The organism is Streptomyces sp. NPDC088730 (genome assembly GCF_044751215.1).
GTDB lineage: Bacteria > Actinomycetota > Actinomycetes > Streptomycetales > Streptomycetaceae > Streptomyces.
The window spans coordinates 171,720-287,062 of the sequence record NZ_JBIVLK010000003.1; the positions used below are offsets into that span (position 1 = coordinate 171,720).

93 protein-coding genes, 1 tRNA gene and 1 riboswitch (1 of these 95 only partly in view) are annotated in these 115,343 nt (G+C 71.2%); of the genes, 43 read left to right on the forward strand and 51 right to left on the reverse strand.

The window, feature by feature from the left end; genetic code table 11:
- Window positions 1–43: 43 nt before the first annotated feature.
- On the reverse strand, window positions 44–1,003 hold the full coding sequence (gene meaB, locus ACIP89_RS12730) for a methylmalonyl Co-A mutase-associated GTPase MeaB (protein ID WP_402115202.1): 960 nt from the start codon (window positions 1,001–1,003) through the stop codon (window positions 44–46).
- A 31-nt stretch (window positions 1,004–1,034) separates the two neighbouring features.
- Entirely contained in the window at window positions 1,035–2,237 is a 1,203-nt protein-coding gene (locus ACIP89_RS12735; RefSeq protein WP_401920342.1) for an acetyl-CoA C-acetyltransferase, read from the reverse strand.
- A gap of 134 nt (window positions 2,238–2,371) precedes the next feature.
- On the opposite strand from ACIP89_RS12735, the gene mce reads away from it, so the two are divergent.
- The 7 genes from mce to ACIP89_RS12770 all read left to right on the forward strand — a co-directional run bounded on the left by mce (window position 2,372) and on the right by ACIP89_RS12770 (window position 12,156).
- Window positions 2,372–2,800: a methylmalonyl-CoA epimerase gene (mce, locus tag ACIP89_RS12740; RefSeq protein ID WP_401920344.1), complete on the forward strand. Its 429-nt coding sequence runs from the start codon at window positions 2,372–2,374 to the stop codon at window positions 2,798–2,800.
- 226 nt (window positions 2,801–3,026) lie between these two features.
- Window positions 3,027–6,809, forward strand: a complete 3,783-nt coding sequence (gene scy, locus ACIP89_RS12745) for a polarized growth protein Scy (protein ID WP_402114783.1) — start codon at window positions 3,027–3,029, stop codon at window positions 6,807–6,809.
- A gap of 188 nt (window positions 6,810–6,997) precedes the next feature.
- Window positions 6,998–7,936 (forward strand): cellulose-binding protein, encoded by a 939-nt coding sequence (locus ACIP89_RS12750; protein ID WP_073736861.1) that lies wholly within the window; start codon window positions 6,998–7,000, stop codon window positions 7,934–7,936.
- Between the two features lie 119 nt (window positions 7,937–8,055).
- A complete protein-coding gene (locus ACIP89_RS12755; protein WP_401920350.1) occupies window positions 8,056–9,093 on the forward strand; it encodes an ATP-binding cassette domain-containing protein in 1,038 nt (345 codons plus the stop codon).
- 5 nt (window positions 9,094–9,098) lie between these two features.
- Window positions 9,099–9,878, forward strand: coding sequence for an ABC transporter permease subunit (locus ACIP89_RS12760; protein WP_401920352.1), 780 nt, complete (start codon window positions 9,099–9,101; stop codon window positions 9,876–9,878).
- A gap of 188 nt (window positions 9,879–10,066) precedes the next feature.
- Window positions 10,067–11,284 (forward strand): ATP-binding cassette domain-containing protein, encoded by a 1,218-nt coding sequence (locus ACIP89_RS12765; RefSeq protein WP_402114786.1) that lies wholly within the window; start codon window positions 10,067–10,069, stop codon window positions 11,282–11,284.
- The gene (locus ACIP89_RS12770) at window positions 11,281–12,156 is read left to right on the forward strand and encodes an ABC transporter permease subunit (protein ID WP_402114788.1); all 876 of its coding nucleotides are present in this window, start codon (window positions 11,281–11,283) and stop codon (window positions 12,154–12,156) included. Before ACIP89_RS12765 ends, ACIP89_RS12770 begins: the two co-directional genes overlap by 4 nt.
- 39 nt (window positions 12,157–12,195) lie before the next feature.
- On the opposite strand, the gene ACIP89_RS12775 is transcribed toward ACIP89_RS12770, so the two are convergent.
- Complete coding sequence (locus ACIP89_RS12775; RefSeq protein WP_073736866.1) at window positions 12,196–12,525, reverse strand: ATP/GTP-binding protein; 330 nt, start codon at window positions 12,523–12,525, stop codon at window positions 12,196–12,198.
- 209 nt (window positions 12,526–12,734) lie between these two features.
- On the opposite strand from ACIP89_RS12775, the gene ACIP89_RS12780 reads away from it, so the two are divergent.
- Window positions 12,735–13,778 carry an LLM class flavin-dependent oxidoreductase gene (locus ACIP89_RS12780; RefSeq protein ID WP_402114790.1) on the forward strand — a complete coding sequence of 348 codons (1,044 nt, stop codon included), beginning with the start codon at window positions 12,735–12,737 and terminating at the stop codon, window positions 13,776–13,778.
- Between the two features lie 123 nt (window positions 13,779–13,901).
- On the opposite strand, the gene ACIP89_RS12785 is transcribed toward ACIP89_RS12780, so the two are convergent.
- Complete coding sequence (locus ACIP89_RS12785) at window positions 13,902–14,294, reverse strand: SCO5389 family protein (protein ID WP_401920362.1); 393 nt, start codon at window positions 14,292–14,294, stop codon at window positions 13,902–13,904.
- A 263-nt stretch (window positions 14,295–14,557) separates the two neighbouring features.
- On the opposite strand from ACIP89_RS12785, the gene nucS reads away from it, so the two are divergent.
- Window positions 14,558–15,229 carry an endonuclease NucS gene (nucS, locus tag ACIP89_RS12790; RefSeq protein WP_024490851.1) on the forward strand — a complete coding sequence of 224 codons (672 nt, stop codon included), beginning with the start codon at window positions 14,558–14,560 and terminating at the stop codon, window positions 15,227–15,229.
- 136 nt (window positions 15,230–15,365) lie between these two features.
- Here the strand turns inward: nucS and ACIP89_RS12795 are convergent, their stop codons facing one another.
- The 4 genes from ACIP89_RS12795 to ACIP89_RS12810 form a co-directional block, all read right to left on the reverse strand.
- Window positions 15,366–17,843: an ATP-binding protein gene (locus ACIP89_RS12795; RefSeq protein WP_402114792.1), complete on the reverse strand. Its 2,478-nt coding sequence runs from the start codon at window positions 17,841–17,843 to the stop codon at window positions 15,366–15,368.
- 239 nt (window positions 17,844–18,082) lie between these two features.
- Window positions 18,083–18,406, reverse strand: a complete 324-nt coding sequence (locus ACIP89_RS12800; RefSeq protein ID WP_018102617.1) for an STAS domain-containing protein — start codon at window positions 18,404–18,406, stop codon at window positions 18,083–18,085.
- 237 nt (window positions 18,407–18,643) lie between these two features.
- On the reverse strand, window positions 18,644–19,492 hold the full coding sequence (locus ACIP89_RS12805) for a 3-hydroxyacyl-CoA dehydrogenase family protein (RefSeq protein ID WP_401921046.1): 849 nt from the start codon (window positions 19,490–19,492) through the stop codon (window positions 18,644–18,646).
- Window positions 19,493–19,621: 129 nt separating this feature from the next.
- The gene (locus tag ACIP89_RS12810) at window positions 19,622–20,263 is read right to left on the reverse strand and encodes a TetR/AcrR family transcriptional regulator (RefSeq protein WP_401920368.1); all 642 of its coding nucleotides are present in this window, start codon (window positions 20,261–20,263) and stop codon (window positions 19,622–19,624) included.
- 82 nt (window positions 20,264–20,345) lie between these two features.
- Between ACIP89_RS12810 and ACIP89_RS12815 the strand changes: the two genes are divergently transcribed.
- From ACIP89_RS12815 to ACIP89_RS12825, 3 genes are read left to right on the forward strand one after another with little or no spacing between them, the layout of a single operon-like run.
- Complete coding sequence (locus ACIP89_RS12815; protein ID WP_402114794.1) at window positions 20,346–21,125, forward strand: ABC transporter ATP-binding protein; 780 nt, start codon at window positions 20,346–20,348, stop codon at window positions 21,123–21,125.
- A gap of 12 nt (window positions 21,126–21,137) precedes the next feature.
- Window positions 21,138–21,887 carry an ABC transporter permease gene (locus ACIP89_RS12820; protein ID WP_401920373.1) on the forward strand — a complete coding sequence of 250 codons (750 nt, stop codon included), beginning with the start codon at window positions 21,138–21,140 and terminating at the stop codon, window positions 21,885–21,887.
- 13 nt (window positions 21,888–21,900) lie between these two features.
- Window positions 21,901–22,473 carry a cob(I)yrinic acid a,c-diamide adenosyltransferase gene (locus ACIP89_RS12825; protein ID WP_401920376.1) on the forward strand — a complete coding sequence of 191 codons (573 nt, stop codon included), beginning with the start codon at window positions 21,901–21,903 and terminating at the stop codon, window positions 22,471–22,473.
- 88 nt (window positions 22,474–22,561) lie between these two features.
- Here the strand turns inward: ACIP89_RS12825 and ACIP89_RS12830 are convergent, their stop codons facing one another.
- Entirely contained in the window at window positions 22,562–23,179 is a 618-nt protein-coding gene (locus ACIP89_RS12830; RefSeq protein ID WP_402114795.1) for a hypothetical protein, read from the reverse strand.
- Between the two features lie 151 nt (window positions 23,180–23,330).
- Here ACIP89_RS12830 and ACIP89_RS12835 point away from each other — a divergent pair, with 151 nt between their 5' ends.
- From ACIP89_RS12835 to ACIP89_RS12845, 3 genes are all read left to right on the forward strand, one after another.
- Window positions 23,331–24,527, forward strand: coding sequence for a sensor histidine kinase (locus ACIP89_RS12835; protein ID WP_402114797.1), 1,197 nt, complete (start codon window positions 23,331–23,333; stop codon window positions 24,525–24,527).
- Window positions 24,524–25,171 (forward strand): response regulator, encoded by a 648-nt coding sequence (locus ACIP89_RS12840; protein ID WP_401920383.1) that lies wholly within the window; start codon window positions 24,524–24,526, stop codon window positions 25,169–25,171. Before ACIP89_RS12835 ends, ACIP89_RS12840 begins: the two co-directional genes overlap by 4 nt.
- Before the next feature lie 179 nt (window positions 25,172–25,350).
- Complete coding sequence (locus ACIP89_RS12845; RefSeq protein WP_401927937.1) at window positions 25,351–27,234, forward strand: glycosyl hydrolase family 18 protein; 1,884 nt, start codon at window positions 25,351–25,353, stop codon at window positions 27,232–27,234.
- Between the two features lie 205 nt (window positions 27,235–27,439).
- Here ACIP89_RS12845 and ACIP89_RS12850 read toward each other — a convergent pair whose 3' ends face one another.
- The 25 genes from ACIP89_RS12850 to ACIP89_RS12970 all read right to left on the reverse strand — a co-directional run bounded on the left by ACIP89_RS12850 (window position 27,440) and on the right by ACIP89_RS12970 (window position 53,626).
- Window positions 27,440–27,886: a DUF2550 domain-containing protein gene (locus ACIP89_RS12850; protein ID WP_037777657.1), complete on the reverse strand. Its 447-nt coding sequence runs from the start codon at window positions 27,884–27,886 to the stop codon at window positions 27,440–27,442.
- Window positions 27,887–28,026: 140 nt separating this feature from the next.
- Entirely contained in the window at window positions 28,027–28,401 is a 375-nt protein-coding gene (locus ACIP89_RS12855) for a F0F1 ATP synthase subunit epsilon (RefSeq protein WP_401920387.1), read from the reverse strand.
- Between the two features lie 109 nt (window positions 28,402–28,510).
- Window positions 28,511–29,953 (reverse strand): F0F1 ATP synthase subunit beta, encoded by a 1,443-nt coding sequence (atpD, locus tag ACIP89_RS12860; RefSeq protein ID WP_401920389.1) that lies wholly within the window; start codon window positions 29,951–29,953, stop codon window positions 28,511–28,513.
- Window positions 29,953–30,867, reverse strand: coding sequence for a F0F1 ATP synthase subunit gamma (locus ACIP89_RS12865; protein ID WP_401920391.1), 915 nt, complete (start codon window positions 30,865–30,867; stop codon window positions 29,953–29,955). The genes atpD and ACIP89_RS12865 overlap by 1 nt, the downstream gene beginning before the upstream one ends.
- Before the next feature lie 3 nt (window positions 30,868–30,870).
- Window positions 30,871–32,442 carry a F0F1 ATP synthase subunit alpha gene (atpA, locus tag ACIP89_RS12870; protein ID WP_401920393.1) on the reverse strand — a complete coding sequence of 524 codons (1,572 nt, stop codon included), beginning with the start codon at window positions 32,440–32,442 and terminating at the stop codon, window positions 30,871–30,873.
- Between the two features lie 140 nt (window positions 32,443–32,582).
- A complete protein-coding gene (locus ACIP89_RS12875; RefSeq protein ID WP_401920396.1) occupies window positions 32,583–33,398 on the reverse strand; it encodes a F0F1 ATP synthase subunit delta in 816 nt (271 codons plus the stop codon).
- A complete protein-coding gene (locus ACIP89_RS12880; protein WP_402114799.1) occupies window positions 33,395–33,937 on the reverse strand; it encodes a F0F1 ATP synthase subunit B in 543 nt (180 codons plus the stop codon). Before ACIP89_RS12880 ends, ACIP89_RS12875 begins: the two co-directional genes overlap by 4 nt.
- 41 nt (window positions 33,938–33,978) lie before the next feature.
- On the reverse strand, window positions 33,979–34,218 hold the full coding sequence (locus tag ACIP89_RS12885; RefSeq protein ID WP_005311859.1) for an ATP synthase subunit C: 240 nt from the start codon (window positions 34,216–34,218) through the stop codon (window positions 33,979–33,981).
- A 73-nt stretch (window positions 34,219–34,291) separates the two neighbouring features.
- Window positions 34,292–35,128 carry a F0F1 ATP synthase subunit A gene (gene atpB, locus ACIP89_RS12890; RefSeq protein ID WP_327340722.1) on the reverse strand — a complete coding sequence of 279 codons (837 nt, stop codon included), beginning with the start codon at window positions 35,126–35,128 and terminating at the stop codon, window positions 34,292–34,294.
- A gap of 210 nt (window positions 35,129–35,338) precedes the next feature.
- Window positions 35,339–35,782 carry a hypothetical protein gene (locus ACIP89_RS12895; RefSeq protein WP_402114802.1) on the reverse strand — a complete coding sequence of 148 codons (444 nt, stop codon included), beginning with the start codon at window positions 35,780–35,782 and terminating at the stop codon, window positions 35,339–35,341.
- 259 nt (window positions 35,783–36,041) lie between these two features.
- A complete protein-coding gene (locus ACIP89_RS12900) occupies window positions 36,042–37,424 on the reverse strand; it encodes an MraY family glycosyltransferase (RefSeq protein ID WP_402114804.1) in 1,383 nt (460 codons plus the stop codon).
- A 115-nt stretch (window positions 37,425–37,539) separates the two neighbouring features.
- A complete protein-coding gene (gene glyA, locus ACIP89_RS12905; protein WP_371776102.1) occupies window positions 37,540–38,793 on the reverse strand; it encodes a serine hydroxymethyltransferase in 1,254 nt (417 codons plus the stop codon).
- 124 nt (window positions 38,794–38,917) lie between these two features.
- Window positions 38,918–39,559, reverse strand: a complete 642-nt coding sequence (locus ACIP89_RS12910; RefSeq protein WP_123523518.1) for a protein-tyrosine-phosphatase — start codon at window positions 39,557–39,559, stop codon at window positions 38,918–38,920.
- Window positions 39,556–40,203 carry an L-threonylcarbamoyladenylate synthase gene (locus ACIP89_RS12915; protein WP_024490827.1) on the reverse strand — a complete coding sequence of 216 codons (648 nt, stop codon included), beginning with the start codon at window positions 40,201–40,203 and terminating at the stop codon, window positions 39,556–39,558. Before ACIP89_RS12915 ends, ACIP89_RS12910 begins: the two co-directional genes overlap by 4 nt.
- Before the next feature lie 64 nt (window positions 40,204–40,267).
- Window positions 40,268–41,113, reverse strand: coding sequence for a peptide chain release factor N(5)-glutamine methyltransferase (gene prmC, locus ACIP89_RS12920; RefSeq protein ID WP_073736887.1), 846 nt, complete (start codon window positions 41,111–41,113; stop codon window positions 40,268–40,270).
- Between the two features lie 45 nt (window positions 41,114–41,158).
- On the reverse strand, window positions 41,159–42,235 hold the full coding sequence (gene prfA / locus ACIP89_RS12925; RefSeq protein WP_073736888.1) for a peptide chain release factor 1: 1,077 nt from the start codon (window positions 42,233–42,235) through the stop codon (window positions 41,159–41,161).
- 151 nt (window positions 42,236–42,386) lie between these two features.
- Window positions 42,387–42,611 (reverse strand): 50S ribosomal protein L31, encoded by a 225-nt coding sequence (rpmE, locus tag ACIP89_RS12930; protein ID WP_024490824.1) that lies wholly within the window; start codon window positions 42,609–42,611, stop codon window positions 42,387–42,389.
- Window positions 42,612–42,754: 143 nt separating this feature from the next.
- Window positions 42,755–43,855: an LCP family protein gene (locus ACIP89_RS12935; protein ID WP_401920412.1), complete on the reverse strand. Its 1,101-nt coding sequence runs from the start codon at window positions 43,853–43,855 to the stop codon at window positions 42,755–42,757.
- Between the two features lie 358 nt (window positions 43,856–44,213).
- The gene (gene rho, locus ACIP89_RS12940) at window positions 44,214–46,274 is read right to left on the reverse strand and encodes a transcription termination factor Rho (protein WP_402114807.1); all 2,061 of its coding nucleotides are present in this window, start codon (window positions 46,272–46,274) and stop codon (window positions 44,214–44,216) included.
- Window positions 46,275–46,665: 391 nt separating this feature from the next.
- Window positions 46,666–47,583 (reverse strand): homoserine kinase, encoded by a 918-nt coding sequence (gene thrB / locus ACIP89_RS12945; protein WP_327339056.1) that lies wholly within the window; start codon window positions 47,581–47,583, stop codon window positions 46,666–46,668.
- Between the two features lie 433 nt (window positions 47,584–48,016).
- A complete protein-coding gene (thrC, locus tag ACIP89_RS12950) occupies window positions 48,017–49,087 on the reverse strand; it encodes a threonine synthase (protein ID WP_401920419.1) in 1,071 nt (356 codons plus the stop codon).
- A gap of 6 nt (window positions 49,088–49,093) precedes the next feature.
- Window positions 49,094–50,395 carry a homoserine dehydrogenase gene (locus tag ACIP89_RS12955; protein ID WP_371776105.1) on the reverse strand — a complete coding sequence of 434 codons (1,302 nt, stop codon included), beginning with the start codon at window positions 50,393–50,395 and terminating at the stop codon, window positions 49,094–49,096.
- A gap of 126 nt (window positions 50,396–50,521) precedes the next feature.
- Window positions 50,522–51,913: a diaminopimelate decarboxylase gene (lysA, locus tag ACIP89_RS12960; RefSeq protein ID WP_401920422.1), complete on the reverse strand. Its 1,392-nt coding sequence runs from the start codon at window positions 51,911–51,913 to the stop codon at window positions 50,522–50,524.
- Between the two features lie 26 nt (window positions 51,914–51,939).
- Complete coding sequence (nrtL, locus tag ACIP89_RS12965; RefSeq protein ID WP_402114810.1) at window positions 51,940–53,136, reverse strand: ArgS-related anticodon-binding protein NrtL; 1,197 nt, start codon at window positions 53,134–53,136, stop codon at window positions 51,940–51,942.
- A gap of 55 nt (window positions 53,137–53,191) precedes the next feature.
- On the reverse strand, window positions 53,192–53,626 hold the full coding sequence (locus ACIP89_RS12970; RefSeq protein WP_401920426.1) for a response regulator: 435 nt from the start codon (window positions 53,624–53,626) through the stop codon (window positions 53,192–53,194).
- A gap of 229 nt (window positions 53,627–53,855) precedes the next feature.
- On the opposite strand from ACIP89_RS12970, the gene ACIP89_RS12975 reads away from it, so the two are divergent.
- A tRNA-Arg gene (locus ACIP89_RS12975) sits at window positions 53,856–53,927 on the forward strand.
- Between the two features lie 221 nt (window positions 53,928–54,148).
- Here ACIP89_RS12975 and ACIP89_RS12980 read toward each other — a convergent pair.
- Window positions 54,149–54,544, reverse strand: a complete 396-nt coding sequence (locus tag ACIP89_RS12980) for a VOC family protein (RefSeq protein WP_402114812.1) — start codon at window positions 54,542–54,544, stop codon at window positions 54,149–54,151.
- Between the two features lie 471 nt (window positions 54,545–55,015).
- Entirely contained in the window at window positions 55,016–56,386 is a 1,371-nt protein-coding gene (locus ACIP89_RS12985) for a cellulase family glycosylhydrolase (protein WP_402114813.1), read from the reverse strand.
- Window positions 56,387–56,821: 435 nt separating this feature from the next.
- Here ACIP89_RS12985 and ACIP89_RS12990 point away from each other — a divergent pair, with 435 nt between their 5' ends.
- Window positions 56,822–64,183 carry a hypothetical protein gene (locus ACIP89_RS12990; RefSeq protein WP_402114816.1) on the forward strand — a complete coding sequence of 2,454 codons (7,362 nt, stop codon included), beginning with the start codon at window positions 56,822–56,824 and terminating at the stop codon, window positions 64,181–64,183.
- 128 nt (window positions 64,184–64,311) lie between these two features.
- The gene (locus tag ACIP89_RS12995; protein ID WP_402114818.1) at window positions 64,312–64,695 is read left to right on the forward strand and encodes a hypothetical protein; all 384 of its coding nucleotides are present in this window, start codon (window positions 64,312–64,314) and stop codon (window positions 64,693–64,695) included.
- Between the two features lie 52 nt (window positions 64,696–64,747).
- Here ACIP89_RS12995 and ACIP89_RS13000 read toward each other — a convergent pair whose 3' ends face one another.
- The 4 genes from ACIP89_RS13000 to ACIP89_RS13015 all read right to left on the reverse strand — a co-directional run bounded on the left by ACIP89_RS13000 (window position 64,748) and on the right by ACIP89_RS13015 (window position 67,671).
- On the reverse strand, window positions 64,748–65,482 hold the full coding sequence (locus tag ACIP89_RS13000; protein ID WP_402114820.1) for a hypothetical protein: 735 nt from the start codon (window positions 65,480–65,482) through the stop codon (window positions 64,748–64,750).
- A gap of 331 nt (window positions 65,483–65,813) precedes the next feature.
- On the reverse strand, window positions 65,814–66,407 hold the full coding sequence (locus ACIP89_RS13005) for a 4'-phosphopantetheinyl transferase family protein (protein WP_401920444.1): 594 nt from the start codon (window positions 66,405–66,407) through the stop codon (window positions 65,814–65,816).
- A gap of 52 nt (window positions 66,408–66,459) precedes the next feature.
- A complete protein-coding gene (locus ACIP89_RS13010; protein ID WP_371776114.1) occupies window positions 66,460–66,720 on the reverse strand; it encodes an acyl carrier protein in 261 nt (86 codons plus the stop codon).
- A gap of 93 nt (window positions 66,721–66,813) precedes the next feature.
- A complete protein-coding gene (locus tag ACIP89_RS13015; protein WP_402114822.1) occupies window positions 66,814–67,671 on the reverse strand; it encodes a hypothetical protein in 858 nt (285 codons plus the stop codon).
- Window positions 67,672–68,204: 533 nt separating this feature from the next.
- Between ACIP89_RS13015 and ACIP89_RS13020 the strand changes: the two genes are divergently transcribed.
- Genes ACIP89_RS13020 through ACIP89_RS13030 form a run of 3 tightly spaced genes read left to right on the forward strand, consistent with a single transcriptional unit; the run spans window position 68,205 to window position 73,676 of the window.
- Window positions 68,205–69,299: a phytanoyl-CoA dioxygenase family protein gene (locus tag ACIP89_RS13020; protein WP_401920449.1), complete on the forward strand. Its 1,095-nt coding sequence runs from the start codon at window positions 68,205–68,207 to the stop codon at window positions 69,297–69,299.
- Window positions 69,281–72,370, forward strand: a complete 3,090-nt coding sequence (locus ACIP89_RS13025; RefSeq protein WP_402114824.1) for a DUF6271 family protein — start codon at window positions 69,281–69,283, stop codon at window positions 72,368–72,370. Before ACIP89_RS13020 ends, ACIP89_RS13025 begins: the two co-directional genes overlap by 19 nt.
- Entirely contained in the window at window positions 72,360–73,676 is a 1,317-nt protein-coding gene (locus tag ACIP89_RS13030) for an MFS transporter (RefSeq protein ID WP_402114827.1), read from the forward strand. Before ACIP89_RS13025 ends, ACIP89_RS13030 begins: the two co-directional genes overlap by 11 nt.
- A 28-nt stretch (window positions 73,677–73,704) precedes the next feature.
- Here ACIP89_RS13030 and ACIP89_RS13035 read toward each other — a convergent pair whose 3' ends face one another.
- Window positions 73,705–74,691 (reverse strand): linear amide C-N hydrolase, encoded by a 987-nt coding sequence (locus ACIP89_RS13035; protein WP_402114830.1) that lies wholly within the window; start codon window positions 74,689–74,691, stop codon window positions 73,705–73,707.
- A gap of 162 nt (window positions 74,692–74,853) precedes the next feature.
- On the opposite strand from ACIP89_RS13035, the gene ACIP89_RS13040 reads away from it, so the two are divergent.
- A complete protein-coding gene (locus tag ACIP89_RS13040) occupies window positions 74,854–75,849 on the forward strand; it encodes an LD-carboxypeptidase (protein WP_402114831.1) in 996 nt (331 codons plus the stop codon).
- Between the two features lie 557 nt (window positions 75,850–76,406).
- Here ACIP89_RS13040 and ACIP89_RS13045 read toward each other — a convergent pair.
- Entirely contained in the window at window positions 76,407–76,829 is a 423-nt protein-coding gene (locus ACIP89_RS13045; RefSeq protein ID WP_401927893.1) for a hypothetical protein, read from the reverse strand.
- A 144-nt stretch (window positions 76,830–76,973) separates the two neighbouring features.
- Between ACIP89_RS13045 and ACIP89_RS13050 the strand changes: the two genes are divergently transcribed.
- The gene (locus ACIP89_RS13050) at window positions 76,974–77,411 is read left to right on the forward strand and encodes a VOC family protein (RefSeq protein ID WP_401920469.1); all 438 of its coding nucleotides are present in this window, start codon (window positions 76,974–76,976) and stop codon (window positions 77,409–77,411) included.
- 119 nt (window positions 77,412–77,530) lie between these two features.
- Here ACIP89_RS13050 and ACIP89_RS13055 read toward each other — a convergent pair whose 3' ends face one another.
- Entirely contained in the window at window positions 77,531–77,827 is a 297-nt protein-coding gene (locus tag ACIP89_RS13055; protein ID WP_402114834.1) for a putative quinol monooxygenase, read from the reverse strand.
- Window positions 77,828–77,963: 136 nt separating this feature from the next.
- On the opposite strand from ACIP89_RS13055, the gene ACIP89_RS13060 reads away from it, so the two are divergent.
- The 3 genes from ACIP89_RS13060 to ACIP89_RS13070 all read left to right on the forward strand — a co-directional run bounded on the left by ACIP89_RS13060 (window position 77,964) and on the right by ACIP89_RS13070 (window position 82,037).
- The gene (locus tag ACIP89_RS13060; RefSeq protein WP_402114836.1) at window positions 77,964–78,560 is read left to right on the forward strand and encodes a TetR/AcrR family transcriptional regulator; all 597 of its coding nucleotides are present in this window, start codon (window positions 77,964–77,966) and stop codon (window positions 78,558–78,560) included.
- A gap of 190 nt (window positions 78,561–78,750) precedes the next feature.
- Window positions 78,751–79,221: a MarR family winged helix-turn-helix transcriptional regulator gene (locus ACIP89_RS13065; protein ID WP_401927887.1), complete on the forward strand. Its 471-nt coding sequence runs from the start codon at window positions 78,751–78,753 to the stop codon at window positions 79,219–79,221.
- 215 nt (window positions 79,222–79,436) lie between these two features.
- On the forward strand, window positions 79,437–82,037 hold the full coding sequence (locus ACIP89_RS13070) for an FUSC family protein (RefSeq protein WP_402114839.1): 2,601 nt from the start codon (window positions 79,437–79,439) through the stop codon (window positions 82,035–82,037).
- Window positions 82,038–82,227: 190 nt separating this feature from the next.
- Here ACIP89_RS13070 and ACIP89_RS13075 read toward each other — a convergent pair whose 3' ends face one another.
- Together ACIP89_RS13075 and ACIP89_RS13080 are read right to left on the reverse strand one after the other, a co-directional pair.
- Window positions 82,228–82,602 (reverse strand): type II toxin-antitoxin system VapC family toxin, encoded by a 375-nt coding sequence (locus ACIP89_RS13075; protein WP_402114842.1) that lies wholly within the window; start codon window positions 82,600–82,602, stop codon window positions 82,228–82,230.
- 295 nt (window positions 82,603–82,897) lie between these two features.
- On the reverse strand, window positions 82,898–83,545 hold the full coding sequence (locus tag ACIP89_RS13080; protein WP_401920481.1) for an ATP-binding protein: 648 nt from the start codon (window positions 83,543–83,545) through the stop codon (window positions 82,898–82,900).
- 247 nt (window positions 83,546–83,792) lie between these two features.
- Between ACIP89_RS13080 and ACIP89_RS13085 the strand changes: the two genes are divergently transcribed.
- From ACIP89_RS13085 to ACIP89_RS13095, 3 genes are read left to right on the forward strand one after another with little or no spacing between them, the layout of a single operon-like run.
- Window positions 83,793–84,668 (forward strand): helix-turn-helix domain-containing protein, encoded by an 876-nt coding sequence (locus tag ACIP89_RS13085; RefSeq protein ID WP_401920484.1) that lies wholly within the window; start codon window positions 83,793–83,795, stop codon window positions 84,666–84,668.
- Between the two features lie 4 nt (window positions 84,669–84,672).
- Window positions 84,673–84,897, forward strand: a complete 225-nt coding sequence (locus tag ACIP89_RS13090) for a DUF397 domain-containing protein (RefSeq protein WP_401920486.1) — start codon at window positions 84,673–84,675, stop codon at window positions 84,895–84,897.
- Window positions 84,898–84,922: 25 nt separating this feature from the next.
- Entirely contained in the window at window positions 84,923–85,132 is a 210-nt protein-coding gene (locus ACIP89_RS13095) for a DUF397 domain-containing protein (RefSeq protein ID WP_402114845.1), read from the forward strand.
- A gap of 42 nt (window positions 85,133–85,174) precedes the next feature.
- Here the strand turns inward: ACIP89_RS13095 and glyA (ACIP89_RS13100) are convergent, their stop codons facing one another.
- Entirely contained in the window at window positions 85,175–86,458 is a 1,284-nt protein-coding gene (glyA, locus tag ACIP89_RS13100) for a serine hydroxymethyltransferase (protein ID WP_402114848.1), read from the reverse strand.
- A 38-nt stretch (window positions 86,459–86,496) separates the two neighbouring features.
- Window positions 86,497–86,621, reverse strand: a riboswitch (ZMP/ZTP riboswitch).
- A gap of 349 nt (window positions 86,622–86,970) precedes the next feature.
- Here glyA (ACIP89_RS13100) and ACIP89_RS13105 point away from each other — a divergent pair.
- The gene (locus ACIP89_RS13105; protein ID WP_402114849.1) at window positions 86,971–89,205 is read left to right on the forward strand and encodes an ATP-binding protein; all 2,235 of its coding nucleotides are present in this window, start codon (window positions 86,971–86,973) and stop codon (window positions 89,203–89,205) included.
- Between the two features lie 448 nt (window positions 89,206–89,653).
- On the opposite strand, the gene ACIP89_RS13110 is transcribed toward ACIP89_RS13105, so the two are convergent.
- Window positions 89,654–90,901, reverse strand: a complete 1,248-nt coding sequence (locus tag ACIP89_RS13110; protein ID WP_401920497.1) for a hypothetical protein — start codon at window positions 90,899–90,901, stop codon at window positions 89,654–89,656.
- Between the two features lie 275 nt (window positions 90,902–91,176).
- Between ACIP89_RS13110 and ACIP89_RS13115 the strand changes: the two genes are divergently transcribed.
- Together ACIP89_RS13115 and ACIP89_RS13120 are read left to right on the forward strand one after the other, a co-directional pair.
- Window positions 91,177–94,416, forward strand: coding sequence for a BTAD domain-containing putative transcriptional regulator (locus ACIP89_RS13115; protein ID WP_401920500.1), 3,240 nt, complete (start codon window positions 91,177–91,179; stop codon window positions 94,414–94,416).
- Window positions 94,417–94,982: 566 nt separating this feature from the next.
- Complete coding sequence (locus ACIP89_RS13120) at window positions 94,983–96,893, forward strand: protease pro-enzyme activation domain-containing protein (protein WP_402115204.1); 1,911 nt, start codon at window positions 94,983–94,985, stop codon at window positions 96,891–96,893.
- Window positions 96,894–96,993: 100 nt separating this feature from the next.
- Here the strand turns inward: ACIP89_RS13120 and ACIP89_RS13125 are convergent, their stop codons facing one another.
- Window positions 96,994–98,106 carry a Ku protein gene (locus ACIP89_RS13125; protein WP_402114851.1) on the reverse strand — a complete coding sequence of 371 codons (1,113 nt, stop codon included), beginning with the start codon at window positions 98,104–98,106 and terminating at the stop codon, window positions 96,994–96,996.
- Between the two features lie 60 nt (window positions 98,107–98,166).
- Here ACIP89_RS13125 and ligD point away from each other — a divergent pair, with 60 nt between their 5' ends.
- The 7 genes from ligD to ACIP89_RS13160 all read left to right on the forward strand — a co-directional run bounded on the left by ligD (window position 98,167) and on the right by ACIP89_RS13160 (window position 106,948).
- Window positions 98,167–99,063 (forward strand): non-homologous end-joining DNA ligase, encoded by an 897-nt coding sequence (ligD, locus tag ACIP89_RS13130; RefSeq protein WP_402114852.1) that lies wholly within the window; start codon window positions 98,167–98,169, stop codon window positions 99,061–99,063.
- 196 nt (window positions 99,064–99,259) lie between these two features.
- Entirely contained in the window at window positions 99,260–101,398 is a 2,139-nt protein-coding gene (locus ACIP89_RS13135) for a HEAT repeat domain-containing protein (protein ID WP_402114853.1), read from the forward strand.
- The gene (locus ACIP89_RS13140; RefSeq protein ID WP_401920511.1) at window positions 101,395–101,730 is read left to right on the forward strand and encodes a zinc-ribbon domain-containing protein; all 336 of its coding nucleotides are present in this window, start codon (window positions 101,395–101,397) and stop codon (window positions 101,728–101,730) included. Before ACIP89_RS13135 ends, ACIP89_RS13140 begins: the two co-directional genes overlap by 4 nt.
- A gap of 137 nt (window positions 101,731–101,867) precedes the next feature.
- Window positions 101,868–102,674 (forward strand): hypothetical protein, encoded by an 807-nt coding sequence (locus ACIP89_RS13145; protein ID WP_402114854.1) that lies wholly within the window; start codon window positions 101,868–101,870, stop codon window positions 102,672–102,674.
- On the forward strand, window positions 102,671–103,996 hold the full coding sequence (locus tag ACIP89_RS13150; protein WP_402114857.1) for an ATP-binding protein: 1,326 nt from the start codon (window positions 102,671–102,673) through the stop codon (window positions 103,994–103,996). Before ACIP89_RS13145 ends, ACIP89_RS13150 begins: the two co-directional genes overlap by 4 nt.
- 80 nt (window positions 103,997–104,076) lie before the next feature.
- Window positions 104,077–105,456, forward strand: coding sequence for an FtsW/RodA/SpoVE family cell cycle protein (locus ACIP89_RS13155; RefSeq protein WP_402114858.1), 1,380 nt, complete (start codon window positions 104,077–104,079; stop codon window positions 105,454–105,456).
- 34 nt (window positions 105,457–105,490) lie between these two features.
- The gene (locus ACIP89_RS13160) at window positions 105,491–106,948 is read left to right on the forward strand and encodes a peptidoglycan D,D-transpeptidase FtsI family protein (protein WP_402114860.1); all 1,458 of its coding nucleotides are present in this window, start codon (window positions 105,491–105,493) and stop codon (window positions 106,946–106,948) included.
- A gap of 28 nt (window positions 106,949–106,976) precedes the next feature.
- Here the strand turns inward: ACIP89_RS13160 and ACIP89_RS13165 are convergent, their stop codons facing one another.
- The 3 genes from ACIP89_RS13165 to ACIP89_RS13175 form a co-directional block, all read right to left on the reverse strand.
- On the reverse strand, window positions 106,977–107,912 hold the full coding sequence (locus ACIP89_RS13165) for a hypothetical protein (protein ID WP_402114863.1): 936 nt from the start codon (window positions 107,910–107,912) through the stop codon (window positions 106,977–106,979).
- Window positions 107,913–107,995: 83 nt separating this feature from the next.
- Window positions 107,996–109,096, reverse strand: coding sequence for a protein kinase family protein (locus tag ACIP89_RS13170; RefSeq protein WP_401920525.1), 1,101 nt, complete (start codon window positions 109,094–109,096; stop codon window positions 107,996–107,998).
- Window positions 109,097–109,131: 35 nt separating this feature from the next.
- A complete protein-coding gene (locus ACIP89_RS13175; RefSeq protein ID WP_401920528.1) occupies window positions 109,132–110,253 on the reverse strand; it encodes a ferritin-like domain-containing protein in 1,122 nt (373 codons plus the stop codon).
- 178 nt (window positions 110,254–110,431) lie between these two features.
- Between ACIP89_RS13175 and ACIP89_RS13180 the strand changes: the two genes are divergently transcribed.
- From ACIP89_RS13180 to ACIP89_RS13195, 4 genes are all read left to right on the forward strand, one after another.
- Window positions 110,432–111,367: a diiron oxygenase gene (locus tag ACIP89_RS13180; protein WP_401920530.1), complete on the forward strand. Its 936-nt coding sequence runs from the start codon at window positions 110,432–110,434 to the stop codon at window positions 111,365–111,367.
- A 26-nt stretch (window positions 111,368–111,393) separates the two neighbouring features.
- Window positions 111,394–112,146 (forward strand): TetR/AcrR family transcriptional regulator, encoded by a 753-nt coding sequence (locus tag ACIP89_RS13185; RefSeq protein ID WP_401920533.1) that lies wholly within the window; start codon window positions 111,394–111,396, stop codon window positions 112,144–112,146.
- 17 nt (window positions 112,147–112,163) lie between these two features.
- Window positions 112,164–112,430, forward strand: a complete 267-nt coding sequence (locus tag ACIP89_RS13190) for a hypothetical protein (RefSeq protein ID WP_401920536.1) — start codon at window positions 112,164–112,166, stop codon at window positions 112,428–112,430.
- Between the two features lie 94 nt (window positions 112,431–112,524).
- Window positions 112,525–115,343, forward strand: the 5' portion of a protein-coding gene (locus tag ACIP89_RS13195) for a PQQ-binding-like beta-propeller repeat protein (RefSeq protein WP_402114864.1). 1 nt of this gene lie beyond the right edge of the window; the window shows 2,819 of its 2,820 coding nt (coding positions 1–2,819); its start codon is at window positions 112,525–112,527; the stop codon is cut by the window's right edge — 2 of its three bases fall inside, at window positions 115,342–115,343.

Here is a 115,343-nt window from a genome sequence, read left to right on the forward strand (position 1 = left end):
ACGCCTCTCAGGCCGCTGAGACCTCCCGGGTCGCCCCAGTCGCTCAGGCCTCCCCCGTCAGCCCCGCCACCAGTTCGTCCGCCGCCGTGTACGGGTCGAGCCGGCCCGCCACGATGCGTTCCGCGAGGGCGCCGAGGCGCCGGTCGCCGTGCAGGTCCCCGATGCGTTCGCGGAGCCGGGTGACCGCGATCGTCTCGACCTCGTGGGCGGCGCGGGAGGCACGGCGTTCCGCGAGCACCCCGTGCTCCTCCATCCACGCCCGGTGCTTCTCCAGCGCCTCGACGACCTCGTCGATGCCCTCGCCACGGGCGGCGACCGTCTTCACGATCGGCGGCCGCCAGTCGCCGGGGCCCCGGGACGTTCCGAGGCCCAGCATGTGGTTCAGCTCGCGGGCGGTGGCGTCCGCGCCGTCCCGGTCGGCCTTGTTGACCACGTACACGTCGCCGATCTCCAGGATTCCGGCCTTGGCCGCCTGGATTCCGTCCCCCATACCGGGGGCGAGCAGCACGACGGAGGTGTCGGCCTGGGAGGCGATCTCCACCTCCGACTGACCGACCCCCACGGTCTCCACCAGGATCACGTCGCAGCCCGCCGCGTCCAGCACCCGGATCGCCTGCGGCGCCGACCAGGCGAGACCGCCCAGGTGGCCGCGGGTGGCCATCGAGCGGATGTAGACACCCGGGTCGGAGGCGTGGTCCGACATCCGGACCCGGTCACCGAGGAGCGCGCCGCCGGAGAACGGTGACGACGGGTCGACGGCGAGCACCGCGACCCGCTTGCCCTGGCGCCGGTACGCGGAGACGAGCGCGGAGGTCGATGTCGACTTGCCGACACCCGGCGAGCCGGTCAGACCGACGACGTAGGCGTTGCCCGCCAGCGGCGCCAGGGCCGCCATCACCTCGCGCAGCTGCGGCGACGCCCCCTCCACCAGGGAGATCAGCCGGGCCACGGCCCGGGGCCTGCCCTCGCGGGCCTGCTCCACCAGGGTGGGGACGTCCACCATCACCGCTCCGTTCACTCGCTCGTCTTCTGTGCTACTTGCCCGGAACGCGGAGGATCAGCGCGTCGCCCTGACCGCCGCCGCCGCACAGCGCCGCCGCCCCGGTACCGCCGCCGCGCCGCTTCAGCTCCAGCGCCAGGTGCAGCACCACCCGGGCGCCGGACATCCCGATCGGGTGACCGAGCGCGATGGCGCCGCCGTTGACGTTGACCTTCTCCGAGGTGACGCCGAGGTCCTTCATGGACTGGACGGCGACGGCCGCGAACGCCTCGTTGATCTCGATGAGGTCGAGGTCCTCCACACCGATGCCCTCCTTCTTGAGGGCGTGCCGGATCGCGTTGGACGGCTGGGACTGGAGCGAGTTGTCCGGGCCCGCCACATTGCCGTGGGCGCCGATCTCGGCGATCCAGTCGAGGCCGAGGGCCTCGGCCTTGGCCTTGCTCATGACGACGACCGCGGCGGCTCCGTCGGAGATCTGCGAGGAGGTGCCGGCCGTGATCGTGCCGTCCTTGGCGAAGGCGGGACGCAGCTTGCCGAGCGCCTCTGCGGTCGTCTCGGGGCGGATGCCCTCGTCCTTGGCGAAGAGGACCGGGTCGCCCTTGCGCTGCGGGATCTCGACCGGGGTGATCTCGGCCTCGAACAGCCCGTTCTTCTGGGCGGCGGCCGCCCGCTGGTGGGACTGGGCGCCGATCTCGTCCTGGGCGGCGCGGTCCAGTCCGAGCCGGGCGTTGTGCTTCTCGGTGGACTCACCCATCGGGATGTTCTCGTAGGCGTCGGTCAGGCCGTCGTACGCCATCGAGTCGAGCATCTCGATCGCGCCGTACTTGTGGCCCTCGCGGGACTTCGGGAGCAGGTGCGGGGCGTTCGTCATGGACTCCTGGCCGCCGGCCACGACGATGTCGAACTCACCCGCGCGGATCAGCTGGTCGGCCAGCGCGATGGCGTCGAGCCCGGAGAGGCACACCTTGTTGACGGTGAGGGCCGGGACGCTCAAAGGGATGCCGGCCTTGACCGCGGCCTGCCGTGCCGGGATCTGCCCCGCCCCGGCCTGGAGCACCTGGCCCATGATCACGTACTCGACCTGGTCGCCGCCGATGCCGGCCCGCTCCAGCGCGGCCTTGATGGCGAAGCCGCCGAGGTCCGCCCCGGAGAAGCTCTTCAGCGAGCCGAGGAGACGGCCCATGGGCGTGCGGGCGCCCGCGACGATCACGGAAGTCGTACCGGTCGTTCCTGACATGAGGCACAGCCCCTTGGATTAGAAGTGAACGAGGGTTTACTTGAATGTACTGAGCGGTACCCGGCCCGTCATCCGGCTGCGAGTGTGATCGCGCGCACGTTGCGTAACCACCCGCGGAGCGCTGCACTGTTCCCATGCTGACGCGAATCGACCACATCGGGATCGCCTGTTTCGACCTCGACGCCACCGTCGAGTTCTACCGCTCGACCTACGGGTTCGAGGTCTTCCACACCGAAGTCAACGAGGAGCAGGGCGTACGCGAGGCCATGCTCAAGATCAACGAGACGTCGGACGGCGGCGCCTCCTACCTCCAGCTGCTGGAACCGGTGCGCGAGGACTCCGCGGTCGGCAAATGGCTGGCCAAGAACGGCGAGGGCGTGCACCACATCGCCTTCGGTACGGCCGACGTGGACGCGGACGCCGCGGACATCCGGGAGAAGGGCGTCAGGGTGCTGTACGACGAGCCCAGGACGGGTTCGATGGGGTCCCGGATCACCTTCCTGCACCCCAAGGACTGCCACGGTGTCCTGACCGAACTGGTCACGTCCAAGGCAGAGCACTGACGACAGCATCTTCTCAGGGATACCCGGCCCGGTAGAGTGGGCTGTTCCGGGCCGGGGCCGGATCGGGGCCGCGCCGCGTCCTCAGCCGTTGATCTGTCACCATTCCCCGGGGGGACCGTTCGCCGGCGGACGGTACTCGTGCGGAGTTTGCGACCAGGGTTGGGGTCTCCCCTGCTCGAACAGGCTCGAACAGAGTTGAGAGCTCGGGGAAGGATGGGACCGCGCAGTGCGGGGCTACGAACGCCAGGAGAGCCACCGGGCTGAAGACGACCATCTCTCGCGGTTCGAGGCCGAGATGGACCGGCTGAGGACCGACCGGGAGAAGGCCGTCCAGCACGCCGAGGACCTCGGTTACCAGGTCGAGGTCTTGCGCGCCAAGCTGCACGAGGCCCGCCGCAGTCTGGCGACCCGTCCCGCCTACGACAGCGCGGACATCGGCTACCAGGCGGAGCAGCTGCTCCGCAACGCCCAGATCCAGGCCGAGCAGCTGCGCACCGACGCCGAGCGCGAGCTTCGCGACGCCCGCGCGCAGACGCAGCGGATCCTCCAGGAGCACGCCGAGCACCAGGCGCGGCTCCAGGCCGAGCTGCACAACGAGGCCGTGCAGCGGCGCCAGCGGCTCGACCAGGAGCTGGCGGAGCGCCGCCAGACCGTCGAGTCCCATGTCAACGAGAACGTCGCGTGGGCCGAGCAGCTGCGGGCCAGGACCGAGTCGCAGGCCCGCCGGCTGCTGGAGGAGTCGCGGGCCGAGGCCGAGCAGGCGCTGGCCGCCGCCCGTGCGGAGGCCGGCCGGCTGGCGGACGAGACGCGGCAGCGGCTGGGCTCTGAGGCGGAGTCCGCCCGCTCCGAGGCCGAGTCGATCCTGCTGCGGGCCCGCAAGGACGCCGAGCGGATGCTGAACGCCGCGTCCAGCCAGGCGCAGGAGGCGACCACCCACGCCGAGCGGCTGCGTTCGTCCACGACGGCCGAGACCGAGCAGACCCGGCAGCAGACCGCCGAGCTGAACCGGACGGCCGAGCAGCGCATGCAGGAGGCCGAGACGCAGCTGCGCGAGGCCCGCGTGGAGGCGGAGAAGGTCCTCTCGGAGGCCAAGGAGGCCGCGGTCAAGCGGCTGGCCGGCGCCGAGTCGCAGAACGAGCAGCGCACCCGTACCGCCAAGTCGGAGATCGCCCGGCTGGTCGGCGAGGCCACCAAGGACGCCGAATCGCTCAAGGCGGAGGCCGAGCAGGCGCTCGCCGACGCCCGCGCCGAGGCGGACCGGCTCCGCTCAGAGGCCGCCGACGACGCCCGCACCGCCGCCGCCGAGGACGCCGCGGCCCAGCTCGCCAAGGCGGCCCGCGCCGCCGAGGAGGTGCTGACCAAGGCGTCGGACGACGCGAAGTCGACCACCCGCGCGGCGAGCGAGGAGGCCGACCGGATCCGCCGCGAGGCCGAGGCCGAGGCGGACCGGCTGCGCGGTGAGGCCAGCGAGCAGGCCGACCAGCTCAAGGGCGCGGCCAAGGACGACACCAAGGAGTACCGGGCCAAGACGGTCGAGCTCCAGGAGGAGGCGCGCCGGCTGCGCGGCGAGGCCGAGCAGCTGCGCTCGGAGGCGGTCGCGGAGGGCGAGCGGATCCGCGGCGAGGCCCGCCGGGAGGCCGTCCAGCAGATCGAGGAGGGCGCGAAGACCGCGGAGGAGCTCCTCGCCAAGGCGAAGGCCGACGCGGAGGAGCTGCGCGGCGCCGCCGGCACCGAGAGCGAGCGGGTCCGCACCGAGGCCACCGAGCGGGCGGCGGCGCTGAAGAAGCAGGCGGAGGAGGCCCTGGAGCGGGCCCACGCCGAGGCGGAGACGCTGCGTGCCGAGGCCGAGGAGCTGGTGGAGGCGACGACGACCGCCGCCGAGCAGGCCGCCACGGAGCTGCGCGAGGAGACCCAGCGGGCGATGGCGGCCCGGCAGGCGGAGGCGGCCGACGAGCTGGCCCGGCTGCACACCGAGGCCGAGACCAGGGTCACCGCGGCGGAGCAGGCGCTGAGCGAGGCGCGCAGCGACGCGGAGCGCGTCCGGCGCGAGACGAACGAGGAGTCGGAGCGGCTGCGGTCCGAGGCCGCTGAGCGGCTGCGCACCCTCCAGGAGCAGGCGGAGGCCGAGGCCCAGCGGCTGCGCGACGAGGCCGCCGCCGATGCCTCGCAGTCCCGAGCGGAGGGCGAGTCCGTCGCCGTCCGGCTGCGGAGCGAGGCGGCCGCGGAGGCGGAGCGGCTGAAGACCGAGGCCCAGGAGAGTGCCGACCGGGTGCGCTCGGAGGCGGCGGCCGCCGCCGAGCGGGTGGGCGCGGAGGCCGCTGAGGCGCTGGCCGCCGCCCAGGAGGAGGCGAACCGGCGCCGCCGCGAGGCTCAGGAGACCCTCGACGCGGCGCGCGGCGAGGCGGACCAGGAGCGCGAGCGGGCCCGCGAGCAGAGCGAGGAGCTCCTCGCCTCCGCCCGCAAGCGGGTCGAGGAGGCGCAGGCCGAGGCCCAGCGGCTGGTCGAGGAGGCGGACGGCCGGGCGACGGAGTTGGTCTCCGCCGCCGAGCAGACGGCCCAGCAGGTACGGGACGCGGTCAGCGGGCTCCAGGAGCAGGCGGAGGCGGAGATCGCCGGGCTGCGCTCCGCCGCGGAGCACGTCGCGGAGCGGACGAAGTCCGAGGCGCAGGAGGAGGCGGACCGGCTCCGCGCCGACGCGCACTCCGAGCGGGAGCGGGCCGGCGAGGACGCCGCCCGGATCCGCTCGGTCGCCAACGAGGAGACCGAGGCCGCGAAGGCGATGGCCGAGCGGACCGTCTCCGACGCGATCACGGAGTCCGAGAAGCTGCGCTCCGACACCGCGGAGTACAGCCAGCGGATGCGGACCGAGGCGTCCGACGCGCTGGCCTCCGCCGAGCAGGACGCGGCGCGCAGCCGGGCCGAGGCCCGCGAGGACGCCAACCGGATGCGCTCGGAGGCGGCGGTCCAGGCCGACCGTCTGATGTCCGAGGCGGCCACCGAGAGCGAGCGCGTCCGCACCGAGGCGGCCCAGCAGGCGGCCCGGATCGGCGACGAGGCGGCGAGCGAGTCGGAGCGGCTGCGGGCGGAGGCCGCGGCCACCGTCGGTTCCGCGCAGGAGCACGCGGCCCGGACCCGCGAGGAGTCGGAGCGGCTGCGGAGCGACGCGGAGGCGGCGGCCGAGCAGATGCGTGCCGAGGCCCGCCAGGAGGCGGACCGGCTGCTGGACGAGGCCCGCGAATCGGCCGCCAAGCGCCGGGCCGACGCGGCGGCCCAGGCCGACCAGCTGATCAACAAGGCCCAGGAGGAGGCGCTCCGCGCCGCCACCGAGGCCGAGGAGCAGGCCGACACCATGGTCGGAGCGGCTCGGAACGAGGCGGTCCGGATCACCTCCGACGCCACCGTCGAGGGCAACTCCCTGGTGGAGCGGGCCCGGACGGACGCGGACGAGCTGCTGGTCGGCGCGCGCCGGGACGCCACCGCGATCCGGGAGCGGGCCGAGGAGCTCAGGACCCGCCTGGAGAGCGAGATCGAGGAGATGCACGACCGGGCCCGGCGGGAGACCTCCGAGCAGATGAAGACGGCCGGGGAGCGCGTCGACAACCTGATGAGGGCGGCCACCGAGCAGCGCGAGGAAGCGGCGGAGAAGGCCAAGGAGCTGCTGGCTGACGCGAATTCGGAGGCGAGCAAGGTCCGGATCGCCGCCGTGAAGCGGGCCGAGTCGCTGCTCAAGGAGGCCGAGCAGAAGAAGGCCAGCCTGGTGCGCGAGGCGGAGAAGCTGCGGTCCGACGCCGAGGCCGAGGCCAAGCGGACGGTGGACGAGGGACGGCGCGAACTCGACGTCCTGGTACGCCGGCGCGCCGACATCAACACGGAGATCTCCCGTGTCCAGGACGTGCTGGAGGCGTTGGAGTCTTTCGAGACCCCCGCGGCGGGCGGTAAGGGCGCCGACAGTGTCAAGGCGGGCGCGACAGCGGGCACTCGTTCGAGTGGCAAGCCGTCCGATGGGTAGGACGTGTCCGGCGGGTTCCCGCGGTCCGGCGGGAACATTCAGCCCTCCGAGGGGCAAGGCTTGCGCGGGTTAGCCACTCAAAAGGGGTGTCATTCTCCAGATCAAACACGCATCTGCTCGATGACACGCCGTCCGGGCCCCTAGGATTCCCTCTATCACCTCACCGGTCTTACTTCGACAGGAACCCCATGAGTGACCCTTCCTCCCCCTTCGGCTTCGAGCTCGTGCGGCGTGGTTACGACCGCGGTCAGGTGGATGACCGCATTACCAAGCTCGTCGCCGACCGTGATAGTGCTCTCGCCCGCATCACGTCTCTGGAAAAGCGCATCGAGGAACTGCACCTCGAAACGCAGAACGCCCAGGCCCAGGTGAACGACGCGGAGCCGTCGTACGCCGGTCTCGGAGCGCGCGTGGAGAAGATTCTGCGCCTGGCCGAGGAGGAGGCGAAGGACCTGCGAGAAGAGGCCCGTCGCGCCGCCGAGCAGCACCGTGAGCTGGCCGAGTCCGCAGCCCAGCAGGTCCGCAACGACGCCGAGACGTTCGCCTCCGAGCGCAAGGCCAAGGCCGAGGACGACGGCGTCCGCATCGTCGAGAAGGCCAAGGGCGAGGCCACCACGCTCCGCTCGGACGCGCAGAAGGACGCCGCGCAGAAACGCGAGGAGGCCGACGCGCTCTTCGAGGAGACCCGCGCCAAGGCCGCCCAGGCCGCCGCGGACTTCGAGACGAACCTGGCCAAGCGCCGCGACCAGTCGGAGCGCGACCTCGCGTCCCGTCAGGCCAAGGCCGAGAAGCGTCTGGCCGAGATCGAGCACCGCGCAGAGCAGCTCCGCCTGGAGGCCGAGAAGCTCCGCACGGACGCCGAGCGCCGGGCCCGCCAGACGGTGGAGACCGCGCAGCGCCAGTCCGAGGACATCGTGGCCGACGCGAACGCCAAGGCCGACCGGATCCGCAGCGAGTCGGAGCGCGAGCTGGCGGCGCTCACCAACCGCCGCGACTCGATCAACGCCCAGCTGACCAACGTCCGCGAGATGCTGGCGACGCTGACCGGCGCCGCGGTGGCCGCCGCCGGCACCCCCGCCGACGAGGAGCCCGCCTCCCGCGGCGTCCCGGCCCAGCAGACCCGCTGACGCCCGGAGCGACGCGGTAACCACCGGTGGTCCCCCGACACACCGGCCGGTCCGATTACGACGCGCCCGGTTCCGCCTTTCTGGTGGCGCCGGGCGCGCGGCCGTTCTAGCGTGAACGCATGATCGAGCTCGATGGCCTCACCAAGCGTTACGGCAGGAAGGTCGCCGTCGACCAGTTGTCGTGCCGGATCAGACCGGGAATGGTGACGGGTTTTCTGGGACCCAACGGGGCGGGCAAGTCCACCACGATGCGGATGATGCTCGGTCTCGACAACCCGACCAGCGGGTCGGTGCGCATCGACGGGAAGAACTACCGCGACCTGGAAGAACCCCTGAAGTACATCGGGGCCCTGCTCGAAGCCAAGTCGATGCACGGCGGTCGCAGCGCGTACAACAACCTGCTCTGTCTCGCGCAGAGCAACCGCATCCCGCGGAGCCGGGTGACGGAGGTCCTGGACACCGTCGGCCTGACCGCGGTGTCCAAGAAGAAGTCCAAGGGCTTCTCCCTCGGTATGGGACAGCGCCTCGGCATCGCCGCGGCGCTGCTCGGCGATCCCGAGATCCTGATGTTCGACGAGCCCGTCAACGGTCTGGACCCGGAGGGCATCCACTGGATCCGGAACCTGATGAAGGCGCTCGCCTCGGAAGGCCGGACGATCTTCGTCTCCTCGCACCTGATGAGCGAGATGGCGCTGACGGCGGATCACCTGATCGTGATCGGCCAGGGGAAGCTGCTGGCCGACACCTCGATGGCCGACTTCATCCACCAGAACTCCCGCAGCTACGTGCGGCTGCGCTCGCCGGACCAGGAGCGGCTGCGCGACGTCCTGCACGCGGAGGGCGTCGTCGTCATCGAGTCGGGCAACGGCACGCTGGAGGTCGACGGCGCGACCTCGGAGGACCTGGGCGAGCTCGCCGCCCGGCACTCCATCGTGCTGCATGAGCTGAGTTCCCAGCGGGCCTCGCTGGAGGAGGCGTTCATGCAGATGACGGCGGAGTCCGTGGAGTACCACGCGCACTCGGAACGAGGAGCCGCGCCGCCGCCGGTGGGACCGCACTGGGGCGACCAGTGGAATCAGCCGCCCGGCGCGGCCCCCGGCCCTCCCGACAGCACTCCCGGGGCTCCAGGCGGGTCCGGCACCGGCAAGGGGGCGTGACGACGATGGCATCGGTACCCGCGGTCCTGACCTCCGAATGGACCAAGATCCGTACGGTCTCCTCGACCACCTGGACGCTGATCTCCGCGTTCGTCGTCACCGTCGCGATGGGCGCCGCGCTCTGTGCGGTGATGAACTCCCAGTTCAACGACCTCTCCGACGCGGAGCGGGCCACTTTCGACCCCACCTACATCAGCTTCTCCGGGATGATTCTCGGCCAGCTGGCGATGGTGGTCTTCGGTGTCCTGGTGGTGGGTACGGAGTACAGCTCCGGCATGATCCGCGCCTCGCTGGCGGCCGTGCCGCAGCGCGCCACGTTCCTCTTCAGCAAGATGCTGGTGGCCACGGTGCTGGCGCTGGTGGTCGGTCTGGCCACCAGCTTCGTGACGTTCTTCCTCGGCCAGGCCCTGCTGGGTGACCACAGCACGGACATCGGCGCGGACAACGTGCTGCGGGCGGTGGTCGGCGGCGGCCTCTACATGGGGCTGATCGCGCTCTTCTCCATGGCGGTGGCGACGATGCTGCGCAGCTCGATGCTGTCGCTCGGCATCCTGATGCCGTTCTTCTTCCTGGTCTCGCAGATCCTGTCGGCCGTGCCGGGCGCCAAGAGCGTCGCCCGGTACTTCCCCGACCAGGCCGGTTCCAAGATCATGCAGGTGGTGCCGGACGCGATGAACAGCGACCCGGCGCCCTACGGGCCGTGGGCCGGGCTGCTGATCATGGTGGCCTGGGTGGCGGCCGCGGTGCTCGGCGGCTTCCTCGTGCTCAAGAAGCGGGACGCCTGACGCCGAAGCCGTCCGCTCCCCGGCACCGGCGGAGGCCGTGGACCCCGGTCCACGGCCTCCGCCACGGACGCGCCGCCGCAACGACTTGGCCGGAACCGTAAAGGCCTGGTTATCCTCCTAACTCTTACGGGGGGCGTGCGGCCGGACGGCCTGGGCCCCGACGACAGATAAGTCGATGGGGCTGGAGCATGATCGAGGCAGTCGGCCTGACCAAGCGCTATGGCGCGAAGACGGCCGTGTACAACCTTTCCTTCCAGGTGCGGCCGGGCACCGTCACCGGATTCCTCGGTCCCAACGGGTCGGGCAAATCGACGACCATGCGCATGATCCTCGGCCTGGACCGGCCGACCGCGGGCAGTGTGACGATCGGCGGCCACGCCTACCGCAGCCTGCCGAACGCACCGCGCCAGGTGGGCGCCCTGCTGGACGCCAAGGCGGTGCACGGCGGCCGCAGCGCCCGCAACCACCTGCTCTCGCTGGCCCAGCTCGCCGGCATCCCGGCCGCGCGGGTCGACGAGGTGCTCGGGGTGGTGGGCCTCCAGGACGTCGCCCGCAAGCGTTCCAGCGGCTTCTCGCTCGGCATGGGGCAGCGGCTCGGCATCGCGGCCGCGCTGCTGGGCGACCCGCAGGTGCTGCTCTTCGACGAGCCGGTCAACGGGCTCGACCCGGAGGGCATCCTCTGGGTCCGCAATCTGATGAAGATGCTGGCGTCGGAGGGGCGTACGGTCTTCGTCTCCAGCCACCTCATGAGCGAGATGGCGCTCACCGCCGACCATCTCATCGTGATCGGCCGCGGCCAGCTGATGGCCGATATGAGCATCACGGACTTCATCTCGGCCAACTCGGCCGACTTCGCCCGGGTCCGGGTCCAGGACAACGGGTCCGAGCAGCGGGAGAAGCTCACCGCCACCCTCACGGAGGCCGGCGGCCAGGTGATGCCGGAGCCGGACGGCGCCCTGCGGATCACCGGGCTGGCTCTGCCCCGGATCAGCGATCTCGCCCATGACTCCGACGTACGGCTCTGGGAGCTCTCGCCGCACCAGGCCTCGCTGGAGGAGGCGTACATGCGGATGACCCAGGGCGCCGTGGACTACCGCTCGACGGCGGACCAGAAGGCGGGGCTGCAACCGCCCCCGCCGGGGATCGGATACGGCCAGCACCCCGGGTACGCCCCGCCGCAGGCCGCCGTCCCCGACATGCCGCAGCAGGGCTGGTACGCCCCGCCGCCGCCCGGGGAAAACCCGTACGCGACAGCCCCCGCACCGGGCGGCCCCGCGGCCCACGCCCCGGTGGCACCGCCCGTCCCCAGTAACCCCGCCCCCACCGCTCCTGCTCCCGCCCCGGCAGCGCCCGCCGCGGCTCCGGCAGACCTGACCGCGCGCGACACCAGCGAGGACCCCCGATGACAACGCCGTCCACGCCGCAGGCGCCGTTCCAGCAGCAGGCGTACCAGCAGCCACCCGCACCGGGGCAGAACGCCGGGGCCGGCTTCTACACCTCACCGATCCCGGTGCGCCGGGCCACTCTCGGCGACGCGATCGCCTCGGAGTGGACCAAGATCCGTTCGGTCCGCTCGACGATGTGGACGCTCGGCGTCCAGATCGTGCTGCTGCTCGTCATCGGCCTGCTCGCCGCGGTCGCGGTCGACGCGTCCGACACCGACCTGGGCTCCACCCCGGTGCTCAGCCTCGGCTTCTTCGGCGTGCTGCTCGGCTCGATCTGCGTGATCACGCTCGGCGTGATGACGATCGCCTCCGAGTACGGCACCGGAATGATCCGTACGACGATGACGGCCTGCCCCAGCCCCGGCCGGGTGCTCGGCGCGAAGGCCATCGTCTTCTTCCTGCTCACCTTCGTCCTGACGACCGTGATGACCTCGGTCGTCGCGGTGCTCCAGACGGCCATCCTGGACGCCGACACCCCCAGCGGTGCGGACTGGCTGCGCAGCACGGTCGGCGTGGGCCTCTACACCGCGACGCTGGGGCTGCTCGCGCTGGCGGTCGGTGCGCTGATCCGGCACTCGGCGGGCGCGATCACGATCATGATCGGCGTGGTGCTGCTGCCGCTCGTACTGGCGATCTTCATGTTCGCCGAGTCGCTCGCGAAGCTCCAGAAGTGGCTCCTGGAGTACTCGATCCCCAACCAGCTCAGCAACTTCTACGCCACCTCGGTCACCGGCTCCGGCCCGTCCGGCTGGGAACCGCTGTGGATCATGCTCGCGGTGACCGCCGTGGCCATGGGCTGCGCGTACGCCGCGATGAGCCGCCGGGACGTCTGACCCGCCGCCGCCCCGGCGACGCGGACCGGAGGCGGACGTTCAGTACCGAGGCGCGTTCCTGGACCGCTGCACCCGCGTGGTGCGGCGGTCCTTCGCGTTCCAGCACGCCTTGTGCCAGTGCCTGCGGTCGTCGATGCCGCCGTACTGGGGCCAGGCCACCAGGTGCGGGACGCCGGACGGGATCTCCTGGTCGCAGCCGGGGCACCGGTAGCGCTTGCCCGCCGCGCTCGCTCCGCTCACCGGACGGACCGACCAGTCCTCGCCCTGCCACTCCTCCGCGCGCCCGCCACCCCCGTACCGGTCCCCCACCGCGCCGGCGCTATCGGTGGGACTCTCGCCGCCTCGGGGGCGGTTGCGGCGCGGGGACACGTGACACCTCACGGGGCAGGCTGGGCAGTTCCCGTCCAGCGTAGGGCCATTCGGCCGGGGCATACGTACCGCACCGCACGCGGTCGGCCGCAGGCGGGACGGGTTACCGGAAAATCGCAACAGCTTCCGGCCCGACCGTGCCTTTGGCACGTGTCAGACGTTGTTGCCAGCAGGGGAGAGCCGCGTCGGCCGCAAGGAGGCAATAGGCGATGCGTGTGGGAACGTTCGTACTGGCAGCCCAGTTCCCGGGACAGGGACCGGCGGAAGCGCTGCATCGCGCGATCCGGTCCGCCGAGGTCGCGGAGGAGTCCGGACTCGACTCGGTCTGGCTGGCAGAACATCATTTCGTGCCGTACGGGGTCTGCCCGTCCGCGGTGACACTGGCCGCACTGCTGCTCGGCCGCACCCGCAGAATCCGGGTGGGCACGGCGGTGAGCGTGCTCCCGACGCAGCATCCCGTCGCGCTCGGCGAGCAGGCCGCGCTGCTCCACCTCACCAGCGGCGGCCGGTTCATCCTGGGTGTCGGCCGGGGCGGTCCCTGGATCGACCTGGAGGTGTTCGGCGGCGGCCTGGAGGCCTACGAGAGGGGCTTCCCGGAGTCCCTGGGGCTGCTGCTCGACTGGCTGCGCGAACCGCGCGTGGCGGGCCGCGGGGAGCGTTACGCCTTCCCCGAGGTGGCGGTGGTCCCCCGGGCCGACGAACTGTACGAGCAGGAGAACGGGGGGAACCCCGGCGGTCCCGAGGTGGTCGTCGCGTGCACCTCGCCGAAGAGCGTGCGGCTCGCGGCCGAGAACGGCCTGCCGATGCTGCTCGGCATGCACTGCGGGGACGAGGAGAAGGCCGAGATGGTCGGCCTCTGGCGGACCGCCGCGCTGGCCGCGGGCCGGTCGCCGGAGAGCGTGCGGGCGGCCGGGCACGTGTCGGCGGGGGTGGCCCAGATCGGGGACCGCGCGGAGGACGCCACCGAGACGCTTGTGAAGGCGATGCCCGGCTGGCTGCGGCAGGGCCTGGACGCCCATGTCACGGTCGACGGCCGGCACCGGGTGATGCGCGACCCGGTCGGCTATACGGAGATGCTGTGCGGCCTTCACCCGGTGGGTCCGCCCCGGCTCGCGGCGGACCGGCTCGCGGCCACGACGGAGCGCACCGGCATCACGCGCTTCGCGCTCCTGGTCGAGGGCTCGGGAGATCTGGTGGCCACGGAGGAGAACGTAGCGCGACTGGGCACTGAGGTGCTGCCGCTCCTGACATGACCGCCGGAAACCGCACTCCCGGTGCGAGAGGGTCCGGCTCCTGTGGGGCGGCTCCTCTGCGAACGAAAGCTGCCGCCCCGGACCAGTGGCACCTCCCGCGGCCCGGAGCGGCAACAACGACGTTCAGCAGTCCCGTAGTTCGGGCGACTGGTTGAGCAACTGGCCCCTCACCGAGGTGAACTTGGCCAGCCGGTCGTCGGCCGAGGCGTCCAGCGGGAACACCGCGACGCGGTGGCAGTTCTGGAATGCCAGACGCACTCCGAAGTGCCGCTGCAGCGCGCCGCGGATCGCATCACTTGCGAGTGCGCGCAGCAACTGGCCGCGCGCCTGCTCGCTGGGCGGCGGGGTCTGGTTGTCGGCGAACTCGCCGCCGTCGACCTTCAGCTGAGCCACCAGCGAGCTGATCATCTCCCACGCGAAGGGCAGGGAGGTCCGGACGCAGTCGACGAAGTCGGCTTCGTCGACCTCGCCTCGCTCGGCCTGTTCCAACAGCGCCGGTGAGACGTCGAGCGACATGGGTTCTCCTCTCGCGACCCCGGCAGAGTGCCGGGGCCTTACGGGCAGGGAAGGAGGACGGCGACGCAGCGTGCACAGACGGCGACCTCCTGCATCCACGGTAAGGGTGCAGTCCGGGCCGCACCAGGAGATTGGGAACACAACCGGCCAATAACGAAGGGGTCCAAAGACGGACAAGCCAGATTCGGTCAGGTAGGGGCGGGGATGGAGTGACGGGTGGGTGAATCGCGTCGACCGCCTGTCGTCGAGTAGCGTTGCCCACCATGCGTCTCGTCATCGCCCGCTGCTCCGTGGACTACGCGGGCCGGCTCACGGCCCACCTGCCCTCCGCTCCCCGTCTGATCCTGGTGAAGGCGGACGGGAGCGTCTCGATCCACGCCGACGACAGGGCGTACAAACCGCTCAACTGGATGTCACCGCCCTGCACCCTGAAGGAGGGCGCCGGCGACACCGAGGGCGTCTGGACCGTGGTGAACAAGGCGGGCGAAAAACTGATCATCACCATGGAGGAAATCCTCCATGACTCGTCCCACGAACTGGGTGTCGATCCCGGTCTGATCAAGGACGGCGTGGAGGCACACCTCCAGGAGCTGCTCGCTGACCGGATCGAGACCCTCGGCGAGGGCTACACGCTGATCCGCCGTGAGTACTTCACCGCCATCGGCCCGGTCGACATCCTGTGCCGCGACGCCGACGGCGGGACCGTGGCCGTCGAGCTGAAGCGACGGGGCGACATCGACGGCGTGGAGCAGCTGACCCGCTACCTGGAGCTGCTCAACCGCGATCCGCATCTCGCCCCGGTGAAGGGCATCTTCGCCGCCCAGGAGATCAAGCCCCAGGCCCGCGTACTGGCGACGGACCGGGGGATCGGCTGCGTGGTCCTCGACTACAACGCGATGCGCGGCATCGAGGACGACAAACTCCGCCTGTTCTGACCCCGGGACACCCCGCCGGACGAGCGCACACACCAAGCCCGTCCGGCGATTGAGGACAAGGCGCCAGCAGCGGGCGCCCCGCTCCCGCGTCCGCGTCCGCTTCCGTTCCGCTCAGACCCGTCCGCTTCCGTTCCGCTCAGACCACCGACGGGCTCTCCGACGGCACGCCGGCCCCCTCCGCACTCGCGGTCATCGTCCCCGAGGGCCCACTCGCCGAGTCCGACGAATCGGGATCGCTCGGCTCCGTCTCGGGGTCCGTGGGCGACGGCGACTCACTCGCCGGCGGAGTGGACGTGCTCGGCGACTCGCTCACCGGCGGCGGATCCGACTCCGGCGGCTCGGACGACTGGGACGACGTACCGGTCGGGCTCGGCCCGTCGCTCGACGGCTTCCCCGAGGAGGACGGGCTGCCCTCAGAGGCGCTGGACCCCGGGGACGAACTCCCGCTCCCGGTCGGCGCGGACCCGGTGCCCGTCGGCCCCGGCGTCGACGACGTGGAGCTCGTCGCCGGGGAGGACGGAACCGTCCGGCCCGTCGGCTCCTCGGCCGGGACCTCGTCCTCGACGTCGTCGTCCTGGCTCACCGACTGCTCGGTCGAGACGGCGGGGTCGTCCCGCGAATCGCTGTTGGACGTCAGCCCGAGCGTCACCACCGTGCCGAGGACCCCCGCCAGCAGCACACCCGCCCCCGCGGCGACCAGATTGCGGCGCGCCCCGCCCAGCACCGCGAGGCGGCCCGCGGCCCCCTTCGGAGCGATCTGCCGGGACAGGACGGTGGCGGCGCCATCCGCGTACGGCGCCGGCGGGGTGACCGGTATGACGGACGTCGTGGCACCGGACGGCGTCGCCTCGAAGCGGCTCGCCGGCGCTTCCGCGTCCACCGGCACCTGCCCGGCCGCCGCGGCGCCGGAGAGGTCCTCGACCAGCGCGAGCGCCCGGCGCCCGGCCACGGCCCCCGGCTTGTCGGCGAGCGCCCCGCGCATGCTGATGGAGGTCTCCAGCTCGGCCCTGGCCCGGTCCGGATGACCGGCGCAGAGCGCGAGTACGCCCAACTCGTGGTGGAAGTAGGCCTCTTCGGCCACCTCGCCGGCGATCCGGGCCGCCTCCTGGCCGATCCGCAGGGACTTCTCCCAGGCGCTCCAGTGCAGCCCCGCCGCGAAGGCGGGCGAGGCGCTGCGGGCCAGCAGTACGGCGGCGCTCGTCTGCCCGGCCCCGTCCCCCGGCACCAGTTGGGTCATCGCCGCGAGGATCGCGTCGGCCTCCGCGACCGTCCGGGCCGGGGTGACCGAGGGGTGGCCGGCCCACCAGGCGTAGTGCTGGGCGGCCGTACGGGCCCGGACCGTGGCGTCGTCCCCGTATCCGGCGGCCGTCAGCTGGGCGAGCACCCCGGCGGCCAGCCGGTAGCGGGACCCGGCCGGGGAGAGCAGCCCGCAGCCGGCCAGCTCCCCGAGCGCGGCATCGGCGTGGGTGTCCCCCACGAGTGCGGGCAGATGCGCCTGGTGCGGCACCTCGCCGCCCAGCGCGACCGCGAAGCGCAGGGTGTCGCGTGCGGCTTCGCTGAGCCGGGAGGCGAGCAGCGCGGCGGGCGCGGCGCCCTCCCCGAGGCTGGGCAGCGGCAGTTCGAGGGGTTCGGCCGGCGGCGGCTCCTCCGCACCCGGCCGGCTGTCGAGGTAGCCGTACTCGTCGTACGCGGTGGGGTCGGCGCGCAGCAGATCGCGCTGGCGCAGCAGGGCGCCCGCCTGGACGAAGCGCAGCGGGAGGCCCTCGGACTCGAACCAGAGGTCGCCCGCCCAGTTGGCCTCCTCCTCGGTGAGCGGCCGTTCGACCACCCGCTCCATCAGGACGACAGAGGCGTCGCGGTCGAGCCCGGTGAGGAAGACCTCTTCGAGGTGGGAGTCCGGGTCCGGCGCGGCGACGTCGGGTGTCACGGCGAGCAGGAAGGCGCATTCGGGCGTCGCGTCGAACAGTTCGTCCAGCGCGGCGCCGCCGAGCTCCAGGTCGTCCAGGACGACGACGGCGCCGGTGGTGCGCAGCTTCTCCAGCAGCAGCGCCCGGTCAGGGCGGTGCAGCGGTGCGTCATGGACGGCGTCGAAGAGCCCGTACAGCAGGTCGGTGACGGTCCGCTTGTGGCCGTTGAGCCGGACGACTCCGTCCGGTGCGAGTTGCGCGCAGTCCGCGGCGACCGCTTCGAGGAGCGCGGTTCGGCCGGATCCGGCCGGTCCGGTGAGCCGTACCGAGCGTCCGCGGGCCAGCAGGCGCACCAGCCGCTCGCGTTCCTCCGCGCGCTCCAGGAGGGGCAGCTGGAGGACGGGGGGTCCGGGCGGCACGGGGGGTGCGGCGGCGCGTTCGCGGTCCGCGCGCTCCGCCGGGGTGCGCCGGACCGGCTCCGCGGGGTGCTCGCCCGGCCGGACCGGTTCGACCTCGCTGCCGTCGACCGGGTTGACCGTGAGCAGGAGGCTGCCCGATATGAGCTGGACGATCCGTGCCTGTTGCGGTGTTTGCTGACCGAAATCGGGCGTCAGCGGATCGCGGGAGGGACGCCGGCGGCCGGTGTCCTGCGCGGAGCCGTTGCTGTCGTGGCCGTACTCTTCCGGCCCCCGGTGTGTCGGGTCCATCGCCAAAGCCCCCAAGACGCGTCGAGCACGGTTGTCCCTCCCGGCCTCGCACGTCCAGCTGTTGCTTCCGGTCCGGTGTCAGCCAGGTGGGTCCGTCAATCGGCAGACGGCCGAACCCTAAACCTCCGCACAGTATCTACGAACATCCGGGGTGCCGTGGAGCCCGGCAGATCACGGTCTCGTGAGGATTGTGCGGAATCGGCCGCGGGGCGCGGACGGGTGTCCGCCGCCGGGTGCCTTCAGACACGCGGCAGGGATTCCGCCGCGATTCCGCCCTCGATGGCCAGGATGCGGTGCAGTCGGGTGGCCACCAGAAGTCGTTGCATCTGCGGCGGCACCCCGCGGAGCACCAGCCGCCGGCCGGCCCGGCCGGCCCGTCTGTGCGCGCCCATGATGACACCGAGTCCGGTGGCATCCCATGAATCCAGCTCGGTCAGGTCCAGCACCAGATCGCCGACTCCGTCGTCGAGGGCCGAGTGCAGGACCGTACGGGCGTCCGCCGCGCTTCGGACGTCGAGGCGGCCCCCGACGACCAGCTCGGCGTGGTCGCCCCTGATGTGCATATGCGCTCCCCTGGAATGCTCCGTAGCAAGGTCCGTCTGTCTGAAACTGCCTCTGCCCCAACTGACTGCGACAGCGACAGGGAAGTTGCCGTCTGTAAGCGAACCGATACCGAATTCACTCCGTGGAGTGAATCGGGTCCGCCGTGGATCCCCTGTGGATCCACTGGTCCGGAGGGTGACCCCGGTGGCCTCCGGGCCTGATTGACGGCGGATCAGGCACCGGAGGACCAGAAACGATCAGTAGGTGTAAAAACCTTGCCCGCTCTTGCGGCCGATGTCACCTGCATCGACCATCCGGCGCATCAGCTCCGGAGCGGCGAACTTCTCGTCCTGGGACTCGGTGTAGATGTTGCCGGTGGCGTGCAGCAGGATGTCGACGCCGGTCAGGTCCGCGGTGGCGAGCGGGCCCATGGCGTGGCCGAAACCGAGCTTGCAGGCGATGTCGATGTCCTCGGCCGAGGCGACGCCCGATTCGTACAGCTTGGCTGCCTCGACGACCAGGGCCGAGATCAGCCGGGTGGTGACGAATCCGGCCACGTCGCGGTTGACCACGATGCAGGTCTTGCCGACCGACTCGGCGAACTCGCGTGCGGTGGCCAGGGTTTCGTCGCTCGTCTTGTAGCCGCGTACCAGCTCGCAGAGCTGCATCATCGGGACCGGCGAGAAGAAGTGCACACCGACGACGCGCTCCGGGCGCTCGGTCACGGCCGCGATCTTGGTGATCGGGATGGCGGAGGTGTTGGAGGCGAGTACGGCGTCGTCCCGGACGATTCCGTCGAGGGCCCGGAAGATCTCGTGCTTCACCTCCAGCTTCTCGAAGACGGCCTCGACGACGACGTCCGCGTCCGCGACCGCGTCGAGGTCGGTGGTGGTGGTGATGCGGGCGAGCGCGGCCTCGGCGTCGGCCGCGGCGAGCTTGTCCTTGGAGACGAACTTGTCGTAGGAGGCCTTGATGCCGTCACGGCCCCGGTTCAGGGCCGCGTCGGTGACATCCCGCAGCACGACGTCCCAGCCCGCCTGGGCGGAGACCTGCGCGATGCCGGACCCCATGAGTCCGGCTCCGATGACGGCGAGCTTCCTGGCCACGTTGACACCCCTGCTTCCGTACGGCTTCTGTTCCATGCCCTCCGGCGGAGGTTAGTCCCCGACGGGGGCGCTGGGGCTGCGAAGAGATGCGCGTCACGTCTCAAATGACGGACATCACACCGGGATGCGTCATTCGGCGGCGCGCCGGGCGTAGTTGAGCACCTTTTCGCCCAGCAGGTCCTCGATGTCGTCGAGCAGGACGAGGGCGTCCCTGGACACCTCGGCGGCCCTGCGGCCCGCGACCATCTCGCGTCCGATGTACCCCATGAGCGTGCTGTGCACCCAGGAGAGCTGACCGGCCACCAGGACCGGGACCGGGTCACCGGGCTCCGCGCCCGACTCCTCCAGGAGCGTCTCCTCCAGACGCAGGAGGGCCTCCTGCTGGACGTGCCAGAGGCGGGCCTTGAGGCCGTCGGCGCCCTGGATGACCCGCATGAAGCTCTCGTACCCCTCCATGAGGCCGACGGCGGGCGACACGCCCTCCACCTGGATGCGCAGTTCGCGCAGGACGGCGTCGGCGGCGGACTCGCCCCTGTCCCGGCCCCGGACGTACCGCGAGAGCCGGTCGACGATGCCGCTGCTGCGGTCCAGGAAGAGGTCCTCCTTGGTCGGGAAGTAGTTGTAGACCGTGTTCACCGAGACGTCGGCGGCACGGGCGACCTCCGCGACGGTGACCGCGTCGAAGCCCCGTTCCAGGAAGAGACCGGTGGCCACGTCCGAGAGGTGCTGTCTGGTCTGGCGCTTCTTGCGCTCCCTGAGTCCCTCAGCCATGGACCCATCGTAGAGCTCGACTGGAGGCCCTGAATATTTGGTGCCATTGCAATTTTTCATTCACTCTGTTTTTGTGGTCGCTATGCCAATCATCAGCACGGCCGGGCTCGCCCGGACCTTCGACACCAAGGCAGGCCCGGTCCGGGCCGTAAGCTCCGTCGATCTGACCGTGGCGGCCGGCGAGATCGTCGGACTGCTCGGCCCGAACGGAGCCGGCAAGACCACCACGCTGCGCATGCTCACCACGCTGCTCGCCCCCACCGGCGGCGCCGCCACCGTCGCCGGCCACGACCTCCTCGCGGACCCGGCCGGGGTACGGGAGAACTGCGGGTACGTCGCCCAGTCCGGCGGGGTGGACCCGCACATCACGGTGCGGGAGGAGCTGGTCACCCAGGGCCGGATGTACCGGCTCCGCAAGGCCGCGGCGGTCGCCCGCGCCGACGAGCTGGCCGGGGAGCTGGGCCTGTCGGAGCTGCTCGACCGCAGAACGGCCGCGCTCTCCGGGGGCCAGCGGCGACGGCTCGACATCGCGATGGGGCTCGCCCACCGGCCGCCGCTGCTCTTCCTCGACGAGCCGACCACCGGCCTGGACCCGGGCAGCCGCACCGATCTGTGGAACCTGGTGCGGCGGCTGCGCGACGAGTACGGCACCACCGTCGTGCTCACCACCCACTACCTCGACGAGGCGGACGCCCTCGCCGACCGGCTGGTGGTGATCGACGGCGGCGTGGTGGCCGCGCAGGGCACGCCGGCCGAGCTGAAGACCCGTCACGCGGGCTCCCCCGCCGCCTCGCTCCAGGAGGCCTTCCTCGCGATCACCGGCCGCGCACCCGCGGCCGAGACCGCTCCCGTCACCGTCTAGGAACCGGACCCGATGCTTCTCCACGACACCGCACTGGTCTTCGGGCGGTACGCCCGGCAGACCCTGCGCTCGAAGTTCCAGATCCTCTTCGGCATCCTCATGCCCCTGCTGTACCTGCTCCTCTTCGGCCCGCTGCTCACCGGGCTGCCGCTCGGCGGCTCCGGTGACTCCTGGCAGATCCTGGTCCCCGGCCTGCTGCTCCAGCTCGGCCTGTTCGGCGCCTCGTTCTGCGGGTTCGCCATCATCATCGACAAATCGACCGGGGTGGTGGAGCGGATGCGGGTGACGCCGGTCAGCCGGCCGGCGCTGCTGCTGGGACGGGTGCTGCGGGACACCCTGCTGTTCCTGTTCCAGGCGGTGCTGCTGGTGCTGGCCGCCCTGGCCATGGGCCTGCGCGCACCGCTCCCCGGCGTGCTGATCGGCTTCGCGTTCACCGGTCTGCTGACGGTCTCGCTGGCCTCGCTCTCGTACGCCCTGGCCATGAGGGTGAACACACCGCAGGAGTTCGGCCCGGTGATCAACTCGCTCACCATGCCGGCCATGCTGCTCTCCGGCCTGATGCTGCCGATGACCCTGGGGCCGGCGTGGCTGGACGTGCTCTCCCACTTCACGCCGTTCCGCTATCTCGTGGACGCGGTACGGGACGCGTACGTCGGCTCGTACGCCACCGCGCACATGCTGTACGGGGTGCTGGTCGCCCTCGGACTCGCGGCGCTCGCCGTGACAGTGGGCACACGCGTCTTCCGGAGGGCCGGGGCCTAACTAGGCTGACCGCATGGTCAATCTGACGCGCATCTACACCCGCACCGGCGACCAGGGCACCACCGCCCTCGGCGACATGAGCCGGACCGCCAAGACCGATCTGCGGATCTCCGCGTACGCCGACACCAACGAGGCCAACGCGGTCATCGGTACGGCGATCGCGCTGGGGCAACTGAGCGACGACGTCGTGAAGGTCCTCGTCCGCGTGCAGAACGACCTGTTCGACGTGGGCGCCGACCTGTCGACGCCGGTCGTCGAGGAGCCGAAGTACCCGCCGCTGCGGGTGGAGCAGTTCTACATCGACAAGCTGGAGGCGGACTGCGACCACTTCCTGGAGCAGGTCGAGAAGCTCCGCAGCTTCATCCTGCCGGGCGGCACTCCGGGCGCCGCCCTGCTGCACCAGGCGTGCACGGTCGTCCGGCGCGCCGAGCGCTCCACCTGGGCGGCGTTCGAGGTGCACGGCGAGGTGATGAACGCCCTGACGGCGACGTATCTCAACCGGCTCTCCGACCTGCTGTTCATCCTCGCCCGGGTGGCGAACAAGGAGGTCGGCGACGTGCTGTGGGTGCCGGGCGGCGAACGCTAGAGCGACGCGCCCGCCCGGCACCTGCCAGGCCTCCCGCACCTCCGGCCCGTCCCGCACCCCGAGCCCGTCCGGCGATCGAGGCAAGACCTCATCCGGGCGGGCCCGACACCTTCTTCGTGTCCTGCTCCCGCTCCTGCTGCTGCTCCCGCTCCTGCTCCTGCTCCTGCTCCCGACCGGGGCCCCGCTTCGGGAACACCGTGTAGCTCGCCGCGATCACCAGGTTGATCCCGATCACGAACAGCATCGTCTGCTGCCAGGACCGCAGCGACGCCACGTCCCCGTCTCCTCCCACGTACCAGACCGCCCCCTGGAGCAGCGCCAGCGCCGTCACGGCGGCCAGCGTCCACCGCCCGGCCACCCGCCACTCGTGCACCGCCCGCGCCATCCCGTACTTCGGCGGCTTCACCGGTGGCGGTCCGCCCGCGAAGCGGTGGGCGACGCGGGCGTCGACCCAGCGGATCGTGGAGTGGCCGAGACCCACCGTGAAGCCGATGTACACGGCGGCCAGCCCGTGCTTCCAGTCCGGAACGGCACCGTTCTTCAGGTCGACGGCCGTCACCACCAGCAGGATCACCTCCAGCAGCGGCTCGCACAGCAGTACCGCGGCACCGAGCCGCGGCTTCTTCGCCACGTACCGCAGCGTGAGTCCCCCGGCCAGCAGCACCCAGAAGGCGATCTCGCAGAGAACGATCAGTGTGACGATCACGGTCCCGCTCCTTTCTCTCCCCTCCAGCGTCCCCGCCCCGGCGCCCCCGGTCGTCGCCCGGAGTGACGAACCGCCGCTGCATACTTCGATGTACTCGCGGCTCACTCCCCGTACGGACGTCCACCGGCGGCCCGCCGTGTTGGATGGAAGGGTGCTCATCCATTCCCGCCCCCACCGCGACGACATCCTCATCGCGGTCACCGGCCTGCTCGGCGGTCTGGTGCTGTGGCTGCTCGGCCTGCACATGCAGAACGACCGCCCCCTGGACGCCCCCGGGATCGAGCTGGTCCCGCTCGCCGTGATGGCGTCGCTGGCACTGCTGCGCCGGAGCGCGCCGCAGACCGCCCTGGTCATCGGCACCCTGGCACTGGTCATGGACCAGTTCACGGCCGGGAACCTGGCGACCGTGCTGCTGTACACCGACGTCATGTACGCCGCCGTGCTCTACGGCAGCCCGGCGGCCGCCCGGCGCATCCCGGTGACCACCCTGCTGATCACGGTCACCGTCACGGTCGGCTTCCTGGCCTGGTTCCGCAGCGCAGAGGCCCTGCTCATCGGCATCGTCACCGGACTGGTCTCGTTCGTGCCCGCGCTCACCGGAGTCAGTGTCCGCAACCACCGCGACGCCGCCGAGACCGAGCGGCTGCGCGCCGATCAGACGGCTCTGCTGGCCGAGATGGACCGGGCGCAGGCGGTGACCGCGGAGCGCACCCGGATGGCGCGCGAGCTGCACGACATGGTGGCCAACCACCTCTCCGCGATCGCCATCCACTCCACCGCCGCGCTCTCCATCGACGATCCGGAGACGTCCCGGAACGCCCTGGGCGTCATCCGGGAGAACAGCGTCGACGGTCTGGCCGAAATGCGCCGCCTGATCGGGCTGCTGCGCACCGGCGCGGCGGATCCCGGACCCAGCGCCTCGCCCACGCTCGGCTCGCTGGACGCCCTGATCGAGCAGCACCGTACGAACGCCGCCTCCAGCGGGCTGACGTGCGTGCTGGAGGACTCCCGCAGCGGAACCGGTCCCCTGCCCGCGCCGGTCGAGCTGGCCGCGTACCGGATCGTGCAGGAGTCCCTCACGAACGCGCTCAAGCACGCCGGGCCGGGGCCGGTCACGGTCCGGCTGGGCCAGCCGGGGCGGCTGCTGACGGTGGAGGTCACCAGCGTCCTCGGGAGCCGGCCCGGTCCGCGCGCGCCCGGCGCCGGGGCCGGGCTGACCGGGATGCGGGAGCGGGTGGCGCTGCTCGGCGGGGAGTTCGAGGCGGGCCCGGTGTCCACCGGGAACGGGACGGAGATCTGGCGTGTGCGGGCCGAACTGCCCGTCGGGGAAGGAAGCGTGAGGGCATGAGCATCCGGGTTCTGGTGGCCGAGGACCAGTCGGCGGTGCGTGCGGGGCTGGTGCTCATCCTGGGCAGCGCGCCGGACATCGAGGTCGTCGGGGAGGCCGGCGACGGGGAGGCGGCGGTGCGGCTGGCCCGTGAACTGCGCCCCGATCTGGTGTTGATGGACCTCCAGATGCCCAGACTCGACGGGGTGTCCGCGACGCGCCAGGTGGTCTCGGAGGGGCTGGCGGATGTGCTGGTGCTGACGACCTTCGACCTGGACGAGTACGTCTTCGGCGCGCTGCGGGCCGGGGCGTCGGGCTTCCTGCTGAAGGACACCGAGGCGCAGGGTCTGCTCGAAGCGGTCCGCACCGTGGCGCGGGGCGAGGGCATGATCGCCCCGGGGGTGACGCGCCGGCTGATCGCGGAGTTCGCGGGTGCCACCGCCGCGCCGCCGGACACCGTGGACCGGGCGGTGCTGGATTCCCTCACCCGGCGCGAGCGCGAGGTGCTGGGCTGCCTCGGCGAGGGGTTGTCGAACGCGGAGGTCGCGGTGCGGCTGTCGATGGCGGAGGCGACGGTGAAGACGCACGTCAGCAGGGTGCTGGGGAAGCTGGGGCTGCGCAGTCGGGTCCAGGCGGCGGTGCTGGCACAGGAGTTGGGCATCTGAGGTTTACTCCGGCGGGACCCCGTTCTTTGGTCCAGACCTCTTGACGATTGGTCCAGACCTTCTTAATCTCACCGAACACACTGCGGTGAGTACGACATGACAAAGCGTACTCAGGGCGGCGCAGGGTTTGCAGTCGACGGACCATCCCCGTTTGTCCGGACCTCACCCCAGGAGCACCGTTGAGCACTGAGACCCCCCGCCGGACCCGATTCAGACTCGGGGCCGGGAAAGCCACCAGATCAAGAGCCGTCGCGGGCCTCACCGCACTGCTCCTCCCGCTCGCCGCGATGGTCGGCATGGCCTCCCCGGCCCAGGCAGCCACCTCGGCGACCGCCACCTACGTGAAGAAGTCCGACTGGGGCAACGGCTTCGAGGGCCAGTGGACGGTGAAGAACACCGGCACCACCGCCCTCAGCTCCTGGACCATCGAATGGGACTTCCCGGCCGGCACCGGTGTCGGTTCCGCCTGGGACGCCACCGTCACCAGCTCCGGAAACCACTGGACCGCCAAGAACCTCGGCTGGAACGGCACGGTCGCGCCGGGCGCCAGCGTCTCCTTCGGCTTCAACGGCACCGGCTCCGGTTCCGGCGCCGCCACCAACTGCAAGCTGAACGGCGCCTCCTGCGACGGCGGCAGCGTGCCCGGCGACAACGCCCCCTCCGCGCCCGGCACCCCCACCGCCAGCGCCATCACCAACACGTCCGCGAAGCTGAGCTGGAGCGCGGCCACCGACGACCACGGCATCAAGAACTACGACGTCCTGCGGGACGGCGCGGTCGTCGCCACGGTCACCGGCACCACGTACACCAACACCGGTCTCACCGCCGGCACCGACTACTCGTACACCGTGCGGGCCCGCGACACCGCCGACCAGACCGGTCCGGCCAGCGGCGCGGTCAAGGTGCACACCACCGGCGGCGGCACCGACCCCGGCACCCCGGGCACCGGCGACAAGGTCAACCTGGGCTACTTCGCGGAGTGGGGCGTCTACGGCCGCAACTACCACGTGAAGAACCTGGACACCTCCGGTTCGGCCGCGAAGATCACCCACATCAACTACGCCTTCGGCAACGTGACCGGCGGCAAGTGTGCGATCGGTGACTCCTACGCCGACTACGACAAGGCCTACACCGCCGACCAGTCGGTCGACGGCGTCGCGGACACCTGGGACCAGCCGCTGCGCGGCAGCTTCAACCAGCTCCGCAAGCTCAAGGCCAAGTACCCGAACATCAAGATCCTCTGGTCGTTCGGCGGCTGGACCTGGTCCGGCGGCTTCGGCCAGGCGGCCCAGAACCCCGCCGCGTTCGCCCAGTCCTGCTACGACCTGGTGGAGGACCCCCGCTGGGCCGATGTCTTCGACGGCATCGACATCGACTGGGAGTACCCCAACGCCTGTGGTCTGACCTGTGACACCAGCGGCCCGGCCGCGCTGAAGTCGCTCACGTCCGCGCTGCGCACCAAGTTCGGCAGCAACAACCTGGTGACCGCCGCCATCACGGCCGACGGCTCCGAGGGCGGCAAGATCGACGTCGCCGACTACGCGGGCGCCGCACAGTCGCTGAACTGGTACAACGTGATGACGTACGACTTCTTCGGCGCCTGGGACGCGAAGGGCCCGACGGCTCCGCACTCCCCGCTCACCCCGTACACCGGCATCCCGAAGGCCGGCTTCAGCTCCTCCGAGGCCATCGCCAAGCTGAAGGCCCAGGGCGTCCCCGCCTCGAAGCTGCTGCTCGGCATCGGCTTCTACGGCCGCGGCTGGACCGGCGTCACCCAGGACGCGCCCGGCGGCACCGCCACCGGCGCCGCCCCGGGCACGTACGAGGCGGGCATCGAGGACTACAAGGTCCTCAAGAACAGCTGCCCCGCCACCGGCACCATCGCCGGTACCGCCTACGCGCACTGCGGCACCAACTGGTGGAGCTACGACACCCCGGCCACCATCTCGTCCAAGATGACCTGGGCGAAGAACCAGGGCCTGGGAGGCGCGTTCTTCTGGGAGTTCAGCGGGGACACCAGCAACGGTGAACTCGTGAGCGCGATGAACAGCGGCCTCAAGTAGTCACCGCCGCTCCGCATCCCGCGTAACCCCGAAAAGCACCGGGGAGACAGGTCCGCCCCCTGTCTCCCCGGTTTTCGTTTCCGTACGCGCGGCGCTCGCCACGTTCACCTCCCCGGACTTCGTCCGGGCAAGGCCGCTGTCCAGGCCACGTTCACCCTCCCCCGGACTTCGTCCGGGAGGTGCCCCCTTCGAGCGAGGCCCCTGTTCAGGCCACGTTGACTCGCTGGCCGGGCGGTGCCGCCTCCAGCCAGGCGAGGAAACCGGTCAGCGCGTCCTCGCTCATCGCCAGCTCCAGGCGGGTCTCACGGTGGAGACAGCCGAGCACGATGGCGTCGGAGAGGAGCGCGAGCTCCTCCTCGCCCTCCGGCATCCGGCGGGCGACGACCTCGATCGCGGAACGCTCCAGCACCCGGCGCGGACGCGGGGAGTAGCTGAAGACCCGGAACCAGTTCACCTTGTCGCCGCTGTACCGGGCGACCCCGTACACCCAGCCCTTGCCCGAGAGATCGGGCTCCACGGGCACATTCCAGCGCAGGCTGCAGTCGAAGGTCCCGCCGGAGCGCTGAATCAGCCGCCGGCGCAGACCGAAGACGAAGAGACCAACCGCGACCAGTGCGACGACCAGCCCGCCCACCCACAGCGCGAGGAACATCTCCACCGACCTCCTCGCGTCGTCGAGTAAACGGATACCGCCCGAACTTCACCTGCACCTGCATCGCCTCAGCCGCGACACGGTCTGGAGAGGTCTCCAGCTCGGGCCGCGGCTGAGGGTAAAGACGTTTCGCGGGGTGGCTAGTGCACCGCCACCGCACGCAGTCGCACATCGGCGCGACGCTCGGCGGCGCCGTCCGTGTCCGACTTCGCACGCTCCAGCGCACGCTCCGCGCGCTCGACATCGATCTCGTCCGCCAGCTCGGCGATCTCCGCCAGCAGCGAGAGCTTGTTGTCCGCGAACGAGATGAAACCGCCGTGCACCGCGGCGATGACAGTGGAGCCATCGCTCGTACGGATCGTCACCGGGCCCGATTCCAGCACACCCAGAAGCGGCTGGTGACCGGGCATGACGCCGATGTCGCCGGACGTGGTGCGCGCGACGACCAGGGAGGCCTCGCCGGACCAGACACTACGGTCCGCCGCGACCAGCTCGACGTGCAGCTCAGCAGCCAAGGGTGGCTCCTCGGGTCACCACCCGGCGGTCATGCCGGGTGTTGGGTCAATTCTACGGGGCGTGGTGAGGGGGACGGGACGCGCCCGTCCCCCTCGGTGAGCCGGAGGCTCAGGAGACGCCGAGCTCCTTGGCGTTGGCCTTGAGGTCCTCAATGCCACCGCACATGAAGAACGCCTGCTCGGGGAAGTGGTCGTACTCACCGTCGGCGATCGCGTTGAACGCGGCGATCGACTCGTCGAGCGGAACGTCCGAACCGTCCACGCCGGTGAACTGCTTGGCGACGTGGGTGTTCTGCGACAGGAAGCGCTCGATGCGACGGGCGCGGAAGACGGTGAGCTTGTCCTCCTCGCCGAGCTCGTCCATTCCGAGAATGGCGATGATGTCCTGGAGGTCCTTGTACTTCTGAAGGATTCCCTTGACCCGCATGGCGGTGTCGTAGTGGTCCTTCGCGATGTAGCGGGGGTCCAGGATCCGGGACGTGGAGTCCAGCGGGTCCACGGCCGGGTAGATGCCCTTCTCGGAGATCGGACGGGAGAGAACCGTCGTCGCGTCGAGGTGGGCGAAGGTGGTGGCCGGAGCCGGGTCGGTCAGGTCGTCCGCGGGGACGTAGATCGCCTGCATCGAGGTGATCGAGTGACCACGGGTCGACGTGATGCGCTCCTGGAGGAGACCCATCTCGTCGGCCAGGTTCGGCTGGTAACCCACCGCGGACGGCATACGGCCGAGCAGGGTGGACACCTCGGAGCCGGCCTGGGTGTACCGGAAGATGTTGTCGATGAAGAAGAGCACGTCCTGCTTCATCACATCGCGGAAGTACTCCGCCATGGTCAGACCGGCCAGCGCGACCCGCAGACGGGTGCCCGGCGGCTCGTCCATCTGACCGAAGACAAGCGCCGTCTTGTCGATGACGCCGGACTCGGCCATCTCCTCGATGAGGTCGTTGCCCTCACGGGTACGCTCACCGACGCCCGCGAACACCGACACACCGTCGTGGTTGTTGGCGACGCGGTAGATCATTTCCTGGATCAGAACGGTCTTGCCGACACCGGCACCACCGAACAGACCGATCTTTCCACCCTTGACGTACGGGGTGAGAAGGTCGATGACCTTGACGCCGGTCTCGAACATCTCGGTCTTCGACTCAAGCTGGTCGAAGGCCGGGGCCTTGCGGTGGATGGGCCAGCGCTCGGTGACCTCGGCCTCGGCCTCGGGCTTGTTCAGGATCTGACCGAGGGTGTTGAACACCTTGCCCTTGGTCATCTCACCGACCGGCACCGTGATGCCGTTGCCCGTGTCCGTCACCGGGGCCTGGCGGACCAGACCGTCGGTGGGCTGCATCGAGATGGCACGGATCACGCCGTCGCCGAGGTGCTGGGCGACCTCAAGCGTCAGGACCTTGATCTTGCCGTCCTCGGCCGGGTCGGCCACCTCGACGGTCAGCGCGTTGTAGATCTCCGGCATCGCGTCGACGGGGAACTCCACGTCGACGACCGGGCCGATGACCCGGGCGACGCGGCCCGTGGCAACGGCCGTCTCAACTGTGGTCGTCATTACTTGTCACTCCCCGCGGTCGCGTCGGCCAGCGCACTGGCACCACCGACGATCTCGCTGATTTCCTGGGTGATTTCGGCCTGGCGGGCCGCGTTGGCAAGCCGGGAGAGGCTCTTGACGAGCTCCCCGGCGTTGTCGGTGGCCGACTTCATCGCGCGGCGGCGGGCAGCGTGCTCGGAAGCAGCGGCCTGCAACAGCGCGTTGTAGATCCGGCTCTCGACGTACCGCGGAAGCAGGGCGTCCAGGACGTCCTCCGCCGACGGCTCGAAGTCGAACAGCGGCAGGATCTCTCCCTTGCCGTCCTCGTCCTTCGTGAGGTCGAGACTGAGCGGCAGCATCCGGTTGTCCACCGGGTTCTGCGTCATCATCGAGACGAACTCGGTGAAGACGATGTGCAGCTCGTCCACGCCGCCCTCGGCGGTCTCCTTGGTGACCGCCTCGATCATCGGGGCGGCCGCCCGCTTCGCATCCGCGTACGTCGGGCTGTCGGTGAAGCCGGTCCACGACTCCGTGACCTTGCGCTCGCGGAAGTTGTAGTAGGCGACACCCTTGCGGCCGATCACATACGTGTCGACCTCCTTGCCCTCACCGCGCAGCCGCTCGGTCAGCTGCTCCGCGGCCTTGATGGCGTTGGAGGAGTAACCGCCGGCCAGACCGCGGTCGCTCGTGACGAGCAGGATCGCGGCCCGTGCCGGGGTCTCGGCCTCGGTGGTCAGCGGGTGCTTGGTGGTGGAGCCGGTCGCCACCGCGGTGACCGCACGATTCAGCTCGGTGGCATACGGCATCGAGGCCGCCACCTTGCGCTGCGCCTTGACGATGCGCGAGGCGGCGATCATCTCCATCGCCTTGGTGATCTTCTTCGTGGCGGTGACGGAGCGGATGCGGCGCTTGTAAACGCGAAGCTGAGCGCCCATCTATCAGCCCTCGCCCAGAAGCTTGCCGTCCGAGGTCTCGAACTGCTGCTTGAAGGCGGCGACCGCGTCGGCGATCGACTGCAGCGTGTCGTCGGACATCTTGCCGCCCTCGACGATGCTGGTCAGGAGCTCCTTGCGCTCGCGGCGCAGGTACTCCAGCAGCTCGCTCTCGAAGCGGCGGATGTCCTCGACCGGGACGTCGTCCATCTTGCCCGTGGTGCCGGCCCAGACCGAGACGACCTGCTCCTCGACCGGGATCGGGGCGTACTGCGGCTGCTTCAGCAGCTCGACCATGCGCTTACCGCGCTCCAGCGAGGCCTTCGAGGCCGCGTCCAGGTCGGAACCGAAGGCGGCGAACGCCTCCAGCTCGCGGTACTGGGCGAGGTCCACGCGGAGCCGGCCGGAAACCTGCTTCATGGCCTTGTGCTGGGCGGAGCCACCGACGCGCGAGACCGAGATACCGACGTTCAGGGCCGGACGCTGGCCGGCGTTGAACAGGTCGGACTCCAGGAAGCACTGGCCGTCGGTGATGGAGATGACGTTGGTCGGAATGAACGCCGACACGTCGTTCGCCTTGGTCTCGACGATCGGGAGGCCCGTCATCGAACCGGCACCCATCTCGTCGGAGAGCTTGGCGCAGCGCTCCAGCAGACGCGAGTGGAGGTAGAAGACGTCGCCCGGGTAGGCCTCGCGGCCCGGCGGACGGCGCAGCAGGAGCGATACGGCGCGGTACGCGTCGGCCTGCTTCGAGAGGTCGTCGAAGATGATCAGGACGTGCTTGCCTGCGTACATCCAGTGCTGGCCGATGGCCGATCCGGTGTACGGCGCCAGGTACTTGAAGCCGGCCGGGTCGGACGCCGGGGCGGCGACGATGGTCGTGTACTCGAGCGCGCCGGCCTCTTCGAGGGCACCGCGCACGGAGGCGATGGTGGAGCCCTTCTGACCGATGGCGACGTAGATGCAGCGCACCTGCTTGTTCACGTCGCCCGAGCGCCAGTTGTCACGCTGGTTGATGATCGTGTCGACGGCCAGCGCGGTCTTACCCGTCTGACGGTCACCGATGATCAGCTGACGCTGACCACGGCCGATCGGCACCATGGCGTCGACGGCCTTGTAGCCGGTCTGCATCGGCTCGTGCACCGACTTACGGACCATGACGCCAGGGGCCTGCAGCTCAAGCGCGCGCCGACCGTCGGTCGCGATCTCGCCGAGACCGTCGATCGGGTTGCCGAGCGGGTCGACGACGCGGCCGAGGTAACCCTCGCCGACGCCGACGGAGAGCACCTCACCGGTGCGCTGCACCGGCTGGCCCTCCTCGATCCCGTTGAACTCGCCGAGGACGATCGCACCGATCTCGCGCTCCTCAAGGTTGAGGGCGAGACCGAGGGTGCCGTCCTCGAACTTCAGCAGCTCGTTCGCCATGGCGGAGGGCAGGCCCTCCACCTTCGCGATGCCGTCGCCGGCAACGCTGACCGTACCGACCTCCTCGCGCGAGGCCGCGTCCGGCTTGTACGACTGGACAAAGTTCTCCAGCGCATCCCGGATCTCCTCCGGCCGGATCGTGAGCTCCGCCATCTGGGTTCCCTGCTCTCCTTGTTGGGCCCGAAGTTTCTTAAGGGGGTCTGGGGGCCGACCCCCAGGAATCTTCTGCAATTTCTGCACGGCCCAACCGGGCCGCTGGTCTTGCTCTGTCTCTGTTACTGCGCCGGGCTGGGTCAGCCGGCCATCCGCCGGGTCGCCTCGTCGAGACGCTCCGCGATGGTGCCGTTGAGGACCTCGTCCCCGACCCGCACCGTGACTCCGCCGAGGACCTCGGGGTCCACGTCGAGGTTCAGGTGCATCGACCGGCCGTAGATCTTCGCCAGGGCGGCGCCGAGGCGCTGCTTCTGCCGATCGCTCAGCGGCACTGCCGAGGTGACGATCGCGACCATGCGGTCACGGCGCTCCGCGGCGAGCTTGGAGAGGGAGTCGAGTCCCTCTTCCAGGCTACGTCCCCGAGGCTGGGTGACAAGCCGCACGATGACGCGCTCGGTCGTGGGCCGCGCCTTGCCGCCGAGCAGGCTGCGCAGCAGCTCGCTCTTGGCGGCGGTGGTCGCGGTCCGGCTGGTGAGCGCGGCGCGCAGCGCCGGGTCGGAGGCGACGATCCGGCCGAACCGGAACAGCTCGTCCTCGACGTCGTCGAGGTCTCCGTTGCGCTGGGCGGCGGTGAGGTCAGCGGTGTTCGCCAGCTCCTCCACCGAGTCGACCAGGTCGCGGGACTGCGACCAGCGCGAGCGCACCATGCCGGAGACCAGATCGACGGCTTCGCCGCCCACCTGGCCGCGCAGCAGGCGCCCGGCCAGCTCGGCCCGTGCCTCGCCGGCCTGGGCCGGGTCGGTCAGGACCCGGCGCAGCGACACCTCGCGGTGCAGCAGCGCCGTGACGCCGGCCAGGTCCTCGGCGAGCTTCGCCGCGTCGACCGACGTGCTGTCGGTCAGTGCGTCGAGGCGCTCACGCGCGGCAGCCAGTGCTTCGCGGCTCGCGCCGTTCATCGGACGGCCTCGGCCTTCGCCTCGAGCTCGTCGAGGAAACGGTCGACGGTGCCGCTCTGCCGGGCGTGGTCCTCAAGGGACTCGCCGACGAGCTTGCCGGCCAGGTCGGTGGCGAGCTTGCCCACGTCCTGACGCAGCGCGGACGCCGCCGCCTTGCGGTCGGCCTCGATCTGGGCGTGGCCGGCGGCGACGATCTCCTCGCGCTGCCGCTGGCCTTCCGCCCGCATCTCCTGCAGGATCACGGCGCCCTGCTCCTGCGCCTCCTGGCGCATACGAGCGGCTTCGTGGCGGGCTTCGGCGAGCTGAGCCTTGTACTGCTCAAGCACGCTCTGGGCCTCGGTCTGCGCCGCATCGGCCTTCTCGATACCGCCTTCGATGGCCTCGCGACGCTCTTCCAGAACCTTGTTGATGTTCGGGAGGAGCTTCTTGGCGAGGAAGCCGAAAACGATGACAAAGGCGATGAGGCCGATGACGAGCTCAGGGATCGGCGGGATGAGCGGGTTTTCCGTCTCAGCCGCGATCGTAAGCAACTGGCTCACGTCATTGCCTTTCGTCTAGGGGGCTTGTCTGGATCCGTGGATCAGGAGCCGTAGACGAACGGCATGACCAGACCGATGAGGGCGAGTGCCTCACAGAAGGCGAAGCCGAGGATCTGGTTGGCACGGATGAGACCGGCAGCCTCGGGCTGACGGGCGAGGGCCTGGGTGCCGTTACCGAAGATGATGCCGACGCCGACGCCCGGGCCGATGGCCGCGAGGCCGTAACCGATGGAGCCGAGAGCCTTCAGGTCGCCGGTGACAGCGGCAAGGGTCTGGGACATGCCAGTTCTTCCTTCTCTTTCAAGAACCGGTGGGGGTTGGCCACCGGACGAGTACGGATTGTTCGAGCGGGACTCAGTGGTTCTTTGCGAGCGCGCCCTGGATGTAGGTGCAGGTCAGGAGTACGAAGACGTATGCCTGAAGTGCCTGCACGAAGAGCTCGAACGCGGTCATCACGATCGTCATCACGAACGAGACGCCGGCGTAGGCGAAACCGATGCCGTTCAGGAGGTACCAGCTGGCGATCGTGAAGAGCAGCAGCAGCGTGTGCCCGGCGAACATGTTCGCGAACAGTCGCACCGCGTGAGTGAACGGACGAACGAGCAGGTTCGAGAACAGCTCGATGAACGCCGCGAGATACGCGACCGCGCCCAGCGACTTGTCGTAGCCCGTGAAGTTCTTGAACGCGCCGACGAAACCATGCCGCTTGAACGTCAGGCTGACCCAGACGATGTAGACGATCGCTGCGAGTACCGCGGGGTACGCAATGATCGACGTCACCGGGAACTGAGCGACCGGGATGATCGACCAGAGGTTCATCATCCAGACGAAGAAGAACAGCGAGACGATGAGGGGGACGTACTTCTCGCCCTCGCGCTTGCCGATCGTCTCGTAGACGATGCCACGGCGGATGAAGTCGTATCCCGTCTCGGCGACCATCTGCAGCTTGCCCGGGACGACCTTCGGCTTGCGGAAGGCCGCCCAGAAGAAACCGACGATGATGATCGAGCCGAGCAGGGCCAGCAGCATCGGCTTGTTGAAGTACAGGTTGCTGTCCGCGTCACCCCACAGAGGCTCGAACAGGAACGAATGCAAGCCAGGTGCATCGAAACCACAGCCGGAAAAGATGTGGCAATCGGTCTCGAAGGCGAGCACCTGTGTCGGGTCAGCACTCACCGCGGGCTCCTTCAGCGTGGCGCATAGGTACGGCAACCTCGTTGTGTCGGCGCGGCGCACAGCCGCGGTTCGGCACTGGACTGGTGTTTCGGATGTGTGAGCGGCAGTCAGGCAATGAGCCTCGCGATCGAGCAGGCGTCAGCTCACATGCCCGCGCCCGCGGTGCCGCAGTTGGAACCGGACGATAGCAGGGTCCTGAACTCGCCCTTATCCCGCCCCTACCCTTCACGACCTGGACCCAGTGTTCTTGGGCTTCTTGCCCTTGTCGGACTCCGACTCGGGCTCGACGTAGAGGATCTTGGCCTTCATGTGCGCACGCGCCTGTGCGCCGATCCACACGAGAGTCGTCGCGACCAGCGTGATCGCGAAGGCCTTCGGGTTGAACATCGTGGTGTTCTTGAATGCGGCGACAAAAATGAACAACAAGAGCAACTGAGCCGTGTACAGCATCAGCCCCATCGCCTGGAACAGGTGGGGCAGGGACCTGGCGGTCCGCTGCAGGACCATCAGCCCGATCCCCATGAAGAGGATGACCACGATCGTCGCAACGATCGCACCCAGGGCTCCCTTGCCACCGACGACGCCAGCGCTGATCGCGGCGGCAACGGCGCCGGCGGCAGCGGTGGGTACGGCGGTCTGGAGGAGAGTCCGGACGTCGTTGGACGGCATGGCGGCAGCTCCGCTTGCTGGGGGTCGGCAGTGTGTCGTCATGGACGAGCGTAGGCCCGGTCCGAGTCGATGCCTCGGGGCCAAGGGACCGCGCTACTCAGGTCCTTCGGCTCTGTCACCGGGTTCGTGAACGGTATCACAAACTATTTGATGAGGTCTTTACCAAGAAAGTGTGGTTGCCGTCACACATGAGTGTGAACAAACGCGTGTGAGCAAGACAACGCAACCACTTGTCTGATATTGCCCATTGATGCCCGAATCATCGGTGAGTGGAATCGGCCTTGCGCCGGTCAGAAAATCGCGAACGGGTGCCAATGGCGGTCGCCCCGTTGACGCCGGAGACTCCCGCAGCGATCGGAGCCTGCGGCGCCTGCTCGGCACCCTCCCGGCCCATGTGGTCGTGCAGCGGCCCCTGTTGCCCCTCGGGCCCGTCCGTGGGCTCCCCTGCCCCCTCGACCCGGCGCCGGCGCCGGTAACGCGGCGGCACGATGCGCTGAGCCCACAGCGGGGCACGCGGGGTGAAGCGCGGCATCAGGAGCAGGATCAGGCCGAGCGCGCTCAGCCCCACGATCACCAGGACGATCCACATGGACGCCGAGTGCACGGAGTAGCCGACCGCGCCGAACGCGATCAGGGCCGACCAGAAGTACATGATCAGCACGGACCGGCTGTGCGAGTGGCCGATCTCCAGCAGCCGGTGGTGCAGGTGCCCCCGGTCGGCGGCGAACGGCGACTGGCCGTTCCAGGTGCGCCGCACGATCGCCAGCACCAGGTCGGCCGCCGGGATCGCGATGATGGTGAGCGGCAGCAGCAGCGGGATGAAGACCGGCAGCATCGCGTGGGTCGCCTGCCGCTCGCTGCCCTCGAAGATCTTCATGGTGTCCGGGTCGACCTGACCGGTCACCGAGATCGCGCCGGCGGCCAGCACCAGGCCGATCAGCATCGAGCCGGAGTCACCCATGAAGATCCGCGCCGGATGCATGTTGTGCGGCAGGAAGCCCAGGCACATGCCCATCAGGATCGCCGTGAAGAGCGTCGCCGGAGCGGCCGCCTCGATCATGTGCCCGTACCAGAGCCGGTACGTGTAGAGGAAGAACGCGGCCGACGCGATGAGGACCATGCCGGCCGCCAGGCCGTCGAGCCCGTCGACGAAGTTCACCGCGTTGATCGTGATGACGACCAGGGCGACCGTGAGCAGCGTGCCCTGCCACTGGGTGAGGGCGACGGTGCCGACGCCGGGGATCGGCAGCCACAGGATCGTCAGGCCCTGGAGGACCATGACCGCCGCGGCGATCATCTGGCCGCCCAGCTTGATCAGGGCGTCGATCTCGAACTTGTCGTCCAGGACGCCGATCAGCCAGATCAGGGCCGCCCCGGAGAGCAGCGCGCGGGGTTCGCTGGAGAGGTCGAAGACGCTGTCGAGGTTGGCCAGGTGATCGGCGACGATCAGCCCGGCGCACAGCCCGCCGAACATCGCGATGCCGCCGAGCCTCGGTGTCGGTTCGCGGTGGACGTCGCGCGCCCGGATCGCGGGCATCGCCCCGATCGCGATGGCGAACTTACGCACCGGGCCGGTGAGCAGGTAGGTCACCGCTGCCGTGACACAGAGCGTCAGCAGGTAATCACGCACGGGCTGCCCCACAACTATCGCCGGCCATCTCAGCCCACACCTTAACTATGTCGGCCTCATGGTTGAGGACACGGAGCTACCCGCGATGGTTGCACGAGCCACCCTCATTCAGGACATAGGTCCCATGTCACCCCGGGTACGGCGGGAATTTCGCCGCCAGTTCCCGGACGTCCGCGAGGACGTCGCCCTCCTCGCGTACAGCGGCGCCGAACAGCGCCGCGAGCCGGGCCATGGCGGCCTCGTCCATGCCCTGGGTGGTGACGGCCGCGGTACCGAGCCTGATGCCGCGGGCGTCTCCGTAGGGAAGCGCGCAGGTGTCCAGCACCAGGCCGGCGGCGGCCAGCCGGGTGCGGGCGGTGCGGCCGTCCACGCCGAGCGGGGCCGGGTCCGCGACGATCAGGTGGGTGTCCGTGCCGCCGGTGGTGACGTCGAAGCCCTCGGCAGCCAGCCCGGCGGCGAGCACCCGGGCGTGGGAGACCACACGATGGGCGTACGCGGCGAAGGCCGGTGTACCCGCTTCGTGGAAGGCGACGGCCTTCGCGGCCACCGTGTGCATCTGGGCGCCGCCCTGAGTGAAGGGGAAGACCGCCCGGTCGATCCGCTCGGCCAGCTCCGCGCCGCACAGGATCATGCCGCCGCGCGGTCCGCGCAGCACCTTGTGCGTGGTGGCGCAGACGACGTCCGCGTACGGGACGGGGCTCGGCGCCGCTCCCCCGGCGATCAGCCCCATCGGGTGCGCGGCGTCGGCGATGAGGTAGGCGCCCACCTCGTCGGCGATCTCGCGGAACCTCTCGTGGTCCGGGTGGCGCGGGTAGGAGATGGAGCCGCTGACGATCGCCTTGGGGCGGTGGGTGCGGGCCAGGGTGCGGACCTGCTCGTAGTCGATCAGGCCGCTCCCGGCGTCCACCCCGTAGCCGATGAACTCGAACCAGCGGCCGGAGAAGTTGGCCGGTGAGCCGTGGGTGAGGTGCCCGCCGTACGGGAGTCCCATCGCGAGCACCGTGTCGCCGGGGCGCAGCAGCGCCGCGTACGCCGCGAGGACGGCGGAGGAGCCGGAGTGCGGCTGGACGTTGGCGTGCTCGGCGCCGAAGAGGGACGTGGCGCGGCGGACGGCGATGCGTTCGGCGGCGTCCGCCTGTTCGCAGCCGCCGTGGTGGCGCCTGCCTGGGTAGCCCTCCGCGTACTTGTTGGCGAGCGGCGAGCCCAGGGCGGCCAGGACCGCGGGCGAGGTGAAGTTCTCCGCGGCGGTCAGCTGGAGCGTGCCGGACTGCCGGCCCAGCTCCGCCAGCAGCACGTCCGCGATCTCGGGGTCCTCCCGGAGCAGGGCGCCGAAGTCCTGCGGCAGGGTGGCCGGTGGTGCGGCGGAAGCGGTGACCGGCATCGGGGGCTCCGGGCCTGGGAGGAGTGCGCTGACGTCAGCTCCAATGTAGGCCCGGGACGGGCCCGCTGCCCGCTGTCACGGCCCTCGGTACGCCCGTCCGGAGGGGGGCCGGACTCCACGCCGGTCAGCGCGGAGTCGATACGCCGGTCAGCGCGGTGACGACCGGCTCCAGGGCCTGGTTGATCTCGTCGCCGATGGACCGGAAGAACGTGATCGGGGCGCCGTACGGGTCGTACACCTCGTCGGCCTCCGCGGTCGGGGCCAGCAGCCAGCCGCGCAGCGCGGCGGCGGCGCGCACCAGCGCGCGGGCGCGCTCGACGACGCCCTCGTCCTCGGCGTCGGGCAGCGTCGCGTGGTCTATCGCCCGGACCAGCCGGGTGAACTCCTTGAGGGTGAAGGTCCGCAGCCCGGCCGAGTGCCCCATCGAGATGACCTGGGCCCGGTGGTCGCGGGTGGCGGTGAGCACCAGGTCGGCGCGGATCACGTGCTCGTCCAGCAGCTCACGGCCGACGAAGCCGGTGGCGTCGGCGCCGAAGTCCGCGAGGACCACCTCGGCGTTGGCCTCCATCGGGGCGCCCTCGTGCCCCCAGGTGCCGGCACTCTCCACGATCAGGCCGCCCTGGAGCGGGTCACCGAGGCGGTCCACGAGGGCATGCCGGGTCAGCCGCTCGGTGATCGGTGAGCGGCAGACGTTGCCGGTGCTGACGTGGAGGATGCGGAAAGTGTCGGTCTGCCCCGCTATGCCACGCCCCTCAGGCGCGGTCAATTGGCCACCTCAAGGTCGGGTACCACCTTGCGCAGCTCCTCCGCGGAGAGCGCGCCGGCGCGCAGCAGGACCGGCACCTTGCCGGTGACGTCGACGATCGAGGACGGGACGATGCCCGGCGTCGGGCCGCCGTCGAGGTAGACGGAGACGGAGTCGCCGAGCATCTCCTGGGCGGCGTCGCAGTCCTCGGGCGAGGGGTGTCCGGTGAGGTTGGCGCTGGAGACGGCCATCGGGCCGACCTCGGTGAGCAGCTCGATGGCGACCGGGTGCAGCGGCATCCGGATGGCGACGGTGCCGCGGGTGTCCCCGAGGTCCCACTGGAGGGACGGCTGGTGCTTGGCGACGAGCGTGAGGGCGCCGGGCCAGAACGCGTCGACGAGCTCCCAGGCCTGCTCGGAGAAGTCGGTGACCAGACCGTGCAGGGTGTTCGGCGAACCGATCAGGACGGGGGTCGGCATGTTGCGGCCGCGGCCCTTCGCGTCCAGCAGGTCGGCGACCGCCTCGGAACCGAAGGCGTCCGCACCGATCCCGTACACCGTATCGGTGGGCAGCACGACCAGTTCGCCGCGGCGGACGGCGGACGCGGCCTCGCGCAGACCCGTCGTACGGTCGGTCGCGTCGTTGCAGTCGTATCGCCGTGCCATCAGCCGGCCTCCTCAAACATGTACGGGTAGGGCTGGTACGGGTCGTGCGGGTGGTGTCCGCCGGTCACGGCATGGCCTTGCGGGCCGTGGCGAAACGGGGGCGGTTGTTCAGGTCGGGGTGATCGGCCGCGTCGGCCCAGCCCCGTTCCTCTGTGAAGATCCACGGCACCTGGCCGCCCTGGGTGTCGGCGTGCTCGATGACGACGAGGCCGCCGGGGCGCAGCAGCCGGTGGGCGGTGCGCTCGATGCCCCGGATGGTGTCGAGGCCGTCCTCACCGGAGAAGAGCGCCATCTGCGGATCGTGGTCGCGGGCCTCCGGCGCCACGTACTCCCATTCGGTGAGCGGGATGTACGGCGGGTTGGAGATGACCAGATCGACCTGTCCGTCGAGCTCGGGAAGGGCCGTCAGAGCGTCTCCGCGGTGCACGGTGACCCTGGAGTCCTCGGCGTTCTTCCTGGTCCATTTCAGGGCGTCCTCGGACAGCTCCACGGCGTGCACGCGCGAGCGCGGCACCTCCTGGGCCATGGCGAGGGCGATGGCGCCGGAGCCCGTGCACAGGTCGACGATCAGCGGCTCGACCACGTCCATCGCGCGGACGGCGTCTATCGCCCAGCCGACGACCGATTCGGTCTCGGGGCGCGGCACGAAGACGCCCGGCCCCACCTGGAGCTCCAGATAGCGGAAGAAGGCACGTCCGGTGATGTGCTGGAGCGGTTCGCGGGCCTCGCGCCGGGCGATGGTCTCCCAGTAGCGGGCGTCGAAGTCGGTGTCCGGCACGTTGTGCAGCTCGCCCCGCTTGACGCCGTGCACGAACGCGGCGAGTTCCTCCGCGTCGAATCTCGGCGAAGGCACACCGGCGTCGGCCAGCCGCTGGGTGGCCTGGGCCACCTCGGCGAGCAGCAGGTTCATCGCGGTTCTCCGTACAGGTTCACGAGCGGTGCGGGGTGGTGGAGCTTACGCGGCGGCGAGCTTCGCGGCGGAGTCGGCGTCGACGCACGCCTGGATCACGGCGTTCAGGTCACCGTCGAGCACCTGGTCCAAGTTGTACGCCTTGAAGCCGACGCGGTGGTCCGAGATGCGGTTTTCCGGGAAGTTGTAGGTACGGATCTTCTCGGAGCGGTCGACCGTGCGCACCTGGCTGCGGCGGACGTCGGAGGCTTCCTGCTCCGCGGCCTCCTGGGCGGCGGCCAGCAGCCGCGAGCGCAGGATGCGCATGGCCTGCTCCTTGTTCTGGAGCTGGCTCTTCTCGTTCTGGCAGGAGGCGACGACGCCGGTGGGCAGGTGCGTGATGCGGACGGCGGAGTCCGTCGTGTTGACGGACTGGCCGCCGGGCCCCGAGGAGCGGTAGACGTCGATCCGCAGGTCGTTGGCGTGGATCTCGACGTCGACCTCCTCGGCCTCCGGGGTCACCAGGACACCGGCGGCGGAGGTGTGGATGCGGCCCTGGGACTCGGTGGAGGGCACGCGCTGCACACGGTGCACGCCGCCCTCGTACTTCATCCGGGCCCAGACGCCCTGGCCGGGTTCGGTGGCTCCGTTGCCGCCCTTGGTCTTCACGGCGACCTGGACGTCCTTGTAGCCGCCGAGCTCGGACTCGGTGGAGTCGATGATCTCGGTCTTCCAGCCGACCCGCTCGGCGTAGCGCAGGTACATGCGCAGCAGATCGCCGGCGAACAGGGCGGACTCGTCGCCGCCCGCGCCCGCCTTGATCTCCAGGAGCACGTCCTTGTCGTCGCTGGGGTCACGGGGGACGAGCAGGAGGCGGAGCTTCTCGGTGAGCTCCTCGCGCTCCTTCTCCAGGTCCTTGACCTCGGCGGCGAAGTCGGGGTCGTCGGCGGCGAACTCGCGGGCCGTCTCGATGTCCTCGCCGGTCTGCTTCCAGGAGCGGTACGTGGCGACGATCGGGGTCAGCTCGGCGTAGCGCTTGTTGAGCTTGCGCGCGTTGGCCTGGTCGGCGTGGACCGCGGGATCCGCGAGCTTCTTCTCAAGATCGGACTGTTCGCCGATCAGTTCCTCGACCGCCTCGAACATCTTCGGGCTCCTGGTTTCTTCGCTGGACGTGCCTGCCGGCCGGGCGGGATGCCTGCCGGGCGGGACACGGGGATGCCGTGTCCCGGCCGGAAAAAGCGCCGGTCTCGACGCCCCCGGGAAGGGGGCGTCGAGAACCGGCGCAGTTGGCTCGCTACTTGCTGGCGGAGCCGGCAGCCTTGCCGAAGCGGGCCTCGAAGCGGGCCACACGGCCACCGGTGTCGAGGATCTTCTGCTTGCCCGTGTAGAACGGGTGGCACTCGGAGCAGACGTCCGCACGGATGGCGCCGCTGTCCAGGGTGGACCGGGTGGTGAACGAGGCGCCACAGGTGCAGCTGACCTGGGTCTCGAAGTACTGGGGGTGGATCTCGCGCTTCAAGGGTGTCTCCTAGTTTCGGGAGGGCGCCGGGTCGTACGCGCGGATTGCGCGTCCGTGAACCGGGGCCGACGGACCAGTCTGCCAGGACCGGCCGTATCTCCCAAAACCGGGGTAGCCGCGGAACTATTCCCGGGTGCTCCGGCTCATCCCACGATGTCGCCCGCGTCGCCCTTGTCCCCCGCCGACTTCTCGGTGGCGGAGGCGGGGATCGGCCGGTCGTGCCGGAGCGCCGTCCACACCTGCTGCCCGGCCTTCTCCTGCGGTATGACGCGGTTCGGGTCGGCCGGGTCGTACTCGACCGGCATGGTCACCATGTGCACGTTCTGGGCGCCGAGGCCCTTGAGCCCATTGGCGAAGCCCGCGAGCTTCTTGACCGAGCCGAGGTCGGAGTCGGTCGTGATGGCCTTGGTCGCCGTGTCCGCGAGGCCGTACAGCTTGGTCCCGTCGAGGACGCCGACGCTCTTCGCCTGCACCATCAGCGCCTTGATGAACGCCTGCTGGAGCTGGATGCGGCCGAGGTCGCTGCCGTCGCCGACGCTGTGCCGGGTGCGGACCAGGCCGAGCGACTCCTCGCCGTCGAGGGTGTGGGTGCCCGGCTGGAGGTCCAGATGGCTCTTGGGGTCGTTGATCGCCTTCTTGGTGGTGATCTCGACCCCGCCGAGCTTGTCGATCAGCTTCTTGAAGCCGGTGAAGTCGACTTCGAGGTAGTGGTCCATCCGGATCCCGGACATCGACTCGACGGTCTTGACCGCGCAGGCCGGTCCGCCGACCTCGTACGCCGTGTTGAACATCGCGCGCTGCTCGCCCGCGACGTCCGCCCCGTTCTCGTCGCTCGTGCACTCGGGCCGGCTGACGAGGGTGTCGCGGGGGATGGAGACGACGCTGGCGCTCTTGTGGCCCTTGTTGACGTGGACGACCATCGCGGTGTCGGAGCGGGCGCCGCCCTGGTCGGCGCCGTACCGCTGGTTCGCGCCGGAGCGGGAGTCGGAACCCAGGACGAGGATGTCCTCCGAGCCGTTGTCGACGTTCTGCGGGCGGTTCTTGCCGAGGGCGTTGTTGATGTCGACGGCCTTGAGGTTGCCGTCGAGCTGGAAGTAGGCGTAACCGAGTCCGCCACCGCCCACGACGACCAGGCCGGCCAGGCTCCACGCGGCTATGACGGTCGCCCTGCGGCGGCGGGACGGCTTCCTCCGGCGTTTGCCGGTAGCCCGTATTCGGCCTGTGCTCCCGCTCTGCTCGGTCATCCGTCTCCTCGATCCCTCGGCTGCTCCCGGCTACCCCCTGCTGCGGTGTGCGGGTCCTGTGCCGCGTCGTCCCTGTCGGGTACGACGTCACGGCGACAAGAAGGGTTGCACAGCGCACTGTGGCCGCCGGGCCCGCGGGAGAGAGCCGGGCGGAGGCCGGGGGCAGCCGGTGACCCGGCGTTCACCTGCGGTTTCCTGCCCGGTACAGGCGGCGCGGGGCGGGCGCTCCCGCCGCCGGCCGTGTGGTGAAGGTCTCGGCTCGGCCACGGCCGCGGCGGGCATCGGCCTACGGCACAGGGCCGCCCCCGGCACCGAAGTGACGGGGGCGGCCCTGGGTACGGCTGCCAGGCGGCTGCGACTAGTCGTTGTTGCCCGGGGCCGGTGTCGTCTTCTGGATCTGGAGCAGGAACTCCGCGTTGGACTGGGTCTTCTTCATCCGGTCCAGGAGGAGCTCGATCGCCTGCTGCTGGTCCAGCGCGTGGAGCACCCGGCGCAGCTTCCAGACAATCGCCAACTCGTCGCTGCCGAGCAGGATTTCTTCCTTACGGGTGCTGGACGCGTCGACGTCCACCGCCGGGAAGATGCGCTTGTCGGAGAGCTTGCGGTCGAGCTTGAGCTCCATGTTGCCGGTGCCCTTGAACTCCTCGAAGATCACCTCGTCCATGCGCGAGCCGGTCTCGACGAGCGCGGTGGCCAGGATGGTCAGCGAGCCGCCGTCCTCGATGTTGCGCGCGGCACCGAAGAAGCGCTTCGGCGGGTACAGCGCGGTCGAGTCGACACCACCGGACAGGATGCGGCCGGAGGCCGGGGCGGCGAGGTTGTACGCGCGGCCCAGACGGGTGATCGAGTCCAGCAGGACGACCACGTCGTGACCCAGCTCGACGAGACGCTTGGCGCGCTCGATGGCCAGCTCGGCGACGGTGGTGTGGTCCTCCGCGGGACGGTCGAAGGTCGAGGAGATGACCTCGCCCTTGACCGACCGCTGCATGTCGGTGACTTCCTCCGGACGCTCGTCGACCAGGACGACCATCAGGTGGCACTCCGGGCTGTTGACCGTGATCGCGTTGGCGATCGCCTGGAGGATCATGGTCTTACCGGTCTTCGGCGGGGCCACGATCAGGCCTCGCTGGCCCTTGCCGATGGGGGCGACCAGGTCGATGATCCGCGTCGTCAGGATGTTGGAGTCGGTCTCCAGGCGGAGCCGGTCCTGCGGGTAGAGCGGCGTCAGCTTCTGGAACTCCGGGCGGCCGCGGCCGGTTTCGGGCGCCATGCCGTTGACCGTGTCGAGGCGGACCAGCGCGTTGAACTTCTCGCGGCGCTCGCCGTCCTTGGGCTGGCGCACCGCACCGGTGACGTGGTCACCCTTGCGCAGGCCGTTCTTGCGGACCTGGGCGAGCGACACGTACACGTCGTTCGGGCCCGGCAGGTAGCCGGAGGTCCGGATGAACGCGTAGTTGTCGAGGATGTCCAGGATGCCCGCGACGGGGATCAGGACGTCGTCGTCGGTGACCGGCGGTGCGTCACTGGCGAAGTCGTCGCGGCCACGACGGCCGCGGCGGTCGCGGTAACGGCCGCGGCGCCCGCGACGGCCGCCCTCGTCGTCGAAGTCGTCCTGCGGTCCGCCGCCGCCCTGCTGGCCCTGGTTCTGGCCCTGGTTCTGCCCCTGGCCCTGGCGCTGGCGCTGGCCGCCCTGGCCGCCGCCCTGCTCGTCGCCGCCCTTGCCGCGACGGTCGCGCTGGCGCTCGCGACGGTCACCGCGGTCACCACGCTCGCCGCGGTCACCACGCTCGCCGCGCTGGCCACGGTCCTGGCGGTCGCCCCTGCGGCCCTCCGCGTTGTCCGCGGCGGCCTCGGCCTTGGGCTCGGCACGGTCCTCGGCGGCTGCCTCGCGCTTCGGCTCGTCCTGCGTACGCTCCTTGGCCTGCGCCTTGGTGTCCGCCTTGGTCTCCGGGCTGCCCGCCTGAGCGGTCGCACGGCGACGACGGCGCTCGCCCGCGGGCTGCTCGTCACTGGCCGGCTGACCGGGGATGTCGATCTGCTGCTGGTCCGCGGTCTTCTCGACGACGGCAGTGGCGGCGGGGGCCTCCTCGGCACCGGTGCGCGCCTTTGAGGTGGCCCGGCGCTTCGGCTTGGTGCCGGCCTCTTCCGCGGGGGCCGCGGCGGCGGCCTTGGCGGCGGCGGAGCCGCCGGCCTGGGCCTCCTTGATGACCTCGATCAGCTGGCTCTTGCGCATCCGCGCAGTGCCCTTGATGCCGAGGCCGGACGCGACCTGCTGCAGCTCGGCCAGGACCATGCCGTCAAGGCCGGTGCCGGAGCGGCGGCGCCGTGCGGTGGTGCCAGTGGCAGCACCTTCGGCGGGCGCGGCGCTGTCGACGCTCTTGTCGGCAGTCACGCCCATCAGATCGGTGGTGTCGCTCACGAAGGGTCCTTCCCTGGAGCGGACGTCGGCCTTCTGGCTCGGCGACCGGTTGTGCTGTCCGACTGCGGTCTTTGGTTGTGCGGACCGTGCCGGGGCGGTGGTCCGCCGGGTAGGTACGGCGGAGAGATGAACGTGTGCATGGGCCCGGCGCGAGCATCCCCCTGCTCGGCCCACTCCTGGACGAGCGAGAGGGTGTCGTGCCGGTTCCGGAGCGTGCTCGAAACTGCTCAGGCAGGCTGCTCAGGCAGTTGGGGAGGCTCCCGGAAGAAATGGTGGTCCCGGAAAGGGACACGAAGCAACGCGCCACATAGACGTCGATTGCAGACTTGAGGTTAACACTACCGGCTCCAACAAACATTCCCCCTCTCACGCACCGGCAATCACTTCTCGGCTACGGGGCGAGCGGCAGCACACTCGCGCCCTGGGCGTCGAGAGTGAGCCGGTTGGCCGCCCAGCCCTCGCCCGCCAGCCGTGCGACCTTGTCGGCCGCACCGTCCTCGGCCAGTGCCAGCACGGTCGGCCCGGCACCGGAGATGACCGCGGGGACGCCGTCCGCGCGCAGTCGGTTCACGAGTTCCACGCTCTGCGGCATCGCCGGGGAGCGGTATTCCTGGTGCAGCCGGTCCTCAGTGGCGGTGAGCAGCAGCTCGGGGCGCCTGGTCAGGGCCTCGACGAGCAGCGCGGCCCGGCCCGCGTTGAAGGCGGCGTCGACATGCGGGACGGTGCGCGGCAGCAGTCCGCGGGCGGTCTCGGTGAGCACCGGGTTGCCGGGGACGAAAACCACCGGAACGATGGAATCAGCGGGGTCCATCCTGATGGCGCGGGCCGATCCGCCGTCCATCCACGCGAGGGTGAACCCGCCGAGGAGACAGGCCGCGACATTGTCCGGATGGCCCTCGATCTCGGTGGCGAGCTCCAGCAGGGCGGCGTCGTCGAGCCGGGCGTCACCGCCGGTCGTCACGGCGCGGGCGGCGACGATGCCGGCGCAGATGGCGGCGGAGGACGAGCCGAGGCCCCGGCCGTGCGGGATGCGGTTGGCGCAGACGATCTCCAGGCCGCGGGGCTGTCCGCCGAGCAGGTCGAAGGCGGTGCGCAGGGACCGTACGAGCAGGTGGTTCTCGTCGCGGGGCAGCGTGTCCGCGCCCTCGCCGGCGATGTCGATGTGCAGTCCGGCGTCGGCGACGCGGACGACGACGTCGTCGTAGAGCCCCAGCGACAGGCCGAGGGCGTCGAAGCCCGGACCCAGGTTGGCGCTGGTTGCGGGGACGCGCACCCGTACGGCGGCGGCTCGGAAGGCGGGACCGGCCATCGCTCTGACGACTCTCCTTGTGAGGCGGCGGGGAATTCCGGAGGGCTGCGAGATATTCGGGTCTCTTCGCGGCTCTTCGGCTTCTTCTGGGGGTGGGCGATTACGGCGGCGGGCATCGCGTGAGTCCGGATCGGACGGACAGCCGCAACGGCCCGCGCACCCCGGTCATATGCGGCGGGGTGGGTTGGGTACAGCTTATCGAAGGAAGGTTCTGTGGCGACATAGGGCGCACAGGAGGCGCACGATGCGTGTCGCCCGCCGATGGTGCGCTCTCCGCCCCGAAGGGGGCGGCTGAGCCGGTCTCCTGACGAATCCGCTGCCCCGGCGGCCGCCCGGTGGGCACCGGGCGGCCGCCGTACGGTGTGTCCTGGGGTGCGTGTCCGCGAAGTGTCGTCGTCCGCCCGGAGGGCGGGCGGGACTCCGCGGACACGCGCTACGCGAGGCCCAGCTTCTCGGCGGCGGCGACCGCGTCGACCGGGACGGTGACCGGCTGGGGGGCGCCGGCGACGGCCCAGTCCGGGTCCTTGAGCCCGTTGCCGGTGACCGTGCAGACGATGCGCTGGCCCCGGTCGACCTTGCCCTCTTCGGCGGCCTTGAGCAGACCGGCGACGGAGGCGGCCGACGCGGGCTCCACGAAGACGCCCTCCTGGGAGGCCAACAGCCGGTAGGCGGCCAGGATCTGCCGGTCCGTCACCTCGTCGATGAAGCCGCCCGACTCATCGCGCGCGTTGAGTGCGAACTGCCAGGAGGCCGGGTTGCCGATCCGGATGGCGGTCGCGACGGTCGACGGGTCCTTGACGATCTCGCCGCGCACGATGGGCGCGGAGCCGGAGGCCTGGAAGCCCCACATCCGCGGCTTGTGCGTCGACGGGCCGTCCCCGGCGTACTCGGTGTACCCCTTCCAGTACGCGGTGATGTTGCCCGCGTTGCCTACCGGCAGGACGTGGATGTCCGGGGCGTCCCCGAGCGCGTCGACGATCTCGAAGGCGGCGGTCTTCTGGCCCTCGATACGGACCGGGTTGACCGAATTGACCAGTGCCACCGGGTAGTTGTCCGAGAGCGAGCGGGCCAGCGTCAGGCAGTCGTCGAAGTTGCCGTCGACCTGGAGGATCTTCGCGCCGTGCACCAGCGCCTGGCCCATCTTGCCGAGCGCGATCTTGCCCTGCGGTACGAGGACGGCGCAGACCATGCCCGCGCGGACCGCGTACGCGGCGGCGGAGGCGGAGGTGTTGCCGGTGGAGGCGCAGATGACGGCCTGCGCGCCCTCCTCCTTGGCCCGGGTGATCGCCATGGTCATTCCGCGGTCCTTGAAGGAACCGGTGGGGTTGGCGCCCTCGACCTTGAGGTGCACCTCGCAGCCCGTGCGCTCGGAGAGGACCTGAGCGGGTACGAGCGGCGTGCCGCCCTCACGGAGCGTGACGACCGGCGTCGTGCTCGTGACCGGGAGACGGTCCCGGTACTCCTCGATGATGCCGCGCCACTGGTGGGTGCCCTTGGTGGTCATGGGTCCTTACTCCCCTTCAACACGCATGATGCTGGCGACACCGCGTACGGTGTCGAGCTTGCGCAGCGCCTCGACCGTCCCCGAGAGGGCGGCGTCGGGCGCGCGGTGGGTGACGACGACGAGCGAAGCCTCGCCGCCGCCTTCCTGACGGCCTTTCTGGCGGACCGTATCGATGGATACGCCCTGTTCGGCGAAGACCGTCGCGACCTGGGCGAGTACGCCAGGCTTGTCGGCCACGTCGAGACTGATGTGGTACCGCGTGACCACGTCGCCCATCGGGCTGACCGGCAGACGCGTGTACGCGGACTCACCGGGGCCCGGGGCCTCGTTGAGTTTGTTGCGGCAGACCGCGACGAGGTCGCCGAGGACCGCGGAGGCGGTGGGCGCGCCACCGGCGCCGGGGCCGTAGAACATCAGCTGCCCGGCGGCCTCCGCCTCGACGAACACCGCGTTGTACGCCTCGCGGACGGAGGCGAGCGGGTGGCTGAGCGGGATCATCGCGGGGTGCACGCGGGCCGTGACCGAGCGGCCGTCGGCGGCGCGCTCGCAGATCGCGAGGAGCTTGACGGTGCAGCCCATGCGGCGGGCGGAGGCGATGTCGGCGGCGGTGACCTCGGTGATGCCCTCGCGGTGCACGTCACCGATCCTCACCCGGGTGTGGAAGGCGATGCCGGCCAGGATCGCGGCCTTGGCGGCGGCGTCGAAGCCCTCGACGTCGGCGGTGGGGTCGGCCTCCGCGTATCCGAGCGCGGTGGCCTCGTCGAGCGCCTCCGAGTATCCGGCGCCGCTGGTGTCCATCTTGTCGAGGATGAAGTTCGTGGTGCCGTTGACGATGCCGAGGACCCGGTTCACCTTGTCGCCGGCGAGGGACTCGCGCAGCGGCCGGACGAGCGGGATGGCGCCCGCCACGGCGGCCTCGTAGTAGAGGTCCCGGCCGTGCTTCTCGGCCTCGGCGTGCAGGGCGGCGCCGTCCTCCGCGAGGAGCGCCTTGTTGGCGGAGACGACGCTCGCGCCGTGCTCGAAGGCGGAGCGGATGAGCGTGCGGGCGGGCTCGATGCCCCCGATGACCTCGATGACGACGTCGATGTCGCCCCGTTTGACCAGGGCCGTCGCGTCGGTGGTGATCAGTGCGGGGTCGATGCCCTCGCGCACCTTGGAGGGCCGGCGCACGGCGACACCGGCGAGCTCCACCGGCGCGCCGATGCGCGCGGCGAGGTCGTCGGCGTGCGTCGTCATGATGCGCGCCACCTCTGAGCCGACCACTCCACAGCCCAGCAGCGCCACCTTCAGCGGACGCGTACGCATCATCCGACCTCGTTTCCTTTACATCTGATGTATGGACCAGTCTCACTCACCGGACGGGCGTTCCCCGCCACCCGTCCGGATCCTGAGATGTTTATGGGGGACCTGGGGTGTGTCCCGGGAAATACGGCGTCAGCCGACGTCGAGACGCAGGAGATCTTCCTCCGTTTCGCGCCGGACGATGACTCGGGCCTCGCCGTCGCGCACGGCGACGACCGGCGGGCGCAGCGCGTGGTTGTAGTTGCTCGCCATGGAACGGCAGTACGCGCCGGTGGCGGGCACCGCGATCAGGTCGCCGGGGGCCAGGTCGGACGGCAGGAAGGCGTCCTTGACCACGATGTCGCCGCTCTCGCAGTGCTTGCCCACGACCCGGACGAGCATCGGCTCCGCGTCCGAGGTGCGGGAGACGAGCGCGACGCTGTACTCGGCGTCGTACAGCGCGGTGCGGATGTTGTCCGACATGCCGCCGTCGACGCTGACGTACGTCCGCAGCCCCTCCAGGGGCTTGATCGTGCCGACCTCGTACAGCGTGAAGGCGGTCGGTCCGACGATGGCGCGGCCCGGCTCCACGGAGATCCGGGGGGTGGCGAGCCCGGCGGCCTCGCACTCCCGGGTCACGATGTCACCGAGCGCCTTGGCGATCTCGTGCGGCTCGCGCGGGTCGTCCTCCGAGGTGTACGCGATGCCGAGGCCGCCGCCGAGGTCGATCTCGGGCAGCTCGACGCCGTGCTCGTCGCGGACCTCGGCCAGCAGCTGCACCACGCGCCGGGCGGAGACCTCGAAGCCGGCCATGTCGAAGATCTGCGAGCCGATGTGCGAGTGGATGCCGATCAGTTCGAGCCCGTCGAGGGTGAGCGCCCGCCGGACCGCTTCCGCGGCCTGTCCCCCGGCCAGCGCGATGCCGAACTTCTGGTCCTCGTGCGCGGTGGCGATGAACTCGTGGGTGTGGGCCTCGACGCCGACGGTCACCCGGATCTGCACGGGCTGGCGGCGGCCGAGCCGCTGCGCGATGTGGGAGACCCGGACGATCTCCTGGAAGGAGTCGAGGACGATCCGCCCGACGCCCGCCGTGACGGCCCGCTCGATCTCGTCGACCGTCTTGTTGTTGCCGTGGAAGGCGATGCGCTCCGCGGGCATCCCGGCGTCCAGGGCGGTGGTCAGCTCGCCGCCGGAGCAGACGTCGAGGTTGAGTCCCTCCTCCTTCAGCCAGCGCACGACCGCGCGGGAGAGGAAGGCCTTCCCGGCGTAGAAGACGTCGGCGCCGGGGCCGAAGGCGTCGGACCAGGCGCGGCAGCGGTCCCGGAAGTCGGCCTCGTCGAGGAAGTAGGCCGGGGTGCCGAACTCCTCCGCCAGCCGCGCTACTTCGATCCCGCCTACGGTCAGGGCGCCCTGCTCGTCGCGGGTGACGGTGCGGGACCAGACCTTCTCGTCCAGGACGTTGAGGTCCTCGGCCGGGGCGGAGTAGTGGCCCTCGGTCATGACGTCGGCGTGGCGGGGACCGGCGGGGTGTGCGGATCGGCTCATCGTGTTGCTCTGCTCTCTCGGGTCTCTCAGAGGTACGGGGGCGCGCTGACGCCTAGCAGGGACAGGCCGCCTGCCAGCACCGTCCCGGCGGCTTCGGCGAGGGCGAGCCGGGCGCGGTGGGCGGCCGAGGGTTTCTCGTCCCCGGCGGGGAGCGGTGACGTGGCGTCGTGGAAGTCGAAGAACGCGTGCGCGACCGCTTCGAGGTGGCGGGCGAGCCGGTCGGGTGCGCGGTGGCGGGCCGCGGCGGCGAGGACGGCGGGGTGGTCGGCGAGGACGGCGAGGAGCGCGAGCGCCTCCGGCGCCTCGAACGCCGCCGCACCGGCGCCCTGGCCACCGCCGCCCGTGAACCCGAGCAGCTCGGCGCCGCGGCTCAGCGCGCGGGCGCGGGAGTGCGCGTAGCGGACCAGGAACAGGGGGTTTCCCTCAGCCTGCACGAGGAGCTCGTCCCCGAGCGGAGCGCGGTCGTGCCCGGCCGGCCGGAGCAGCCCCCAGCGGGTGGCGTCGGACCCGAGCCGGGCGAGCAGCTCACCGGCGGTGGCCCCGGCCGGGACGGGCCGGATCTCCGTCGGCGGCACGGGGGGCTGTCCTTGGGCGAGCTCCGTCGGCGGTACGGGAGGCTGTCCTTGGGCGAGCACGGCCGACGGTACGGGAGGCTGTCCTTGGGCGAGCACGGCCGACGGTGCGGGAGGCTGCCCGTGGGCGTCGGCGGCGATGCCGAGGCGCGTCCAGTCCGGGTCGCGTTCCCCGTGGCAGCTGATGCGTACGAGCCCGCCCTGCGCCAGCACGAGCCGGCGCACCGCGTCGGCGGTGACCGCGGCCCGGACCTCGCGGGCGTGGCCGAATCGCAGCGGTACCCCGGCGAGCGCGTCGCCGTGTCCGTACCGCGTCCCCCGCTCCAGCACCTGGTGGACCAGGGCGGCGTGGGCGGCGGCGTCGGTGGCGGCGTCGAGCGTGAAGTTCAGGAAGCCGGGGCCGGTGATCTCGACCCGCCCGATTCCGGGCGCCCCGGCCATCCGTGCCCGAAGGATCTCGGCCACCTCGCGTGCGGGCAGCGCGGCGGGCCCGGCCAGCTGGAGGGCGACGGCACTGGCGTAGTCGCCCCGGCCGCCCGGCCGCGTCCTCTCCACTCGCACGCGCGCGGGCACGGGCGCGCGCAAGGCGTCCTCGGCGACCGCGCGGCGCACGGCGTGCAGCACGGTCGAGGAGAGATCGGCGGGGGTCACGGGACAAGCGTATGGGAGGGAGGGGGGCCTTCCGCGAACCGGTTTCGCCATCCGGTCAGCCGGCGGCGCTCTCCGCCCGCCCGGCGCCCTGCCTGCCGTCGAGCGCGGGCGGCCGGCCGCACTCCATCAGCTGTCGTACGACCCGCACCAGCTCGCTCGGCTCGAAGGGCTTCGCCAGGAACGCGTCCACCCCCGCCGCCACGCCGTTGTCCACCTCGTACGGCGTGCAGGCACTGATGATCGCGACGGGCAGATGCCGGGTCCGCGGATCGGAGCGGAGTCTGGTGGCCGTCTGCAGACCGTCCAGCCGCGGCATGACGACATCGAGCGTGATCACATCGGGGCTGACCCGATGCACCAGATCCAGACACTCGACACCATCGGCCGCGGTCACGACCTCGAAGCCCTCAAGCTCAAGATTGACCCTGATCAACTGCCGGATGACCTTGTTGTCGTCGACAACAAGCACGCGGCCGGACGCCACTGACACCCTTCGAGAGTAGGCGGGCCGGAGTGGCTGCGTCCGGGTTTTGCCCACTTCCGTCCCCGGAGGGATGGCTTCCAAGGTTGGCCGGATGTGTGTGCGACGGGCCGGGCACGCCGTCCAGCGCCTGTGCGGCGGCTCTGTGGCCCCTTTGCGACGGCGCGGAAATACCTGTTCACGGCCACCCCGTCGAAGCTGGTAGTGTTTCACCCGTCGCAGAGCAACACCGCGATACGCCCCCGTAGCTCAGGGGATAGAGCATCGGCCTCCGGAGCCGGGTGCGCAGGTTCGAATCCTGCCGGGGGCACTTCCACCGGAACAGCGTGATGGCGACGCTGGACCGGCGAAGTGCCAGACTTCGAGAGCCGGACCCGGTTTCACTGGGTCCGGCTCTTTGTCGTTGCGTGACTCACGGCACCGGGCCGGCAACTCGCGCGCAGCGACCACTGCGCGGCGCAGTCCGGACAGCCGTTGGCGCCCCCGAGGGGCTGAAGAAGAACTGACGGCTGACCGGCTCGCGTCCGGAGCCTAGTTCTGCGGCGCCAGGGTGCGCAGGACGCAGAACTCGTTGCCCTCGGGGTCTGCCATGACCACCCAGTTCCGGTCCGGGCCCTGGCCCACGTCCGTCCTGGTGGCGCCGAGACCGAGCAGCCGGCTCACCTCGCCCTCGGTGCTGTCGTCGATCGGGCTGACGTCGAGGTGGAGCCGGTTCTTCACGGCCTTGCCCTCCGGCACCTGGATGAACAACAGAGTGGGCGGCATCTGGCGGGCCCGGACCTCCTCTACGGTCGGCACCCAGGAGCCGATCTCGACCTTGCCCTCATCCCGGTCGAGCACCTGGAAATCCAGCACCTCGCACCAGAAGGCCGCGAGCCGCTCCGGATCGTGACAGTCGACGGACAACTCGGTGAACCTGCTTGCCATGACTCCCCCAGATCGTGCGGACGGAGGCCAGCGTACTGTCCGGGCCGCCTGCGGGCCCGACGGGTCCCGGCCGACGCCAGGGCCACCCGCTCAGGACTCCTCCCGGCTCCAGCGCACTTCGTTCACCGCCTCCGCGGCCTCCGTGCGCACGCGCGCAGCGCGGACTCCCGTTCGGGGCGGCTCCTGTCGGCGAGCGCGACTGCGACGAGGTGTTGGAGTGTCCGCTCGGCGTCACCCGGCGCCAGGCGGGCCGTTTCCAGGACGTCGCTGACGGCATCGGGGCAGAGGCCCCGGCGGCCCGCACCGGAGCCGTTCAGTTCCTCCAGTTCCTCTCAGGCCGATTCGATCGATTCCGTCAGGCCCTGGTTCCCGTCCACGGTCAGAGCACAGGAAACGCTCCGTCGTCCGTGCGGGCGGCCTCGTCGCCGCCGCCCGCACGGAAGGTTCAGCCGGGAGGGCCGGCCCGGAGGTTCAGCCGGTCGGGAAGTGGTCCGGAGTGCTGATCCGGTCCTTGAGCAGTGCTCCGGACTCGGTCAGTACGCCGCCGGAGCTGTAGTCGGTGCCGTCGCACGTACCCGGCCGGAGCGCGGCGCTGCTCTCCGGAGCGTCTGAGTAGGTCCAGTTCGCGTAGCTGATCTTCAGCTGGTCGAGCAGGTCCAGCCAGGCCGCGGTGCTCGCCCGGTCCATCGCCCCACCGCCGGTGGCGCTCACCGTGCCGAACTCGGTGACGAACAGCGGCAGTTGTGCGGCGGCCCGGCTCACCGCCGCGCGGTAGGCGTCCTTGTGGCTCGCGGCGTAGAAGTGGAACGCGTACATGATGTTGGCGGCGTTCACGGGGTTGTTGACGACCTCGCTCTCGCTGGAGCCGTCCGAGACCCCCAGCGAGGACCAGCCACGGGTGCCGACCACGATCACGGCGTCCGGGTCGGCGGCCTGGATGACCGGGATGACCTGTTCGGCGTAGCTCTTGATGGCCGGCCAGCTCACGCCGTTGGGCTCGTTGGCGATCTCGTAGATCACGTTCGCCTTGTCGGCGTTGCGGGCGGCGACGGAGGCGAAGAACGTCTTGGCGCGGTCCAGGTTGTAGTTCGGATCGCCCGGCGTCAGGGTGTGGAAGTCGATCAGGGCGTACATGCCCCGGTCCTCGGCCATGTCCACGAGGCCGTTCACGCGTTCCGTGAAGCCCGCCGGGTCGGTCTCGTAGCCGTCCTCCTGCACGTACATGGCGATGCGCAGGAGGTCCGCCTTCCAGTCATCAGCCAGCGCATCCATCGAGGCGGCGCTGTAGCACTGGCTGAACCACTGGATGCCGTGCGTGCTCATGCCCCGCAGCTGTACGGGGCGGTCGTACTGGTTGCACAGGTTGACCCCGCAGACGTGGAGCCGCCCGTTGGTCCCTACGGGAGTGCCGTCGTCCCCGGCGGGCGGGGTCCCGTCGGAGCCCGTACACGCGACGCCGTTGAGCGTGAACGCCGAGGGGGCCGGGTTGGCGGCTGTGAACGAGCCCGTGAACCCCAGCTCCGCCACCGCCCCGGTGGCCAGCGCCGCGTTCCAGTCCGGGGCGGTGGCGCTGACGGCGGAGCCGGACTGGGACCAGGTGGCGTTCCAGCCCTGCGCGAGCCGCTGGCCCGGGCTGGGCATCGCGAATTCGAGCTTCCAACCGGTGACGGGGGCGCCCAGGTTGGTGACCTTCACCGCGGCCTGGAAGCCGCCCTGCCAGGTGTTGGTGACGGTGTAGTCGACCCGGCAGCCGGTGGCGGCCACCGCCGTCTGGGGAGTGACCAGTGCCGTGAGGCCCAGGACCGTCGCGCAGGTCGCCAGTAGGGCGAGAAAGCGTTTCAAGGCGTTCCTCCTCGTGCGAAGCGGACAACGACGACGGGAGCATGGGGGCCACAGGAACGATGGGAGCGCTCCCATTTCTCCGTTGGCCCGAGACCGTACACCCCTGCGCCGAAGGTGCAGAAGGCATTCGACCGCAGGAGATTCCGACGGCTCGGCCCGCGCTCGGAGTCCGGACGTCCCGCTGGGTAACAAGATGATCACTAACAGGGCCGCTTTGCCCGCTAGTAAATCCTGTGCCCGCTTAGTGAAGATCATTCAACCTTCACGTGAAGGCATGTTCATGGCACTCTCACGGAGCAAGCGGCAGCGTCGACGTGTGGAAGAGGCGAGCACGCCGGCAGTTGTCGCGCCGCGGGGGATCTGACCCGGACAGCGGGCCGCCTGTCATGCTCATGCTGAGGTGCTGCCGAACGGTCTAGAGATTGCAAGGCAGACATGTCAATGCTCAGAGACGTCGGCAGACGCCGGCGTCGCATACGTTCCACACTGGCCAGAGCCACCAGTGCGACGGCGCTCGTCACCGCCGCAGCCGTGCTGATGGGTGTGATCCAGGCTCCGCAGGCGCTGGCCGCCCCGGCACCCGAAGAGGACACCGGGTACACCCGCAACAGCGTCGGCGAGTCCCCCCGTCGTGACCGCTGCCTCGCGGGTGTGGCGCTGCACGTCGGCGGACCGCAGATGAAGGCCAAGGCCATCGAGGCCCTGACCGGCACCGACGCGCAGCTCCGCGAGGCCATCGGCGACATCGGCTGGATCGGCTTCGGCCCCCTGGGCACGGCCGGAACCGCCGACGAGGACGACGGCAAGGCCTACCGGGACGCCATGGACCTGCGTACCGAAGAGCTCGACGAGGCCAACAAGCCCTACCGCGAGTCCGCGTGGGCCAGCGACGACATGGAGTGGCACGCGCCCGCGTTCGGCGCGGACGTGAACTACTTCACCGCGATCAACCAGGTCCAGCTCGTCTCCCCGCTCGGCTGGGACGGCCACAGCGAGGCCAGCGACGAGGCGATCGCCCGGGCCCGGGTCATCACCGACGAGAACGAGGGCAAGGACAGCTGGAACGACGCCGCCGCGAGCGACATGCTGCGGGACGTCGGATACGAGTACTCGGGCGGTACCACCTCCAGCGACATCGCCTCCTACCTGCGGCGTGGCGGGTACGCGACCGAGGCACCGGCCGAGGACTCGCCCGAGTACCGCGTCGAGGTCGAGGACCTCAAGCAGGCCTGGGCGGCCTGCGACTACCAGAACCCGATCGACCCGCGCCGCAAGCTCAACGCCCCGCTCATGACCGCGATGGCCGAGTGGGAGTCGGAGTACACCGGGCAGGCCCCCCAGCGGGCCGCGGTCATCCAGGCGGAGGCCGACGCCGCCGCGGCGACCCGGGCAGCGACCAACGACATGGTCGAGGCCATCCGGCAGGCCTGGATCGTCGAGCAGATCCTGACCTGGCGCACGTACTGGCAGGACGAGCTCGCCAACGACCCCGAGACGATCTTCGAAAAGCCCGACCAGGCGTTCTACGACAAGGCCACGGCCGACCTCAGCGCCGCCCGTACCAAGGTGGCCGCCCTGGTCGTCTCGGCCAAGGCGCAGGCCGGCAAGGCCGCCACGGCCGCGCAGCAGGCCGCGACCGCGCAGCAGGAGGCCTGGGCCGTCGCGGACAGCGCCCATGTTCCGCGCGGCCGGGGCCTGATGTACGCCCAGCAGTCGGTCCAGGTGGCCCGCGCCTCCGCGGCCGCCGCCACGGCCGCCTCGAAGGCGACCGAGACCGCGCTCTCCGCCGCCAACGCGACGATCGCGAACGCGGACACCCTGCTCGCCAAGGCGCAGACCGACTCGCACGCCATCAGCACCGAGTTCCGCCGCGTCGCCGCCGAGGAGGCCGCCGCCCAGGCGAAGGCCGCCGCCGACAGCGCCGAGACCAACGCCGCGGCCGCCGCCGACAGCGCGAAGACGGCGAAGGACGCCCGCACGACGGCGGAGCAGAAGCGGAACAAGGCCGAGACGGCCGCTGCCACCGCCGCTTCCGAACGCGCCAAGGCGCAGACGGAGAAGGCCAACGCGGCCGCCTCCCGCGCCACCGCCGCCACCGAGCGGGCCAAGGCGCAGGAGGCCGAGCGGCGGGCGGCGACCCAGCAGACGGCGGCCAGTAGCGCCGATACGGCTGCCGGGACCGCGACCACCGACGCGACGGCCAAGCGCAAGGTCGCCACCGAGAAGGCGAAGGCCGCGCAGACCGCGCGGGAGAAGGCCGTCGTCGCGCTCCGGGCGAAGCAGGCCGTCGCGGCCCGCGCCGCCGCGCTCGAAGCGGCGGCCACCGCAGCCGAGGGCACCGCCGCCTCCGCCGAGACCCGGGCCGCGGCCACCGCCGCCCGTACGGCGGCGAACCAGGCGGCCCAGGCCGCCACCGCCGCGCAGACCGCGGCGGACGAGGCGACCACCGCCGCCGTCGGCGCGCGGACCGCCGCGACCAAGGCCGAGGGCGCCGCCAAGCGTGCCGAGGCTGACGCGGTCAAGGCGTGGTCGGCGTACCGCACGTCGCTCGACGCGTCCTCCTCCGCGTACGCGGCCGCTGCCGTGGCCCTGGACGCGTCGCAGGACGCGGCGCTCCTCGCGGACAACGCCGCCACGGCGTCGGGGAACGCCACCGAGCTGGCCAAGAAGGCCGGGCAGGAGTCGGAGGCGGCCGGGTCCGGCGCGGCCGCGGCGGTGAAGACGGCCGCGACCGCGGTCGGCCGCGCCTACGCGGCCGGGCAGGCGGCGCTCGCCGCGCGTGACAGCGCGAAGGAGGCGATCGCCGCTTCCAACGAGGCCGTCTCGGTGGGCACGCCCTACCGGGTGAAGGACAGTTCGGCCGCGTTCGCCGTGCTCGTCGGCCAGTCGTCGAAGACGATCGCCGAGCAGCAGGCGGCGGCTGCCGAGGCCAAGGCCACGGAGGCGGCGGCGGCATCCGAGTCCGCGCGGCAGGCTGCCTCGCAGGCCACGGGTGACGCCAAGCTCGCCGCGGAGGCCGCCGCACGGGCCGCGAGCGATTCGGTGCGTGCCGTCGAGGCCGTGACCCGCGCCCAGACGTCCGCCGCCGAGGCGTCCGCCGACCACAAGGGTGCCAAGAGCGCGTCGGCCGAAGCGGCCGGCTTCTCCGAGCAGGCGGGTACCGACGCGGCCAGTGCCGCTCTTCTCGCGACCGACGCACGCGACACCGCCGACGCGGCGGACCGCGAGGCGACCGACGCCGAACGGCACGTCGCGGAGGCGAACGAGAAGGCCGGCCGGGCCGGGGAGGCCGCCAAGGGAGCCCAGGACAAGGCGGATCAGGCGGAGAAGGACGCCAAGGAGGCCGAGGGCAAGGCGTCCGACGCGCAGGGCGACAGCACCGCGGCCGAGGACGCGGCCGAGCAGGCCGAGAAGGAACAGCGCGAGAAGAACGAGGCCGCGCACAAGGACGCGCTCGCGGAGGGCGTCACGCCCGTCAAGGGCGGCGCCGACAACTGGCCGGTCCTGGGCGAGCGCGAGGAGAAGATCCTCCTGGACGCGTGCGGCCAGACCTGTGTCGACGACTACCGGGCCGGCCTGAAGGCCGTCTCGGTGGATCTCGTGGCGTGGGCGACGGCCAACGGCGGGCAGATCCTGTTCGATGAGCTCGACCCGGCCGACGTGAAGGAGTGCCTGGCCGGCTACGACGTCGAGGACTGCCTCTGGGATCTCGTCGACATCGCCTCCTCCGTCGCGATGGTGGGCCGGGTGCCCGCGCTCGCCCAGGCGGTGGAGAAGGTGTCCGAAGGCGTGCGGCAGATCTTCGTCGACGCCGACAACGCGCTGCGCCGGCTCACCGAGCTGACCGCGGTCATCAGTGACGTCCGCTCCACCCCGCGCCTCAACCAGTGCCTCGCCGGAGTCGCCCTGCACGCGGGCGGCGCCAAGATGAAGGCCAAGGCCATCGAGGGCCTGACCGGCACGGACGAACAGCTCGACGCCGTCATCGGTGACGTCGGCTGGATCGGGTTCATGCCCCTGGGGCAGGCCCGGGACCAGGACGAGAAGGCCGGCTACGCGTTCATGGACGCGATGGCCGCCCGCGAGTCCCTCCTGGAGGACGCCAACCGGCCGTACGCGATGAGCTCGTTCGACGACGGGATCACCCTGGACGCGCCGGAGTTCGGCGAGGACATCCTCGGGTTCACCCTGGCCTCCCAGGCCGAGCTTTCCCAGCGGCTGGGCTGGGACGACCACACCAACGCGGGCGACGAGGCGCTGGCGAAGGCCCGCGAGGTCACCGAGCAGAACCGGGGCAAGGACAGCTGGCACGACGCCGAGGCCGACGTCATGCTGCGGCCTTCCAATGTGAGCAACACCCGGTACTCCGGCGGTACGACCTCCTCCGACGTCGCCGGTTACCTGCGGCACGGCGGCTTCCTCGGCAAGAAGGTCGCCGAGGGCTCCCCCGAGTTCCGCGTCGAGGTCGAGGACCTCAAGCAGGCCTGGGCCTCGTGCAACCACCAGGACCCGGTGGACCCGCGCAACTCCCTGAGCGAGGTCGTCTCGCAGGCCTCGGCCGAGTGGAACGCGGAGTACGCCGGCCAGGCGGCCCCGCGTGCGGTCATCATGCGGGCGGAGGCGGACGCCGCCGCCGCGACCCGGTCCGCCGCGGACAACATGGTCGAGGCCATCGGCCAGGCATGGCTCGCCGACCAGATCCTGCGCTGGCAGAAGTACTGGCACGACCAGCTGGAGAACGACCCGGACGACATCCTCAAGCCGAAGCAGTCCCTCTTCGACCGGGCGAAGACGGACCTCGCGAAGGCCCGGGGCAAGGTCCAGGCGCTCGTCACCACCTCCCAGCAGCAGGCCACCGCCGCCAGGGCCGCCGCGCAGCGCGCGGTGACCGCCCAGCAGCAGGCCTGGGCGATCGCGGACGCCGCAGAGGTGCCGCGCGGCCGCGGGCTGCTCTACGCCCAGCAGTCGGTCCAGGTCGCCCGCGCCTCCGGTGCGGCCGCCACCGCCGCCTCGAAGGCGACGGAGACCGCTCTGAACGCGGCGAACGCCACCGTGTCGACGTCGGAGGCGCTGCTCGCCCTGGCGAAGACCGAGGCGCACGCGGTGAACACCGAGTTCCGCCGGATCGCCGCGCAGGAGGCCGCCTCCCAGGCGAAGGCCGCGGCGGACAGCGCCGACGCCTACGCGGCCTCGGCCGCGGCGAACGCCGCCACGGCCAAGAAGGCCAAGGAAACCGCCCTGGCGGAGGAGGAGGACGCCCGCAAGGCCGCGGCCGAAGCCCAACGGACGCGGGCTGTGGCCGAGTTGGAGCGCGCCAACGCGGCGGCCTACCGGGCCACCGCGGAGAGCGAGCGGGACAAGGCCGCCGGCCATGAGGCGGATGCGGTCGCGCAGGGCCGGATAGCGTCGGACGCCCGCGCGTCGGCGGAGGCGTCCGGAGCCACGGCGTCGTCCCGCAGGGCCGACGCGGAGCAGGCGGAACGCGACGCGGTCGCCGCCCGTGACAGGGCCCTTGAGGCCGAGCAGCGGCGGGACTCGCTGAAGGCCAAGGCCGAAGCACTGGAGGCCCACGCCGACGCGGTGGACAGCACGGACGCGGCGGAGGCGGCCCGTGCCGCGGCAACCGACGCGCGGAGCGCCGCCGACACCGCGACCACGGCGGCCACCAGCGCACGGGCGTCGGCGAACGCGGCCACCACCGCCGCCACCAACGCCCGTGAGGCCGCCACCAAGGCGCAGGGCGCGGCAGCGCGCGCCAAGGCGGCGTCCGACGCCACCTGGGCGTCGTACCTGGTGGCGGCCGGTTCCGCCGCCGCGGCGCACGCGGCGGCGGCCGAGGCCATCGACGCCTCGGAGGCGGCGGCGCTCGACGCCAAGGGCGCCAAGGAGGAGTCGGAGAAGGCCTCCGCCGCGGCCAAGACAGCGAAGGAGGAGGCGGCGGCCGCCCGTAGCGAGGCGGTCCAGACGGCGTCCTGGGCGGCGACCACCGCGGGCAAGGCGCTCGCGGCGGTCCAGTCGTCGCTCGCGGCGCGGGACTCCGCGGCAGCGGTGAACAAGCCGGCGAACGAGGCGGTCTCGCTCGGCGGCCCGTACCAGGAGACCGACAGCTCGGCCGCGTTCGCGACGCTCCTCGGCCAGCAGTCCCTGACGGCCGCGCAGCAGCAGGCGGCCGCGGCCGGTGCCACGGCCGACATGGCCGAGGGGTTCTCGGCGGAGGCGAAGGCCCTCGCCGCGAAGGCCGCCGCGGACATGAAGCTCGCGGCGGAGGCGTCCGCGGCAGCGGCGTCCGACGCGGTCCGCGCCGCCAAGGCGTACCAGCGGGCCCAGTCCTCGGCCACCCAGGCCGCGGCGGACTCGAAGCTCGCTCAGGCCTCGGCCAAGCGCGCTGACGGCTACGCGCAGTCGGCGGGCGCGGACGTGGTGAGGGCCTGGACGGCGTCGAACGACGCCCAGACGGACGCGGCCGCGGCGGACAGCGCGGCCACCGAGGCGGAGCACGACGCCGCTTCGGCCCGTGCCGCGGCCACCAAGGCCGAGGACGACGCGGCCAGTGCCCGTGACACCGCCACCAAGGCGGAGAACGACGCGACGGCGGCGGAGAAGGCCTCCGAGGGCGCGTGGGACGCGGCGAACGAGGCCCAGGAGGCCGCGGACCGCACGGAGAAGAACGGAAACACCGACCAGATCACACAGGGAGTCACCACCGGGATCGGCGGGGTGTGGGCGGTCCTGGACCACATCGAGTACATCGGCGATCCCAAGAACGTCGTCAAGGACAACTGCAACCCGATCATTCATTTCGGTGACTGCACGATCACGGCTGACGTCACGTACAAGTCGCACGTCGACCTGTTCATGTGCATGGCCACGCCGGGGTCCTATGCGGGCAGCTGCCCGAACGCGGAGACGGTCTACCTCGGCCCCGAGGTCTCGGACGCAGAGACCAAGCGGATGTCGTACACGCTGTCGATGGTCGACTTCAACTCGGGCATTGATCCGGTCCAGATCCTGCTCGGCGACTTCATCGGCTGCGCCAAGCTGATCACCCCCGGTGTGTCGGGCGGCAGCTGGGGCGACTGCGCCTGGGCGGCCAGCTGGTTCGTCGCGGGTGCGCTCTTCAAGGCGGCCAAGACCGCGGTGACGGCGATGGACGCCGCCGCCAGGACCGGAATCGGCTTCGTCGACGCGTGGAAGGCGCTCCGGTCCGTCGGCCTGACCGAGGCTGCCGTCGAGGGCATGGTCAGCCGCATCGTCCGGAAGCTCAACGACGCGTGCGAGACGGTCAGCACCGCGACCTCCCGACAGGCCTCCTTCGCCGCCGCCGCATCCGGCGGCGGCAAGACCGGGCCCGGTTGCTGGGTCGGCGGTCTCAACGGGCCCGGGGCCTGGTCGCAGGCGAACGAAGGCATGTCCGCCGCTGCCGCCGCCTATCAGCAGCGGGTCACCGGCGGCGTGCCGGAAGGCTTCGTCTACAAACTCAAGATGAAGTACTCGGTAGCCGGACGGAAGGGCGAGTACGTAAAGCTCGACGGATATCAGGACGGCAAGCTGATCGACGCCAAGTTCTGGGAGGACAGCAAGATCATCGACCCGGCCACCGGAAAGTTCAAACCGTTCATCACCGCTCCTGTGACAGAGGCCAAGGCCCAGGTCGCGGGAGCCAAGGCCGCGGGCAGCAATACGTACACACCCATCGTGTACTACGTGAGCACCCCCGAAGCCGCGACCGCATTTCGGCATATGGTCGCCGATACCCCTGAACTCGCGGGGAAGATCGACGTGATCTACATGCCGTAGAATGATGTACCGGTGAGGCTTTTCCCGGAGGTCGAATCGCCAGGAAAAGCCTCACCGGATCGTCTGTCCAGATCCTTTACCGGAATCGTTCGAGGAAAAACTGCGGTGAGGCACAGAAAATGAGTCGTATGCTGTTTGTGCTCCGCTATCGGAACGGCGAACCGGAGCCTCTCGACCTGGAGCTCGTGCGGCAGGTCCTGGCGCCGTACACCGTCGAGGCCGACGAGGACCTGACGGAAGGCGTACGGATCCGGACGTCCGACGGCCACGAGGTCGAGCTCGACATCAACGAGGTCTGCGTCGCGGTCAGCCGCTTCCCGCCCGGCCAGTTCTTCGAGATCCTGGCCCGGCTGGTGGATGCGCTCGGGGCAGGCGTCACCCTTGCGGACCGGCCGGCGGTGCTGCGCGCGGAGGACGACCGGCCCCACCTTCCCGACGAGCCCTGGCGGGACGAAGCCGTCGTCGTCGAGATGACGGGCCCGGCCCTGGAAGACTTCGTCAACGGCTCCTGACCGGCGCCCGCGCAAACGGGGACCCGGTCCCCGTGCGCGCGGGCCGGCCGCGTCAGCCCGGCTGTCCCGCGATCCGGTCGAGCTGCGCCTGGACGAAGTCCTTCGAGATCGCGGCCTTCTTCGCATCGAGCATGTTCACGCCGTAGAAGGCGGCAACGACACCGTCTCTGCGCACGACCGTGTACGTCATCGGCACCTTCTGCTTGCCGATGTCACCGGTGATCCGGTAGTCGACGCTCTCGTCGCCGAGATTCGTCGCGGGAAGCTTCTCGACCTTGCCGTACGTGAGGCCCAGCGTCTTGAACCCCCCGGGGCACGCGGTGATCGCGGCGCGGAGGTCCTTCATGACCTGGGTGGCGTTCTTCTCCGAATGCGAGGCGAGCCACATCGAGCCCACCGTCGCATTGGTCGCCTCGACCGGCTGGAGGGACCGGTGCGTCTCACCCACGGCAGGAATGTGCGTGAACCCACCGATGAGGCTGGCGAGGGGCTGGCAGGCCTTCTTGTCCGACTTCATCCCGCGCCCGGCCTCGACCTCCGCCTTGGCCACCTTCTTGGCGTTGATTCCCTTGACCGTTCCAGTGAGGGTCACCTTTTCGAGATGCTTGGTGTCAAGGGCCCCGATCCGCTTCGCCTCCGCCGCTTCCTTCTCCTCTGCGCTCTGCTTGCTCTTCGCGCTGGGAGTGGCCTTCTTGGCGTCGGACCCGTCCGCATCACTGCTGCACGCGGATATCACCAGGAGGGCCGGAAGTACGGCGACGGCCGGCAGGATCCTTCGCAATCTCATTTTGTTCCTGACATTTGCACGAGTAGGCATCGGAGAAAGGATCTTACCGAGGGATAAGCCGAGTTCCAGTCACGTTTTGACTACGCCCACGGGGCACTCCTCCGGGACTTCACGCGGCTCCCCGACCGACCCCGACCGGGTCGTGGGAACGCGGGACGTGAGATGCGGCCGGACGGGAACGGAACTCACCGGGCGCGGAACTCACCGGGCCCGGAGGGAGTGGAGAGAACCGACACGACGGCGGCCCGCACCACCCCGACAGGGCTCGTGCGGGCCGCCGTACCGCCTTCGGCCGATCGGCCGAAGGCGTCCTGCGTGCTTGGGGCGCGGCTCACCGGTGGCCGGGGGCCGCGATCCCGGGCAGGACGTCGACCGGTGCGGCGCTCGCCACCGCTGCCGTGGCGGCACGGCCCGGGTCCTCCCATTCCAGCAGCGGGAGTGCGGTGTCGCCCGCCTTCAGCAGGGCCTCCCGGCGCACCCAGGCCCGGAGCAGTCCGGGACCGGGGTCCTGCGAGGTGTCCGCCGCTTCCGGACCGGCCTCGGGCAGCAGCCTCCGCAGCACCGACACCGGGCCGGGCCGGCGGGCGGAGGGCTCCACGTCGATGCCCACGGGGCCGGGGCCGGCCGCCGCCGCGACCAGGCCGTGGGCATGGCTCATGCTGACGCCGGTGCGGGGGCTGTCCCGGAGCGAGGGGCGGCCGTGCTCGTACCGCCCGCACTCGGGGCAGAACTGGATGAGCTCGTGGGCGTCCGGGGCGCGGCCGGTGAAGCGCGAGGCGCACAGGCGCAGCAGGAGCCGCGCCGCCACCACGTCGTCGCGGCGGGCCGGTACCCGTATCCGGTCCAGGCGCCGGTGCTCCCAGGGGGCGAGCATGTCCGCGTCCAGCTCCGGGTGGGCCAGGACCTCCGCCGTAGTGGCCAGCACGGCCACCACGCGGTCGTGGCGCGGCGGGAGTTCGGCGCTCAGCCGCGGACGCTCAACCGGACACCGCCCCGGAGGCCGCCGAGGGGACGGGCGGGGTCAGGAAGGTCCGCTGTATGCGGTCGAGGGTCCGGAAGTCGTCGATGGTGATTTCCTGGAGGTCGATGCTGTTGCCGGAGAGCTCCTCCAGCAGGTCGATGAACTCCAGGAAGTCCATGGAGTCGATGAGGCGCGCCTCGATCAGGTCCTCGTCCGGGGCGACCGTGCCGGTGAGGCCGGGGTTCTTCTCGTGGAGCCAGGCGGTGATGCTGTCCATGGTGTGGAACCGTTCCTTGTCGTACGGGTGTTGTCGGGGGCGGATCGGCCGGGGCCCAGGGGTGGGCCGGCCGGCAGCCGAACCGGAGGGTGCTCAGGCGTGGGCGCGGCGGAGCCGGTCGAGGGCCCGCTCGGGGGTTCCGTGGGCGAGGACCATCGCGTGGACCCAGCGCTCGACGCCGAAGGCGACGCAGGAGCTGTAGGCGGGCTCCTGGGAGCCCGCGCGGATGCCCAGCCGCTCTCCGAAGAAGTTGCGGTGCCGGTTGACCGAGGCGATGGCGGTGCCGTCCGGGGCGCTGAACTCGTGCTTCACCGGGTCCAGCATCATCAGACGGGCACGCGATCCGCCCTTGTCGTAGAACGGGTCGTCGGCCGCGGCCCGGGTCAGCTCCAGGCCGAGCAGGGCGGCGGCCTCGCCGATGAACTCCGCTCCCCGGTCCAGGTGTGCGGATGCCCCGTCCTGGGTGCCGAGGTACAGCACCTCACGCATGTGGAAGCCCCAGAGCCGCCGCAGCCCGTCGTAGTGGGTCTCGTTGCGGTAGCAGCGGCCGGTCGCCGAGAGCCTCAGGCCGTCGGCGCCGATGTCCTGCCCCTCCAGCGAGAGCAGCAGTCCGTAGCAGGTGGCGGAGGGCAGGAGGTGGCCGGTCGGCTCCAGCGGCAGGCCGCCCGGCTGCTGCCCGCCGGCCAGTCCGTCGAAGGCGTCCGGGGCGAAACGTCCGGCGGCGACCCCGAGATGGGGGAAGTTGCGGAAGTAGTCGAGCCGGGACAGTCCCTCCGCGGCGAGCAGCGGCGGACCCACCACCTCGGGGGCCGAGAGCCTGGCCGCCAGACCCGTCAGCAGGGAGTCGAGGCCGTGCAGCAGTGCGGTGTGGACCGGGTCGAGCGGGACCAGTCCGGGTGCCGGGCTCTTCAGGGTGATGCCCGGCGGCGTCGTGGTGTCGGATGTGCTCATGCAGACCGCTCCCTCTGAGGGTGGCGAAGCGCCGAGGAGCTGGTCCATCGGCAGGGCGGAACGTCCCGCTCCGCTGGTCAGGGCGGAGTGAAGTCCTGCGGGAAGGTGGCGATTTCACCGGAACGCAACGCAGTGCGCCGGCGGACGCCCCATCAGGGGCCGTGCCACGTAGGGACCTTAGGACGGGTCTCCATAATTTGTCTAGACCAAAGATGACGAAACCCCTTACGGCAGGGGAACATTGACCCCAGCGGCGAAACCCGCCCGTATGCCCGTTCCGGCGCGCCGCTTGACAGGGATAATGGTCTGGACCACTGTGCTGATCGCGGGATCTCCACCGATCCGCCGGAGTGACCGCCCCAGATCCTGCCGTTCGCACCTCCCCGCGGACTGCTGCGCGCTGCCCCGGCCGAGAAGGAGTCCGTGTCCGCCATGCCCTTCCCACGCCCCCCGCGCGCTCTCCCTCCGGCGCCTGCCAACCGGACCACGGGCCACCGCCAGGAGGCCCAAGTCCCCCTGCCCAGAAGGTCAGAGTGATACCCAACACCCCGCAAGGCCCCCGCCGTCCCCGGTTGCACCGGGCGGCGTCCGACCGCCCCTACTTCAGCGCCGACGGCGAGTCCTACCTCGCGCAGACCACCCTGCGGGAGCTGAGCAAGTCGCGGCCGCTGCGGGTGCTGTCCGAGGAGGACTTCGCCCACTGGCAGACCTACGGCTACGTCATCGTCCGCGAGGCGGTGCCCGCTGATACGGCCCGTCAACTGCTGGACTTCACCTGGGACTTCCAGGGCCTCGACCCGGACCGGCCGGACAGCTGGTACGAGGACCGCCCGTTCCGTTCACAGCTCGACCGCCAGCTGCACGTCTACGGCTTCGTCGAGGCCTACCACCACCAGCTGCTCTGGGACAACCGCCAGGCCCAGCGGGTGTACGACGCCTTCGTCGACGTGTGGGACTGCGAGGAGCTGTGGGTCACCCTGGACCGGCTCAACCTCAACCCGCCCAACGTCGGGAACCGGGACCGCGCCCTCATCGACCCCACGGACCGGGGCTTCGACATCGAGCTGCACTGGGACATCGACACCACGCTGGGCGTCCCGCCGCAGCGGGTGCAGGGCATCATCGCGCTCAACGAGACCAGCCCGGAGACGGGCGGCTTCCAGTGCAACCCCGAACTGTTCCGGCGGTTCGAGGAGTGGAAGACCGGCAGCCCCCCGGACCGGGACCCGATCCGCCCCTCGGTGGACCGCGGCGAGTTCCCGGTCGTGCGGCCCGACCTGCACCCCGGCGATCTGCTGATCTGGAACGGCCTGCTCGCCCACGGGGTGGCGCGCAACACCTCGCGTGACGGGGTCCGGGCGGTCCAGTACCTGTCCATGATGCCCGCGCTGGAGGAGCACGAGAGGCTGCGGCACTCACGCGTCGAGTCCTGGCGGCACCTGCGCACTCCGCGCTGGAACCGCACCCTGGTCGGCGACCTCACCCGGCACGAGTCCAAGCGCTACCCCACCGCCACGCTTAACGGGCTCGGCAGCCGGCTGCTGGGCCTGACCTCGTGGCACGACGGGGAGCAGGAAACGTCCACCGGCGCACGGAGCGAGGAGCCGTCGTGCGCCGCGTCTGCCTGACCCTCCCGACCAACCGGCCCTGCGCCGAGACCATCGCCGCGGTCGCCGCGGAGGCGGCCCACGGTGCCCGGCACTTCGGTGTCGAGGTGCACCTGCTGATCCTGGACTCCTCCGACGCCCCGGCGCTCGCCGGGCACCGGGCCGCGGTCTCCGCCCTGCCCCGGGAACCCGGCGTGGTCGTCCACCACCTCGACGAGGACCGGCAGCGGGCCTTCCTGCGGGAGGTCGCCGCCAGATCCGGCATCGCCGACGCGGACCGGGTGCTCGGCCTGATGCTGCCCGGCCGGGTGTCCTACGGCGCCTGCACCAACCGGGCCTTCCTGATCGCGGAAGCGCTCGGCTGCGAATCGGTGCACCGCCGGGACTCGGACAGCCGGTACCAGAGTCTGGACGGCGAGCCGGTCTTCCCCCTCCACCAGGAACTGACCTCCCTGGGGCGGCGAGCCGCCGACGTGGCGGGCCTGGTGTCGCGCAGCAGACTCGACCCCGCCTGCGCCGGGCGGCCGGTCGCCATGGTCGGGGGCTCCTTCATCGGCGAGATGTCCGTGGACGTCGAGGAGATCCGGCGGCTCGACCCCGCCGTGCACCAGGAACTCGTCGGACTGTCGGTGCCCGAGGGATATCCGGAGATCTGGCGGCGGAACCTGATCGAGGAGTCCTTCCGCGGCGCCGGGACGACCCCGTTCGCCGCCGACCTCACGACCCTCACCAGGGTCTCCCCGACCCGCGTGGACATGTGCAACATCGGCTTCGACAGCCGGGTCTACGGGGCGGTTCCGCTGCCGCCCGCCACCGACACCATCGGCAGCGACTACTTCCTCATCCACCTGGTGCACGACGCCCGCCTCCCCGGCGTGCTGCACAACCGCCACATAGTCAACTACCACACCGGTGAACGCCGTACCGGTGCCGGGTTCGTCGCCTACCAGGTGCGGCTGGCGAAGTTCCTGCTGTCGATGCCGTACTTCAACGCCGTGTACGCGGCGGCGGCCGCGGCCGGCGACACGCTGCTGGACCCGGCGGGCCGGATCCGTCCCCGCGCCGTCGCCGCGCTGGTCCGGGACAGCACACAGCTCGACCCGGCGGGGAACGCCGAACGGTTCGACGTCATCGAGCGGTCCTACCGTGCGCTCGGCGGCCGGTACACGGCGGTCGCGGAAGCCCTCGCCGAGCACCGCGGCCGCCTCCTCGACGAGGCCAGGGCGGACATGGAGGACTTCGCGCTGCTGATCGACGCCTGGGAACCCCTGGTCCGGGCCGCCGGACGCGCCGGCCTCGGCACCGATACCGCCACCGCCACCGCCGCGAGCGGGGTGCCCCGGCCGGGGCGGGAGCGTACGGTCACCGTCGCCTACGCGGGCGGCGAGGAACGCCGGGGCCCCGTCACGATGGGGCAGGCCAACATGATCCGCTGCATCCTGCGCGACGAGCCCCTGCACATCAACAACCACGACGTCTGGCCGGTGCCCGCGGGCGCCACCGCGGAGCAGGCGCTCGACGCGCTGCGCGGTCTGGTCGTACGCCACGAAGCGCTGCGCACCACCTTCCCCGAGCCGGCCGCCGGTGCGTCCCGCACCCAAGTGGTCTCCGCCGAGGGCGATTTCACCGTACGCCTGCTGGACCACGAGGAGTTCGGCGCCGATCCCGCGCACTACGCCGAGACAGTGGCCCGCCAGGCCCGTGCGGGGCGGTTCCGGCTGGACCGTGACTTCCCCCTCCGCATCACCCTGCTCAGCCTGCGCGGAGCACCGGCCTTCGTCGCCCTGTCCTCCAGCCACGCGGTGACGGACGGCAGCGCCCTCGCCGTACTGCACGAGGAGTGGCTCGCCCTGCTGGGCGGCGCCGGGCTGCCGCCGGTGGACGCGCTCACCCCGCTCGACCTCGCCGCCGAAGAGGCGGCACCGGCGGGACGGCGCAGGACGGAGGCGTCGCTGCGGTACTGGAAGCAGATCATCGGCACCGGGCCGCAGGAGATGTTCGCCGAACCGGCGGCCACCCGCACCGACGGGCAGCAGCCGCAGCTCACCCTGCGCTCGCTGCGGGGCGCCCGCGCACTCGCCCAGGCGGCCAAGCGCACCGGCAGCCCCTCCCCCACCGTGCTGCTGACAGCCTGGTGCACGCTCGTCGCGCACCGGGCGGGTCAGTCCACCTGCGTCGCCGCCGCACCGCTGTCCAACCGGTCCCGCCCGGGGCTCGCCCGCTCGGTGAACACCCTGTCCCAGGACGCGCTCCTCTCCCTCGACGTGCGGGGCCCCTCCTTCGACGCCGTGCTGCGCAAGGCGTGGGGGGCGGCGCTCGGCGCCTACCGCCACAGCCAGTTCGACTCGGTACGGCTGTGGGAGACGATCGACGAGACCACCTTCGAGCGGGGCAGCCACTTCGCGCGTGACGTGGTCTTCAACGACGTGAGCGGACTCGCCGACGCCCGCGGACCCGCCCCGGGCCAGGACACCCGGCACGCGCAGGATGCCGAACTCGACCTCGACTGGGGCCCGGTGCAGGTACTGCCGACCCGCCTGCTGTGCTTCGCCTACCGGACGCAGCCGCTGCTGCACCTCGGGATGTGGGCCGACCCCGCGCTGTTCCCCCGGGAGGAGGCGGAGACCTTCCTCACCGGTCTGGTGAAGCTGCTGGAGGCGGTCGCGTACGAGGACGTACCACTGGCCGCACTGACGGAGGTCACCGGAATCCGGCCGGCCGAGCGCGCAGGCGACTGGCGGCGGGTCGACGGCTGCTGGGTCTCACCGGCCGCGGTGGCGGACGCGCTGAGCGCCGCCCTGGGCGGCCTGCCCGTGCACGTCACCACGGACGACGGCTCCGCGCCCGCGCCGGACGAGGAGCGCATGACGGCCTTCATCGCGACCGGCGGCGCGCCGCTCACTCCGGACGGCGCCCACACCGCGCTGATGGAAACGATCTCCGGGCCCAGTCCCTCGGGACTTCTGGCGCCCGTGCGGTACGTCATCGTTCACGATCCGCCGGCCGCTCCGGGCGACAGCTCCGCGTGGCTCCGGCAGCGGATCCTCATGGAAGGGAACGGCCGCCTCCGGCCGACGCGAGATGACCACTGACGATGTGCTGGACCGGCCGGAGTCACCGGATTCCGCTCCGCTCCCCAGCCCCTGGAAGTCGAGTTCCTTCCGGCTGTTCTTCACCGCCCGCAGTGCCTCGCTGCTCGCCGACGGCATGCTGATGGTCTCGCTGACCACGGCCGTGCTGGGGGCCGGTTACGGCGCCGGCGGCGTCGGGTACGCGCTGGCCGCGTGGATGGCGCCGATCGCCCTGCTCGTGCTGTTCGGCGGTGTACTCGCGGACCGGTTCACCCCGCAGGTGATGATGGTCGGCGCCGACATGGTGCGGATGCTGGCCATGCTCACGCTCGCGGCGCTGCTCCTCACCACCGAGGTGCGCCTGTGGCAGATCATGGCCCTGATGGCGCTCAGCGGCGCCGCGACCGCCATGTTCCAGCCCGGCGTGGCCAGCATGGTTCCGCAGGTCGCGCCGGACATCCAGCGCGCCAACGCGCTGCTGCGGATATCCGAGGCGATGAGCGCGCTGATCGGCCCCGGTCTGGCCGGACTGCTGGTCGGCTACTGGCAGGTGGAGGGCTCCTACTTCGTGATCGCGGCGGCCTACGGGCTCAGCGCGCTGGTCCTCGTACCGCTGCGCAGGCTCAGCGTCGTCCGGGAGGAGGGCGACGAGCCGGTGCTGCACCGCCTGAAGGCGGGCTGGCACGAGTTCCGCTCCCGCTCCTGGCTGTGGAGCGTCATCGTCGTCTGGGCGATCTACGGCCTGTTCGTCTTCGGCCCGGCCCTGCCGCTGGGCGCCGCCCTGCTCACCGAGCAGCACGGGGCGGACGGCTACGGCTGGATCGCCTCCGCCGACGGCGCCGGGACGATCGTCGGCGGTCTGCTCGGCATGCGGGTGCGGCCCACCCGCCCGCTCGTCGCGGGCGCCTGCGCGATGTTCTGCTTCGCCCTCAACCCACTGGCCCCGGCACTCGGTTGGTCCTTCACCGCCACCATGCTCACCGGGGTCCTGGCCGGCTGCGGATTCGCCTTCTGGGGGGTGATGTGGGCGACCAGCGTGCAGTCCCACATCCCGCTCACCGTGCTGAGCCGGGTGTACGCCTACGACGTCGCCGGGTCCATCATGGCCATCCCGCTGGGCAGGGCCCTGGCCGGCCCGGCGTCCGAGGCCTTCGGCGCGGACCGCGTGCTGCTGTTCTCCTCGGCCGTCTCGGTGGTGTGCCTCGCCGTCATGCTGAGCGTGCCGGCCATCCGGAGACTGGGCCGGGGCCCGGAGAAGGCCGATGCCCCGGAGCCACCGATCACCGCGGAGGAGGTCCCGGCGGTCGGGCCGGCCGGGCCTGCCTGAGAGACCCGGCCCTGCCTGACAGCCGGTCCTACCGCGCCGGCAGGAAGTGCATCGGCGGTGCCGGAGTGAAGCTGCCGGTGACGTCTCCGACGAGTCCGCCTTCGAGGCCGGTGTCGCCCGCCAGATCGAGCTTCAGCGCGGGCGCACCGTCGGAGAGGTCGAGTCCGGACATGCGGACCCAGACGATGTTGGGCCGTGACGTCGACTCGTAGACGTAGATGCCGTTGGTCAGGTCCACCAGGGTGCGCCAGATGGTCTGCGAGGCGTAGGGCTTGTCGGGGTCGGCCACCCGGAAGGGCTGCGCGGCGTTACGCATCACGCTCAGCAGGGACGCGACGGCCTCCGTGGTGCTACTGGGCTGCGGGAGCCTGGACAGGTAGTACGCCGCACGCGCGAAGCGGTCCGAGGGATCGGTCCCGCCCGGCAGGGGCTCGTCTCCGCCCAAACCCTCGATCGTGCGCAGGTGAGCGAGCTGCTCCTCGAACGGAGGCGAGTTGGTGACCACCGTGTAGGCCCGGTCGTGATGCACCCGCGGAGTCCCGTCCAGGTACTCGACGACCGCCGAGTCACCCGACCGGTCGTCCAGCGCCATGTGCAGGGTCACCGGTTTCCCGCTCGACGGGTCGGTCTGCGCGACGACTTGCAGCCGGGAGCTCTCGATCCAGGCGGCCGCGTCGGCGACGGTCGCGAAGTTGTCGAGTACGTACTGCATCCAGACCGCCACGCTCAACGCCGGCCGGCTCTCGTCCCGCTCGCCGTAGTCGGACTCCGGGAGGAACAGCTGATGCGCCGCGAGACCGGCTTCGTTCACCCCGTCGACGGTCATCAGGTCATGTGCGGCGGCGGCCACACTGCCGTATGCGGAGACCCAGGTCAGCGTCCCGTCGAGGCCGTCCTCACGGGCCATGCCGCGTGGGAACGCCCAGAGGTTCGTCGCCATCTCCTCCATCCAGTCCATGTTCCGCCCGGCCAGAACCGCCCCGCCGGCGTCAGCCCAGAGTGCTCGCGTACACATACGTTCTCGCTTTCCGGCCGTCAGAGATCCGAATGGCCCATAGGGGCAGAGGCCATGATCGTCTCTCCTGCGAAGCCGGGCATGGCGACACACTCATGGCCCGCTGGTCGGCTGCCCGGGAATTGGGTCGCACGGTGCCGTGGGCGTCTGGATACTGCCTCGGTGACCACTACCGCACAGCCCCAGCCGCTTCGGCCCCGCGCCCTGAAGCCCGGACACCTCGTCGTGATCGCGTCGCTCTCCGGGCCACTGCACGCAGAGTACGAACCCGACCTGGAGGAGGCCGTAGCCGTACTTGAGCGGATGGGTTTCCGCGTGCGGCGGGCACCCCTGCTCGAAGCGGGGCGGCGCCATTGGTGGAGTGCGGCGGCACCGGCGGAGATCGCCGGGGAGTTCAACGCTCTCCTGCGTGATCCCGAGGTACGCGCGATCATCGCGCACGACGGCGGCCAGACGGCGTTCGGCTACCTCGACCTGATCGACGTCGAGGCGATCAGGTCCGACCCCAAGCCGATCCTCGGCTACAGCGACATCTCGCTGCTGCATCTGGTCCTCTACGCGCAGACGGGGCTGGTGGGGTTCCACGCCGACCTGGCCACACCCGGACTGGGCGGACACTGGCAGACCGCGCCCGCCGCACGCAGGGCGGAACTCGAAGGTCTCTACGCGACGCTGCTGACCAGCACCGCTCCGATCGGCCCCCTGCCGCCCGGCCCGTCCTGGGAGTGCTGGCGCGCCGGCCGCACCGAAGGCCACCTGATCGGCGGGGTCCTCAACCGCATCGCGCTGAACCAGGCGACGCGGTACGCGCTGCCGCTCGAACGGTTCGACGGAGCGGTGCTGTTCTGGGAGGAGCTGGGCGGCCTCGCCTCACACGTGTGGAGCTACCTCCAGGTCCTGCGACACGCCGGCATCCTCGACCGTATCTCCGGCATGGTCGTGGGCATCCCGACCGCGATCGGGGGACTCGGCTCGCCCGACGGGTCCCCGACCCTGCGAGAGATCGCCCTCGACGCCCTCGGCGATCGCGACATCCCGGTCCTGGCCAACGTCGAGTTCGGCCACGCGGGCCCGAACCTCCCGATGCCGGTCGGCACCCGCGTCGCCCTCGACGCACAGCGGCGGACCTTGTCACTGCTCGAACCGGCGGTGCGGTGACGGGACCGCAGCGGGCAATCAGGGGCGCGGTGTTCCTGTCGCTTGTGGGCCATCGATCGATGGGGCTTGAGCGAGTGCCCGGAAGATACTTTCGAGGTCTTCCGCCGTTTCCCGCAGAATTCCTGATCTCTCCCGACTCACGTCCATCATTTCGTTGAGGTTTTGGCCGCCCGGACCGGCTTCTTGGATGAGACGCGTGGGCAGGATCATCCAGTTCCCGACCGATCCGAATGTCCACTGGACCCGTTCGAGCGCTTCCCGTACAGCCGATTCGAACACCACTTTCAGCTCTTCTCGGAGTTCGGCGTAACGCCACCCGACGAACGAGACCTGAAAACAGCCACCGAAGCTGATGCTCGTCCAGATGCGGCAACAGCACCTGGACATTCGCCGCAGGAAATCCTCGATCCCCTTAGGTCTCCCCATACCAGAACAACGAGCTCCACAGCTGAAGGCCACGACTTGATGCCCTGCAAGCTCTTAGCCATCACGGGAATAATGGCGTCGACCAGATCATCTCACCACGGCGAACAGGCACCCCCTAGGCTATCTCTCCTTCAATTCGCATCAAGGGAAAACCTCTGCGCCAAGACCGCTTCGATAAACTGCTGAGGCGGCAGGTATTCATGGTCACTGACGTAGTGATAAAGAAGATCCGGCGAGATCAGCAAATCGCCACTTTCGGAGTAGACGCGCACTTCAGCGGACCCCAACGCAATCTTGACTCCACCCATTTCAACCCGATAGGGGTATGGGGGCCCTCCGTCTTCGTGAGGCAATGAGCAGGCGTGAAACCCGCGCATCCTTGCAGAAGAATGGTCTCGGGCGAGCAAGATGAAAGCATCAAGGAACCCTTCCGGAACATTTCCCTTCGAGAAATCAGCACCCTCACCGAGCCATCCGACGTTCAGCGCCTTCACGCCGTGTGGCATTTTTTCATTGGTGTAAGAGTAACTAGATAGATCGCTGTATATAGCCATGTCACCTCATCTTCAAAAAGCATGTCACGGCACGCTTCCCAAGAGCAACGACGAAAAGCAGTCAGCCCCCATCGGCCAACACGACGCCTCGGCCGCCTCCGTGGCTGAGGCAGCCTGTCGGACCGGATCGCTAGCATGCGAAACATGGCCATCAGACTTGAGAACGTCGGCATCGCCGTTCGCGACCTCGAAGCAACGATCTCCTTCTTCACCGACCTCGGCCTCACGGTCCTCGGCCGTGACACGGTCAGTGGTGAGTGGACCGACACCGCCGTCGGTCTTGATGGCAATCACGCCAGGATCGCGATGCTCCAGACGCCGGACGGTCAGGGCCGTCTTGAGCTCTTCGAGTACATCCACCCCGAGGCGATCGAGACGGAGCCCACGCTTCCCAACGAGATCGGCATGCATCGTGTCGCCTTCTCGGTCGACGACATCGACAAGGCCCTCGAAGCGGCCGCGAAACACGGATGCCATCCGCTCCGGGGGGTGGCGACCTATCAGGACGTCTACAAGCTCACGTATCTCCGCGGCCCCAGCGGCATCCTTGTCATGCTGGCCGAGGAGCTGAAGAAGGGCTGACGGGAGTGGACGGGCGGGGAACTGACGACTGATCGGTTTTCGGCGTGCGGCGTGCGACCGCTCATGATCGCAGTCGCGCCTGTCGCGGGCCGCGGCCCGGACGTCCGCCCCCCGGCCGTTCAGCCGATGGCGCGCAGTACCGCCGTCTTCGGCTGCGCGCGCAGGACCTGGATGGCCTCGCCCATTCCGTTCTCCGCAGCATCCTTCATGTGTGCGTGGAACGCCTCCATGTTCTCCCACACCTGGATGGCGTAGAAGGCGCCCGAGTCCTCGGTGTCCTCGTACTCAGTGGAGCTGATGAGGCCAGGCTTCGCCGAGGTCTCGATCGCGTGCAGCAGGCCGAGCCGTGCGTCCTCCTCCTGTCCATCCTTGGCGTGGATCTCGATGAGGACGGTCACTGTGTCCGTGCTGCTCATACCTGTCTCACCCGTCGTTCGCTGGTTCCAGGGCCTGAGGGAGCTCCGGTGGTCGAATAAGAAGCACTAGCACTTCCTATTTTTCGATCGTACATCGCCGCCATAAGATGCACCAACACGTCTTGGAGGTCTCCAGATGCAGCGCAGACGGGGCAGAGCCCTTGAGGAAGCACTGCTCGATGCCGCGTGGGAGGAGCTGACAGCGCGCGGATACGCGGCGTTCACGCTGGAGGCGGTCGCGAAACGGGCCGGTACGAGCACGCCGGTGATCTACCGGCGCTGGGCCAACAGAGCCCTCATGGTGGAGGCCGCCATCGCGCACGCCAGCTCCTTGCGTGCCATCGAGATACCCGACACCGGAACACTCCGCGGCGATCTGATCGCCATCATGCGGACGGCCAACGAATCGCGCGTCGGCCTTCTCGTCGCGACCGCGGTCCTCCTCGACGGTTACTTCACCGAGAGGGGATCGAGCCCGGAACAACTGCGTGAGCACATCCTCGGCAGCCGCCGCTCCGCGGCCGAGTCCATCGTGCGGCGGGCCGTGGAACGGGGCGAGGTCGATCCCTCGGCCCTGGAGCCACGCCTCGTCTCGCTTCCGTTCGACCTCTTTCGCCATGAGGTCCTGATGACACTGAAGCCCGTACCGGAAGAAGTCATCGCCCGGATCGTCGACGGCATCGCCCTGCCCCTTCTGACCAGGCGCTCCCCCCGGACGCTTGGGAGCGAGTAGGAGGCCCGGAGCCGAGCAGGACCGGACGCGGCCGGGCAGGACCGGACGGGGCCGGGCAAGAGCGGGCAGGACCGGACGGGGCCGGACGAGACCGGGCAGGACTAGACGGAGCCGGGCAGGAGCGGACGAGGCCGGGCATTTTGCCCGCGCATGGTTCCGACGCCTCTCTTGACATATATATAATTGCAATATGCATCAATCGTCACCCGCGTCAGGGCTCACCGACGAGCAGCGCATCGAGAGCGCCGCCCGGGGCCTCCTCAGAGGCATCGGACGACTGGCGCAGACACTCTTCCGGGCAGGCGAATTCGGGCTCACCCGCAGCCAGGCGGCCGTACTGGACGCGCTGGAGAGCCGCCCCCTCCGGGTGACCGCCCTCGCGGCGTACACGGGCATGGCCCAGCCGCGCGTGACCGTGGTCCTCCAGAGCCTCGAAGAACGCGGCCTGGCCTCGCGCGAACGCCGCGCACCCGACCGGCGTGTCGTGGAAGCGGCTCTGACACCGGCCGGCCGGACCCTGCTCGAAGAGGGGCGCCGGCGGATGGCCGCGGCGCTCCTGAGGGGACTCGACGCCGGTGTCGAGGACTCCGAACGCGCTGTGGGCGCCGCCCGTGACGCCCTCACCACCTTGCTGAACGCGATGGAATCGGAGACCAGTTGATCAGCCCAGGCACCGCGCCGTCGGACACGGCATCGGCCCCAGCAGCGCCCGCACCCCCCACCGGCACCCCCACGCCCACCCCCGCCCCGGGGGCGGCTGTTCCGCGCGCCGTCGCGCCGCGCCGGGTGGGCGGACCCCGGCGGCGCTGGGACTGGGTGCTCGCGGCAGATCCCGGCCTGGGCCAACTGCAGTCGGGATGGCGCACGTTGGTCGCCATGGTGACCTCCCTCGCGGTCGGTTACGGGATGGCGAGGGCCCTCGGCGTCCCGGCCATGATCGGAATGATGGTCGGCGGGATGATGGGCCTGATGAGCGCCTTCGCCGTGGCCGAGAACACCTGGCAGCGGCTCGCCCGCGCCATCCTGTGGATGCCGTTCCCCTACGCCGCGGTCCTGTGGCTGGCCGCCGAGCTGCACGACGACCGCCGCCTGGAGATCGGGCTGATGGTCGGTGCGCTGGCACTGACGTTCTTCCTCGCCCGATTCGGTCAGCTGTACCTGCTCACGGGCATGATGCTCTTCAACGGCCTGATGGTCGGCATGATGGCGAACATCCCCGCGGGGATGTCGGGCAAGGCGTTGCTCGTCGCCCTGGCGTCCGCCGCGGCGGTGCTCGCGACCCGGCTGCTGCTGTGCTACCCGATGCCCCGCGAGGACCTGCTGCGCACCCAGCGCGCCTTCGTCGTGGAAGCCCGCCGGGTCGCGGACGCGGCCGTCGAGGCGCTGGACCCCGACGCCGACCAGGAACGTGCCGTACGCCGCATGACGCGCGCCCTGCGCCGTCTCAACGTCACCACCGTCACCATCGACGGGCGGCTCGCCCAGCCGGAGGTCGCGGCCGACCCCGACATGGCCGAGCTCCTCCACCGCCACCTCTTCGACGCGGAACTCGCCCTGCGGGGGATAGGCCGGGCCGTCCAGGACCTGACCGGGCTCGCGGTGCCGCCGCGTCTGCGCGAGGCTCTGGTGGTCGGACTCGTCGTCGCGCGGGACACCCCCCTCGGCAGCGCCCAGGGACTGCGCCCCGCAGCCGAGATCATCCGCCGGCAGGCCGATGCCGTGCCGAACGGCCCCGGTGCCGGAAGCGGGCGGGCGGCGGCCGTGGAGCCCGCCTACCGCGTGGCGCAGCTGCTCGACTCCCTGGCCGGTTCGCTCTCCCACTGGCTCGCGCTGGGCTGGAGCTCCCCGCAGTCACCTGCGAAAGTCCCCTTCCAGCCGACCGTCGCCCTGGAGCGCGACCGTCCCGCCGGATCGGCCGCGGCGACGCGGCGCGTGCTCGCGGCAGGGACGGAGACGAGCTGGCGTCGGGTCGTCCCCTTCGTGCGCGCACCGCTGCATGCGGGGGTCGCCGCCGCGATCGTCTGCCCGATCACCGACGCGATAGACCCGCAGCGCTTCTACTGGGGTCTGGTCGGCGTGATGATCACCCTCTTCGGTACGAACACGACCCACGAGCGGCTGCGCAAATTCGGCCACCGCATGATGGGCACCGTGATCGGCGCGGTGATCGGGATCGCTCTGCTCCACCTGGTGGGCCACGGTCACGTCTACGTGATGCTGACGATCATCGTCGCGGGGATCACACTCGGCGCCTGGGGAATGCAGCGTGCCTACGCGCTCTGGGTCGTGGGCCTGGTCGTCGCGCTCGTGCAGCTGTACGGGCTGACGACGCCCGACGCCGGGATGGACCACCTGCTCGGCGAACGGCTGCTGGACAACGGTCTCGGCATACTGATCGCGACCCTGTGCGCGGCACTGATCTTCCCGCTGTCCGGCCGCAGGATCACGCGGGAGGCGGAGCGCGGCTACGTGTCCGCCGTGGACGACCTCGTCTCGCAGCTGGCCCTGCGCTGGGAGGCCCCCGAGGCCCCCGTCCGGCTGCGGGGAGCGGCCCGCGCGCTCGACTCCGCCCTGTTCCAGGTCGTCAGCCTGGTCCGGCCGCTGGTCCGGATGCCGCTCGGGGTGCGCGGGCGTGACGCGGACCATCGAACCGCCCTGCTCACCACCGCGACCGGTCACGCCCGCGCCCTCGCGGCAGCGGCCGACATCGACATCGACCTGGCGCCCCGGCAGGCCGAACGGTTCACCCGCGTCATCACGGTCCTGACCGGTTCGCTCCGGGCCCTGGACCACGCGCTGGCCACCGGCGAGCCCGAGGAGTCCTGGCAGCGGATAAGCCCGCTGGTACGGGAGTTGAAGGCGGAGCTGGACACGGCACCGTCCGGCCCCCGCGCCGAGCGCGTCCGAACGGCCCTGCGGGAGCTGGCCGCACTCGACGATGCGCTCGCCGGGTACGCGGAGCGCTGCGGGCTCACCGTGCGCAGCGCTTCGCCGCTGGGCATCGTGAGTTCGCCGATGGAACGGCGCACGCAGGCACTCGTGGCGGAGTGGGGCACCCACCGGGCGCCCCGGGACGCTGCCGCCTCCGGGCGCTCCGCCGCGCAGTCCGCCACCGAACGCTCCGCCACCGGCACGGCGACCACCGGTCCGGGAACGGAGACGGCCTCGCCGGAACGCGCCCTGCCGACTCCTCCTCCACCCCTCTCCGCCACGCCTTCCGGCGGAGTCACCGTCGCCGGAAGCATCCGGTGCGACCGGCACCCGGCGGGCTGCGCGGGATGGATCACGGTGATCAACGGGCGCGGGAAGCGGGTCGCGGCGGGGTCCGTGCAGTCGGGCCGGTACCGCGTCGACGGGCTGCGGCCGGGCCCGCACACTCTCATCGTGTCGGCGTCCGCCCACGCCCCGCACGCGGAGCTCCTGTCCGTGCCGAGTGCGGGCGGGACCGGCCGGATCGGCCACGACATGTGGCTCTAGGGCCTCGTAAGAACCGCAGGGCTCCGGACCGGCACCGCCGCTCCTTCGGGAGGGTTGGTCAGTTGTCCTCCCCCGACAGCCCAGGGCCTGACGGAAGTCGTCGAGTGCGGGCCCGAACTCGACGACGGCCGCGTGGAAGGTCGACCGGGTGTGACACCACTTATGTGTGAACCTTCGGCCCACGCACCGGTCAGACCGGCATGACCTGTACGTCGTACTGCGGAATCCACGGGCTCCGGGTGACCAGCGCCAGTCCTTCCGCCTGTGCCTGGGCGATCAGCATCCGGTCGAAGGGATCGGTGTGCACCATCGGCAGCCGGCCCGCCCGTACGCCGTGCGCGGCCGTGATCGGCAGGTCCCTGAACTGGAGATCCCGCACCTGCTCTGCCAGGTCTCCGGGGCCCTCGAAGCTGCCGAGGAACTGTTTGACGGTGATCTCCCAGGCGGACACCGCGCTGACGTACACGACGGGTTCGGTCTCCAGGAGTTCCTTGTACGGCGCGGACAGCTGGGGCGCGTCGGCAATCCACCACATGACCACCCCCGTATCGAGAAGAAGCCGCATCAGCGCATCCCCAGGGCTTCCGTCACCGATGCGCGCGCATCGTCGAAGTCCGCCGGGATACGGAGACGGCCCCGGAGCGAGCCCCGGCCCGGCCTCCGCACCTGTGACGACGCCTGCGGGCAGGGCGGCTGTGGCTGTGGTTGTGGCTGTGGGGGAAGCGTCCTCGCTACCGGCCGTCCCGCCCTGCTGATCACGATCGCCCGGCCGTCGACCACCTGCGTCAGCGTGCCGGTGAATCGCGGCGCCCGGTCACGCACTTGGCCCCGGTCTCGGGTCCACCTCTTCCAGAGCGCCCTCACGACTGGACCACCGGGGCCGCCTCGGCTGCCGGCGTCGTCCGTACGGTCAGCGGCTCGGCGACGGGCAGACGCAGCTCCGGGCCTCCGTCATCCAGGACGACGACGACCGCCGGCTCTCCCGACGCGAACCACTCGCTCCGGACCGCGCGGACCGTGTGCCAGGCGCCCCACGCGCGTACGCACTGGCCGGGCCGGACGGATACCGCCGCGATCCGGGTCTCCACCGCGGTGAAGCCGGTTGCCGGTGCCAGCAGTTCCGCCCACACCGTCTTGCCGATCCCGGCCCGGCGCTCGTCCACGCCCCAGCGGTGAGCCAGCGCCTCGACGAGCAGGAGCCCGCGCCCGCCCTTGTCCAGCTCGCCGGGCTGCCGCACCTCCGGCCTGCCCTCCCCCGCGTCGCTCACCTCCAGCCGCAGGAACTCGCCCCTCCCCCGGCACTCGATGCGCACCCCCACCAGACGATCACCGGGGACGGGCACGCGCACCGCATTGGTCACCAGCTCGGAGAGCACCAACTCGGCGTCCTCCGCCGATGCCAAGCCCGCCCGCCACTCCCCGAGCCTGGCCCGTAGCGCCGCCCGCGCCCGGGGAACGCTGCCGTGGCAACGAGGCAGCCTGAACTTCACTTCGTTCGGTTCGCTCATCTCCGTACCCGCCGTCCGTCACTCGTCGCGCGCATCCCGCGCAGCCAACCGGAAGTGACCACTCTCGGCATTCACCTGAATGCGGAACGTCACGGAAGCTAAACTGGCCGCTCTGCCACACATCGTCAAGTCGCCTGCCTGGCAATTGACACCGCAGATAGAAATTGATCAATGCCGCCCCGATCAAGTTCGCGTATTGCCGCCAACTGACCGCCCTCCTATGCCTTCTGAGCTTCAGGGAGAAGACATGTCCGACAGCAGCAGCACCCTGCTCATGTCCCGAGTCACCTTCGGGCGCGCTCTGCGGCGCCTCCGCAAGGAGGCCGACCAACTGACCCTCGCGGAGGTCGCCACGGCTCTCGCCTGCGACCTCTCCTTGGTCAGCCGCATCGAGAACGGCAAACGGGTGTGTTCCAAGGCCCACTTCGCCCAGCTCATGGACATCTACGAAGTGCCCGCCGCCCAACGCGACGAGCTTGCCGAACTGCACGCGGCCACGCGCGAACGGCGCCCGCCGTGGTGGTCCACGTACAGCGACGTGATCAGCGCGCAGTACGAACGGTTCCTCGGATTCGAGGCGGCGGCGTCGACCGTTTACGAATTTCAAGTCGGCATCCTGCCAGGCCTGTTGCAGACGGAGGCCTACGCACAGGCGGTGACCGGCGTGGGGTTCACCTCGCTCGGACCGGATCAGATCGAAGCGCTCGTCGAGGTACGTGGCCTCCGGCAGCGACACTGCCTGCTGGAGGCGGCCACCCCTCTGGAGTGCCGCTATGTCATCACGCAGGCCGCCTTGGACTTCCAGGTGGGCGGCGAGCGCACGCACAAGGAGCAGTTGGACCACCTGCTGGAGATCTCGGCCCACGCGAGCGTCGACCTCCGCGTCGTTCCCTACGCCAAGGGCGAAGAAGCGGCTCAGATCGGAGCGTTCAGAATCCTGCAGTTCGCGGACGAGGACGTGCCCGACGTGGCCTTCGGCGAGTCGGTCGCTGGTAGTTTGACGATGGACGATCCCCGAGACCTGCGGCGTCTGCACCGCCTCTTCCGCAGCCTCACGGATGCGGCGCTCTCCCCGGACGAGAGCCGCGACATCATCGCACTTACCAGAAACAAGGATGACTGAACTCATGGAGAAGGCAGACCTCTACTCGATCGATCCGTCCTCACTTCCCTGGCAGAAGAGCAGCTTCACGGCCAACAACGGGGAATGCTTCGAGCTGGCCCCCCTGCCCGGCGGTGGCGTGGCCGTCCGTGACTCGAAGAACCCCTCCGGCCCGCATCTGTGCTTCACCCCCGGCGAGTGGCGCGCCTTCAAGTCGGGGATGACAGCAGGGGACTTCGACAACCTGTAGGCGGGCAGGACTCACCTGAGGGGCGATGTGGGCAGCCCGCACCTCAGCACGCCGGACCTCTCGGGCGCGAGGTGGCGCACCAGCACGCACAGCGGGGGCAGGCGAGTGCGCCGAGGCCGGGCGCGGCGCCTCTCACCTCGTCCCCGTCCCCGTCCGCGACAGCAAGCGCCCCAGCGGGCCCGTGATCGCCTTCGGCGCCGATGCCTGGCGCACGTTCATCGGCGTGCTGGGCTGAGCCTGCCCGCACCCGGGGTACGGGCAGACTCCCGGCGCCGGCTCAGGACACCGGCAGCCCCGGTGCCGGATAGCCGTCCATCAGCGCCTCCACCTCGGAGCGGACCTCCGACACCGTGGACTCGTCGCCCCTGCGGGCGGCCTCCACCACGCGGGCGATCCACTCCGCGACCGTGCCCATCTCCGAGGCGGGGATGCCCCGTGACGTCAGGGCCGGGGTGCCGATGCGGATGCCCGAGGGGTCGAAGGGCTTTCGGGTGTCGTAGGGGACGCTGTTGTGGTTGACGACGATGCCCGCGCGGTCCAGGGCCTTGGCCGCCGCCTTGCCGGGGACGTCCTTCGCCGTGAGGTCGATCAGCAGCAGGTGGTTGTCCGTGCCGCCGGAGACGAGGTCGAAGCCCCGTGCGGCCAGTTCCTCGCCGAGGGTGCGGGCGTTGGCCACCACGTCGTGAGCGTAGGTACGGAAGTCCGGCGTGGCGGCTTCGCGGAGGGCCACGCCGATCGCCGCCGTGGTCTGGTTGTGCGGGCCGCCCTGGAGGCCCGGGAAGACGGCCCGGTCGATGGCGCGGGCGTGTTCGGCCCGGCTCAGCAGCATCGCGCCGCGCGGGCCGCGCAGGGTCTTGTGGGTGGTGGTGGAGACGACGTCCACGTGCGGGGCGGGCGAGGGGTGGGCGCCGCCCGCGATCAGGCCCGCGATGTGGGCGATGTCCGCCACCAGGACCGCGCCCACCTCCCGGGCGATGGAGGCGAAGCCGGCGAAGTCGATCTCGCGGGGAACCGCCGTACCGCCGCAGAAGATCAGCTTGGGGCGTTCCGCGAGGGCCAGTTCGCGCACCTCGTCCAGGTCGACCCGGCCGGTGTCGCGCCGCACCCCGTACTGGACACCGTTGAACCACTTGCCGGTGGCGGAGACGCCCCAGCCGTGGGTGAGGTGGCCGCCCATGGGGAGCGACATGCCGAGCACGGTGTCGCCGGGCTCGATGAAGGCCAGGTAGACGGCGAGGTTGGCCGGGGAGCCGGAGTAGGGCTGGACGTTGGCGTGATCCATGCCGAAGAGCGCCTTGGCCCGTTCGGCGGTCAGCGTCTCGACCTGGTCGATGATCTGCTGGCCCTCGTAGTACCGCTTGCCGGGGTAGCCCTCCGAGTACTTGTTCTGGAGCACGGTGCCGGATGCTTCGAGCACGGCCGCTGATACGTAGTTCTCACTGGGGATCAGCCGGAGGGTGCCGGCCTGGAGCCGTTCCTCGGCGGCGACCAGCGCGGCGAGTTCCGGATCGGCTGCCGCCAGGGCGGGGTGGCGGGGGTGCGAGGGTACGGATGCGGTCACGGGATCCTCCCGGGTCGGCCGCGTTGCCGCGGCGTGGACCCGGATGCCCAGGCGGACGGCTCTCCGGTGATGACACCCCGGGCGGGCCCGGGGGGTGCCGCTCCCCCGTGGTCGATTCCACTGAGCACCCCGGCAGGGGTACGCGCCAGTCGCGGCGTCTCGTACCCTACCGGGCGGCGCCCTCCGGGGCTCGGTATTCCGGCCCGACAGCCAGGGGCCCCGAGCCGTCCAGCCGCCGGCGGAGCGAGGCCGGGGGCGGCCGCCCAGCGGGGTTCCCCACAGCGGCGAGGCCCGCACACCGCTCCGCCCGCTCAGCGCTTGCCCGTCCGCCGCACATGAGGCACACCGTCACACGTACGGGTCATTCATGCCTCTGGCATATGCCGACTCGACCGGATCCGGGCGAGAATTCGTCAATCGGCCGCAGTCGGCCGCCACGGGCCCGGGTATCGAGTGCCTGTACGGAAAGGATGTCTGTGGAAGTCGGTACTCGGCTGTCCGAAGGGGGACGCATGCGGGGGCACGAGCACAGCAGCAACGACCTGAGCGGTACGGTGCACGGCTTCGTGGTGCAGGCGGGGAGCGTGCAGGGCGACATCCATGTGGCCGGAGCGGGGGCGCGGGAGAAGGTGCCGCCGCCCTGGCAGTTACCGCCCTCCGTCCGGATCACCGACCGCGCGGACGAACTCCGCGCCCTGGAGGCGCACCGGTGCCGGGCTGCGGAGGGCGGGCATTCCACGCTGGCGGCGGTGAGCGGGCTCGGCGGGGTGGGGAAGACCGCGGTCGCGCTGGCCTGGCTGCACACCCTGCGCCCGGACTTCCCCGGCGGTCAGCTGTACGCCGATCTGGGCGCGCAGGCGCCGGGCGGACCCACCGACCCCGGCGAGGTAGTAGGACGGTTTCTGCGGGCTCTGGGTGTCCCCAACGGCCAGGTTCCGTCGGCGCTGGGCGAACGGGTCGCTCTCTACCGGTCATTGACGGCGGAACGGCGGCTCGTCGTACTGCTGGACGATGCCGCGACGGCGGCCCAGGTGCGGCCGCTGCTACCGGCGGGGCGGTGCGTGACGGCGGTGACGAGCCGGCGGCGGATGCCGGGGCTGAGCCTCGACGGCGGCCATGTGATCCATCTGGAGCCCCTCTCCACCGAGGCGGCGGTGGAGCTCCTCGACGCGACCCTCGCCGACGGCCGGGTCGCCGCCCAGCCCGAGGAGGCGCGGGCCCTCGTCCTACTCTGCGCGGGGCTTCCGCTCGCGGTGCGCATCGCCGGAGCGCGGCTGGCGGCCCGCCCCCGGCAGGGGATCACCGCGATGGTCCGCGCCCTGTCCGAGGAGCGCGAACGGCTGAAGGCCCTGGCCATAGAGGGCGATCACGACGTGCGGGCGGCGCTGGACCTCTCCTACCAGGGCCTGCCGCCCGTGGCCGCCCGCCTCTACCGGCTGCTGGGGCTCCACCCGGGCCGGGAGTTCGGCGCCCCGGTGGCCCGTGCGCTGCTGGGCGGGGGTGCCGTCGAGGCGCTCGACGCGTTGCACGACGCGAATCTCCTCATCGATGTCGCCAGGGCGTCGGGCGGAGAGCGCTACAGGTTCCACGATCTGGTGCGGCTGCACGCCGCCGCACGGGCCGCGCAGGAGGAGAGCGACGACCGGCGGGCCGCCGCCCTGCTCCGCATCGCCCACCACTATCTCGCCAACACCGGCCGGGCGGAGGAGATCATCGAGCCCGGACGTCCCTCGCTGGACCGGGACTTCGAGCCGGATTCCGTCGTGGAGGAGGATCTCGGCCCCGTCGGCGGACAGACGGAGCCGGAGGCCGCGCTGGACTGGCTGGAGCGGGAACTGCCCAACCTGATGGCGGTGATCCGCCTCGCGCGCCCGATGGGCGCACCGGAGCTCGCCTGGGGGCTCACCGACGCGCTGTGGCCGCTGTTTCCGCGTCGCAAGCTCTACGGGGAATGGCGCGAGGCGCATCAGGAGGGGCTGCTGGCCGCAGAGGAGGCGGGAAACGAGGAGGCCGTCTGCCGGATGCTGACCTCCGGGGCCCTGGGAAAGCTCGCCATGGGCGACCACGCCGAGGGGCTGGCGATGTTCGAGCGGGCCGCCGCCTCCTTCCTGGAGCGCGGTGACGCCCTCGGACACGCCCGGACGCTGAACTACCGGGGGCTGGCCCATCAGCGGCTCGGGCAGCCGGACCGTGCGGCGGAACTCTTCTTCCGCGCGGCGGCCGAACTCCCCGCCTGCGGAGACCTCCGGGCGGGCGCGCTGGCCCGGTTCAACCTGGCCGATGTCGCCCTGGCCCAGGGCCGGTACGAGGACGCCGTCGTCAACGCCGAAGCCGCCCGCCTCACCCTGGAGGCGGCGGGCGACACGTACAACGCCGCGCGGGCCGCCGGTCTGACCGGGCGGGCCTGCGTGGGTGCGGGCAGGCTCGACCGGGCGGAGTCGGAGCTTTCCGCGGCGCTGTCCGTGTTGCGGGCCGAGGGTGCCGCGTTCGAGGCTGCCCACGTACTCGGAGGCCTGGCCCGGCTCTCCGAGCGGCGCGGGCAGCCATGGCAGGCCCGGCAGTACTACCGCAAGGCGCTGTCCCTGTACTCCTCCGCCGGCCGGTCGCAGTCGGCGGAGGCGGCCGAGGCGCGGACCCGGCTCAGCGCGCTGGAGCCGCCGGAAGCGGGGCCCGGAGACCCCGCCCCGGAAGCTCCGGGGCCGGCCGCGCCCGAGGACCTCCCGGGCGGCGGTCCCGGCGGCCCGTAGCCCCGTACGGTCCTGACGACCCGTACGGCGGCCGGGTCGAGCGCGTCCGGGTCCAGGCCCGCCACCAGCCAGACGTGCGCGACCGAGGCCCAGACCGCCCAGGACCGCACCGGCCACCCCGGCTCATGGGCCAGCAGCCGTGTCCGCCCTCCGGACCGCAGCCAGCAGCAGGGCCCCCGGTAGACAGCCACCACCAGGGCGCCGGGGTGGCCGTCGGCGAGTCCGGCCGCATACCGGCCGGCCTCCTCGTGCTGCGGGTACCCCACGGCCGGGAGTTCCGCCACCAGGACGTCGGCCAGCAGCGGCATCGGGGGCGGTGCGTAGAGCCGGACGCGCAGGTGCTCGTCGACGTCCCGCAGCACTCGGTCCGGGCACAGCAGGGAGGCGCCGGTACGACGGACTCCTGGCTGGGGGACGTCCTCGGTGAGCCGTACGGTCATCGCGCTCATCAGGCCGGTCCCCGGTCGTCGTGCCGCACCGTCACCGGCAGCGGCGCGTGGTCCGTACGCGGCCGTACGGCCGGGGCGCGCAGCCGGAGCTTGCGGTAGATCAGAGCCCGCATTCCGACGGCGAACCGCCCCGGCTCCGAGGTGATCCGGGCCGCCACCTGCTCGTAGCGTTCGGCACGGTGGGCAGACGCGGCGCGGGCGAGCTGACGGCCGAGGGGGCGGCCGATGTGCAGCCTCGGGGCGAACGAGGCGAGTTCGGCGGCCGGCGAGGCGGGGTCCAGGTCTCCCTCCGGGACGCAGCCCATGAGGACGGGGACGCCGGTCATCGCCCCGTAGAGCGTGACGGAGCCGTGGTCCCCGACTATGTGGTCGGCGGCGACCAGTGCCCCGACCCAGTCGGCGTACTGGCTGATCACCAACAGCCCGGCGCGCCCGAGCCCCGCGAGCCAGCTGCGGATCTGCCACGCGCCGTGAGCGTTCCAGACGTGCGGGTGGAGCAGGAGCGCGACCCGGAAGCCCTCCCGGGGCAGCTCCTCGACCAGCCGTTCCAGCAGCTCCCACCGCTGGCCGAGGAGGGAACCCGGTCCCCAGGTGGAGCAGGCCAGGACCAGTTGCTGCCGCGTCCCGACCCCCAGGGCGTCGCGGTACAGGGCCCGTTGCGGCAGGCTCACGGTGATCCGGTCGAAGCAGGGGTCGCCGACCACCTCGGCGGCGGGCAGGGCCTCGGGGCATTCGCGGCCGAGGCGGGTCATGTCCTCGTGGTGGGCGAGCACGATCGATTCGGGCACCAGCCGGCCGTCCTGGACCAGCCACTGCCGGTTGAGTCCGTAGATCCCGCGTCCGGCGACCCGGCGGCCGCGCTGCCCGGCGGGGATCAGCTTGTTGTGCCCGGCGCCGTGCGGAAGCACGATCACCGGGGCGTGCAGTTCTCCCAGGCCGCCGTGGGCGGCCGCGAGTGCCAGGTCGAAGGGCATCTGGACCGCCTGGTGCCAGGGCAGCACGAGACCGCCCAGCTGTTCCAGGAAGTGGTCCACCCCGTGGCTGAACACATCGGGCGCCTGGGTGAAGAACACCTGCAACCGCGCGTCACCCTCCAGCAGGCGTACGGCTTCGAGCAGCCGCTGCCCCGCTGTGACGGTGTGCACCACGGCCAGGATCTTCCTGCGGGTCCGCCGGGTGGCCCAGCGTTCGACGTCCAGGCGCACCGGTACTAAAGGCCGGTGCGCGTCCGCCATGGACAAGCTCATCTGATCAGTCCCCGTTTCCGTCGCCGCGGACGGATCGGCCCGCGGAGGCCGCGGCTGATGGCGGCCCGGCACGCTTCTGCCCATGGACGTGGACGGACGGCTTGCAGGAATCCTGCGTTCCAGCTGTACGGAGAAGTGCGCTGGGCCATACGCCTCGCTCGCGCCCCCCATGCGCTCTGGTCCGGCGCGGTGGCTCGGGGAACAGTGGACTGTTCCGCACAGACGTGCGGGCGCTGCCGACGGCGGCAGGAAGTGACGCACCCAGCGGGGGCGATATGGAACTTCTTGCACTGGGACCTCTGGAACTATGGCACGGAGACCAGCAGCACATGCTCGGTTCGGTGAAACACCGCTGTGTGCTCGCGGTTCTGGTCCACGCCCGCGGGGAGCCCGTCGCCGTGGACACGTTGATGGAACGGGTCTGGGGCGACGAACCTCCGCCCAAGGGCCCCGCCACGCTCCAGAGCTACCTCTCCAAACTGCGCAGACATCTGGTCACCGCCGTGGGTCCGCTCGTACAGGTGGACCACGTGGCGCCCCGGCTGTACCGGCTCCGCATGAACGACCTCAACGACCTGGACCTGATCCGCTTCCAGCGGTTTCGCACCGAGGCCGCTGTGGCGGCGGAGCAGGGCCGGACGGACTGGGCGATCGGCCTGTTGCGCACCGCCGAGAGCATGTGGCGGGGCGAGCCGTTGACAGAGAGCTCCGGCGAGTGGGCGGCGTCGGTGCGCACCCGTCTGCTGGAGGACCACCGTCATGTCCGGGAGGAGCGCATCCGGCTGGAGCTGGAGCTCGGGCGCCACGCCGATCTCATCGGTGAGTTACGCGAGTTGGCGGCGGAGAGCCCGCTGGCCGAAGGGGTCATCGGCTCCCTGATGCTGGCACTTCACCGCAGCGGAAGACACAGCGAGGCGCTGGAGCTCTACCGGACGACGCACGCCAGGCTGCGCGAGGGGCTGGGCATGGAGCCGGGCCCGGACCTGCGGACCCTGCACCAGCGCATCCTGGAGCAGGACCGGGGCCTGACAGAGCCCCGGACGGTGGCCGTCACCAGCAGAACGCCCTCCCCCTCCACGCCCGCTCCCTCCACACCCGCTCCTCCACCCGCCGCCGAGCCGGTCGCGCACGCCCCGGCCGGTCCCCCGGTCCGCAACAACCTCCCCCGTGACACCCGGGACTTCACCGGCCGCACCCGGGAGCTGACGCTCCTGCACGAAGAGCTGGCCGGTGCCGACGGGTACGCGCTGCCACTCGCCGTGATGCACGGAATGCCGGGTATCGGGAAGACTTCGATCGCCATACATGCCGCGCACCGGCTGGCCGAGACGTATCCGGACGGTCAGCTGTACGTCGATCTGCACGGGTTCAGCGGACGGCGACCCGTCGACCCGGCCGAGGCCCTGGCCCTCCTGCTGCACGCCGCCGGAACCGACGGCGCACTGCCGGACACACTCGACGAGCGAGCGGCCGAATGGCGGGAGTGGACCGCGCGCAACCGGGTGCTGGTGGTCCTCGACAACGCACGGGACGCCGCCCAGGTCCGTCCGCTGCTGCCCGGCTCTGCGCGCTGCATGGCAATCGTGACGAGCCGCAACCGGCTCTCCGCGCTGGACGGGGCGACCTCCCTGCTGGTGGACGCGCTGCCGGCCCAGGAGGCGGCGGCGCTGTTCACCCGGGTCGCCGGCACCGCCCGTACCTCACGCGATCCGGAGGCGCTGAAGCTCCTGGTGGACGCCTGCGGCCGTCATCCGCTGGCCACGACGCTGCTGGCCGGCCGATTCCGGCACCGGGAGATCTGGGACCTGCGCCATCTCCTGGAGCGCCTGGAGCAGTCGAGCGACCCGCTGGACGAACTCGACGAGGAAGCGTTCGTCTCGGCGTTCCGGTTCTCCTACGCGGAGCTGACTCCCGGCACCCGTCGGCTGCTGCGCCTGCTGGCACTGCACCCCGGCCCCGACATCACGGCGGCGGCCGCGGCCGCACTGGCGGGAAACGGGACCGGCACCGGCCGCGGCGGCGGAGCCGGGGACGTGCGCCGCAGCATCGAGGAGCTGCTGGACTGCCACCTGCTGGCGGAACCGGCACTCGGCCGCTACCAGCTGCATGACCTCACACGGGCGTTCGCCCTGCGCATGTCCGCGGCGGAGGAACCGGAGAGCACTCGCGGTGAGGCCGTCAGCAGACTCCTGGGGTACTACCTCACCTCGGCGCACCGGGCCCACCGCCTCACCCACCCGCGCAGAAGGGCCCTGGAGTCCGAGCACCCGTCGGTGTACGCGGCCGAGTTCGACGACGACAGAGAGGCGACGTCCTGGCTGCACGCCGAGCGGGCCAACCTGCTGGCCGCCGCCCGCACGGCCGCTGCCGAGAGCCCGGACCACGCGGCGCTCTTCCCGCACGCGCTGGCCCCCTCCCTGAGGATCTGGGGCAGCTGGGCGGTCACCAACGAGTTGTACGGCGCGGCCGTGGAAGCGCTGCGGCCCCGGCGCGATCCGGTCCTGCTGGCGCAGACGCTGGTGGAGGCCGCGGACGTGCTGGCTCAGACGGGGCCGGGGGAGGCGCTGAGCTGTGCGGGCGAAGCGCTGACCCTGTTCCAGGACCTCAACGACCTCGCGGGGTGCGCCGACAGCTCGTTCCAGGCGAGCCGCGCCCACCTGGCCGCCGGCCACACCGGCCCGGCGCTGCGCATGGTGGAGCGGGCCCTGGCGCTCTACCGGGGTCTGGGCGACCTGTACGGCGAGGCGGACTGCCTCAACGTCGAGGGCGCGGCCCTGCATTACGAGGGACGGTACGACGAGGCGCTCGGCCGGGCACGCGTCACGCTCCACATCCACGAACGGACCGGGGACCTGCTCGGGCAGATCCGCGCGCACAACAACATCGGCATGATCCACCAGCTTCAGGGGCGCATCGAGCAGGCCCGCCACCACCTCGAACGATCCCGGATGTTGGCTCAACTTCACAAAGGTGAGCGGGAATTGGCGATCCTGGACACGAACCTGGGCACGGTGCACCAGGCCATGGGCGACACCCCGCGGGCGCTGGCGGGCTTCCGCCGGGCACTGGAGAGCCACCGGGCCCGGGGGGACGCACTGGGCGAGGCGAACGCCCTGATCAGCATGGGCGCCGCGCACACCGCGAACGGCGACGGCGAGGAGGCGCTGCTCCACTTCACCCTGGCGGAGGAGGTCGCGCGAAGGATCGACAGCGCCTACGAGCGCGCCAGGGCCCTGCTCGGCATCGGCGACATCCATCGGTCGGCGGGCCGGCCGGGCGTGGCACTGGAGGTCTACGAGCAGGCACTCGGCCTGTCCGAGCGCACCGGTTCCCGTCCCGCCGCCGCACGGGCGCTGGAAGGCCTCGCGCGTGCGGCACTGGATACGCACCGGAACGACCTGGCCCGGGAGTACGGCAGAAGGGCGGAGAAGATGTACCGGAGCCTGGGCACCGAGGCCGAGGCGGAGAGACTGCGGCGCCTGCTGCTGGAGGAAACGAAACGGGCCGGCACCTGAGTCTCGCCCAGACGCCGGCCCGTTCGACCGTGGTGCGGATCAACCGCCGGTGACGCGCCCGGTCAGGGCCCGCGGAGTCACCACATCCACTGAAGCATTTCAAACATTTGCTTTTCAACTTTCTTCATGACTGGCCGAGTTGGCCAGATTCCGGTGTCGGGTGCCGACGGTGTGATCATCCCACGGGGAACAGATCGCAGGATAAGAACAAGCTCACCCGTTCGGGTGATTCAGGCGCGCCCCGGAGCCGCAAACTCCCTTTCCCCCTAGGGCATTTCGCTGCAAATGCCGTCGATCGCCACGCTGCGGGATGCCCGCACGACACCTCATGAATCCGGTCATCCACGAACAAGGCACCGATTCATCCGCAACACGGCGCGAACCACCCTCGCCTTCAGGCCCTTGGTCGATTCTTGGTCATTACATGCCCCTTACATGAAGCGTTCCTCGCCAGAGTGGCGCATTACATGTGCACATCATTCGGCACATGCTCCGCACGCGAGACCCACATCGCAGGGGGTTCTACCTTGAGAAACAGCCGCGCCGGACGACGCGCCGGGCTGAGCATGGCGGCGACACTGCCACTGCTCGCCGGTGCGCTCGCCCTCGGGATACCCAACGCAGCCGCAGACTCGGCGCCGAGCGGCCGGGATGCGCTGCAGGGCACCAAGCCGGCCTGGGCCACCGCCACGGCCGACCAGGGCGCCACGGCCGACAGCGGGAAGGTCGCCGTCCGGGTCCACCTCGCCGGGCGGGACGCGAAGGGGCTGGCCGCCTACGCGGCCGCCGTCTCCGACCCGCAGTCGCCGTCGTACGGGAAGTACCTGAGCGCCGCGCAGGCGCAGGCACGGTTCGGGGCGACCCAGGGCCAGATCGACCGGGTCAGCCAGTGGCTGAGGTCGAGCGGGCTGACCGTCACCGGTGCCAACCGGCACTACGTGTCCGCCACCGGTGAAGTGGCCAGGACCGAGAAGGCGTTCAGCACCCAGCTGCACAACTACCGCAAGGGCGCCCACACCTACCGCGCCCCGGCCTCCACCGCCTCGGTGCCGGCCGCGCTGAGCGATGACGTGCTCGCCGTATCGGGCCTGGACAACGCGCCGCGCAAGTCCAGCCACGACGAGGTGCTCCCGCCGCCGGACGCGGTGTTCCGCAACTCCGGCCCGACGTCCTCGTACTACGGGTCCAAGACCGCCTCCAGCCTGCCGAGCGCCTACGGGGCCAAGGTGCCGTACGCGGTCAAGGGGTACACCGGCAAGCAGCTGCGCGCCGCGTACGGGGCCGGAAGCTACACCGGCAAGGGCGTGACCGTCGCGATCACCGACGCGTACGCCTCCCCCACCATCGCGAAGGACGCCGCCGAGTACGCCAAGCGCAACGGCGACGCGCGGTACAAGCACGGGCAGTTCAGCCAGGTGCTGCCGGACGACTACACGAAGACCGAGGAGTGCGGGGCCTCCGGCTGGTACGGCGAGGAGACCCTCGACGTCGAGGCCGTGCACGCCGTCGCACCCGCCGCGGACATCGTGTACGTGGGCGGCGCCTCCTGCTACGACGACGATCTGCTCGACTCGCTGAACAAGGTCGTCGACCACCGGCTCGCGGACATCGTCTCCAACTCGTGGGGCGACGTCGAGGCCAACCAGACCCCCGACCTGGCGCTCGCGTACGACCAGGTGTTCCAGCTGGGCGCGATCGAGGGCATCGGCTTCTACTTCTCCTCCGGTGACAACGGCGACAACGTCGCCTCCACCGGCACGAAGCAGATCGACGTCCCCTCGAACTCCGCCTGGGTGACCTCGGTCGGCGGTACGTCGCTGGCCGTCGGCAAGCACGACACCTACAAGTGGGAGACCGGCTGGGGGACCACGAACGCTCCCCTGGCGGCCGACGGCAAGAGCTGGACCGGCTTCCCCGGCGCCTACACCTCGGGCGCGGGCGGCGGCACCAGCTCGACCGTGAAGCAGCCCTTCTACCAGCGCGGCATCGTGCCGGACTCGCTGGCGAAGGCCAACGGGAAGACCCGGATGCGCACCGCCCCGGACGTCGCTGCCGTGGCTGACCCGAACACCGGCTTCCTGGTCGGCCAGACGCAGACGATGCCCGACGGATCGCTGGGCTACGACGAGTACCGCATCGGCGGAACGTCGCTGGCGGCGCCGGTCATCGCCGGTGTCCAGGCCCTCGCGCAGCAGGCGCAGCACGGCCTGCCCCTCGGCTTCGCCAACCCGGCGATCTACGGCCGTTACGGCTCGAAGGCGTATCACGACGTGACGGACCACCCGCTGGGCAAGGGCCACGGCCTGGCCGTCGCCCGGGTGGACTTCGCCAACGGCTACGACGCGGCCGACGGCCTGCTGACCTCGGTGCGGAGCCTCGGCAAGGACGCCTCGCTGTCGGCGGTGCGCGGCTACGACGACGTGACGGGTGTCGGCACTCCGGCCCCCGGATACGTGAGCTCCTACCGCAGGCACTAGCCCACCCTCCCCCTGACGCGGGACCGGGCGGCCGTCCCGGGGCATGAGCCCCGTGGCGGCCGTCCGGCCGCGCCAGGGCGGGCGGAGGCGGGAGCCGCGGTCAGGCCGGGGTGCGTTTGCGCGGGGTGCTCTTCGTACTGGTTCGCTTCTTCGCCGTGGTCTTCTTCGCCGTGGTCTTCTTCGCCGCCGTCTTGCCCGCGGCCGTCTTGCCCGCGGCCGTCTTGCCCGCGGCCGTCTTCTTCGCTGCGGGCTTCTTCTCCGCCGCGGGCTTCTTCTCCGCCGTCCTGCTCGCCGTGCTCTTCCCGGCCGCGGTCTTCTTCGCCGCCGTCCGCCCCGATCCCGCCGCCGGGGAGCCGGACCTGCCGCCCCTCCCGGCCTTGCCGCCCTTGTGGTCGGCCATCGAGGTGACCTTCGCGACCGGCGCGTCCTCGCCGCCCGCGCGGGCCTCCTCCGCCGCCCGGACGCTGCTCTCCAGCGCCGCGACCAGGTCGATCACCTTGCCGCCGGTGTCCTCCGGCTCGGCCCGGCGGGGGATCTCGCCGGCCGCCTTGGCCGCGACGAGCTCCTCGACCGCCTCCCGGTAGTCGTCGTGCAGCGAGTCCATGTCGACCTCGCCGAGCGTGGCCATCAGGGCGTCGGCCAGGTCGAGTTCGGCGTCGCGCACCTTCACACCGCTCTCCGGCGCGACGTCCTCCGCGGTCCGGATCTCGTCCGGCCAGAGCAGGCCGTGCATCGCGATCACGTCGTCGACGACCCGGAGCATCCCGAGGCGCTCGCGCCCGCGCAGCGCGTACTTGGCGACGGCCACCTTCCGGCTCCGCTTCAGCGCCTCACGCAGCAGGGTGTACGGCTTGGCCGCCGGGACCCCGTTGGCGGAGAGGTAGTAGGCCGTGTCCATCTGGAGCGGGTCGATCGCACCGGCCGGCACGAAGGCGACGATCTCGATCGTCTTGGCCGTCGGCAGCGGCAGCGAACCGAGATCCTCGTCGGTGATCGGGATCACCGAGCCGTCGGCGTCCTCGTAGCCCTTGCCGATCTCGGCGGAGGTCACCTCCTCACCGTCCAGCTCGCACACCTTGCGGTAACGGACCCGGCCGCCGTCGGTGAGGTGGATCTGGCGGAAGGAGACAGAGTGGTTCTCGGTGGCGTTGATCAGCTTGACCGGGATGCTGACCAGCCCGAAGGAGATGGCGCCGTTCCATATGGACCTCACCGGTCACCCCTTACAACCCATATACGGCTATAGATCCGTTTTACGTGTGATCCTTATCTTATGTCGCCTATCACGGAGGTGGAGGGGCGGCGCCTGACGCTCAGCAATCTGGACAAGGTGCTGTATCCGGCCACCGGCACCACCAAGGGCGAGGTGCTGCACTACTACGCGGCCACGGCCGCCGAGGCGCTGCTGGCGCATCTGCGGGAGCGGCCCGTCTCCTTCCTGCGCTATCCGGACGGGCCGGACGGGCAGCGGTTCTTCACCAAGAACCCGCCCCCCGGTACGCCGTCCTGGGTACGGACCGCGCCGGTGCCGCACCACGACAACGAAGGGGCCAGGCAGATCGTGGTGGCGGATCTGGCCTCGCTGATGTGGGCGGCCAACCTGGTGGTGGAGTTCCACACCCCGCAGTGGCGGGCCGGTACGCCGGGCGTGGCCGACCGGCTGGTGTTCGACCTGGACCCCGGGGCGCCCGCGAGCGTCGTGGAGTGCTGCGAGGTCGCCCGCTGGCTGCGGGAACGGCTGGCCGAGGACGGCCTGGAGGCGTACGGGAAGACGTCGGGCTCCAAGGGACTGCACCTGCTCGTACCGCTGGAGCCCACGCCGTCGGAGCGGGTGTCGGCGTACGCGAAGGGGCTGGCCGTCCGGGCGGAGCGGGAGCTTCCCGATCTGGTCGTGCACCGGATGAAGCGGGCGCTGCGGCCGGGCAAGGTGTTCGTCGATTTCAGCCAGAACGCCGCGGCGAAGACGACCGCCACCCCGTACACCCTGCGCGCGGGGCCCGGACCCACCGTGTCCGCGCCCGTCACCTGGGCGGAGATCGAGGCGTGCCGCAGCCCCGGCGAGCTGGTCTTCCTGGCCGGTGACATGGCGGGACGGCTGGCGCGGTACGGGGATCTGCTCGGCCCCCTCAACGAGCCGGGCCGGGGCCGTCCGGTCCCGGACTCCGCGTAGCTCCGGGGTGCCGGGGCCCCGGGCATACCGCACCGCTGCCGTTGTTGTCATGTCCAAAGGTAAAAGGCCGCATGTGGCGGGTGGATTGTCCGAGCGGTGGTGCACACTCTGCGCAGACACTGCTTCGTGGAGACGCCTCACCCGCGACGCCGCCGGCCATCGTGGGTGAGGACGTAAGGCGTGGGGAGGCGATGGCGTGTTCGCGGGGATCGACGAGGTCGACTGGGCCTCGATGGAGCATGCCTACGGGCCTGCCGATGATGTGCCCGGCCTGCTCCAGGGCCTCGCGTCCGCCGATCCGGCGGAGCGCGAGGGAGCGCTGGACGGCATGTACGGGGCCGTGCACCACCAGGGTGACGTCTACGCGTGCACCCTCGCCTGCATCCCCTTCCTCTTCGAGCTCGTCGTGGACCCGGCGGTCCCGGACCGCGGCGGCATCGTCGAGCTGCTCACCAGCATCGGCGGCATCGACCTCGACGAGGACGACGAGGACGAGATCGACGAGGACGAGATCGAGGGCGCGGCGAACTACGCCATGGCGGCGGCGGCCGTCACCGCCGGGGCCGGGGTGTTCTTCGCCCTGATGGCCGACGAGGACCCGGGGGTGCGGGTCTCCGCCCCGCTGGCCCTGGCCACCCTGCACGGGAACCCCGCGCTGGTCCTGCCGCTGCTGCGGGAGCGGCTCGCGGTGGAGCCGGACGAGGAGGTGCGGCTCGCCCTGGTCGAGGCGGCCGGGCGGGTCGCGCTGCGCCACCGCCCGCTGACCGGCCAGATCGCGGACTGGCTGAGCCGGCTGGCCGCGGAGGCCTACCCGCCGGGGCTGCGGCTGGCGGCCCTGGCCCAGCTGGCGCGCTGCGCACCGCAGGCGCTGCCGGGCGATGTGGTGCGGATGGTGGCGGGGCTGCTGCGGCAGCTGCGGTCCGCCGCGGCGGCCGGGGAGGCGGAGCCGGGGTCCCGGCCGTGCGAGGCGCACAGCGAGCCGGAGCCGGCCGGGGCCGAGGAGCGGGCCGCACCGGTGACGCTGGTGGGGCAGTTGCGCGCGATGCCCGCCGAGGAGGGAGCGGGCCGCACCGCGCCCTGGACGGCCGATCTGCTGCGGACCCTGCACGTCGGTCTCGACGACCGGGTGGCGGAGCGGACGGCGCTGCTGACCGACCAGCTGTGCAGCCCCGACCGCTGGCAGCGCATCGACGCGGTCCGGATGAGCAGCGGGCTGATCCGGGCCTGGCGCGGTTCCTACGCGGAGCTGGTGCGGCTGGTCGGCGAGCAGCTCGGTGCGGCCGAGCCGAGGCTGGCCGAGGCCGCCTCGCACGTGCTGGAGGAGCTGTTCGGCCTGGCCGCACCGGCCGCCGACGCGCTGGCGGCCCGGGTCGCGGCCGATCCGGGCGCGTGGGTGAAGGAGTGGGCGAGCGGGCCGCCGGGCCTCGGCAGCCCGGTGAAGGCGCTGTCGCGGCTGGGCGATGCCCGTGCCGTGCCCGCTCTGGCCGCCGCGCTGGAGCGGCCGGAGGTGCCGCACGACGTGGGGTTCGCCATCGGTTATCTGGGTCCGGCGGCCCGTCCGCTGGCCGGTGCGCTGCGGCGCAGGCTCGGCGAGGTGGGCCTCGACGAGGGGGCCTACGACCGGGCGAGCCCGCTGCTGGCCGGGCTGACCGCGCTGCGGGCGGGCGAGGCGGCTCCGGAGGTGCTGCGGGTGCTGCGCGGGGCTCCGGAGTACCGGGGCGAGTGGCTGCGCACGGCGGCGCTGCGGGCCCTCGGCTCGTTCGGGCCCGCGGCGTCCTGCGCGGTGCCGGAGCTGCGGGCGCTGATCCGGCGGCCCGGCACGTCGGCGGCGACGGAGGCCGCCGAGGCGCTCTGGGCGGTCGCCGGGGACGCCGCCGCCGTGCTGCCGGTCCTGATCGAGGGGCTCCAGGCGGAGTACGCGCACGAGCGGCGGGCGGCGGCGAGCGCGCTGGGCCGGCTCGGGGCGCGGGCCGAGGTGACGGCGCCCCGGCTGCGGGCGCTGCTCGGGCACGAGGAGCTGTGGCTGCGGGTGGACGCGGCGATCGCGCTGTGGGAGGTTTCCGGGCGGGCCCGGGAGTCCGTTCCGGTACTCCTGGCGGCCTGGGAACAGAACCGCCATGTCAGGGTTCGGGTGGCCGAATGCCTGGCGCGGATGGGGGCCGCTGGTGCAGGCTCTGACGCGGCACATGTGCTGCGCGCCGAGCTCGCCTCCGTACGCCGTCACAACGCGATGGACGGCGGCTACGGCAGCCATGACACATACGAGGACGAGAAGCTGCTGGCGCTCTGCCGCCGGGCGCTCAGGGGTAATACGGGGAAGGGACCCACGACATGATCATTTTCGGTACGCGAGGCTATCTCTACCAACTGGCCGTGATGACGATGGTCTGCGGCTGGTGCGGGAATCCGTCCGCGCACACCCTGCGCAAGCGGGTCACGAAGTTCACGCTGTTCTTCGTGCCGCTGTTCCCCTTCTCGACGAAGTTCGCCACGCAGTGCACGTTCTGCGGTGGTGAGCAGCGGATACCCAAGGAGCAGGCCGAACAGCTGATGGCCCAGCACGTGGCGTCGCAGGACGGCAACCCGTTCGGGCAGGCGCAGGGGCAGCCGGGCTACGCTCCGGGGGCGCAGGGCCAGGGACAGGGGCAGAACCCGTATCAGCACTGAAGTGACCGACGTATCAGCACTGACGTATCAGCACTAAATACGCATAAGGGACTTCCTTCCGAATAAGGTCTGGGGAGCCGGGGCCGTGCGCGAACGCGTGCCCACCGGCACGACGGACCTCGGGAACGGAGAAAGCCATGCGTGCGCAGCACCGGGCGGCGGCGCTGCTGGCCGGCGCCGCCCTGCTGGCCGGGTGCGGCACCGGCGGCGGGCTGAAGAGCACCGGGCCGGTCCCGGCCGCCATCGGCCCGGCGCGCCTCTGGCCGGAGCTGCCGCCCGCCTCCGCCGCTCCGTACGACTACGGCGAGGGCGAGACCGCGCACATCCCCGGCATCACCGTCCCGGACGGCGACGTGCACCGGCTGGACCCGGTGGCGGTGGTGCAGGCAGGCCTGAAGGCGCGCCCCGACCGGGCCAGCGGTACGGACGAACTCCCGGCGGCGGCGGTCCGCCGGATCAACGCCTGCCGGACCGCGCCGGACGACTGCCCGGTGCTCGCTCCGTACTACCGCGACCTGACGGGCGACGGCAGGGACGAGCTGGTCCTCGCCGTCAAGCTGGCGGACCGCCAGCTGTCCGTGCGGGTCTACATGCCGGAGGCGGGCGGGCTGACCCGGATCATGTCCACCTCGGACGCGGTGATCAGCGTGGAGCTGGCGGGCCGGGACCTGATCATGCGGGCCCCTTCGGCCATCACCGGGTACGAGTACCGCACGGCCTGGTCCTGGGACGGCAGGCAGCGCGCCATGCTGCCCACCCAGGACGGGATCCTGCGCATGACCCCGCAGCCGGAGCCCGGTCGGAGCCGCCCGCGGGACCGGCGGCCCGCCGACCGGCCCGGCGAGCTGCCCTCCGCCGCGCCGACCGCGGCCCGGCCCACCGCACGGCAGAGCGCCGCGCCCACCGCGGCGCCCTCGGCCGCCGTCTCCGCGGAGCGCCGGTGAGCCGGCGGGCCGCGGCCGGACGGCGCGGGCCGCGGATGCCCGCCTGGACCGCGACGCTGACCTGGAAGTCCGCGGTCTTCATCACCGTGATGTGCTGCGTGCTCGCGGCCCTGCTGGGCGTGCTGGTGCACACCGCGGTCACCCGCCAGACGGTGGGCCATGCCCGCGAGAAGGCGCTGGCCCGGCTGGCGGACGTGACCGCCGCCTACGAGGCGGGCGAGGCGCTCCCGCCGCGTTCCGGTCTCGATCCGCCGGGGCTGCCCGCGTCGCTGCGCGAACTGGCGGTGGACGGCGAGCGCGGCACCATGGTCGCGGAGACCCTCGGCCGCCCCACGATGTGGGCCGCCGCCCCGGCCGGCGGCCACGCGCTGGCGACCCGGATCGACTACAGCCAGAGCGCCCGCACGATCAACGGCCTGGACGGGGCGATCATCGGCTCCTCACTGCTGGCGATCGGCGCGACCCTGCTGGCCGGCGGGTTCGCCGTGACCCGGGTGACCCGGCGGCTGCACCAGACGGCGCGGGTGGCCCGCCGGATCGGGGCCGGCGAACTGGACGCCCGCGTCAACGACCCCCGGACAGCCGACCCCTCGCGGCACCAGGACGAGGTGGCGATCGTCGCCGGGGCGCTGGACACCATGGCCTCCGCCCTCCAGCGCAAGCTGCTGACCGAGCAGCGCTTCACCGCCGATGTGGCGCACGAGCTGCGCACCCCGCTGACCGGGCTGTCGGCCGCCGCCGAGCTCCTGCCGCCCGGCCGCCCCTCCGAGCTGGTCCAGGACCGGGTCCGGACGATGCGCGCCCTCACCGAGGACCTGCTGGAGATCTCCCGGCTCGACACCCGTACCGTCCAGGTCGACCTGGACGTGTACGAACTGGCGCCGCTCGTCGAACGGGTGGTGTCCGGGTCGGGCACCGGTACGGAGGTCGGGGTCGTCGGGGACGGGCCGCCGGCGCGCGTCGAGACGGACCGGCGGCGGCTGGAGCGGGTGCTCGGCAATCTGATCAGCAACGCGCACCGGCACGGCCGCCCGCCGGTCGTGCTGACGGTCGACGGGCCGGAGGTGACGGTGCGCGATCACGGCGGGGGTTTCCCGGAGTATCTGACGGCGGGCGGCCCGCAGCGCTTCCGCACCGAGGGCGGCAGCAAGGGGCACGGCCTCGGGCTGACCATCGCCGCCGGGCAGGCCCGGGTGATGGGCGCCAGGCTGGTCTTCGAGAACGCGGCGGACGGCGGGGCGGTCGCGCGGCTGACGCTGCCGGAGTACGTGCCCGGCGAGGACCACGAGGACGGGAAGGTGCCGCCCGGCCCGCGGTCCTGACGGCCCGCCACCGGGGCCCCACGAACCTCCGTACTATGACATAAGCAAAATATCCTCCGCCTCTTGCTACGTTGCGTGGCATGACCGCAACGACAGCGGACGCGCCCCCGCCCGAGCTGCGCCTGCCCAAGCGGCGCGGCGTGGAACTCTCGCTCCTCGTCGGGGCCGTCCTCATCTCCGTCTGCGGCTACGCCGCCGTCGGTCTGGCCAGGAACGACGCGGTCCCGCCCGATGTCGCCGGGTACGGCGGCGGTCTGGGGCTGCTCGCCCTGCTGGCCCACCTCGCCGTCCGCTTCCGCGCCCCGTACGCGGATCCGCTGCTGCTGCCCATCGCCGTCCTGCTCAACGGCCTCGGCCTGGTGCTGATCTACCGGCTCGACCTGGAGACCCCGAAGGACCAGGCGGCGACCACCCAGCTGGTCTGGTCCACGCTCGGCGTCGCGTTCTTCATCGCGGTGGTGGTGTTCCTGCGCGACCACCGGGTGCTCCAGCGGTACGCGTACCTCTCGGTCGCCGCCGCACTCGTCCTGATGATCGTGCCGATCTTCTTCCCCGCCGTGAACGGCGCGAAGATCTGGATCAGGGTCGGCGGATTCTCCTTCCAGCCGGGCGAGTTCGCCAAGATCCTGCTCGCCGTGTTCTTCGCCGCCTACCTCGCGGCGAACCGCAACGCCCTCGCGTACACCGGCCGCAGGGTCTGGAAGCTCCAGCTCCCCACCGGCCGGGTGCTCGGCCCGATCGTGGCGATCTGGCTGTTCAGCGTCGGGGTGCTGGTCCTGGAGCGCGATCTGGGCACCTCGCTCCTCTTCTTCGGCCTGTTCGTGATCATGCTGTACGTGGCGACCGGCCGGACCGGCTGGATCGCCGTAGGGCTGCTGCTCGCCGCCGTCGGCGCGTTCGTCGTCGGTTCCTTCGAACCGCATGTGCACAGCCGGGTGCAGGACTGGATCGACCCGTTCGCCTCCATCGACGCGGGCCGGGGGCCCAGCCAGCTCGCCCAGTCGCTGTTCGCCTTCGCGGCCGGCGGGATGCTCGGCACCGGGCTCGGGCTCGGGCACTCCATCCTCATCGGGTTCGCCGCCAAGTCCGACTTCATCCTGGCGACGGCGGGCGAGGAGCTGGGCCTGACCGGGCTGACCGCGATCTTCATGCTGTACGCGCTGCTGGTGGCGCGCGGCTACCGGGCCGGGCTCGCCCTGCGCGACTCGTTCGGGCGGCTGCTCTCGATCGGTCTCGCCTCGATCCTGGCGCTCCAGGTGTTCGTGATCGCGGGCGGCGTGATGGGGCTGATCCCGCTGACCGGTATGGCGATGCCGTTCCTCGCCCAGGGCGGCTCTTCCGTGGTCACCAACTGGATCATCGTGGCGCTGCTGATCCGGGTCAGCGACCAGGCCCGCAGACCCCACCCGGACCAGGTGGAGACCGGAGTCATCGCACCCATCCTGGAGGACGAGCTGTGATCCCGTACGCGCCGACCGCGCGGGAGGCCCGGCCGTGATCCGCTACATCCGGCGCGCCGCCGCCTTCTGCCTGCTGCTGCTCGTGGCGCTGCTGCTGAACGCCGCCCGCGTGCAGGTCTTCGAGGCCCCCTCCCTCGACGGCAACGCGGCCAACCGCCGCAACACCATCGACCGTTACGACCAGCCGCGCGGCAACATCCTGGCCGACGGCAAACCCGTCACCGGCTCGAAGGACACCGGCGAGCAGCTCGCGTACGAGCGCACCTACCGCCACGGCCCGCTGTACGCCCCGGTGACCGGATACGCCTCGCAGACGTACGGCACCACCCTGATCGAGAACGCCGAGGACGACATCCTGTCCGGCACCGATCCGATGCTCGCCCCGGTCCCCTTCTGGAACGAGATCACCCGCAGCCGGCAGCCCGGGGGCGACGTCGCCACCACGGTCGAGGACTCCATGCAGCGCGCCGCCTACGAGGGGCTCGGCGGCCGGCGCGGTGCCGTCGCGGCCGTCGAGCCGACGACCGGCAAGATCCTGGCCCTGGTCTCGACGCCCTCGTACGACCCCGGGCGGCTCTCCGGCACCGGTTCGTCCGTCACCGACGCCTGGCGGGAGCTCAACGCGGACACCAGCCAGCCGATGCTCAACCGGGCCATCCGGCAGACCTATCCGCCCGGTTCCACCTTCAAGATCGTGACGGCGGCGGCGGCGCTGGACGCCGAGGTCGTCACCGACCCGGGCGCCGCCACCGACACCCCCTCCCCCTACATCCTGCCGGGCACCTCGACGCCCCTGCCCGACGAGGCGAGCGGCTGCGAGGACGCCTCCCTGGCGGAGGCGATCCGGGTCTCCTGCAACACCGTGATGGCCCGGCTCGGGGTGCGGGTCGGGCTGGACGGCATGGTGGAGGCGGCCGGGAAGTTCGGCTTCAACGACACCGGGCTGAAGATCCCGTCCGGGGTGGCCAAGAGCAACTTCGACACCGACATGAGCGACGACCAGCTGGCGCTGTCCTCGATCGGCCAGTTCGACACGACGGCTACCCCGCTCCAGATGGCGATGGTGGCCTCGGCCGTGGCGAACGGCGGCGAGCTCATGTACCCGCACCTGGTGGACCGTACGACCACGCACAGCGGCTCCACCGTCCGCACCACGGGATCACGCGCCTACCACCGGGCGATGAATCCGCAGACCGCCTCCGAGCTGAGGCAGATGATGATCGACGTGGTGCGGGACGGCACCGGAGGCAACGCGGCCATCGACGGCGCCACGGTCGGCGGCAAGACCGGCACGGCCCAGCACGGCGTCGACAACACGGGCACCCCGTACGCCTGGTTCATCTCCTGGGCGCAGGCGGAGGACTCCGCCCGGCCGGCCGTCGCGGTCGCCGTGGTCGTCGAGGACGCCGCCGCCGACCGGGCCGACATCAGCGGCGGCGGCAGCGCCGCGCCGATCGCCCGTTCCGTCATGGAGGCGGCGCTGGCGGACTGAGGGGTGCCCGCGTGACGCGGTGAGCTGATCAGCCGGCCTGCGCGGCGCCGATCGGTCTGCGCGAATCGGCCCTGACCTCGGCGGTGTCCAGCGCGGCCTTTCCGAGGTCGGCCTTCTCGGGGTCCTGGCTCGCGGATTCGGGCGTGACCACGGCGACGAAGGCCGCCGTGTTTCCGTCGCCCCAGGCGCACATGGGGAGGGTGCTGGTGATCCCGCCCTGCTCGGACCGCACGACCTGGCAGGAGATGGTGACTCCGTATCCCTCGGGGGTGAACTCCCGGGCGGGTACGGCGACGGTCATGCCCTCGGTCCGGGCGGCCCCCTCCAGGATCTTGTCCCGGGTGAACTCCGGTCCCTTGATCCGTCCCCACAGGCCGGAGACGATCAGGGTGCCGCCGGCGGACGAGGTGTACTGCGTGACGACGGCTCTGGCGTCGCGGATGCTCGGGTCGTGGGTCTCCTCGATCTCCCGGCCGTCGGTCGAGGAGGAGTCCTTGAGCAGCGTGTACTCGCCGTCCAGCAGCTTCTTGGGCACGGTCAGCCGGTACTCGGCCGCCGGAAACCCGCGGCCGGCCGCCGACTCCCCCACGTCGGCCAGCTGGGCGACCCCGAACGCGATGCCGCCGGCCACCACCAGCGCGCCGACGGTTGTCCCCACGATCAGCCCGGTCCGCTTCTTCCGGGGCGGCGGACCCGGCGGGAAGCCGAACGGCTGCGGCGGTCCCTGCGGATACCCGAAGGGCTGCGGGCCCGGGGCGGACTGCTGCCCGTAAGGGGGCTGCTGCCCGTACGGGGGCTGCTGCCCGTAAGGGGGCTGCTGCCCGTAAGGGGGCTGCTGCCCGTAAGGGGGCTGCTGCCCGTAAGGGGGCTGCGGGGCGTACGGGTTGCCCTGCGGGGGCTGCGGCGGCGGTCCGTACGGGCCCTGCGGTGCTCCGTACGGGCCCTGTGGCGGCGGGGTGGTCATGGCGCCCAAGTTACGTCATGCGGGCGAACACGATTTCGAACCCGGGGCCTCCTCGGCCTGGCCGACGGGGGCGGCGCGGGAACTCACCGGCGGACGCCGGTGGCAGGTGCGGAGGCAGCCGCCGCCCGATCGATGTCCGCCGCCGGATAGGGCGTCCGCCGGCTCACTCCGAGCAGGCGGCGGTGGAAGCCGTCCAGGACCAGGGCGGCCGCCGCGTGCCGGTCGAGGACCGCGGCGGCCCCGGGCGGTACGCCCTCGGGGCGGTCGCCCGCGATCCAGCCGCGCAGGAACCCGGCGTCGCACACCTCGTCGAACAGGTGGTGGCGGACCAGGTGCCCGGCGACGTAGTGGCGGTCGTACGCGAGGTGCCCGGCCAGGAACGCGGACTCGTCCGCGGAGAGTTCGAACCGGGTGCTCAGAGCGAGGCCGAAGTCCGCGAAGCGGATCGAGTGGCCGTCGGTCAGGATGTTGCCGAAGTGGGCGTCGAAGTGCACGAACCCGTGGGAACTCATGAAGTCCGCCCCACGGGCCAGGGTCTCGTCCAGCCACTCGAACGGCGGGCCCTCGCCGCCCTCCCGGGCCGCCGCGCGGCGCTCGCCCAGCCAGGCCGCGAGGGTCTGCGGCACATGCTCCAGGAAGAGCACCAGACTGGCCGAGGAGCTGCCGACGGCCTCCAGCCGGCCGCGTACGGCCGAGGAACCCTCCCAGTGGGCGACCGCCCCGTCGATGCCGCCGAACTCGCCCGTGAAGTCCTGCGGGGCGGAGTCCGGCAGGACGCGCCAGTGGTACATCAGCGGAAAGTCCGGACAGGCCCCGCCGAGGACCCAGTCGGTGGTGATCGTGTGCGCGGCCAGCTCCCGCCAGGCGCCGAATCCGGCCGAGCCGATCCCGTACTGGTAGAACACCGGCAGCCCGAAGAGGTCGGCGGTCGACCGCACGTTCTCCGGCCGCAGTTCGAGGTCGGTCAGCGGCACCCGTTTCACGAAGACGCGGGTCCCGCACACCTCCAGCTCCGCCGACCTGCCGCCCATGCCCGACCCGGCCGGCGCGGCCGCGCGGACCACGTCGCGGAGCCGGTGGTCGCTCAGCAGCGACAGATGGGTGGAGACGGCTCCGTAGCCGGCCCGCCGGGCGCAGTGCCGCCGGTCCGGCACCGGGCCGGCCACGTGATCGGTCTCGCTCATGCGGGCGACCCTAACCGGCGCCGGTGCCGCCGGAGTCAGGACTCCGGGGACTCCAGGGGGCCGCCGTCCGCTATCGCCTCCGCGACCTCGGCCACCCGCGCGTGCTCCTCCGCCGCGAAGCGGTCCCGGTCCAGCTGTTCGGCGATCTCCTCGTCCTGCGCCATCAGCAGGTCCAGGCTGGAGTCACCCAGTTCGAGGACGCCCATGTCCACGTAGGCCTTCTGGAGCCGCTCACCCCACAGGCCGATGTCCTTGACGCACGGGACGATCCGGCTGAACAGCAGCTTGCGGAAGAGCTGGAGGAACTCGGAGTGCTCGGAGAGCTCCTTGGCCTCCTGCTTGCCGATGCCGAAGTTCTCCAGCACCTCCACCCCGCTGAGCCGGTCGCGCATCAGGTAGCAGCCCTCGATGACGAACTCCTCGCGCTCGCGCAGTTCCGCGTCGCTCAGCTGCTTGTAGTAGTCGCGCAGCGCCATCCGGCCGAAGGCCACGTGGCGGGCCTCGTCCTGCATGACGTAGGCGAGGATCTGCTTGGGCAGCGGCTTGGTCGTCGTGTCGCGGATCATGCCGAACGCGGCCAGCGCGAGGCCCTCGATGAGGACCTGCATGCCGAGGTAGGGCATGTCCCAGCGGGAGTCGCGCAGGGTGTCCCCGAGGAGGCCCTGGAGGTTGTCGTTGACCGGGTACAGCATCCCGATCTTCTCGTGCAGGAACCGGCCGTAGATCTCCGCGTGCCGGGCCTCGTCCATGGTCTGGGTCGCGGAGTAGAACTTGGCGTCCAGATCGGGGACGGACTCCACGATCCGGGCCGCGCAGACCATCGCGCCCTGCTCGCCGTGGAGGAACTGGCTGAACTGCCAGGAGGTGTAGTGCTTGCGCAGCTCGCCCCGGTCCTTCTCGGTCATCTTCGCCCAGTGCGGGGTGCCGTACAGGGTGAGGGCCTCGTCGGGGGTGCCGAGCGGGTCGGTGGGATCGACCTCCAGGCTCCAGTCGATGCGCTTGTTGCCGTCCCACTGCTTGTCCTTGCCCTTCTGGTAGAGGGCGAGAAGGCGTTCGCGGCCGTCGTCGTAGTCCCAGCTGAAGCGGGCGGCTCCGGAGGCGGGCACGGTCCACAGCGGCTGGTCGGGGGCGGTGGTGTAGAGGTCATGGGTCGACATGGACGGCTCCTTCGCCTCGCATGCTTCGGCAAATCACGTGCCGGCTGGCTCAGTTGGCAGGTTCACACGTTGGTAGACGCCGGGTCAACAAGTCGTGCGCAAGGGATTGACGAGCTTGCTGACAGAAGGTCTCATAAGAGGTGACCGCCGGTAACCCATGTACGAGGTGGATCCAGCCATGACGACAGTGACCGAACACGATGTGCGGCTGCTCCGTGACGCACTCGGCCCGCTCCGGGACCGCGAGCAGATCGCGGAACGGCTGCTGGAGGCCTCGGCCAAGCACTCCTTCGACCCCGACAAGGAGCTCGACTGGGACTCCGCGGCCGAGGACGGCAAGTGGTTCTGGCCGCCCGAGCTGGTCTCCCTCTACGACACCCCGATGTGGCGGAAGATGTCGCTGGAGCAGCAGCAGGAGCTGGCCCGGCACGAGTCGGCCTCGCTGGCCTCGCTCGGCATCTGGTTCGAGATCATCCTGATGCAGCTGCTGGTCCGACACATCTACGACAAGCCGGTGGTCAGCAACCACGTCCGCTACGCCCTCACCGAGATAGCCGACGAGTGCCGGCACTCGATGATGTTCGGCCGGATGATCACCTGGGGCGGAGCGCCCTGCTACCCGGTCCCCCGTCGCTACCACAACCTCGCCCGGGTGCTGAAGACCATCTCCACCACGCCCGGTTCGTTCGCCGCCACCCTGCTCGGCGAGGAGATCCTCGACTGGATGCAGCGGCTGGCCTTCCCCGACGAGCGCGTGCAGAGCCTGGTGCGCGGCGTGACCCGCATCCATGTGATCGAGGAGGCCCGGCACGTCCGGTACGCCCGCGAGGAGCTGCGCCGCCAGATGGTGACCGCGCCGCGCTGGGAGCGCGAGCTGACCCGGGTCAGCTGCGGCGAGGCGGCCCGCGTCTTCTCCGTCTGCTTCGTCAACCCGCGGGTGTACGAGAACGTGGGCCTGAACCGCCAGGAGGCCGTGGCCCAGGTACGGGAGAGCGGTCACCGGGCGGAGGTCATGCAGTCGGGTGCCAAGCGGCTCACCGACTTCTTCGACGACATCGGGGTGCTCAACGGGGTGGGCCGCAGGCTGTGGAAGAACTCGGGCCTGCTCGCCTGAGGGTGGAAGCCCTTAGGCTTGCGGACATGACCCCTGCCGCAGCCGCGCCCCCGCAGCGCGCGTACCGAAGGCTCAGCGTCGAGGAGCGGCGCACCCAGCTCCTCGGTGCGGCACTCACCCTCTTCGCGCACCGGGCCCCCGACGAGGTCTCGCTCGACGAGGTCGCCACGGTGGCCGGCGTCTCCCGGCCGCTGGTCTACCGCTACTTCCCCGGCGGACGCCAGCAGTTGTACGAGGCGGCCCTCAGGTCCGCCGCGGAGGAACTGATCCTCTGCTTCGCGGAACCGCCCGTGGGCCCGCCCACCGAACGGGTGACGCGGGTGCTGGACCGCTACCTCGCCTTCGTCGACCAGCACGACGCCGGCTTCAGCGCGCTCCTGCGCGGCGGCAGTGTCGCCGAGACGTCCCGTACGGGCACGATCGTCGACGAGGTGCGGCGGGCGGCGGCCGACCAGATCCTGCTGCACCTGGGCCGCGGCGCGGGCAGCGATCCCGGCCCCCGGCTGCGGATGATGGTGCGCACCTGGATCGCGGCCGTCGAGGCGGCCTCGCTGATCTGGCTGGACGAGGGGAAGCAGCCGGCCGCGTCCGAGCTGCGCGACTGGCTCGTCGACCAGTTCATCGGACTCCTCGCGGTCACCGCGGCCACCGATCCCGCCACCGCCGCCGCCGTGGCCGAGCTGCTGCCCCTGGAGACCGCGGCGGGCCCGGCCGGCCGGCTGGCGGAGCGGCTGATCCCGGTGGTCGGCGCGGCGGCGCATCTGCTGCCCCCGGACTGATCGGTCAGACTGGGCGGGTGAGAAGCGAGAACGTCCCCTTCACCGGCGGCCCGCTGGACGGGCGGGCCCTGCCCGTCCTCCTCGGCGCGACCGGCCACCCGCCCAAGTGGTACGAGGTCCCGGTCCCGGCCGCCGACGGCGGACCCGCGACCGTGCACGCGTACCGGCGGGCCCCGGCCGGGTACTCCAAGCGGCTGGGCATCCAGCGCGGCTGGGTGTACGAGTACGCCCCGGGCGGCCGCGAACGCCACCGCCCCAAGTGGCCCTGGTCGAAGCCGGGATGACGCATATGGGGTGAACCGGGGCGAGGCTCCCTGCCCCGGAGGAGACCGTAAGATCGGCGGTCAGGTCCGAGGACGGTCATATAGGGGGTGCGCCATGGAGGCGCTGCGTCAGGACGATCCACGCCGCTTCGGCCCGTACACGGCGATGGTGCGGCTGCGTGAGACGGCCGCGGCGGTGCAGTACCTCGCACGCGGCGCGGACCCGCAGGACCTCGCCGTGATCACGGCGGCCCGCCCCGAGCTGGCCGCACTTCCCGGCTTCCGGCGGCACTTCGAGGCGGAGGCCCGGACCGCGGACCGGCTGGCCGGTGGCTGGGTGGCCGCGCAGCTCGACACCGGTACGGACGGGCCGGAGGGCGACGGGCCGCTGTGGACGGCCGCGGAGTACGTACCGGCGCTGACCCTCGCCGAGGCGATCGAGACCGCCGGGCCGCTTCCCGAGCGGGCCGTGCGGATACTGGGCGCCGGCATCGCGGAGACCCTCTCCCGGGTGCACGCCACCGGAGCCGTCCTGCAGGGACTCGCCCCCAGGACGGTGCTGCTGGCCGGGGACGGGCCCCGGCTCACCGCCTTCGGCCCGCTGGGTGCGGCGGCCGACGCGGAGGCGCGGCCCGGCGGGCAGCTCTCCGTCCGGCTCGGCTATCTGACCCCGGAGCAGATCGAGGGCGAGGAGGCCGGCCCGGCCTCCGACCTCTTCGTGCTGGGCCTGCTGCTCGCGTACGCGGCGACCGGCAGCACCCCGCTGGCGGACGGCCCCGCGACGGAGGCCGCCGAGCGGATCGCCCACACCGACCCGGAACTGGCCTCCGTGCCGGACGCGTTGCGCGATCTGATCGGCCGCTGCCTGGCGAAGGACCCGGCCGACCGGCCGACGGCCGGTGCGGTGGCCGCGGAACTGGCTCTGGAGGGCGCGGCCGGGCTCGCGAAGGGCGGCGACTGGCTGCCGGCCCCGCTGGCGGCGGCGGTGGCGGAACAGGGCGTGCGCGCCCAGGCGCTGGAGACCGCGCCGCCCGTCATCGAGGACGCCGTTCCCGTCACGGATACGGCGAATGCACCGGACGCGGAAGGCGGGACGGGCGCGGCTGGCGGGACGGGTGCGGCAGGTGCCACGGGTGCGACGGGTGCGGCGAGCGCCACGGGCGCGGCAGGCGCGACGAGTGCGGCAGGCGCGACGAGTGCCGCAAGCGGGGCGGGTGCCTCGGAGGACCCGGACGCGTCGGACGCCTCCGGAGGCCCCGACGTGCAGGACGCCGTGCCTCCGGCGCTCCCCGCCGGCGACGGGTCCGGGGAACCCGCGACCGGCCGGGACACCCGTACCGCCCAGTTCGGGATCATCGCCCCCCGTGCGCCCCGGTCCGACCCGGCGACGACCCAGCTCTCGCTCAACCGTGCGCTGCCCGGCCCCGCCGGACCGCCGGCCGGCCAAGCGCATCAGCCTCCTCAGCCCCCTCAGTCCTCCCAGGCCCCTCAGCCGCTGCCCTACACCGCCCCCGCGGCACCCTTCCCCCACGCACCCCTCCCGGCCGCCCAGAGCCCCGCAGCGCTTCCCGTTCCCGCTCCCTTCCCTTTCCCGGCCGCTCCCGAGCGCCCCTCCGCCGGACGCCGGAGCCTGCTGATCGGGGCCGCGGCCGGGGTCGCCGGACTCCTGGTCGGCGGTGGCGCGGTGTTGGCGCTCGGTTCCGGCGACGATGACGAGCCCACCGACGACGCCAAGCCCGCCCCGAGCACCAGCCGGGCCGCCGTCGCCGGACTGCCTCCGCGGCCGCGCTGGATCCACGCGCACCCGGCGGACGAACCGGCCCCGCGCACCGCCGCGCTCTGGAAAGACCGGCTGCTGGTGCTCACCGACGCCGCCCACGCCACCGCCATCGACCTGCGCACCGGCCACCGGGTCTGGCAGAACGCGGACGCCGCCAAGGGACAGGAGGCCCTGCCCGCAGGCAAGGAGCTGTGCTTCATCGCCGCTCCGGACGAGTTCCTCTGGCTGTCGGCGAAGGACGGCAAGGTCGCCCACCGGCTGGCGTACGCCGACGGCTTCGACGGCGCCCCGCACCTGGTGGTGCCCGAGCTCGTCGGCGCGTCCGGTTCGACGGTCTGGTTCACCGGTTCCACCAAGTCCACCGTGAAGGCCCCCAAGCCGAAGAAGGGCAAGAAGCGCGGGAAGGACAAGGTGGTCGTCAAGTCGTATCTGTTCGGGTACGACATCGAGCAGCGCAAGGAGCTGTGGCGGACGCCCGTGCCCACCGGCCGCGGCCCGGAGGCGCCGGAGTACCGGCTGATCGCGGTGCGGCCGGACGACATCGTCGTACGGCAGAGCCAGCAGTCGCTCACCGCGGCGGATGTGAAGGCGGCGAAGGGCAAGGGCAGGTTCCGCAGCTTCGACCGGAAGACCGGGAAGCAGAAGTGGACCGAGTCGTTCGGCACCGTCACGCCCGGCGGTGCGGCCGTGGGCGACGCGGACGGCCTGCTGTACGCGGCCGTCGGTGACGACCTCCGGGCCTTCGCGACGCCCGGCGGAAAGCCGAAGTGGACGCTCAACGGCACCCGCGGCACCCACTTCGGGAACCCGGTCGAGTCCGGTGCACTGCTGCACACCACCAACAGCAACCAGGAGGTGGGGGCGGTCGACCTGGCGACCGGGCGGCCGCGCTGGCAGCGGTCGACGGAGGAGCCGCGCACCGACATGACTCCCGTGATCAGCGTCAGCGGCACCGGCGGAACCCTGCTCGCGGCGAGCTCCGGCCAGGTCACCGCGTTCGCGGCGGCCGACGGGCGGCGGCTGTGGAAGTTCCAGGACATCGGGGAGCAGGACCCGAAGGGCGGCACGGTCACCGCCGGGTACCAGGTACTGCCCTTCGGGAAGAGCGCCGTCGTCCGGCGCGGCCGGACGGTCTACGCGTTCCCGGTGGACTG

Bases quoted from the DNA above. Each gene is read 5' to 3' on its own strand.
- thrC (WP_401920419.1), bottom strand. From the start codon at position 49,087: ATGACCACCAAGGGCACCCACCAGTGGCGCGGCATCATCGAGGAGTAC.
- ACIP89_RS12990 (WP_402114816.1), top strand. From the start codon at position 56,822: ATGTCAATGCTCAGAGACGTCGGCAGACGCCGGCGTCGCATACGTTCC.
- glyA (WP_371776102.1), bottom strand. From the start codon at position 38,793: ATGCCGGTCACCGCTTCCGCCGCACCACCGGCCACCCTGCCGCAGGAC.
- ACIP89_RS13050 (WP_401920469.1), top strand. From the start codon at position 76,974: ATGGCCATCAGACTTGAGAACGTCGGCATCGCCGTTCGCGACCTCGAA.
- ACIP89_RS12780 (WP_402114790.1), top strand. From the start codon at position 12,735: ATGCGTGTGGGAACGTTCGTACTGGCAGCCCAGTTCCCGGGACAGGGA.
- ACIP89_RS13145 (WP_402114854.1), top strand. From the start codon at position 101,868: ATGCGTGCGCAGCACCGGGCGGCGGCGCTGCTGGCCGGCGCCGCCCTG.
- ACIP89_RS13010 (WP_371776114.1), bottom strand. From the start codon at position 66,720: ATGGACAGCATCACCGCCTGGCTCCACGAGAAGAACCCCGGCCTCACC.
- ACIP89_RS13165 (WP_402114863.1), bottom strand. From the start codon at position 107,912: ATGACCACCCCGCCGCCACAGGGCCCGTACGGAGCACCGCAGGGCCCG.
- ACIP89_RS13090 (WP_401920486.1), top strand. From the start codon at position 84,673: ATGGAGAAGGCAGACCTCTACTCGATCGATCCGTCCTCACTTCCCTGG.
- ACIP89_RS13015 (WP_402114822.1), bottom strand. From the start codon at position 67,671: ATGAGCACATCCGACACCACGACGCCGCCGGGCATCACCCTGAAGAGC.
- nucS (WP_024490851.1), top strand. From the start codon at position 14,558: ATGCGTCTCGTCATCGCCCGCTGCTCCGTGGACTACGCGGGCCGGCTC.
- ACIP89_RS13175 (WP_401920528.1), bottom strand. From the start codon at position 110,253: ATGTCGACCCATGACCTCTACACCACCGCCCCCGACCAGCCGCTGTGG.
- ACIP89_RS12815 (WP_402114794.1), top strand. From the start codon at position 20,346: ATGCCAATCATCAGCACGGCCGGGCTCGCCCGGACCTTCGACACCAAG.
- ACIP89_RS12770 (WP_402114788.1), top strand. From the start codon at position 11,281: ATGACAACGCCGTCCACGCCGCAGGCGCCGTTCCAGCAGCAGGCGTAC.
- ACIP89_RS12895 (WP_402114802.1), bottom strand. From the start codon at position 35,782: ATGCCGTCCAACGACGTCCGGACTCTCCTCCAGACCGCCGTACCCACC.
- ACIP89_RS13115 (WP_401920500.1), top strand. From the start codon at position 91,177: ATGGAACTTCTTGCACTGGGACCTCTGGAACTATGGCACGGAGACCAG.
- ACIP89_RS12850 (WP_037777657.1), bottom strand. From the start codon at position 27,886: ATGTTCCTCGCGCTGTGGGTGGGCGGGCTGGTCGTCGCACTGGTCGCG.
- mce (WP_401920344.1), top strand. From the start codon at position 2,372: ATGCTGACGCGAATCGACCACATCGGGATCGCCTGTTTCGACCTCGAC.
- prmC (WP_073736887.1), bottom strand. From the start codon at position 41,113: ATGAACCTGCTGCTCGCCGAGGTGGCCCAGGCCACCCAGCGGCTGGCC.
- ligD (WP_402114852.1), top strand. From the start codon at position 98,167: ATGTCGCCTATCACGGAGGTGGAGGGGCGGCGCCTGACGCTCAGCAAT.
- ACIP89_RS12935 (WP_401920412.1), bottom strand. From the start codon at position 43,855: ATGACCGAGCAGAGCGGGAGCACAGGCCGAATACGGGCTACCGGCAAA.
- ACIP89_RS12865 (WP_401920391.1), bottom strand. From the start codon at position 30,867: ATGGGCGCTCAGCTTCGCGTTTACAAGCGCCGCATCCGCTCCGTCACC.
- ACIP89_RS12795 (WP_402114792.1), bottom strand. From the start codon at position 17,843: ATGGACCCGACACACCGGGGGCCGGAAGAGTACGGCCACGACAGCAAC.
- ACIP89_RS12800 (WP_018102617.1), bottom strand. From the start codon at position 18,406: ATGCACATCAGGGGCGACCACGCCGAGCTGGTCGTCGGGGGCCGCCTC.
- ACIP89_RS13000 (WP_402114820.1), bottom strand. From the start codon at position 65,482: ATGAGATTGCGAAGGATCCTGCCGGCCGTCGCCGTACTTCCGGCCCTC.
- ACIP89_RS13045 (WP_401927893.1), bottom strand. From the start codon at position 76,829: ATGGCTATATACAGCGATCTATCTAGTTACTCTTACACCAATGAAAAA.
- ACIP89_RS13080 (WP_401920481.1), bottom strand. From the start codon at position 83,545: ATGAGCGAACCGAACGAAGTGAAGTTCAGGCTGCCTCGTTGCCACGGC.
- ACIP89_RS12785 (WP_401920362.1), bottom strand. From the start codon at position 14,294: ATGTCGCTCGACGTCTCACCGGCGCTGTTGGAACAGGCCGAGCGAGGC.
- prfA (WP_073736888.1), bottom strand. From the start codon at position 42,235: ATGTTCGAGGCGGTCGAGGAACTGATCGGCGAACAGTCCGATCTTGAG.
- ACIP89_RS13120 (WP_402115204.1), top strand. From the start codon at position 94,983: ATGGCGGCGACACTGCCACTGCTCGCCGGTGCGCTCGCCCTCGGGATA.
- ACIP89_RS12955 (WP_371776105.1), bottom strand. From the start codon at position 50,395: ATGATGCGTACGCGTCCGCTGAAGGTGGCGCTGCTGGGCTGTGGAGTG.
- ACIP89_RS13075 (WP_402114842.1), bottom strand. From the start codon at position 82,602: ATGCGGCTTCTTCTCGATACGGGGGTGGTCATGTGGTGGATTGCCGAC.
- ACIP89_RS12750 (WP_073736861.1), top strand. From the start codon at position 6,998: ATGAGTGACCCTTCCTCCCCCTTCGGCTTCGAGCTCGTGCGGCGTGGT.
- ACIP89_RS12755 (WP_401920350.1), top strand. From the start codon at position 8,056: ATGATCGAGCTCGATGGCCTCACCAAGCGTTACGGCAGGAAGGTCGCC.
- ACIP89_RS12810 (WP_401920368.1), bottom strand. From the start codon at position 20,263: ATGGCTGAGGGACTCAGGGAGCGCAAGAAGCGCCAGACCAGACAGCAC.
- ACIP89_RS13035 (WP_402114830.1), bottom strand. From the start codon at position 74,691: ATGTGTACGCGAGCACTCTGGGCTGACGCCGGCGGGGCGGTTCTGGCC.
- meaB (WP_402115202.1), bottom strand. From the start codon at position 1,003: ATGGTGGACGTCCCCACCCTGGTGGAGCAGGCCCGCGAGGGCAGGCCC.
- ACIP89_RS12875 (WP_401920396.1), bottom strand. From the start codon at position 33,398: ATGAACGGCGCGAGCCGCGAAGCACTGGCTGCCGCGCGTGAGCGCCTC.
- ACIP89_RS12765 (WP_402114786.1), top strand. From the start codon at position 10,067: ATGATCGAGGCAGTCGGCCTGACCAAGCGCTATGGCGCGAAGACGGCC.
- ACIP89_RS13105 (WP_402114849.1), top strand. From the start codon at position 86,971: ATGCGGGGGCACGAGCACAGCAGCAACGACCTGAGCGGTACGGTGCAC.
- thrB (WP_327339056.1), bottom strand. From the start codon at position 47,583: ATGGCCGGTCCCGCCTTCCGAGCCGCCGCCGTACGGGTGCGCGTCCCC.
- ACIP89_RS13065 (WP_401927887.1), top strand. From the start codon at position 78,751: ATGCATCAATCGTCACCCGCGTCAGGGCTCACCGACGAGCAGCGCATC.
- ACIP89_RS12885 (WP_005311859.1), bottom strand. From the start codon at position 34,218: ATGTCCCAGACCCTTGCCGCTGTCACCGGCGACCTGAAGGCTCTCGGC.
- ACIP89_RS12735 (WP_401920342.1), bottom strand. From the start codon at position 2,237: ATGTCAGGAACGACCGGTACGACTTCCGTGATCGTCGCGGGCGCCCGC.
- ACIP89_RS12760 (WP_401920352.1), top strand. From the start codon at position 9,099: ATGGCATCGGTACCCGCGGTCCTGACCTCCGAATGGACCAAGATCCGT.
- atpA (WP_401920393.1), bottom strand. From the start codon at position 32,442: ATGGCGGAGCTCACGATCCGGCCGGAGGAGATCCGGGATGCGCTGGAG.
- ACIP89_RS12825 (WP_401920376.1), top strand. From the start codon at position 21,901: ATGGTCAATCTGACGCGCATCTACACCCGCACCGGCGACCAGGGCACC.
- ACIP89_RS13170 (WP_401920525.1), bottom strand. From the start codon at position 109,096: ATGAGCGAGACCGATCACGTGGCCGGCCCGGTGCCGGACCGGCGGCAC.
- lysA (WP_401920422.1), bottom strand. From the start codon at position 51,913: ATGAGCCGATCCGCACACCCCGCCGGTCCCCGCCACGCCGACGTCATG.
- atpD (WP_401920389.1), bottom strand. From the start codon at position 29,953: ATGACGACCACAGTTGAGACGGCCGTTGCCACGGGCCGCGTCGCCCGG.
- ACIP89_RS13030 (WP_402114827.1), top strand. From the start codon at position 72,360: ATGACCACTGACGATGTGCTGGACCGGCCGGAGTCACCGGATTCCGCT.
- ACIP89_RS13095 (WP_402114845.1), top strand. From the start codon at position 84,923: ATGTGGGCAGCCCGCACCTCAGCACGCCGGACCTCTCGGGCGCGAGGT.
- ACIP89_RS12820 (WP_401920373.1), top strand. From the start codon at position 21,138: ATGCTTCTCCACGACACCGCACTGGTCTTCGGGCGGTACGCCCGGCAG.
- ACIP89_RS13110 (WP_401920497.1), bottom strand. From the start codon at position 90,901: ATGAGCTTGTCCATGGCGGACGCGCACCGGCCTTTAGTACCGGTGCGC.
- ACIP89_RS13180 (WP_401920530.1), top strand. From the start codon at position 110,432: ATGACGACAGTGACCGAACACGATGTGCGGCTGCTCCGTGACGCACTC.
- ACIP89_RS13185 (WP_401920533.1), top strand. From the start codon at position 111,394: ATGACCCCTGCCGCAGCCGCGCCCCCGCAGCGCGCGTACCGAAGGCTC.
- ACIP89_RS13070 (WP_402114839.1), top strand. From the start codon at position 79,437: ATGGTGACCTCCCTCGCGGTCGGTTACGGGATGGCGAGGGCCCTCGGC.
- ACIP89_RS13060 (WP_402114836.1), top strand. From the start codon at position 77,964: ATGCAGCGCAGACGGGGCAGAGCCCTTGAGGAAGCACTGCTCGATGCC.
- ACIP89_RS12995 (WP_402114818.1), top strand. From the start codon at position 64,312: ATGCTGTTTGTGCTCCGCTATCGGAACGGCGAACCGGAGCCTCTCGAC.
- ACIP89_RS13140 (WP_401920511.1), top strand. From the start codon at position 101,395: ATGATCATTTTCGGTACGCGAGGCTATCTCTACCAACTGGCCGTGATG.
- ACIP89_RS13085 (WP_401920484.1), top strand. From the start codon at position 83,793: ATGTCCGACAGCAGCAGCACCCTGCTCATGTCCCGAGTCACCTTCGGG.
- ACIP89_RS12915 (WP_024490827.1), bottom strand. From the start codon at position 40,203: ATGGCACGGCGATACGACTGCAACGACGCGACCGACCGTACGACGGGT.
- ACIP89_RS12840 (WP_401920383.1), top strand. From the start codon at position 24,524: ATGAGCATCCGGGTTCTGGTGGCCGAGGACCAGTCGGCGGTGCGTGCG.
- ACIP89_RS13155 (WP_402114858.1), top strand. From the start codon at position 104,077: ATGACCGCAACGACAGCGGACGCGCCCCCGCCCGAGCTGCGCCTGCCC.
- ACIP89_RS12980 (WP_402114812.1), bottom strand. From the start codon at position 54,544: ATGGCAAGCAGGTTCACCGAGTTGTCCGTCGACTGTCACGATCCGGAG.
- ACIP89_RS13055 (WP_402114834.1), bottom strand. From the start codon at position 77,827: ATGAGCAGCACGGACACAGTGACCGTCCTCATCGAGATCCACGCCAAG.